At 42.3% G+C, this 115,343-nt stretch carries 121 protein-coding genes, 1 pseudogene and 1 other annotated feature (2 of these 123 cut by a window edge); of the genes and pseudogenes, 120 read left to right on the forward strand and 2 right to left on the reverse strand.

Translation table 11 applies throughout. The annotated features are described in order from the left end of the window. The 33 genes from rsmH to pyrE form a co-directional block, all read left to right on the forward strand. A protein-coding gene (gene rsmH, locus M3197_RS03935; protein ID WP_251658748.1) for a 16S rRNA (cytosine(1402)-N(4))-methyltransferase RsmH crosses the window boundary here: on the forward strand, positions 1 to 398 show its end. It extends 535 nt beyond the left edge of the window; 398 of the gene's 933 nt are visible here — the last part of the coding sequence; its start codon lies beyond the left edge, outside the window; the stop codon is at positions 396 to 398. Between the two features lie 17 nt (positions 399 to 415). After that, complete coding sequence (gene ftsL / locus M3197_RS03940; RefSeq protein ID WP_251658750.1) at positions 416 to 784, forward strand: cell division protein FtsL; 369 nt, start codon at positions 416 to 418, stop codon at positions 782 to 784. After that, a complete protein-coding gene (locus tag M3197_RS03945; protein ID WP_251658752.1) occupies positions 781 to 2,985 on the forward strand; it encodes a penicillin-binding transpeptidase domain-containing protein in 2,205 nt (734 codons plus the stop codon). The genes ftsL and M3197_RS03945 overlap by 4 nt, the downstream gene beginning before the upstream one ends. Positions 2,986 to 3,061: 76 nt before the next feature. Next, positions 3,062 to 4,957 (forward strand): stage V sporulation protein D, encoded by a 1,896-nt coding sequence (locus tag M3197_RS03950; RefSeq protein ID WP_251660083.1) that lies wholly within the window; start codon positions 3,062 to 3,064, stop codon positions 4,955 to 4,957. A 57-nt stretch (positions 4,958 to 5,014) separates the two neighbouring features. Continuing rightward, entirely contained in the window at positions 5,015 to 5,986 is a 972-nt protein-coding gene (mraY, locus tag M3197_RS03955; RefSeq protein WP_025785145.1) for a phospho-N-acetylmuramoyl-pentapeptide-transferase, read from the forward strand. Next, positions 5,987 to 7,342, forward strand: coding sequence for a UDP-N-acetylmuramoyl-L-alanine--D-glutamate ligase (gene murD / locus M3197_RS03960; RefSeq protein ID WP_251658754.1), 1,356 nt, complete (start codon positions 5,987 to 5,989; stop codon positions 7,340 to 7,342). It begins immediately after the preceding gene. Positions 7,343 to 7,420: 78 nt separating this feature from the next. Then, positions 7,421 to 8,473: a putative lipid II flippase FtsW gene (ftsW, locus tag M3197_RS03965; protein ID WP_251658756.1), complete on the forward strand. Its 1,053-nt coding sequence runs from the start codon at positions 7,421 to 7,423 to the stop codon at positions 8,471 to 8,473. Between the two features lie 20 nt (positions 8,474 to 8,493). Then, positions 8,494 to 9,309: a cell division protein FtsQ/DivIB gene (locus M3197_RS03970; RefSeq protein WP_251658757.1), complete on the forward strand. Its 816-nt coding sequence runs from the start codon at positions 8,494 to 8,496 to the stop codon at positions 9,307 to 9,309. Then, entirely contained in the window at positions 9,284 to 10,015 is a 732-nt protein-coding gene (locus M3197_RS03975; protein ID WP_251658759.1) for a DUF881 domain-containing protein, read from the forward strand. The genes M3197_RS03970 and M3197_RS03975 overlap by 26 nt, the downstream gene beginning before the upstream one ends. 29 nt (positions 10,016 to 10,044) lie before the next feature. Then, positions 10,045 to 10,758, forward strand: coding sequence for a DUF881 domain-containing protein (locus tag M3197_RS03980; RefSeq protein ID WP_251658761.1), 714 nt, complete (start codon positions 10,045 to 10,047; stop codon positions 10,756 to 10,758). Positions 10,759 to 10,760: 2 nt separating this feature from the next. Continuing rightward, a complete protein-coding gene (locus M3197_RS03985; RefSeq protein WP_025785139.1) occupies positions 10,761 to 11,132 on the forward strand; it encodes a small basic family protein in 372 nt (123 codons plus the stop codon). Between the two features lie 91 nt (positions 11,133 to 11,223). Further along, entirely contained in the window at positions 11,224 to 12,501 is a 1,278-nt protein-coding gene (gene ftsA / locus M3197_RS03990) for a cell division protein FtsA (RefSeq protein WP_251658763.1), read from the forward strand. Positions 12,502 to 12,545: 44 nt separating this feature from the next. Continuing rightward, complete coding sequence (gene ftsZ, locus M3197_RS03995; RefSeq protein ID WP_251658764.1) at positions 12,546 to 13,724, forward strand: cell division protein FtsZ; 1,179 nt, start codon at positions 12,546 to 12,548, stop codon at positions 13,722 to 13,724. 151 nt (positions 13,725 to 13,875) lie between these two features. Next, entirely contained in the window at positions 13,876 to 14,736 is an 861-nt protein-coding gene (locus tag M3197_RS04000; protein WP_251658767.1) for a sigma-E processing peptidase SpoIIGA, read from the forward strand. Beyond that, the gene (gene sigE, locus M3197_RS04005) at positions 14,726 to 15,436 is read left to right on the forward strand and encodes an RNA polymerase sporulation sigma factor SigE (protein WP_025785135.1); all 711 of its coding nucleotides are present in this window, start codon (positions 14,726 to 14,728) and stop codon (positions 15,434 to 15,436) included. Before M3197_RS04000 ends, sigE begins: the two co-directional genes overlap by 11 nt. A 93-nt stretch (positions 15,437 to 15,529) precedes the next feature. Continuing rightward, positions 15,530 to 16,315 carry an RNA polymerase sporulation sigma factor SigG gene (gene sigG / locus M3197_RS04010; protein ID WP_251658769.1) on the forward strand — a complete coding sequence of 262 codons (786 nt, stop codon included), beginning with the start codon at positions 15,530 to 15,532 and terminating at the stop codon, positions 16,313 to 16,315. 77 nt (positions 16,316 to 16,392) lie between these two features. Then, positions 16,393 to 16,638, forward strand: a complete 246-nt coding sequence (locus M3197_RS04015) for a PRC-barrel domain-containing protein (RefSeq protein WP_039041864.1) — start codon at positions 16,393 to 16,395, stop codon at positions 16,636 to 16,638. Positions 16,639 to 16,706: 68 nt separating this feature from the next. After that, positions 16,707 to 17,399, forward strand: coding sequence for a YggS family pyridoxal phosphate-dependent enzyme (locus tag M3197_RS04020; protein ID WP_251658771.1), 693 nt, complete (start codon positions 16,707 to 16,709; stop codon positions 17,397 to 17,399). Further along, the gene (locus M3197_RS04025; RefSeq protein WP_251658773.1) at positions 17,396 to 17,875 is read left to right on the forward strand and encodes a cell division protein SepF; all 480 of its coding nucleotides are present in this window, start codon (positions 17,396 to 17,398) and stop codon (positions 17,873 to 17,875) included. The genes M3197_RS04020 and M3197_RS04025 overlap by 4 nt, the downstream gene beginning before the upstream one ends. 19 nt (positions 17,876 to 17,894) lie before the next feature. Then, positions 17,895 to 18,179: a YggT family protein gene (locus M3197_RS04030; protein ID WP_251658775.1), complete on the forward strand. Its 285-nt coding sequence runs from the start codon at positions 17,895 to 17,897 to the stop codon at positions 18,177 to 18,179. Between the two features lie 75 nt (positions 18,180 to 18,254). Then, positions 18,255 to 19,031, forward strand: a complete 777-nt coding sequence (locus tag M3197_RS04035; protein WP_251658776.1) for a YlmH family RNA-binding protein — start codon at positions 18,255 to 18,257, stop codon at positions 19,029 to 19,031. A gap of 88 nt (positions 19,032 to 19,119) precedes the next feature. Continuing rightward, the gene (locus tag M3197_RS04040; protein ID WP_025785128.1) at positions 19,120 to 19,626 is read left to right on the forward strand and encodes a DivIVA domain-containing protein; all 507 of its coding nucleotides are present in this window, start codon (positions 19,120 to 19,122) and stop codon (positions 19,624 to 19,626) included. 52 nt (positions 19,627 to 19,678) lie between these two features. Then, positions 19,679 to 19,897 (forward strand) — a binding site (T-box leader). Positions 19,898 to 20,126: 229 nt separating this feature from the next. Beyond that, entirely contained in the window at positions 20,127 to 22,883 is a 2,757-nt protein-coding gene (ileS, locus tag M3197_RS04045; protein ID WP_251658778.1) for an isoleucine--tRNA ligase, read from the forward strand. Between the two features lie 133 nt (positions 22,884 to 23,016). Beyond that, the gene (lspA, locus tag M3197_RS04050; RefSeq protein WP_251658780.1) at positions 23,017 to 23,496 is read left to right on the forward strand and encodes a signal peptidase II; all 480 of its coding nucleotides are present in this window, start codon (positions 23,017 to 23,019) and stop codon (positions 23,494 to 23,496) included. Next, positions 23,496 to 24,410 carry an RluA family pseudouridine synthase gene (locus tag M3197_RS04055; RefSeq protein ID WP_251658782.1) on the forward strand — a complete coding sequence of 305 codons (915 nt, stop codon included), beginning with the start codon at positions 23,496 to 23,498 and terminating at the stop codon, positions 24,408 to 24,410. Before lspA ends, M3197_RS04055 begins: the two co-directional genes overlap by 1 nt. Before the next feature lie 266 nt (positions 24,411 to 24,676). Next, on the forward strand, positions 24,677 to 25,219 hold the full coding sequence (pyrR, locus tag M3197_RS04060) for a bifunctional pyr operon transcriptional regulator/uracil phosphoribosyltransferase PyrR (protein ID WP_251658783.1): 543 nt from the start codon (positions 24,677 to 24,679) through the stop codon (positions 25,217 to 25,219). Positions 25,220 to 25,247: 28 nt separating this feature from the next. Then, positions 25,248 to 26,561 (forward strand): solute carrier family 23 protein, encoded by a 1,314-nt coding sequence (locus M3197_RS04065; RefSeq protein WP_251658785.1) that lies wholly within the window; start codon positions 25,248 to 25,250, stop codon positions 26,559 to 26,561. Positions 26,562 to 26,711: 150 nt separating this feature from the next. Further along, positions 26,712 to 27,623: an aspartate carbamoyltransferase catalytic subunit gene (locus M3197_RS04070; protein WP_251658787.1), complete on the forward strand. Its 912-nt coding sequence runs from the start codon at positions 26,712 to 26,714 to the stop codon at positions 27,621 to 27,623. Beyond that, entirely contained in the window at positions 27,589 to 28,863 is a 1,275-nt protein-coding gene (gene pyrC / locus M3197_RS04075; RefSeq protein ID WP_251658789.1) for a dihydroorotase, read from the forward strand. The genes M3197_RS04070 and pyrC overlap by 35 nt, the downstream gene beginning before the upstream one ends. Positions 28,864 to 28,902: 39 nt before the next feature. After that, positions 28,903 to 29,679, forward strand: a complete 777-nt coding sequence (locus M3197_RS04080) for a dihydroorotate dehydrogenase electron transfer subunit (RefSeq protein WP_251658791.1) — start codon at positions 28,903 to 28,905, stop codon at positions 29,677 to 29,679. Then, on the forward strand, positions 29,676 to 30,590 hold the full coding sequence (locus M3197_RS04085; protein WP_251658794.1) for a dihydroorotate dehydrogenase: 915 nt from the start codon (positions 29,676 to 29,678) through the stop codon (positions 30,588 to 30,590). The genes M3197_RS04080 and M3197_RS04085 overlap by 4 nt, the downstream gene beginning before the upstream one ends. Then, the gene (pyrF, locus tag M3197_RS04090; RefSeq protein ID WP_251658795.1) at positions 30,587 to 31,300 is read left to right on the forward strand and encodes an orotidine-5'-phosphate decarboxylase; all 714 of its coding nucleotides are present in this window, start codon (positions 30,587 to 30,589) and stop codon (positions 31,298 to 31,300) included. Before M3197_RS04085 ends, pyrF begins: the two co-directional genes overlap by 4 nt. Next, positions 31,297 to 31,929, forward strand: coding sequence for an orotate phosphoribosyltransferase (gene pyrE, locus M3197_RS04095; protein WP_251658798.1), 633 nt, complete (start codon positions 31,297 to 31,299; stop codon positions 31,927 to 31,929). Before pyrF ends, pyrE begins: the two co-directional genes overlap by 4 nt. 353 nt (positions 31,930 to 32,282) lie before the next feature. Here pyrE and M3197_RS04100 read toward each other — a convergent pair whose 3' ends face one another. Further along, complete coding sequence (locus tag M3197_RS04100) at positions 32,283 to 33,980, reverse strand: Rqc2 family fibronectin-binding protein (protein ID WP_251658800.1); 1,698 nt, start codon at positions 33,978 to 33,980, stop codon at positions 32,283 to 32,285. 136 nt (positions 33,981 to 34,116) lie between these two features. Here M3197_RS04100 and gmk point away from each other — a divergent pair, with 136 nt between their 5' ends. The 13 genes from gmk to spoVM all read left to right on the forward strand — a co-directional run bounded on the left by gmk (position 34,117) and on the right by spoVM (position 46,659). Next, the gene (gene gmk, locus M3197_RS04105; protein WP_251658803.1) at positions 34,117 to 34,734 is read left to right on the forward strand and encodes a guanylate kinase; all 618 of its coding nucleotides are present in this window, start codon (positions 34,117 to 34,119) and stop codon (positions 34,732 to 34,734) included. A 4-nt stretch (positions 34,735 to 34,738) separates the two neighbouring features. Next, positions 34,739 to 34,963 (forward strand): DNA-directed RNA polymerase subunit omega, encoded by a 225-nt coding sequence (rpoZ, locus tag M3197_RS04110; RefSeq protein ID WP_025785112.1) that lies wholly within the window; start codon positions 34,739 to 34,741, stop codon positions 34,961 to 34,963. Positions 34,964 to 35,051: 88 nt separating this feature from the next. Further along, positions 35,052 to 36,260 carry a bifunctional phosphopantothenoylcysteine decarboxylase/phosphopantothenate--cysteine ligase CoaBC gene (gene coaBC / locus M3197_RS04115; protein WP_251660086.1) on the forward strand — a complete coding sequence of 403 codons (1,209 nt, stop codon included), beginning with the start codon at positions 35,052 to 35,054 and terminating at the stop codon, positions 36,258 to 36,260. Beyond that, positions 36,257 to 38,668 carry a primosomal protein N' gene (priA, locus tag M3197_RS04120; RefSeq protein ID WP_251658805.1) on the forward strand — a complete coding sequence of 804 codons (2,412 nt, stop codon included), beginning with the start codon at positions 36,257 to 36,259 and terminating at the stop codon, positions 38,666 to 38,668. Before coaBC ends, priA begins: the two co-directional genes overlap by 4 nt. 26 nt (positions 38,669 to 38,694) lie before the next feature. Beyond that, positions 38,695 to 39,216: a peptide deformylase gene (def, locus tag M3197_RS04125; RefSeq protein ID WP_251658807.1), complete on the forward strand. Its 522-nt coding sequence runs from the start codon at positions 38,695 to 38,697 to the stop codon at positions 39,214 to 39,216. Then, positions 39,209 to 40,150 carry a methionyl-tRNA formyltransferase gene (fmt, locus tag M3197_RS04130; RefSeq protein WP_251658809.1) on the forward strand — a complete coding sequence of 314 codons (942 nt, stop codon included), beginning with the start codon at positions 39,209 to 39,211 and terminating at the stop codon, positions 40,148 to 40,150. The genes def and fmt overlap by 8 nt, the downstream gene beginning before the upstream one ends. Next, on the forward strand, positions 40,147 to 41,505 hold the full coding sequence (rsmB, locus tag M3197_RS04135) for a 16S rRNA (cytosine(967)-C(5))-methyltransferase RsmB (protein ID WP_251658811.1): 1,359 nt from the start codon (positions 40,147 to 40,149) through the stop codon (positions 41,503 to 41,505). Before fmt ends, rsmB begins: the two co-directional genes overlap by 4 nt. A 28-nt stretch (positions 41,506 to 41,533) precedes the next feature. Beyond that, complete coding sequence (locus M3197_RS04140) at positions 41,534 to 42,292, forward strand: Stp1/IreP family PP2C-type Ser/Thr phosphatase (RefSeq protein ID WP_251658813.1); 759 nt, start codon at positions 41,534 to 41,536, stop codon at positions 42,290 to 42,292. Further along, positions 42,289 to 44,268 (forward strand): Stk1 family PASTA domain-containing Ser/Thr kinase, encoded by a 1,980-nt coding sequence (gene pknB / locus M3197_RS04145; RefSeq protein ID WP_251658815.1) that lies wholly within the window; start codon positions 42,289 to 42,291, stop codon positions 44,266 to 44,268. Before M3197_RS04140 ends, pknB begins: the two co-directional genes overlap by 4 nt. 13 nt (positions 44,269 to 44,281) lie before the next feature. Further along, positions 44,282 to 45,163, forward strand: coding sequence for a ribosome small subunit-dependent GTPase A (gene rsgA / locus M3197_RS04150; RefSeq protein ID WP_251658817.1), 882 nt, complete (start codon positions 44,282 to 44,284; stop codon positions 45,161 to 45,163). Positions 45,164 to 45,168: 5 nt separating this feature from the next. Further along, complete coding sequence (gene rpe / locus M3197_RS04155; protein ID WP_251658825.1) at positions 45,169 to 45,837, forward strand: ribulose-phosphate 3-epimerase; 669 nt, start codon at positions 45,169 to 45,171, stop codon at positions 45,835 to 45,837. After that, a complete protein-coding gene (locus tag M3197_RS04160; RefSeq protein WP_251658827.1) occupies positions 45,834 to 46,487 on the forward strand; it encodes a thiamine diphosphokinase in 654 nt (217 codons plus the stop codon). The genes rpe and M3197_RS04160 overlap by 4 nt, the downstream gene beginning before the upstream one ends. 13 nt (positions 46,488 to 46,500) lie before the next feature. After that, positions 46,501 to 46,659, forward strand: coding sequence for a stage V sporulation protein SpoVM (spoVM, locus tag M3197_RS04165; protein WP_251658830.1), 159 nt, complete (start codon positions 46,501 to 46,503; stop codon positions 46,657 to 46,659). Between the two features lie 34 nt (positions 46,660 to 46,693). Here spoVM and rpmB read toward each other — a convergent pair whose 3' ends face one another. Continuing rightward, positions 46,694 to 46,882, reverse strand: a complete 189-nt coding sequence (rpmB, locus tag M3197_RS04170; RefSeq protein WP_025785101.1) for a 50S ribosomal protein L28 — start codon at positions 46,880 to 46,882, stop codon at positions 46,694 to 46,696. Between the two features lie 214 nt (positions 46,883 to 47,096). On the opposite strand from rpmB, the gene M3197_RS04175 reads away from it, so the two are divergent. The 74 genes and pseudogenes from M3197_RS04175 to M3197_RS04540 all read left to right on the forward strand — a co-directional run. Continuing rightward, a complete protein-coding gene (locus M3197_RS04175; RefSeq protein WP_251658831.1) occupies positions 47,097 to 47,459 on the forward strand; it encodes an Asp23/Gls24 family envelope stress response protein in 363 nt (120 codons plus the stop codon). A gap of 17 nt (positions 47,460 to 47,476) precedes the next feature. Next, positions 47,477 to 49,135: a DAK2 domain-containing protein gene (locus tag M3197_RS04180; RefSeq protein ID WP_251658834.1), complete on the forward strand. Its 1,659-nt coding sequence runs from the start codon at positions 47,477 to 47,479 to the stop codon at positions 49,133 to 49,135. Positions 49,136 to 49,269: 134 nt separating this feature from the next. After that, positions 49,270 to 49,932, forward strand: a complete 663-nt coding sequence (gene sdaAB, locus M3197_RS04185) for an L-serine ammonia-lyase, iron-sulfur-dependent subunit beta (protein ID WP_251658836.1) — start codon at positions 49,270 to 49,272, stop codon at positions 49,930 to 49,932. Between the two features lie 13 nt (positions 49,933 to 49,945). Next, positions 49,946 to 50,854 carry an L-serine ammonia-lyase, iron-sulfur-dependent, subunit alpha gene (sdaAA, locus tag M3197_RS04190; RefSeq protein WP_251658838.1) on the forward strand — a complete coding sequence of 303 codons (909 nt, stop codon included), beginning with the start codon at positions 49,946 to 49,948 and terminating at the stop codon, positions 50,852 to 50,854. Then, positions 50,835 to 52,883, forward strand: a complete 2,049-nt coding sequence (recG, locus tag M3197_RS04195; RefSeq protein ID WP_251658840.1) for an ATP-dependent DNA helicase RecG — start codon at positions 50,835 to 50,837, stop codon at positions 52,881 to 52,883. The genes sdaAA and recG overlap by 20 nt, the downstream gene beginning before the upstream one ends. 145 nt (positions 52,884 to 53,028) lie before the next feature. After that, the gene (gene fapR, locus M3197_RS04200; RefSeq protein WP_251658842.1) at positions 53,029 to 53,607 is read left to right on the forward strand and encodes a transcription factor FapR; all 579 of its coding nucleotides are present in this window, start codon (positions 53,029 to 53,031) and stop codon (positions 53,605 to 53,607) included. Beyond that, the gene (gene plsX / locus M3197_RS04205) at positions 53,604 to 54,596 is read left to right on the forward strand and encodes a phosphate acyltransferase PlsX (protein WP_251658845.1); all 993 of its coding nucleotides are present in this window, start codon (positions 53,604 to 53,606) and stop codon (positions 54,594 to 54,596) included. Before fapR ends, plsX begins: the two co-directional genes overlap by 4 nt. Further along, positions 54,593 to 55,534 (forward strand): ACP S-malonyltransferase, encoded by a 942-nt coding sequence (gene fabD, locus M3197_RS04210; RefSeq protein ID WP_251658847.1) that lies wholly within the window; start codon positions 54,593 to 54,595, stop codon positions 55,532 to 55,534. The genes plsX and fabD overlap by 4 nt, the downstream gene beginning before the upstream one ends. Next, positions 55,534 to 56,280: a 3-oxoacyl-[acyl-carrier-protein] reductase gene (gene fabG / locus M3197_RS04215; protein WP_251658855.1), complete on the forward strand. Its 747-nt coding sequence runs from the start codon at positions 55,534 to 55,536 to the stop codon at positions 56,278 to 56,280. Before fabD ends, fabG begins: the two co-directional genes overlap by 1 nt. A gap of 713 nt (positions 56,281 to 56,993) precedes the next feature. Beyond that, entirely contained in the window at positions 56,994 to 57,230 is a 237-nt protein-coding gene (locus M3197_RS04220) for an acyl carrier protein (RefSeq protein WP_025785086.1), read from the forward strand. 124 nt (positions 57,231 to 57,354) lie between these two features. Beyond that, complete coding sequence (gene rnc, locus M3197_RS04225; RefSeq protein ID WP_251658869.1) at positions 57,355 to 58,122, forward strand: ribonuclease III; 768 nt, start codon at positions 57,355 to 57,357, stop codon at positions 58,120 to 58,122. A 2-nt stretch (positions 58,123 to 58,124) separates the two neighbouring features. Continuing rightward, on the forward strand, positions 58,125 to 61,688 hold the full coding sequence (gene smc, locus M3197_RS04230) for a chromosome segregation protein SMC (protein ID WP_251658871.1): 3,564 nt from the start codon (positions 58,125 to 58,127) through the stop codon (positions 61,686 to 61,688). Positions 61,689 to 61,711: 23 nt separating this feature from the next. Continuing rightward, the gene (gene ftsY / locus M3197_RS04235; RefSeq protein WP_251658873.1) at positions 61,712 to 62,728 is read left to right on the forward strand and encodes a signal recognition particle-docking protein FtsY; all 1,017 of its coding nucleotides are present in this window, start codon (positions 61,712 to 61,714) and stop codon (positions 62,726 to 62,728) included. 63 nt (positions 62,729 to 62,791) lie between these two features. Then, a complete protein-coding gene (locus M3197_RS04240; RefSeq protein WP_025785080.1) occupies positions 62,792 to 63,124 on the forward strand; it encodes a putative DNA-binding protein in 333 nt (110 codons plus the stop codon). Positions 63,125 to 63,137: 13 nt separating this feature from the next. Next, positions 63,138 to 64,493: a signal recognition particle protein gene (ffh, locus tag M3197_RS04245; RefSeq protein WP_251658875.1), complete on the forward strand. Its 1,356-nt coding sequence runs from the start codon at positions 63,138 to 63,140 to the stop codon at positions 64,491 to 64,493. Between the two features lie 102 nt (positions 64,494 to 64,595). After that, positions 64,596 to 64,868 carry a 30S ribosomal protein S16 gene (rpsP, locus tag M3197_RS04250; protein WP_251658877.1) on the forward strand — a complete coding sequence of 91 codons (273 nt, stop codon included), beginning with the start codon at positions 64,596 to 64,598 and terminating at the stop codon, positions 64,866 to 64,868. A 15-nt stretch (positions 64,869 to 64,883) separates the two neighbouring features. Beyond that, positions 64,884 to 65,117, forward strand: a complete 234-nt coding sequence (locus tag M3197_RS04255) for a KH domain-containing protein (protein WP_251658879.1) — start codon at positions 64,884 to 64,886, stop codon at positions 65,115 to 65,117. Between the two features lie 91 nt (positions 65,118 to 65,208). Continuing rightward, positions 65,209 to 65,724, forward strand: a complete 516-nt coding sequence (rimM, locus tag M3197_RS04260) for a ribosome maturation factor RimM (protein WP_251658881.1) — start codon at positions 65,209 to 65,211, stop codon at positions 65,722 to 65,724. Further along, positions 65,724 to 66,458 (forward strand): tRNA (guanosine(37)-N1)-methyltransferase TrmD, encoded by a 735-nt coding sequence (trmD, locus tag M3197_RS04265; protein ID WP_251660088.1) that lies wholly within the window; start codon positions 65,724 to 65,726, stop codon positions 66,456 to 66,458. Before rimM ends, trmD begins: the two co-directional genes overlap by 1 nt. 124 nt (positions 66,459 to 66,582) lie before the next feature. Continuing rightward, a complete protein-coding gene (gene rplS / locus M3197_RS04270; protein ID WP_025785070.1) occupies positions 66,583 to 66,927 on the forward strand; it encodes a 50S ribosomal protein L19 in 345 nt (114 codons plus the stop codon). Positions 66,928 to 67,028: 101 nt separating this feature from the next. Further along, on the forward strand, positions 67,029 to 67,586 hold the full coding sequence (gene lepB / locus M3197_RS04275) for a signal peptidase I (protein ID WP_251658884.1): 558 nt from the start codon (positions 67,029 to 67,031) through the stop codon (positions 67,584 to 67,586). A gap of 16 nt (positions 67,587 to 67,602) precedes the next feature. After that, complete coding sequence (gene ylqF / locus M3197_RS04280) at positions 67,603 to 68,457, forward strand: ribosome biogenesis GTPase YlqF (RefSeq protein ID WP_251658886.1); 855 nt, start codon at positions 67,603 to 67,605, stop codon at positions 68,455 to 68,457. A 103-nt stretch (positions 68,458 to 68,560) separates the two neighbouring features. Continuing rightward, positions 68,561 to 69,343 (forward strand): ribonuclease HII, encoded by a 783-nt coding sequence (gene rnhB / locus M3197_RS04285; protein ID WP_251658888.1) that lies wholly within the window; start codon positions 68,561 to 68,563, stop codon positions 69,341 to 69,343. Next, the gene (locus tag M3197_RS04290) at positions 69,340 to 71,331 is read left to right on the forward strand and encodes a TP0910 N-terminal domain-containing protein (RefSeq protein WP_251658890.1); all 1,992 of its coding nucleotides are present in this window, start codon (positions 69,340 to 69,342) and stop codon (positions 71,329 to 71,331) included. The genes rnhB and M3197_RS04290 overlap by 4 nt, the downstream gene beginning before the upstream one ends. Next, entirely contained in the window at positions 71,328 to 71,609 is a 282-nt protein-coding gene (locus tag M3197_RS04295) for an EscU/YscU/HrcU family type III secretion system export apparatus switch protein (RefSeq protein ID WP_251658892.1), read from the forward strand. The genes M3197_RS04290 and M3197_RS04295 overlap by 4 nt, the downstream gene beginning before the upstream one ends. Before the next feature lie 128 nt (positions 71,610 to 71,737). Beyond that, a complete protein-coding gene (gene sucC / locus M3197_RS04300) occupies positions 71,738 to 72,898 on the forward strand; it encodes an ADP-forming succinate--CoA ligase subunit beta (RefSeq protein WP_025785063.1) in 1,161 nt (386 codons plus the stop codon). Between the two features lie 18 nt (positions 72,899 to 72,916). Next, positions 72,917 to 73,819, forward strand: a complete 903-nt coding sequence (gene sucD, locus M3197_RS04305) for a succinate--CoA ligase subunit alpha (protein ID WP_025785062.1) — start codon at positions 72,917 to 72,919, stop codon at positions 73,817 to 73,819. 64 nt (positions 73,820 to 73,883) lie between these two features. Further along, positions 73,884 to 74,735 (forward strand): DNA-processing protein DprA, encoded by an 852-nt coding sequence (gene dprA, locus M3197_RS04310; protein WP_251658894.1) that lies wholly within the window; start codon positions 73,884 to 73,886, stop codon positions 74,733 to 74,735. Positions 74,736 to 74,856: 121 nt separating this feature from the next. Next, on the forward strand, positions 74,857 to 76,935 hold the full coding sequence (gene topA, locus M3197_RS04315; protein ID WP_251658896.1) for a type I DNA topoisomerase: 2,079 nt from the start codon (positions 74,857 to 74,859) through the stop codon (positions 76,933 to 76,935). 24 nt (positions 76,936 to 76,959) lie between these two features. After that, complete coding sequence (trmFO, locus tag M3197_RS04320; protein WP_251658898.1) at positions 76,960 to 78,270, forward strand: FADH(2)-oxidizing methylenetetrahydrofolate--tRNA-(uracil(54)-C(5))-methyltransferase TrmFO; 1,311 nt, start codon at positions 76,960 to 76,962, stop codon at positions 78,268 to 78,270. 284 nt (positions 78,271 to 78,554) lie between these two features. Then, on the forward strand, positions 78,555 to 79,454 hold the full coding sequence (gene xerC, locus M3197_RS04325; RefSeq protein WP_251658900.1) for a tyrosine recombinase XerC: 900 nt from the start codon (positions 78,555 to 78,557) through the stop codon (positions 79,452 to 79,454). A gap of 12 nt (positions 79,455 to 79,466) precedes the next feature. Then, positions 79,467 to 80,012 carry an ATP-dependent protease subunit HslV gene (gene hslV / locus M3197_RS04330; protein WP_251658902.1) on the forward strand — a complete coding sequence of 182 codons (546 nt, stop codon included), beginning with the start codon at positions 79,467 to 79,469 and terminating at the stop codon, positions 80,010 to 80,012. Next, positions 80,009 to 81,409: an ATP-dependent protease ATPase subunit HslU gene (gene hslU, locus M3197_RS04335; protein ID WP_251658904.1), complete on the forward strand. Its 1,401-nt coding sequence runs from the start codon at positions 80,009 to 80,011 to the stop codon at positions 81,407 to 81,409. The genes hslV and hslU overlap by 4 nt, the downstream gene beginning before the upstream one ends. 81 nt (positions 81,410 to 81,490) lie before the next feature. Continuing rightward, complete coding sequence (gene codY, locus M3197_RS04340; protein WP_251658905.1) at positions 81,491 to 82,267, forward strand: GTP-sensing pleiotropic transcriptional regulator CodY; 777 nt, start codon at positions 81,491 to 81,493, stop codon at positions 82,265 to 82,267. Between the two features lie 365 nt (positions 82,268 to 82,632). Continuing rightward, entirely contained in the window at positions 82,633 to 83,025 is a 393-nt protein-coding gene (flgB, locus tag M3197_RS04345; RefSeq protein ID WP_251658907.1) for a flagellar basal body rod protein FlgB, read from the forward strand. 2 nt (positions 83,026 to 83,027) lie between these two features. Then, positions 83,028 to 83,489 carry a flagellar basal body rod protein FlgC gene (gene flgC / locus M3197_RS04350; protein WP_251658909.1) on the forward strand — a complete coding sequence of 154 codons (462 nt, stop codon included), beginning with the start codon at positions 83,028 to 83,030 and terminating at the stop codon, positions 83,487 to 83,489. Between the two features lie 45 nt (positions 83,490 to 83,534). Further along, positions 83,535 to 83,813, forward strand: a complete 279-nt coding sequence (fliE, locus tag M3197_RS04355; protein WP_490723207.1) for a flagellar hook-basal body complex protein FliE — start codon at positions 83,535 to 83,537, stop codon at positions 83,811 to 83,813. Positions 83,814 to 83,875: 62 nt separating this feature from the next. Continuing rightward, positions 83,876 to 85,474: a flagellar basal-body MS-ring/collar protein FliF gene (fliF, locus tag M3197_RS04360; protein ID WP_251658913.1), complete on the forward strand. Its 1,599-nt coding sequence runs from the start codon at positions 83,876 to 83,878 to the stop codon at positions 85,472 to 85,474. 13 nt (positions 85,475 to 85,487) lie between these two features. Then, a complete protein-coding gene (fliG, locus tag M3197_RS04365; protein WP_251658915.1) occupies positions 85,488 to 86,501 on the forward strand; it encodes a flagellar motor switch protein FliG in 1,014 nt (337 codons plus the stop codon). After that, on the forward strand, positions 86,494 to 87,267 hold the full coding sequence (fliH, locus tag M3197_RS04370) for a flagellar assembly protein FliH (protein WP_251658924.1): 774 nt from the start codon (positions 86,494 to 86,496) through the stop codon (positions 87,265 to 87,267). Before fliG ends, fliH begins: the two co-directional genes overlap by 8 nt. 2 nt (positions 87,268 to 87,269) lie before the next feature. Beyond that, positions 87,270 to 88,601, forward strand: a complete 1,332-nt coding sequence (gene fliI / locus M3197_RS04375; protein ID WP_251658926.1) for a flagellar protein export ATPase FliI — start codon at positions 87,270 to 87,272, stop codon at positions 88,599 to 88,601. Then, the gene (gene fliJ, locus M3197_RS04380; RefSeq protein WP_251658928.1) at positions 88,598 to 89,050 is read left to right on the forward strand and encodes a flagellar export protein FliJ; all 453 of its coding nucleotides are present in this window, start codon (positions 88,598 to 88,600) and stop codon (positions 89,048 to 89,050) included. The genes fliI and fliJ overlap by 4 nt, the downstream gene beginning before the upstream one ends. A gap of 4 nt (positions 89,051 to 89,054) precedes the next feature. After that, a complete protein-coding gene (locus M3197_RS04385) occupies positions 89,055 to 89,660 on the forward strand; it encodes a MotE family protein (protein WP_251658930.1) in 606 nt (201 codons plus the stop codon). A 45-nt stretch (positions 89,661 to 89,705) separates the two neighbouring features. Continuing rightward, on the forward strand, positions 89,706 to 90,986 hold the full coding sequence (locus tag M3197_RS04390) for a flagellar hook-length control protein FliK (protein WP_251658933.1): 1,281 nt from the start codon (positions 89,706 to 89,708) through the stop codon (positions 90,984 to 90,986). A gap of 3 nt (positions 90,987 to 90,989) precedes the next feature. After that, positions 90,990 to 91,637, forward strand: a complete 648-nt coding sequence (flgD, locus tag M3197_RS04395) for a flagellar hook assembly protein FlgD (RefSeq protein WP_251658936.1) — start codon at positions 90,990 to 90,992, stop codon at positions 91,635 to 91,637. 22 nt (positions 91,638 to 91,659) lie between these two features. After that, on the forward strand, positions 91,660 to 92,034 hold the full coding sequence (locus tag M3197_RS04400; protein ID WP_251658938.1) for a TIGR02530 family flagellar biosynthesis protein: 375 nt from the start codon (positions 91,660 to 91,662) through the stop codon (positions 92,032 to 92,034). Positions 92,035 to 92,134: 100 nt separating this feature from the next. After that, complete coding sequence (flgG, locus tag M3197_RS04405; RefSeq protein ID WP_251658940.1) at positions 92,135 to 92,968, forward strand: flagellar basal body rod protein FlgG; 834 nt, start codon at positions 92,135 to 92,137, stop codon at positions 92,966 to 92,968. Positions 92,969 to 93,252: 284 nt separating this feature from the next. Next, positions 93,253 to 93,474 (forward strand): flagellar FlbD family protein, encoded by a 222-nt coding sequence (locus M3197_RS04410; protein ID WP_251658942.1) that lies wholly within the window; start codon positions 93,253 to 93,255, stop codon positions 93,472 to 93,474. Next, on the forward strand, positions 93,464 to 93,892 hold the full coding sequence (gene fliL / locus M3197_RS04415; RefSeq protein WP_251658944.1) for a flagellar basal body-associated protein FliL: 429 nt from the start codon (positions 93,464 to 93,466) through the stop codon (positions 93,890 to 93,892). The genes M3197_RS04410 and fliL overlap by 11 nt, the downstream gene beginning before the upstream one ends. A gap of 37 nt (positions 93,893 to 93,929) precedes the next feature. Next, a complete protein-coding gene (fliM, locus tag M3197_RS04420) occupies positions 93,930 to 94,931 on the forward strand; it encodes a flagellar motor switch protein FliM (protein WP_251658946.1) in 1,002 nt (333 codons plus the stop codon). After that, positions 94,924 to 96,117, forward strand: coding sequence for a flagellar motor switch phosphatase FliY (fliY, locus tag M3197_RS04425; protein ID WP_251660091.1), 1,194 nt, complete (start codon positions 94,924 to 94,926; stop codon positions 96,115 to 96,117). The genes fliM and fliY overlap by 8 nt, the downstream gene beginning before the upstream one ends. A 17-nt stretch (positions 96,118 to 96,134) precedes the next feature. Next, positions 96,135 to 96,498 (forward strand): annotated as a pseudogene (locus M3197_RS04430) (response regulator). Continuing rightward, positions 96,470 to 97,171 (forward strand): flagellar biosynthetic protein FliO, encoded by a 702-nt coding sequence (locus M3197_RS04435; protein WP_251658948.1) that lies wholly within the window; start codon positions 96,470 to 96,472, stop codon positions 97,169 to 97,171. The pseudogene M3197_RS04430 and the gene M3197_RS04435 overlap by 29 nt, the downstream one beginning before the upstream one ends. Beyond that, the gene (gene fliP / locus M3197_RS04440; RefSeq protein ID WP_251658950.1) at positions 97,164 to 97,829 is read left to right on the forward strand and encodes a flagellar type III secretion system pore protein FliP; all 666 of its coding nucleotides are present in this window, start codon (positions 97,164 to 97,166) and stop codon (positions 97,827 to 97,829) included. Before M3197_RS04435 ends, fliP begins: the two co-directional genes overlap by 8 nt. Positions 97,830 to 97,841: 12 nt before the next feature. Further along, positions 97,842 to 98,111 (forward strand): flagellar biosynthesis protein FliQ, encoded by a 270-nt coding sequence (gene fliQ / locus M3197_RS04445; RefSeq protein ID WP_025785034.1) that lies wholly within the window; start codon positions 97,842 to 97,844, stop codon positions 98,109 to 98,111. A gap of 5 nt (positions 98,112 to 98,116) precedes the next feature. Continuing rightward, positions 98,117 to 98,893, forward strand: coding sequence for a flagellar biosynthetic protein FliR (fliR, locus tag M3197_RS04450; RefSeq protein WP_251658952.1), 777 nt, complete (start codon positions 98,117 to 98,119; stop codon positions 98,891 to 98,893). Positions 98,894 to 98,897: 4 nt separating this feature from the next. Continuing rightward, positions 98,898 to 99,977 carry a flagellar biosynthesis protein FlhB gene (gene flhB / locus M3197_RS04455; protein WP_251658954.1) on the forward strand — a complete coding sequence of 360 codons (1,080 nt, stop codon included), beginning with the start codon at positions 98,898 to 98,900 and terminating at the stop codon, positions 99,975 to 99,977. 25 nt (positions 99,978 to 100,002) lie between these two features. After that, positions 100,003 to 102,036, forward strand: coding sequence for a flagellar biosynthesis protein FlhA (flhA, locus tag M3197_RS04460; protein ID WP_251658956.1), 2,034 nt, complete (start codon positions 100,003 to 100,005; stop codon positions 102,034 to 102,036). Next, positions 102,033 to 103,151, forward strand: coding sequence for a flagellar biosynthesis GTPase FlhF (gene flhF / locus M3197_RS04465; RefSeq protein ID WP_251658958.1), 1,119 nt, complete (start codon positions 102,033 to 102,035; stop codon positions 103,149 to 103,151). Before flhA ends, flhF begins: the two co-directional genes overlap by 4 nt. Next, the gene (locus M3197_RS04470; RefSeq protein ID WP_251658960.1) at positions 103,144 to 104,010 is read left to right on the forward strand and encodes a MinD/ParA family protein; all 867 of its coding nucleotides are present in this window, start codon (positions 103,144 to 103,146) and stop codon (positions 104,008 to 104,010) included. Before flhF ends, M3197_RS04470 begins: the two co-directional genes overlap by 8 nt. After that, positions 104,007 to 105,137, forward strand: coding sequence for a protein-glutamate methylesterase/protein-glutamine glutaminase (locus tag M3197_RS04475; RefSeq protein ID WP_251658962.1), 1,131 nt, complete (start codon positions 104,007 to 104,009; stop codon positions 105,135 to 105,137). Before M3197_RS04470 ends, M3197_RS04475 begins: the two co-directional genes overlap by 4 nt. Before the next feature lie 12 nt (positions 105,138 to 105,149). Further along, positions 105,150 to 107,180, forward strand: a complete 2,031-nt coding sequence (locus M3197_RS04480; protein WP_251658964.1) for a chemotaxis protein CheA — start codon at positions 105,150 to 105,152, stop codon at positions 107,178 to 107,180. 15 nt (positions 107,181 to 107,195) lie between these two features. Then, on the forward strand, positions 107,196 to 107,669 hold the full coding sequence (locus tag M3197_RS04485) for a chemotaxis protein CheW (RefSeq protein WP_251658966.1): 474 nt from the start codon (positions 107,196 to 107,198) through the stop codon (positions 107,667 to 107,669). Then, positions 107,659 to 108,291, forward strand: coding sequence for a chemotaxis protein CheC (locus tag M3197_RS04490; RefSeq protein ID WP_251658968.1), 633 nt, complete (start codon positions 107,659 to 107,661; stop codon positions 108,289 to 108,291). Before M3197_RS04485 ends, M3197_RS04490 begins: the two co-directional genes overlap by 11 nt. Before the next feature lies 1 nt (position 108,292). Further along, positions 108,293 to 108,787, forward strand: coding sequence for a chemotaxis protein CheD (locus M3197_RS04495; protein WP_251658970.1), 495 nt, complete (start codon positions 108,293 to 108,295; stop codon positions 108,785 to 108,787). Between the two features lie 150 nt (positions 108,788 to 108,937). Next, entirely contained in the window at positions 108,938 to 109,717 is a 780-nt protein-coding gene (locus M3197_RS04500; RefSeq protein ID WP_251658972.1) for a FliA/WhiG family RNA polymerase sigma factor, read from the forward strand. Then, positions 109,714 to 110,022 (forward strand): hypothetical protein, encoded by a 309-nt coding sequence (locus M3197_RS04505; protein WP_251658975.1) that lies wholly within the window; start codon positions 109,714 to 109,716, stop codon positions 110,020 to 110,022. The genes M3197_RS04500 and M3197_RS04505 overlap by 4 nt, the downstream gene beginning before the upstream one ends. Positions 110,023 to 110,026: 4 nt before the next feature. Next, the gene (locus tag M3197_RS04510) at positions 110,027 to 110,545 is read left to right on the forward strand and encodes a hypothetical protein (protein ID WP_251658977.1); all 519 of its coding nucleotides are present in this window, start codon (positions 110,027 to 110,029) and stop codon (positions 110,543 to 110,545) included. A 141-nt stretch (positions 110,546 to 110,686) separates the two neighbouring features. Further along, positions 110,687 to 111,421, forward strand: a complete 735-nt coding sequence (gene rpsB, locus M3197_RS04515) for a 30S ribosomal protein S2 (RefSeq protein WP_251658980.1) — start codon at positions 110,687 to 110,689, stop codon at positions 111,419 to 111,421. Between the two features lie 94 nt (positions 111,422 to 111,515). Continuing rightward, positions 111,516 to 112,400 carry a translation elongation factor Ts gene (gene tsf / locus M3197_RS04520; RefSeq protein WP_251658982.1) on the forward strand — a complete coding sequence of 295 codons (885 nt, stop codon included), beginning with the start codon at positions 111,516 to 111,518 and terminating at the stop codon, positions 112,398 to 112,400. 80 nt (positions 112,401 to 112,480) lie between these two features. Further along, positions 112,481 to 113,203: a UMP kinase gene (gene pyrH / locus M3197_RS04525; protein ID WP_251658984.1), complete on the forward strand. Its 723-nt coding sequence runs from the start codon at positions 112,481 to 112,483 to the stop codon at positions 113,201 to 113,203. A gap of 2 nt (positions 113,204 to 113,205) precedes the next feature. Continuing rightward, complete coding sequence (frr, locus tag M3197_RS04530) at positions 113,206 to 113,763, forward strand: ribosome recycling factor (protein ID WP_251658986.1); 558 nt, start codon at positions 113,206 to 113,208, stop codon at positions 113,761 to 113,763. A gap of 127 nt (positions 113,764 to 113,890) precedes the next feature. Then, the gene (gene uppS / locus M3197_RS04535) at positions 113,891 to 114,685 is read left to right on the forward strand and encodes an undecaprenyl pyrophosphate synthase (RefSeq protein WP_251658988.1); all 795 of its coding nucleotides are present in this window, start codon (positions 113,891 to 113,893) and stop codon (positions 114,683 to 114,685) included. Next, positions 114,682 to 115,343 carry the 5' portion of a phosphatidate cytidylyltransferase gene (locus tag M3197_RS04540; RefSeq protein ID WP_251658990.1) on the forward strand. Its footprint extends 133 nt past the window's final position, so only the first 662 of its 795 coding nucleotides appear in the window; its start codon is at positions 114,682 to 114,684; its stop codon lies off the right edge, out of view. Before uppS ends, M3197_RS04540 begins: the two co-directional genes overlap by 4 nt.

Genomic DNA, 115,343 nt, shown 5'->3' on the forward strand with positions numbered 1-115,343 from the left:
CTGCAGAACTTGCAGAGCTTATTAAAATTGGAATCCCTGCAGCAGCAAGAAGAACAGGTGGGCACCCTGCAAAACGAGTGTTTCAAGCTATTCGAATTGCAGTTAATGATGAATTAGGTGCAGCAGAAAAGTCGCTGACAGACGCTATTGAGCTCCTCAATCCAAAAGGGCGAATAAGTGTAATCACTTTTCACTCGTTGGAAGATCGATTGTGTAAGACAATTTTCAAGGAGGCTTCCTCATTGCCGGAACTTCCACCCAACTTGCCAGTAATCCCAGAAGGTCTTGACGTTAAATTGAAATTGATTACCCGTAAACCTATTTTGCCAAGTGAAGAAGAAATAGAAGCCAACAAGCGAGCAAGATCTGCGAAGCTTAGAATAGCTGAAAGAAAATGAAAAGGGGATGAGGATGAATGGCTCTAGAGCAACGTAAAATCCAACCGAATTACATACCGGAACAGGAAACTCAAGCGAGTCCCGCAACGATACCTGCTCCGAAAACCCGGAAGATTTTCTCACCGGGTGAAAAATTCCTAGCTGTTGTGTTCATTGCGGCTGTTGTGATGTTTTCAACGACGGTGCTTCATACACAGGCGCAGATCAATGATACAAACAAAGATATGCACTATCTTTCAAACAAAATTGAGGAAACATCAAAACAGAATATTGAATTGTCCAATCAAGTAAGCGAGAAATCTACGTACGAACGTATTTGGGAGAAAGCGAAAGAACTCGGCTTGAATCTGAATGAAAGTAACGTAAAGGTCGTGCCTGGACGATGAAGAAAAAGAAATTTCGATTTCAAGGTGGAGCCTTTCTAATGCTTTTGTTATTTGGAGGGCTCTTTTTCCTTTTGTTCGGAAGAATGCTACTTATTCAAATTACCGGACAGATCGATGGTCGCCCCCTTGCAGCAATGGCGGATCAAAAATACTTAAAGGAAAGTGTGTTAAAAGCAAACCGAGGACAGATTGTTGATCGAGCAGGGGAAGTCATTGCGACGGATACGCTGAGTTATCGGTTGGTTGCTGTTCTAAGTAAGGATGCAAGCAAAGGTTCTAAAAAACCACAGCATGTCACAGATTTTGAACATACAGCAGAAGTTCTAAGTAAGTATATTGATATGGACAAGGAAGCAATTTTGAAACGATTTGAAGAAGCTCCTGAAAAAGCTTATCAAGTGGAATTCGGCAAGGCTGGACGCTCCATATCGAATGAGACTGCAGACGCTATCAAGAAAGAGGAATTACCAGGTATCCGTTTCTTTGAGGACAAAAAGCGTCTTTATCCGAATGGGGATTTTGCTTCTTATTTAGTAGGCTTTGCGATGCCGGAAGAAACGGAAGACAAAACCGTGAAAACAGTAGGTAAAATGGGGCTGGAAAAAACCTATAATAAACAACTTACAGGAATTGACGGGAAAGTGGACTTCAAAACAGACCGGTGGGGGATCCAGCTCCGTGACACAAAGAAGAATATCCAAGCACCTCAAGATGGTCAGACGATTCAACTAACCCTCGACAAAACAATTGAGAATTTCACGGAAGATGCGCTTAATCGTGCTGAAGAGAAATACCACCCTGAAAAAATGCTCGCAGTCGTTGTGAATCCGAAAACGGGTGAAATTCTATCAATGAGTCAACGTCCATCTTTCCATCCTGGAACACGCGAAGGATTGACAGGGAATTGGCTCAATGAAGCTGTTGAAGAAACATTTGAACCAGGGTCGACCATGAAAATGTTTACACTTGCAGCGGCTATTGAAGAAAACAAATGGGATCCGAATGCCTATTACAAATCAGGACAATATGAAATTTATGATCAAACCATTCGTGATGTAAATAAAGTTGGGTGGGGGATGATCACATTTCTTGAAGGTTTCCAGCGTTCGTCCAATGTATCGATGGCATACTTGCTTGAGAAATTGGGAGATCAGACACTTATTGAATACTTTGAGGAATTCGGATTTGGCAAGAAAGTTGGAATTGACTTGCCAAATGAGGCCTCAGGGATTCTGTTAGCGAACTATCCAAGTGAACGACTTACAACTTCTTACGGACAAGGTTCAACTGTAACACCGATTCAGATGGTACAAGCAGCAACGGCTATCGCTAATAACGGAAAGATGATGACCCCTTATGTAATTGATCAAATTATTGATCCTAATACAGACAACATCGTCGAGAAACATGAACCTGCTGCGAAAAAGAGCCCAATTAGTGAACAAACTGCTAAGCAAGTACGTGAAATTCTAGCATCGGTTATTACTTCTGAACATGGAACTGGTAAAAAATTCGCTTTAGAGGGATATGATGCGGGAGGGAAAACAGGTACTGCACAAATCCCTAAAACATCAGGCGGAGGATATATTGGTGGAGATGGAAATTACTTGTATTCGTTCCTGGGGATGGCGCCGATTGACGATCCACAGTTATTAACGTATGTGCTCGTTCAAAAGCCTAAATTGAAAGCTGGCCAATATGGATCAGACCCGACTTCAGAAATTTTCACATCTATTATGGAAAGTAGTTTGAAGTATTTAAATATCGCCCCTGATGCTGAACAACCTGATAAATCGCTGGAGTTGAAAGATTATACAGGTAAATCATCAGAAGAAGTGACGGCGAGTTTGACCGAATTAGGTCTAAAACCAGTTGTTGTCGGAAAACCAGGTAAAGTTGTTCAGCAGTCTCCTGCTGTCAACACTAAGATAACCAAGGATTCGCTTGTGCTTCTCAAAACTTCTGGCGAAACTATTCTTCCAGACTTTACAGGATGGTCCAAGAAACAAGTATTAGTTTTCAAGAACTTCTCAGGTCTAGATATTCGTTTTAATGGGGAAGGATTCGTTGTAAAACAAAGCCTTTCAAAGGGCGCAACCGTCTCAGAAAATGACCCGGTTGTAATTACATTAGAAGAACCCGAACAGCTTAACCAACCGAAGCCCGAATCAGAAGAAGAACCTGAAATTATTGGTGGTTGATGAATAGCGGAGCATACACTCTCATAAATTAGCAATAAAACGAGAGGTGTGAAGCTCTTTGAAAGAAATAATCGGAATGCGGTCTAGAAAGAGACTGCGAGCCGTATTCATTATTTTTTTACTCCTACTGGGGGCAACTGTAGGGAAATTATTTCATGCACAAATTATTAAACATGAATGGCTGAAAGAGCGTGCACAAGCAAACTGGGATCGTGAGATCCCTTTTGGCGGAGTTAGAGGAGAGATTGTAGATCGAAATGGCAAATTGATTGTTGGTAACCAACTTGCCCCTACTCTATACTTCATGCCAGCTCAAAATCCGGATCCAGAAGATGCGGCAGCTAAACTTGCGCCCATCCTCCAGGTCGATCAGGAGAAGTTAGCCGAGAAAATGAGTAAAAAAGATTACATGGTTAAATTAGCACCAGAAGGAAAAAATATTGCGAAAGCTCAGGCGGATAAGATTTCCGAGTTGAAAATTCCTGGTCTTTATACAGGTGTAGATTTCATGCGTAGTTATCCAAATGGCGAACTACTTTCTCGCCTTTTAGGATTTACAGGATATGACGGTCAAGGTCTTGCTGGTATTGAATATGCATATAACGAGTTCCTGAACGGAACAGGGGACAGAATTCGGATGTATACGGATGCAAGAGGCGTGCCACTCCCCCATGTAGATGATGATTTTAAAGATGGTAAAAAGGGCTCATCCGTAGTTTTGACAATTGATGCTGAGATACAAAAAATTGTTGAACGAGAACTCTCACAAGCAATGGAAAAGTATGATGCCAGTCAAGCACTTGCGATTGTGATGAATCCTAAAACAGGAGAGCTTCTATCTTTAGCGTCTGCACCAACATTCGATCCAGCAAACTATCAGGAAGCAGATCCTAATATTTACAACAGAAACTTACCGGTTTGGATGACCTTTGAACCTGGTTCAACTTTTAAGATTATGACATTAGCGGCAGGGCTGGAAGAAAAAGTTATTGACTTGGACCATGAAACCTTCAATGATCCAGGGTATACTATGGTAGGTGGAGCTCGCTTGAGATGCTGGAAGCGAGAAGGTCATGGCCATCAATCATTTCTAGAAGTCGTTGAAAACTCTTGTAACCCGGGCTTCATAGAAATCGGCCGTCGACTAGGGGAAGAGAAACTATCTTCTTATATCCGTAATTTTGGTTTTGGTGAATCTACAGAATCGGGTATTGCAGGTGAAGCAAATGGAATTTTGTTTGCTAAAGATGCGTTTGGACCTGTAGAGCAAGCAACTACTTCTTTTGGTCAAGGAATAGCAGTAACACCAATTCAACAAGTCCAGGCTGTAGCAGCCGCAGTGAACGGTGGAATGCTGTACAAACCATATATCGTCAAGGAAATTATTGGACCTGATGGGAAAGCAACTCAATCATATGTACCTGAAATGAAGCGTCGTGTCATCAGCGAAGAGACTTCTGCAGAAGTTAGAAGAGCATTGGAATCTGTTGTTGCGAATGGTTCAGGGCGTAATGCGTTTGTCGATGAAATCAGAGTTGGTGGGAAAACGGGGACAGCGCAAAAAGTTCAAGATGGAAAGTATAAGGAAGGAGACTACATCGTCTCATTCATCGGGGTTGCACCTTCTAATGATCCGGAATTAGTCGTCTATGTAGCAATAGATAGCCCTAAAAACTCAGTTCAATTCGGTGGTGTCATTGCAGCACCGATTGTAGGAAGAATCATTGAGGAAATTGCTCCATTGGCAGGTGTCAAACCACAAAAAGATCAGATGGAAAAAGAATATCGTTGGGGCGATCCGATTACGCAACAAATTCCAGATCTTCGAGGGTTGACCAAAGACGAAGTTGCAAATCAGCAATATACGCTTAAAATTGAATGGCATGGAAATGGTAAGAAAGTTACTAAGCAGTTACCTGTACCTGGAACAGAAGTGAATGAAGGAGATGTGCTTCACGTTTATACAGAGTAATTGTACGAACATGACTGAACCAACAACTTGTTTGGGAACACAGAAGGAGAACTAGACATGACGCTCGTCACAACAATCACGGCTATTGCCGTAACATTTGGCCTTACGGCTCTACTGGGTTATGCGATCATCCCATTGCTAAGACGGATGAAATTTGGTCAAAGCATTCGTGAAGAAGGTCCTCAAGCTCATTTGAAAAAAGCAGGAACACCAACAATGGGCGGTTTGATTTTTCTTGTCGCGATTCTTATTGCAACGCCTATTTTGTCTTACATAAATGGCGTACTCACTACTCAGACAATCGTTCTATTGCTTGTACTGGTTGGTTTTGGGGTCATTGGATTTATAGATGACTTCATCATTGTGGTTATGAAAAGAAATCTTGGACTGACTTCTCTGCAAAAACTGATAGGTCAAATCATTATTGCGATTTTTGCATTTTTCCTGTTGAAACTAGGACCTTTTGATACAGTAATCTCGATTCCCTTCACAGGATTTGAGATCGATATGGGAATCTTTTATGTCGTATTCCTGATTTTTTGGCTAGTTGGATTTTCAAATGCTGTGAATCTCACAGATGGATTGGATGGACTTGTTTCAGGTACATCATCGATTGCATTTTCTGCCTTCGGTATTCTAGCAGTTTCCTATAATCAGCAAGATATTGCGATGTTTTCATTCGTCGTTTCTGGAGCAATGCTTGGTTTCTTATTGTTCAACATGAAACCAGCGAGAGTATTTATGGGAGATACGGGCTCGCTCGCACTTGGTGGGGCATTGGCGATGATTTCAATGCTTATTAAACAAGAGTTCTTGTTGCTCATTATCGGGATTGTGTATGTAATTGAGACACTATCCGTGATAATTCAAGTGATTAGTTTTAAAACGACAGGCAAACGGGTATTCAAGATGAGTCCGATTCATCATCATTTTGAACTTTCTGGATGGTCTGAATGGAAAGTGGTTCTTGTCTTTTGGGGAATTGCATTTCTTGCTGCGATCGTACCTGTACTTATGGAGGTGATGTAAATGCACAATGCAGCGCAGTTTTTAGGGAAAAAAGCACTCGTTCTAGGATTGGCAAAAAGTGGTCATGCAGCCGCCTCGTTGCTTTCAGCTTGCGGGGCAACAGTTACGTTAAATGACGCTGCGCCTGACGAAGGAAACCCACTTGCTGAAGAGCTACGGGTACAAGGAGTCCGTGTGATTTGCGGTGGACATCCAGAAGATATCTTACACGCTGGATTTGACTTCATTGTAAAAAATCCGGGCATTCCGTATACCAATCCAGTGATTATACAGGCTGAGCAACTTGGGATTCCAATTTGGACAGAAATTGAACTTGCTTATCTGATCAGTGACGCACCAATTATTGGGATTACTGGCTCGAATGGAAAAACTACAACGACTACACTGCTTTATCACATGTTAAATATCGGGGATAGACATCCTCTAATAGCTGGTAATATTGGAACGGTTGCAAGCACAGTTGCTTCAAAAGCAACTGCTGATGAAGTTATTGTTTTAGAAGCATCTTCATTCCAATTGATGGGCGTTGATAAATTCCGTCCACATATCGCGATATGGACAAATTTGTACGAGGCGCACTTGGACTATCATGGCAGTGCAACAGCGTACGCCGAAGCGAAAGCACAAATCACAAAAAATCAAACAGCAACTGATTTTCTGATTTATAACGCAGACCAACCAATTATTGAGCGATTCATAGGAAACACAAAAGCCACTCTTGTCCCTTTTACAACAAAAGGAAGATGTTCTGAAGGGATTTCAGCAGACGGTGAGTCAATCTACTGGCTGGGTGAGCCGATTATCTCTAGGAAAAAAATTACGTTACCCGGAGCGCACAACTTAGAAAACATCTTGTCTGCAACTGCTGCTGCGTTGTTGTATGGCTGTGAACGATGTGCGATAGAGAGTGTACTCAGTTCGTTTACAGGTGTTAGGCACCGCATGCAATTTGTAACAGAATATGAAGGACGTAAATTTTATAATGATTCGAAGGCAACCAATACGTTAGCAACCAAAAGTGCGCTATCTTCATTTGAAACACCGACGATTCTAATTGCTGGTGGTTTGGATCGAGGACACTCGTTTGAGGAGTTACGCCCCCATATGGTCCATGTTAAAGCCCTAATAGGAATTGGTGAAACGGCTGATCGAATTATACAGTTCGCCGAGTCATGTGGCGTAGGAATTGTTCGTGAGGCAGGAACTCTTCGTGAAGCCATACTGGATGCCTACGCCGTATCTGAAATAGGAGACACAGTTCTACTTTCTCCTGCATGTGCGAGCTGGGATCAGTATCCTAACTTTGAAGCAAGAGGCGATGAATTTATCGAAGCTGTTCAAAAACTAAAACCATGAACTATCAGTATTCGTTAATTCTTTAAATCTAACAGCGAAAGGATGCATCCACTGCTTTCAAAGTATAGAATGCTCTTTATGTTATCAGCCATAGCACTGACGATAATCGGTGTGCTCTTTGTTCACTCAGCCGCGGCTTATTGGGGAGAAGTCCGATATGCTGATGCCGCTCCATTTGCCGTCAAACAACTTATTTACATAGGTGTATCTATTTCAATTGCCTATTTGATGATGCGGACCCCTGTGTTATCAACAGAGAAGTTTTGGACATTATTCTATGTTGTAGCTGTTGTGTTATTAACGTTGGTTCTCATTCCGGGAATTGGGGCAGTTAGAAATGGCTCTCAAAGTTGGATTGCATTTGGACCAATTAGTTTGCAACCAGCAGAGTTTGTGAAAGTTGCTTTGATTGGGAAACTTGCAATGAGTATGAAGTCTAAATCTGGGCAGAAAGTTTGGGATTGGCGTCATTTCGCATTGATCTTATTGCCTTTTGCTTTAATTATGATGCAACCTGACTTAGGTTCAGCCGTCATAATGATCGTTTCAGCTTTTGTCGTATTGTTTGTTGCAGGTTATCCTCTTACTTTCTTTTCTTTGTTGGGGGTGACTGGTGTTGGAGCGTTCACTGCACTAATAGCAGCAGCACCTTACCGGTTAGCTCGCATAAAATCGTACATCGATCCATGGAGTGACCCGCTAGGTAAAGGATTCCAAGGTATTCAGTCACTTTTTGCAATTGCACCAGGCGGATTGCTGGGACATGGATTTGGTAATAGTAGACAAAAATATTTGTACTTACCTGAGCCTCAAAATGATTTTATCTTTTCGATTATTGCAGAAGAGACTGGCTTTATAGGTGCGACTGTTGTTTTGTTGCTGTTTGTTTGTTTACTTATAGGTGCCTTTGGGGTTGCTATTAGAACTTCCGGATGGAAAGAATGTCTTGTTGTATCTGGAATGGCATCCATCATTATCTTCCAGACATTCCTGAATGTCGGGGTTGTTTCTGGCCTGCTTCCAGTAACAGGTGTCACCTTACCATTCATCAGCTACGGTGGATCTTCTATGCTGACGACATGGCTTGCTGTAGGTACGATCTTACATTTTTCTAGACAAAAGAGAGATTGAGTGAAAAGGAGGGGGAGGAAATGGAAAAGGTTATTGATATTGAAGAACGGATTCCGTCTATGCGTAAAAAACGTCGCAAAAAGACGAATAGGAAGTTTGTGTTCATTTTACTCTTATTTGTCACCATCCTCCTCGTCCTCCTTTATTTTCAATCGCAAGCGAGTAAAATCGATGCAGTCGTTCTTGAAGGATCAGTGCTACATGATAAGGATTTCTATTTAAAACAAGCTGGAATTTCTTCAGGGGACTCTATATGGGGATTCGATATTGAGAATGCAACCAAGCGTCTTCGTGCTGTAGAAGGTGTACAAGAGGCTTCTGTTTCACGGAAATGGTTTCGGGATGTGCACATTACGGTTCAGGAATGGAGCCCGATTGCATGGATGGATAGAAAAGGACAATACGAGCTCATCCTTGAAAATGGAGATGTTTTTACGCCAGATGAAGAACCTTTAGTGGACATTCCAATCGTGGATGGGTTTGAAGACGAGGAAGTGCGAAAACTTCTTGCTTCACAACTAATCGAATTGGACGACTCGATTTACCAACTCGTTTCTGAAATTGTGGAACAGGAAGATTCGGAGGGTGACCAAGTGATATTGTACATGGACGATGGATATGAAGTTCATGCTTCACTCGGAACACTTTCGGACAAGCTTTCGTATTATCCTGAAATTGTGAATCAGCTGAATGGTTCAGAAAAAGGCGTGATCGACGTGGAAGTAGGAACGTATTTCACTCCGTATAGTAAATTATATGGAAGTGAAGAAAGTAAAGTGGATAAAGAAAATGCGGAAGAAGAAAAAGGTGATGACAGTGAGTCTAAAGACGAGTGATAGAAAAAAAAGGAATAACCGTATTTCTTATGCCCTCGTATTTTTAGTGCTTGGTTTCATTTTATCCTTTTCCTACCGTACGCTCGGACCAGGGTCTGAAACACAGCAACTGCGCTCTGAAATTGATTCGAAAGAAGAAGGGTTTCGAGAGGAATTAATCGAACAAAAAGAACGTAACAAGCAGCTGACAGATGAAATCTCTTCAAAACAAAAGACAATTGCAGAAGTTGAACAAACATTAAGCGATACGGAAGAAAACCATGATTTGCTCGTCAAAGAAGCAAAAAATCTCCGGTTACTACTGGGAGTTGTTCCAGCAAGTGGACAGGGGATTCGGGTAGAACTGGCGGACGGAGATTACGATCCGGCTGAGCAAAATCCGAATGAATATATAGTACATGAAAGCCAAGTTCTATTAGTAGTTAACGAACTCAAAATAGCAGGGGCGCAGGCGCTTTCGATTAATGGTCAACGTTTGAATGCGAATTCTAGTATAAAATGTACGGGCCCCGTCATTACAATTGATGGACAAACCTATCCTGCTCCTTTCGTGGTAGAAGCAATTGGGGATTCCAACGCGCTTAACTCGTCGCTGATGCTAAAAGGCGGCGTAATGGATAGTTTGTTATCAGATAACATTGAGATGAAAATCGAGAAGCGGAAAGAGATTCTTATGCCTGCATTACGAGATGATATACAGGGATAATCCAATCCGACGAGGGAGGATGGGTGTGTATGAGGCGTAAATGGATGTTCACTTTCATCCTGCTCATTGTCGGTTTTATGGTTGCGGTACAGTATAATACTGTTCAGCAGCCGGAAGAGCGAGATACGCGGGACTTGTGGGCAATCAGAAATGAGTTAGCAAAGGAACGTAAACTCCATTCGGAACTATTGACAGAAGTTCGTGAACTGGATACAACAATTGGGAAGTACAATGCATCTGAAGGAGCGAGTGCAGGGAAAGCATTAGCTGATACGGTTCACGATTTACGAGAACAAGCGGGAATAATTGACCAAACGGGTCCTGGCCTAGTAATAGATGTCGTCCCTTCAGAAGAAAGTATTGCATTTGGGACACCACTGCACGAAGTAAGCCCGGAATTACTAACGCGATTTGTTAATGAAGTGAACCGTTTTAAAGGGATTGACATGGAGATCGATGGAAAACGTGTGACTGGGTTAAGTGCTATCCGGGACATAAACGGTGAGACGACAGTGAATGGATTGGCTGTATCGCTACCACCCTTTCAAATAAAAATCCTTTCTGCGGATTTGGAGAGTAGTGAAAAGTTATATAACTTTTTACAATCCTCATCTATTCTCGATGACTTCTATTTAGATGATTTTGTGTTAGAGGTTGGACAACCCCAATCTGAAGTAACGATAAATGGCCGAATCGAACAATTTGAGAATCACTTTCTTAAAGAATTGCCAAAGGGGGGCTGACAATGTGGTTACCAATATTGGGGTTAATACTTGGGGTATCGCTTGGATTTCTCTCGGATATCCAGATTCCACAAGAATACGGTAATTATTTGTCAATTGCCGTGTTGGCAGCACTCGATACATTGCTTGGAGGCATCCGAGCTCACTTACAGAGGGTATATGATGATCAAGTATTCATCACAGGATTTTTCTTCAATATTTTACTGGCTGCAGGGCTTGCATTCCTTGGAGTACACTTAGGTGTGGATCTTTATTTAGCAGCTATATTTGCATTTGGAGTCCGGTTATTCCAGAATCTAGCCGTTATTCGACGGGTATTACTCACTAAATGGTCAGAGTATCGAAAAGTTTCTACGACAAATACTTCAAAATGAGAGGATTTCGAGAGGGGATGGCGAAAATATTTAGACAATGCAGTAAGAATACAATAGAATGGAAGAAGAGTCACAATGGGAGGTGCCAAAGATGAGTCAGTCAAATATGTATGTGTCACTCGACATCGGGTCCTCCACTATCAAAGTCCTAATCGGCGAGGTGGATGGCGGGTCCCTACATGTGATTGGGGTGGGCAATGTTCAATCTGCCGGTATCCGCAAAGGATCCATTGTGGACATTGATGCAACAGTACAATCTATCCGTAAAGCAGTAGAACAGGCAGAACGGATGACAGGATTACAAGTTAAAGAGGTTGTGCTTGGAATACCATCAAATGGTGTTACACTTCATGATGTAAAAGGTGTCGTCGCTGTAAACTCCGTGAATCGTGAAATTACAGATGACGATTTAGACCGTGTCATGGAGTCTGCACAAGTAATGTCTGTTGCACCTGAACGAGAAATTGTAAATATCATTCCGAAGCAATTCATTGTGGATGATTATGATGAGATAAAAGATCCTAGAGGGATGATCGGAGTTCGTCTTGAAATGGACGGTACAATGATTACGACATCAAAAACACTTGTACACAATATCCTTCGTTGTGTAGAACGCGCTGGGCTATCCATTCGTGAAATCTATTTGCAGCCGCTCGCTTCCGGTACATTCGCATTAACGGAAGACGAAAAGAATCATGGAACGGCGTTCATCGATATCGGTGGGGGCTCAACGACAGTTTCCGTGTTCTGGGAAAATCGATTTGCGGCAACAACAGTTTTACCAGTAGGTGGAGATCATATTACAAAAGATCTCTCGATTATTCTTAAGACGACGACTGAACAAGCAAGAAAAATTAAACACCAATTTGGTCATGCATTTTACGATGATGCATCGGATGACGAGCTATTTGAAGTTCCGGTAATTGGTGCAGATACAAAAGATCAGTATAGCCAAAAATACATATCGGAGATTATCGGTGTAAGGCTCGAGGAACTATTTGAGCTTGTCCTTGAAGAGTTGTATCGCTTGGGCATCCGGGATCTTCCGGGTGGTGTTGTGTTGACTGGTGGTACAACCAAAATGGATGGCATTTTGCAACTGGCACGTCATGTCCTCAACACGCGCGTTCGAATCCATACGCCAGAATATATCGGTGTTCGTGAGCCGATGTATTCAACAGCTGTTGGACTAATTCGTTATGCGAGTATGGAGGATACGTTCTTTGGGGAAGAATACTCTGAACCAATGGGACAAGCGTATGATGAAACGGCTGCTGCACCTGCTGCTAGAAAGACTCACGAACCAAAACAAGCAAAAGATTCACTACTTGGTAAAACAAAACGCTTTTTCGATAGTTTTTTTGAATAAGTTTAAGTTCCAAATGAGCCGTTGAATGATTAGGAGGAGAAGAGATGCTAGAGTTTGATACGAATATTGAAGCGCTTGCAGTCATCAAAGTAATCGGTGTTGGTGGCGGAGGAAATAACGCAGTAAATAGAATGATAGAGCACGGAGTACAAGGTGTAGAGTTCATAGCAGTGAACACTGACGCACAAGCACTTAACTTATCTCAAGCCGAAGTGAAACTTCAAATTGGTGGGAAATTGACACGTGGTCTGGGAGCTGGAGCTAACCCTGAAGTTGGTAAGAAGGCTGCTGAAGAAAGCCGTGAACAGTTGGAAGAGGCACTTCGAGGAGCTGATATGGTATTTGTTACTGCAGGTATGGGTGGCGGTACAGGTACTGGAGCAGCTCCTGTCATTGCACAAATCGCAAAAGATTTAGGTGCCTTGACAGTAGGTGTTGTGACTCGTCCTTTCACATTTGAAGGTCGTAAACGTTCAACACAAGCAATTGGTGGAATTACAGCGATGAAAGAATCTGTAGATACACTTATTGTTATTCCAAATGATAAGCTGCTTGAAATTGTGGACAAAAATACACCGATGCTCGAAGCATTCCGAGAAGCAGATAATGTTCTTCGACAAGGTGTCCAAGGTATTTCAGATTTGATCGCTGTACCTGGATTGATCAACTTGGACTTTGCCGATGTGAAGACGATTATGTCTAATAAAGGATCAGCTCTCATGGGAATCGGGATGTCCACTGGTGAGAATCGCGCATCTGAAGCAGCTAAAAAAGCCATCTCCAGTCCTTTGCTTGAAACATCGATTGATGGAGCAAAAGGTGTGTTAATGAACATTACAGGTGGTTCTAACTTAAGCCTATTCGAAGTACAAGAAGCTGCTGATATTGTCGCTTCTGCTTCTGATGAAGATGTGAATATGATTTTCGGATCTGTCATTAACGATGATTTGAAAGATGAAATTATTGTGACAGTCATCGCAACCGGTTTCACAGATGAGCAAATTGCTCAAGTTCGAGGAACACGATCAGCTGGATATGCTGGAATTCGTCAACGTGAGGCGCAAGCGCCACAAAGTAATCCGACTCCAAACAATCAAATTCGTCATGAAGAACCGCAGCATCAGCAACCAATTCATCAAGAACCTGTGCGCAGTCAGCAACAGACCCAACAAGACGATGGCCTAGATATTCCGACGTTCTTACGTAATCGTCGCCGCAAATAAATTAAGTGTAAAAACCTCCGACAACCGAGTCGGAGGTTTTTTTGTGTTTTTCTTTCGGACAATCTGTCGAACTTTTCTTTCATTTAGGTGCCGTAAAGTGACAAAACTCGTAATTGAAAAATGGTAGTCTTGCAAACAAGGAGGACAGCCTATGTATGGGGAAGTCATGATCGGCATTAATATGGTCTTCAATTATACAGTTCTGTCATTTGCGAATGCGACGGGAAATACAAAAATCAGCAGAAAACGATTAGCGTTAGCAGCCTTTGCTGGGGCAATTCCAGCCGTTGCTTTTCCTGGATCCATCATTGCGTCGTTGACTGCGTTTGCAATCATGACAGGCTGTGCATTCGGTTTTTCTGTACGACTCTGGAAATCATCAGTGGGTTTAGTGTTAATCGGGGCTTTTTTAGCAGGAGGATTGCTATCGGCACTTCCATTTAGCCAGTGGGGACAAGATTTTCAATATCGCTTGATCATCTACGTAGCTCTTGCTTATTGTGGTCTTCAAGTTGTAAAAGTTAAATGGCTTGATGTTCGCAAAATTAGCCGGTTTTCAGAGTTTGCTTGCAGCTCCACATTACATCTTTTCGGCTCTTCTATACCTCTACATGTATTCATCGATACAGGCAATAGTTGTACTGAGCCATTGTCTAATGATGCTGTCCATTTTGTCTCATTAGGGGCTCTAAAACCAATTATTCCAGATGAATTCCTTGAAAGTTTACATCAAATTGGAAATGCACAAGTCGCTATTCCGGATATCACTCAATTTCCTGAACAATACAGGAAGGATTTACGTCTTATTCGAATTCAAACTGTCGAAGGAGCGAATTGGGCAGTAGGAATTCGATTTGACAAATGGGAACTGGAAGGAAATCGCCTGCTCGAACAAGGTTATATTGTTCTAACGGCTGACGATGCACGCTATCCACACAATGCATCTGCAATCTTGCATGTTTCTGCCTTGGAAACTAGAGAAGAAGAAAGGGGAATGCTTCATGCTACATGAATTAAAAAAATGGTTATCCGTACTCGCAGGAATATTTAAAAAGAAAAATGGAACCTACTACATTGGAGGACATGAATCGTTACCGAAACCTCTAACTAGAGAAGAAGAAGCGGAGACGATTGCTGCATATATGGCGGGTGACCAACAAGCTAGAGATCGGCTTATTGAGAAGAATTTGCGTCTAGTCGTTTACATTGCTCGCCGTTTCGATAATACGAATACGCATATTGAAGATTTGATCAGCATTGGGGCGATTGGTCTTATCAAAGCTATTGAAACGTTCAAAAGTGATAAAAATATTAAGTTGGCAACTTACGCATCGCGATGTATTGAAAACGAAATCTTAATGCATTTACGGAAAACAAATCGTACGCGTTCTGAGATTTCTTTTGACGAACCACTGAACTCTGATGCGGATGGGAACGAACTCTTGCTGTCTGACATTTTAGGGACGGACGAAGATATTATTACAGATGATGTTGAAAAGAAAATTGAACGACAGCATATGATAGATGCTGTTACGACTCTCAGTGATCGAGAGCGTCATATTATGGAATGTAGATTCGGGTTAACAGGAAAGATTGAGATGACTCAAAAAGAAGTTGCAGATTTACTTGGTATTTCACAATCGTATATCTCTCGTTTGGAGAAGAAGATCATTTCAGAACTTCGAGAGCAACTGAATCATCCAATCGCATAATGGTTGAAATTGGCGTTACAGAAAACCGCATAGAACTCCACTCAGCGGATAAGCTATCTCGTACAGTCATCTACAGAATACGGAGGAATTCAGATGGTACGTACAAGAGTGGAAATTTGCGGTATCGATACATCTACTTTGCCTCTTCTGTCGAGTGAGGTCATGAAAGAGACATTCATCCGGTTGCAAAGTGGGGATGAATCAGCTAGAGACGAACTCGTAACAGCGAATTTACGCCTCGTCCTAAGCCTTGTGCAACGATTTGCCTATCGTGGGGAACAAGCAGATGATTTGTTTCAAGTAGGATGTGTGGGACTGCTTAAGTCGATTGACAACTTTGATTTAAAACACAATGTCCGGTTTTCGACATATGCAGTTCCGATGATTGTCGGAGAAATCAAGCGGCATTTGAGAGATCATCATTCGGTTCGGGTGTCTCGATCGCTCCGAGATATTGCGTATAAAGCAATACGTGCAAAGGAAGAATTCATCAATGAACACCAAAAGGAACCGAGAATTTCAGACTTAGCTAAAATGACAGACATTCCAGAAGAGGATATCTTATTTGCACTCGATGCGATACAAGATCCGATGTCTCTCCACGAACCGATGAATGGTGAGGGAGGCGACCCTGTGTATATGATGGATCAGTTACACGACAAAACTGTATCGGAAGAGCGCTGGTCAACTTATGTGTCGATGAAGGAAACAATGACAGGACTGGATGATCGCCAACAACTAATTTTATCGAAGCGATTTTATCTCGGACAAACTCAAACAGAAATTGCTCGAGAGCTAGGAATTTCTCAAGCTCAAATATCCCGATTGGAGAAGCAAGCAATCGCTCAAATTCGTGAAGGAATGGAACAAAGTAATTAACTTTGGACGCAATGCGATCACTGCATTGCGTTTTTTTGTACGTCTATCTGCATAGAATATGGAAAGGGGGGATTTCTATGCGCTTTTCAGAATTTCAAAAAAAAGAAGTGATTGATATGCAACGCGGGAAATTTCTTGGATTCATTCAAGATGCGGCTATCGACATAACGAAAGGAAAGATTGATACGCTTCATATCGGTGATACAGAACGATCCTTGTTTATGGAAATGCGTGTGAAAGACCAAAAGCAATTTGGGTACGACGAAGTTGTGACAATTGGAAAGGATATTGTGCTCATTAAAAAGAAAGAGCCTAAAAAGTGACTAATCGTTGATAACTCAGTGGCCGCTTGATACAATAGAACAAAGTATCGAGAAAAGTAGTGATCGAGATGAAACCATTACAGCAGCGGATAAATACCATCGAAGAAACAATCTGTCGGGCGTGTGAGTATGCTGGTAGAAAACGTGATGATGTTACGGTTATCGCAGTCACAAAACAAGTGTCTGATGAACGTACACAAAACGTGTTAAACGAAGGAATCATCCATTTAGGTGAAAACCGACCTGAAGGACTTATAGGTAAGCAACAAGCAATTCCTCAAGGGGCTGTTTGGCATTTCATCGGAAATGTGCAAAGTCGTAAAGTGAAAGAAATTATTGAACGTATTGATTATCTGCATTCATTGGATCGTTTGAGCTTAGCAAAAGAAATTCAGAAACGTGCCGTTGAACCAGTAGACTGTTTCGTACAAGTTAACGTTTCTTTTGAAGAGTCGAAATCAGGTTTGTCACCAGCTGAGACACTAGGATTTATTGAGGCATTGAGGGATTATGACAAAATAAGAGTGATTGGTCTGATGACGATGGCTCCATTGACTGAAGATCAAGATACAATCCGGAAAGTTTTTAGAGGCTTGCGTGAACTGCGAGATGAACTTGCGGCTAAAAAGATGCAACACGCACCGGTAACCAAATTGTCCATGGGGATGTCGAATGATTACAGTATTGCAATCGAAGAGGGCGCAACCCATGTGCGAATTGGGACTGCACTCGTCGGTTCGGAGAGCGAGGGAGACGAATGAGTATAAAAGGCAAATTCGAAAAATGGTTTTACCTTGACGAAGAAGAAGAAGCGGCGGCGCAAGAAACAGCGGCAAAGCAACAAGTTGCTACTACACAACCAGAGAGGAAGCCAAGCAAACAATCCTCGATGAAAAATGCTCCCTTGCCAAAACAAAATCGCAAAGAGCCTCAGACAGCAGGGAACATTGTGAGCTTGCAGAGCGTCCAAAAATCATCAAAAGTTATTTTAGTAGAGCCTCGTGTCTATGCAGAAGCACAAGATATCTCAGAACACTTGACTAACAAACGTGCGGTTATTGTGAATTTACAACGCATTGATCGTGAACAAGGAATACGAATTGTCGACTTCCTTAGTGGTGCAGTATATGCGTTGAATGGTGATATCCAAAGAATAGGCACAGATATTTTCCTTTGCGTACCGGAAAACGTAGAAGTGAATGGCTCGATCTCCGACTATTTGAACGAAAGAAACTAAATGAGGTGTACCAACAGTAATGGCAGAATTATTAATCCAGCTTTACCGAGTAATTACGTATGCTCTTTCCATTTATTCTATTTTGCTCGTCATCTATATCTTGATGTCGTGGGTACCAGCTTCAAGAGACACGAAGTTCGGTAAAATCCTTGAAAAAATTGCAGAGCCATATTTAGGGTTTTTCCGTAACTTCATTCCGCCTCTTGGAATGATTGATATCTCCCCAATTGTTGCGTTGTTTGCATTACAGCTAATTGGCCAAGGGCTAACACCCGTATTTAATTTCTTTTTACGCTTACTTTAATGTGCTGATCTTAACAATCATTTCGGTGAACCCATCCTCACGCTGTGGGGATTTTTCTATAAGGAGACACGTATAATGGATGGCATTTTACAACACTTTAGAAAAGAAGAGCAGCCTTTTATAGAAATGGCGATGGACTGGGCTAGAGAGGTCGAGGATTTATATTCACCTAAATTGACCGACTTTCTCGATCCACGTCAGCGTTTTATTGTGGAATCTGTCGTTAATGGAAGCGGTTTGCTCGTTGCTGAAGATGGAGGATTTGATGGTGCTGAGCGGAAAAGGATGCTCATCTATCCGGATTATTATGAACCAACGCGCCAAGATTTCCAAATAGCTGTTTTCGACGTGCGATATGCTTCCAAGTTTCTAACGTTAGAACATCCTGAGATTCTCGGTGCGTTAATGGGTCTTGGATTGGATCGAGCGAAGTTTGGCGACATTCGTTTGAAAGACGGAGAAGTACAACTTGCTACTGTAATGGAGTTGAGCACGTACCTCACTGCTAATTTCACTTCTGCGGGCAAAGCCAAGATCCATCTTACTGAGTTGCCCGATTATGATGGATGGATAACATTTGAAGAAGTCTGGATTGAAGAAACGCAAATCATTAGCTCGCTTCGACTAGATACGGTGATTGCATCATTATTAAATGTTGCAAGGCAGAAATCTTCCACCTACATTCATGGAGGCAAAGTAAAAGTGAATTGGCGTGTGGTAGATCAGCCATCATTTGAGTTAAGTGAATCTGATATGCTTTCCATCAGAGGTCATGGTCGATTCAAGGTAATTGCGATTGAAGGTAGGACTAAGAAGGATAAAATACGATTGGTTACTGGGAAGTTGGAATGATTTTTATGGACAGACTTTAGAAAAAGTCTGTTTTCTGTTATAGTCAACGATATAACGTATAACGAACATCAAAAGGGGAGAGACTCACATGGCGCTTACACCAATTGATATACATAATAAAACATTCGGAAGCAGATGGCGTGGCTACGATGAAGATGAAGTGAACGAATTCCTCGAGCAGCTCATGAAAGATTATGAAAACTTGCTTGATGAGAACCGAGAATTGACGCGTAAACTGAAAGAAACAGAAGAGCAAGTGGCTCATTTCAATGCAATCGAGGAAACGTTGCAGAAATCGATTATGATTGCTCAAGAAGCAGCGGAAGATGTTCGTAGAAACTCTACACAAGAATCTAAGCTCATCATTAAGGAAGCAGAAAAGAATGCGGATCGCATTGTGAACGAAGCGCTTTCTCGTTCACGTGAAATTTCAATGGAAATTGAGGATTTGAAAAAACAATCTAAAGTATTCCGCAACCGTTTCCGTATGCTAATTGAAGCGCAGTTGGATTTAGTGAAGATGGACGATTGGGACACACTTCTCGATTATGAACAGAACACGAAACAACTAGAAGCAGCTGCTGATCAAGAATAATAGACACTTGACTTAAAGGGCAGTTCGCACCTATAATATGGTTCATATTGAATGACAGGCATTGAAAGAGACAGTACTTTCCAAGTAGGCTGTATATAGCGAGTCGGGGATAGTGAGAGCCCGATTGCAGGTTGGAAAGGAAGATCACTCTGGAGCCGGATTGCTTCAAGGCAGTCCCGGTGCACACCCCGTTACGGTGTTCGAGAGGTAGTCGTGATTTCTATACGACTGCAACTAGGGTGGTATCGCGAGCACAATCCTCGTCCCTTTTACAGGGGCGGGGATTTTTTGATGTTTTATTATTTTACGGTGTTGATTTGCACTGCATGCGGACGCTCTTCGCTGATTCCGCAGAAAAAACCGTAACGAAGAACGGCTTTTGCGAACAAAAGTGCGACGTTGAGAGCGCTTCACTCGCCGCCTTCCGTTTCAATCAACGGTGATTCTAACTAGTGGCTATATTTATTGAAAAAGTAACATACATCAAAGGAGGAATTGGAATGGATTATAAAGACACATTACTAATGCCAAAAACTGACTTTCCGATGAGAGGCGGTTTGCCGACTAAAGAACCTCAAATGCAAGAACAATGGGAAAAAGATAATATGTATGCGAAAGTGCAGGAACGTACAAAAGGGAAACCAACTTTCATTCTACATGACGGTCCTCCATATGCTAACGGCGACCTCCATATGGGGCACGCGCTTAACAAAGTATTGAAAGACATCATCGTACGTCATAAATCCATGACAGGCTTCCACGCACCGTATGTCCCAGGTTGGGACACACACGGTCTGCCAATTGAGCAAGCACTTGTGAACAAAGGTGTAAAGCGGAAAGAGCACAGCGTTGCGGAGTTTCGTGAAATGTGTAAAGACTATGCACTTACTCAAATCGACAACCAGCGTACCCAGTTTAAACGTCTAGGTGTTCGAGGCGATTGGGATAATCCGTATATCACACTAAAACCTGAATTTGAATCACGTCAAATTAAAGTATTCGGGGACATGGCGAAAAAAGGCTATATCTATAAAGGATTAAAGCCAGTTTATTGGTCACCATCATCTGAAACAGCATTAGCTGAAGCTGAAATTGAATACCAAGACAAAAAGTCACCTTCTATTTATGTCAGCTTCCCAGTTCGTGACGGTAAAGGTGTGTTAGATTCAGACGTTAATATCCTGATCTGGACAACAACACCTTGGACGATTCCGGCAAACTTAGGAATTTCAGTACATCCTGACTTTGTTTATACGATTGTAGAAGCAAATGATAAGAAGTTCCTCGTCGCAAAAGACTTGGTAGAAGGTCTGGCAGCTGAACTTGGATGGGAAAACTACACGACAGCTGGAGAATTCAAAGGTCGTGAACTCGACCGCATCACTGCGAGTCACCCGATTTACGATCGTGAATCCCTCGTAATGCTTGGTGAACACGTGACAGCTGACGCTGGTACGGGGTGTGTTCACACAGCACCAGGACACGGTGAAGATGACTTCTACGTAGCTAAACAATATGGCTTAGGTGTATTATCACCAATCAACGATCGTGGTGTCATGACTGCAGAAGCACCATTATTTGAAGGATTATTTTATGAAGATGCTAACAAAGCGGTGACTGAAAAGTTGAAAGAAGTAGGAGCACTAGAAAAGCTTTCGTTCTTCACGCACTCATATCCACATGACTGGCGTACGAAAAAGCCGGTTATTTACCGTGCAACTGCGCAATGGTTTGCATCGATTGAAACGTTCCGTGACGATCTTCTTGAAGCGATCCGTAAGACGAACTTTACACCATCTTGGGGTGAAACTCGTCTCTACAATATGGTCCGTGACCGTGGTGACTGGTGTATTTCACGTCAACGCGTATGGGGTGTTCCGATTCCTGTGTTTTATGCTGAAGATGGTGAACCAATCATCACAGATGAAACAATCGATCACATTTCAGCATTGTTCCGTGAACATGGTTCAAACATCTGGTTTGAGTGGGATACAAAAGAGTTACTTCCGAAAGACTTCTCTCATAATGGAAGCCCAAATGGTACATTTACGAAAGAAACGGATATTATGGACGTGTGGTTCGACTCCGGTTCTACTCATCAAGGGGTTCTTGAGGAGCGCGATGATCTTTCTTACCCAGCAGATCTCTATCTCGAAGGATCTGACCAATACCGCGGATGGTTCAACTCATCCTTGACAACAAGTGTGGCGATTAACGGGATTGCACCATATAAAGGTTTGCTGAGCCATGGATTCACATTAGACGGTGAAGGACGCAAGATGAGTAAATCAATTGGAAACGTCATTCTTCCTTCTAAAGTAACGAACCAATTCGGAGCCGATATTTTACGTCTATGGGTATCTTCGGTCGATTACACAGCAGATGTCCGTGTTTCCGATTCAAACTTTAAGCAGGTTTCTGAAGTGTATCGTAAAATTCGTAACACAGTTCGTTTCCTTCACGGAAATACTTCTGATTTTACACCAGGAACAGATACGGTTGCGTTTGAAGAGTTACGCCCAGTAGATCAGTATGTGTATGTGAAGCTTCAAGATTTGATTCGTGACGTGAGAACAGCTTATGACCAATATGAATTTGCCAATGTCTACCATGCGATCAATTCATTCTGTACAGGTACATTGAGCTCCTTCTATCTTGATATTGCAAAAGATGTTGTCTATATCGAAGCTGTTGATCATCCACATCGTCGTGCGATGCAGACAGTTATGTATGATGCACTTTTAGCACTATTGAAGCTAGTTGCACCAATCTTGCCACATACAGCAGACGAAATGTGGGCATACTTGGAGCATGAAACAGCAGAAAGTATCCAGCTTACGGATATGCCAGAAGCAAAAGAGCTTGAAGCGACAGAGCTCCGTACTCAGTTCGATCAGTTGATGCTTGTACGTGACGATGTGTTGAAAGCGTTGGAAGAAGCACGCAATAACAAGACAATTGGTAAATCATTAGAAGCTCACGTAACTGTAGCTGTACGTGATGAGCTGGCTCCACTATTTGCAACGGAGCAAATCGACTTTGCTCAATTCTTCATCGTTTCGAAATTCAGTGCTGTTGCTGCATCTGAGATGCCGGATAACGCAGTTTCACTTGCGACGGGTCAAGTAGCTGTTGACAAAGCAACTGGAGAAAAATGTGAACGTTGCTGGACAATTTCAGAGTCAGTCGGTTCTCATACTGACTATCCTGAGTTGTGTCAGCGATGCGCAGACGTTGTTGCGCAACATTATGCTTAATAGTTAAAAAAGGCGCTGCAATCCGTCTAACGGGTCTTGCAGCGCCTTTTTTCTTCCATACCTGTTAGACTTGCGCGTGGTGGGTTAGGGTATGATAAACTAAACTAGATACTGTAGGACGGAGGGAATCGGGTTGGTCATTTATTATGGTATTGCGGTACTTGTTATTTTGGTCGATCAGCTGACAAAATGGTTGGTCGCTACTAATATGGAAATCGGAGAACGAATTCCTTTAATCGAACCATATCTAGGGTTACTGTCTCATCGGAATCGTGGTGCAGCGTGGGGCATGTTGGAAGGTCAAATGTGGTTATTTGCAATTGTTACGATTGTCGTTGTAGGCGGAATCGTTTATTACTTTCAAAAAGAAGGAAAGAACGAACCGTTATTTGCATGGAGTTTAATGTTTTTGCTTGGCGGCGCTGTCGGAAACTTTATTGACCGAATGGTAAGGGGCGAAGTGGTTGACTTTGTTAACGTACTTATTCCGGTCATTAACTACGATTTTCCGATATTTAACGTAGCAGATGCAGCCTTGACAGTTGGTGTCATACTAGTGATCCTTCATTTGATTTTAGACGAAAAAAAGAACAAGAAAGATAAGGTGGCATAATGGAACAGTTTCAATATGTAATTGAAGAACAGACAGCAGGTGAGCGGATTGACAAAGCGCTTGCATCTGCAAATGCAGACTGGTCACGGACTCTTATTCAGCAATGGGTAAAAGACGGTATTGTCTTAGTGAACGGTGGAGCTGTGAAATCGAATTATAAGGTGAAGTCTGGAGATACACTTACAGTCGATGAACCTGAACCGGAAGAGCTCAATATTCCGGCGGAAGATTTACATCTTGAGATTGTCTATGAGGACAGTGATGTACTAGTTGTTAACAAGAGAAGAGGCATGGTAGTCCACCCTGCTCCTGGACATACAACAGGAACACTCGTGAATGGGCTTATGCATCATTGTACAGACTTGTCAGGTATCAATGGCATCATGAGACCGGGGATTGTACACCGTATTGATAAAGATACGTCAGGATTACTCATGGTTGCTAAAAATGATAAAGCGCATACGTCACTTGTTAATCAGCTAGTTGAAAAATCCGTGACACGCGTTTACACAGCACTTGTTCATGGCCATATTCCACACGATAACGGTACAATTGATGCACCCATCGGAAGAAACCAGAAAGATCGCCAAAGTATGTCAGTCGAGAACACAGGCAAGCATGCGGTGACTCACTTTAAAGTGATGGAGCGGTTCGGGGACTTTACACTCGTGGAGTGCCGCTTGGAGACAGGTAGAACCCATCAAATTCGTGTTCATATGAAATATATTGGCCACCCACTTGCAGGAGATCCGAAATACGGGCCGAAAAAAACCATCGATTTTGACGGCCAAGTCCTTCATGCAGGAACACTAGGATTTGTACATCCAGTGACGGAAGAGTATATGGAATTCAAAGCTCCCCTTCCAGAAGACTTTGAACAGTTACTGAATGAAATGAAATCCAAAAAAGGTTGACGTGAAGAATTTTAGGCTGTATGCTTGTTGTAGAAACTTCATAGCGAACCTTTAACGCCAATCCAGAGAGGTTGGGAAGGATGCACGATGTTCAGAGTCACGCTTGCGAGCGGAGACTGCTGGATTATATTTACGCACGCAAACCTTCCTGCCCGAAAGACGGCCGGAAGGTTTTTTGTTTGGCAAGCTTTTTGGAGGAAAGTATTTGGAGTTAAAGGGAATACCATGGATTAGTCACTATTCAAAAGCTGAAGGAGGCGTTAGACGTGGCAGAAAAAGCAAATATCCTAGATGAAAGTGCCATCAATCGAGCACTCACTCGTATCGCACACGAAATCATTGAACGAAACAAAGGTATCGATCATTGTATCCTAGTCGGCATCAAAACAAGAGGAGCGTTCCTTGCTAACCGACTCGCAGAAAAAATTGAACAGATCGAAGGCAAGCCCATCCGCATCGGCGAACTGGATATTTCTTTGTACCGTGATGATCTAGGTTTGAAATACGAGAACAAAGAACCGCTTGTTAAACAAGTAGACATCAACTATAGCTTGACAGATGAAAAGGTAGTCCTGGTGGATGACGTCCTCTATACAGGACGCACAGTGAGAGCGGCAATGGATGCCGTTATGGACTTAGGACGACCATCCTCTATCCAACTTGGAGTATTGGTTGATCGTGGACATCGGGAACTTCCGATTCGACCAGACTTCGTAGGAAAAAACATTCCTACTTCAAGTGAGGAAAAAGTAGTTGTGAATTTAGTTGAAACCGATTCAGAAGACAGCGTCACCATACACTCTAGATAAATGAAAAAAGCTTGGAGGCGCACAGACTATGGCAGAAAAAGTATTGGATATTCACGAAAAACCCGCAGCCGGTAAATGGCTTGCCCTTAGTCTCCAGCACATGTTCGCTATGTTTGGGGCAACTATCCTGGTCCCACAACTCGTTGGACTAAGCCCAGCAATCGCTTTACTTACAAGTGGTATCGCGACACTCATCTTTGTAGTCGTTACGCAAGGTAAAGTTCCGGCTTATTTAGGATCTTCATTCGCTTTCATCGTCCCGATAACAGTTGCTACTAAAACTGGGGGCATTGGAAGTGCGATGATCGGAAGTATGTTTGTAGCACTCGTTTACGCGATTGTTTCCCTTCTAATATGGAAGACAGGTCATAACTGGATTATGAAAATTCTACCTCCCGTCGTTGTTGGACCAGTTATTATGGTTATTGGTCTCGCAGTGGCACCAACTGCAGTTGAAATGGCAAGTCGTATCGACGTTGACGGAGTGTCAACTTACAGTTTGCTTCATTTCTCAGCAGCACTCGTCACATTGGCGTCAGCAATCATATGCCTCATGTTCTTCAGGGGTGTCATCAGCTTGATGCCGGTCTTAATTGGGATTATCATAGGCTACATTTACTCGGCTGCAATCGGCATTTTGAACTTCCAGCCAGTGCTTGAAGCAAAGTGGTTTGCAGTTCCAGAATTTTTAATACCAGGAGTCGATTATGACTTTGTTGTAACACCGACTCTGTTGTTCGTCATGGTTCCAATTGCAATTGTGACGATATCAGAGCATATCGGTCATCAGCTCGTACTTGGCAAGGTAGTGGAACGTGACTTCATCCGTGACCCAGGACTGAATCGTTCGTTGCTCGGCGACGGACTCGGAACATTAATAAGTGGATTGCTCGGTGGACCACCAAAAACGACTTATGGTGAAAACATCGGAGTCATGGCGATTACACGAGTCTACAGTGTCTATGTCATTGTTGGAGCTGCCTTGCTAGCGATTCTATTTTCCTTCATGGGGAAAGTCATGGCACTCATTTCAACCATCCCAACAGCTGTTCTTGGTGGAATCTCAATCTTGCTCTTCGGAATTATCGCTTCATCCGGATTGCGCATGCTCGTTGATCATCAAGTGGATTTCGACAAACAGCGGAATCTTGTTATCACATCTGTCATTCTCGTCATTGGAATCGGTGGTGCATCCATCAACTTTAGCGAAACCTTCCATATCGAAGGAATGGCGTTGGCGGCCATCGTTGGTGTAGTGCTGAATATAGTGCTCCCAGGTCGTGAGAAGAACACACTAGATGATGTTCAAGAAGAACCATTGCTTGTGGATAAAGACAACTAAATACGTTAGACCTTTTAACATTGTACAGAGAGACAAGGAAAGGTTTATGTGGCGGGGACTGTAAAAGGGATCTGCATACATAAATGGCCTTCCTATATGCTGGGAAGGCCTTTTTTAAAACCTTCCCCTAACTAAGAGGAGGACGACAAAATGGATAACTTACTTACGATGAAACAATTTAGCGAAGAGAATATTATGGAGATCTTGAATTATGCGGAGTACTTGAAGCGTCATGGAATTCGGGAATTGCCCGGGAAATATTTAGTGAGCAACTTGTTCTTTGAGCCAAGTACACGCACAAAACTAAGCTTCGAAATCGCTGAAAGAAAATTAGGATTAGAAATTATCCAATTTGATCCAGGTCATTCAAGCACGACTAAAGGGGAAACGCTTTTTGACACGGTTAAGACTCTTGAAGCACTCGGTGTAAACGCAGTTGTCATTCGTCACCCAGAAAAAGAATATTACAAGCAACTTAAAGGTATTAAAATCCCAGTTTTTAATGGTGGTGACGGTACAGGACAACATCCAAGTCAATCACTCTTGGACCTATTTACGATCAAAGAAGAGTTCGGCTATTTTGAGGGACTTAACGTGGTCATCGCTGGAGATTTATCACATAGCCGTGTTGCAGCTTCAAATGCAGAAGCTTTACAAAAACTGGGTGCGAACGTCCAATTCATCTGTCCGGCTGAGTGGTCTGGGGATTATGAGACACTTTCAGATTGGGATGGTGTGATAGGTCAAGCTGATGTAGTCATGCTACTCCGTGTTCAACATGAACGACATGATGAAAAGATGAGTTATACGAAAGAAGAATATCACGAACAATTTGGATTGACAGAGGAACGCGCAGCAATGATGAAGGATAACGCAATCATCATGCATCCCGCACCGATTAACTGGGGAGTGGAAATTGCAGAACCACTTTCGACCCATCCAAAACTAAGAGTTTACGAAGCGGTTGAAAATGGAGTTTACATCCGAGCTGCAGCAATGGAAATGATTTTAAGAGGGGGAAATGTTCATGCACAAGCTGCTCCGAAATATTTGGCTATATGATGAAACGTCACAGAATTTAAAAGATGTACGAATTAAAGATGGGAAGATTGTTGAAATCGGACAAAATTTAGATGTAACTGAAGCTGAAGTGATCAACGGCAATGGTTACTGTCTAGCACCAGGGTTTGTCGATGTTCACGTGCATTTACGTGAGCCAGGTGGAGAGCATAAAGAAACAATTGAAAGTGGAACGAAAGCTGCTGCAAAAGGCGGTTACACGACAATCTGCGCGATGCCAAATACACGACCAGTTCCAGATACGATTAAAAATATTGAACATGTCAATGAATTGATAGAAAAAAATGCAGTCATTCGCGTATTACCATATGCATCCATAACAATCCGAGAAGCCGGAAAAGAACGTACGAATTTGGCGGAACTAAAAGAGCATGGAGCATTTGCGTTTACGGACGACGGTGTGGGAATCCAAGAAGCAGGTATGATGCTTGAGACGATGCAAGACGCTGCAAAATTGGACATGGCGGTCGTTGCGCACTGTGAAGATAATACGCTTATTTATGGTGGTGCAATGCACGAAGGGATTCGAAATAAGGAACTTGGGCTGCCGGGCATTCCGTCTGTTGCAGAGTCGGTTCATATTGCACGCGATATTCTTCTTGCTGAAGCTGCGGGTGCACACTATCACGTTTGCCACGTTAGTACGAAAGAATCTGTTCGTGTAATCCGAGATGCAAAACGAGCAGGTGTCCATGTAACGGCTGAAGTGACACCTCATCACTTATTGCTGACAGAACATGATATTCCTGAAGATGATGCAGCTTGGAAGATGAACCCGCCTCTACGTGGAAACGAAGACTTGGCGGCACTGCGAGAAGGATTGCTTGACGGGACGCTTGATTTCATCGCAACCGATCATGCACCTCATAGTGCAGAAGAGAAAGCTGCAGGATTCAAGAAAGCACCGTTCGGAATTACTGGATTTGAAACAGCATTCCCGTTACTTTACACAAATTTTGTGAAAAACGGAGACTGGACATTGAAACAACTGATCGACTGGTTTACAAAAAAGCCATGTGCTGTTTTTGACCTTCCGTATGGCTCGATTGAAGAAGGGGCTATAGCCGATCTTGTATTGCTCGATTTGACAACTGACCAAGCCATTGACCCAACTACGTTTTTATCAAAAGGAAAAAACACACCGTTTACAGGAGTGAAATGTACAGGGTGGCCAGTACTGACACTGTTCGGAGGAGAAACGGTCTTTTCAGAACAACAGTGAGGACCGCGACGATCCAGAGAAATAGAAGGGGGTTCTTGCATGATTGTGCAGAACAGAATGGCTATATGCGCAACACGTCAACTCGCCGATAATATTATTGAAATGGTACTTGAAGGTAACTTAGTGAAAGAAATCGCTTCACCTGGTCAATTTGTTCACATCCGTGTAACGGATACATTTGAACCATTGCTTAGACGACCGATTTCAATTGCTTCATTTGATAAAGAAAAAGAACAGATGACACTCATTTTTCGTGCTGAAGGCAGGGGTACCCAGTTACTTGCTGCAAAACAAATTGGTGTAGAAGTCGATGTTCTTGGTCCGCTTGGAAATGGCTTTTCTGCTGACAATTCAGCACCGGGAGAAACAGCCCTACTGATTGGGGGCGGAATTGGAGTTCCTCCTTTGTATCAATTGTCGAAAGAACTGACGGCCAAAGGCGTTCACTGCGTACATATTCTAGGATTTCAATCAGCTACTGCTGTATTTTATGAAGAAGAATTTGCAGCACTTGGCGAGACAAGAATCGTAACTGCAGATGGCAGTGCAGGGGAACAAGGTTTCGTCACGGATTCTCTAGCACGAAATCCTGTAGAGTTCACAACGTATTATACGTGCGGTCCAACTCCAATGCTTCATGCCGTACAGCAAGCATTTCACGATAAGCAGGGATTCTTATCATTTGAACAGCGCATGGGATGTGGTATTGGTGCTTGTTTCGCATGTGTATGTGAAACACAATCGGGACAAGACACACCTTACGTCAAAGTTTGCTCGGATGGACCTGTATTTCCAGCGGGGGTGGTTGCGATATGAATCGATTAGCTGTTGAATTACCTGGTTTGTCTCTAAGAAATCCAATCATGCCTGCTTCTGGATGTTTCGGGTTTGGAAAAGAATATGGAAATTTGTATGATTTATCGCAACTTGGGGCAATTATGATAAAAGCTACAACACTGGAAACACGTTTCGGCAATCCAACTCCACGTGTAGCGGAAACCGCTGCAGGAATGCTAAATGCCATCGGGCTTCAAAATCCGGGATTGGAACGTGTGATGGCTGAAGAGCTAACACGACTTGCGCAACATGATGTTCCGATTATAGCGAACGTTGCGGGTTCTGAAACGGAAGATTATGTACAAGTTGCTGAGGCAATTTCAAAAGCACCGAATGTCAACGCGTTGGAATTGAACATCTCATGTCCAAACGTCAAGTGTGGCGGGATAGCGTTTGGGACGGATCCTAAACTTGCTGCAGAGTTAACGGCAGCTGTGAAAGCTGTATCAAGTGTTCCTGTTTATGTAAAACTATCGCCGAATGTATCTGACATTACCGTGATTGCGAAAGCAGTTGAAGCAGCTGGAGCTGATGGAATTACGATGATAAATACATTAGTCGGTATGCGTCTAGATCGGAAAACAGGGAAGCCTGTCATCGCAAACGGTACTGGTGGACTTTCTGGACCTGCAGTGAAACCAGTTGCTATCCGAATGGTGTATGAAGTGAGTCAAGCAGTTAATATCCCAATCATTGGAATGGGTGGGGTTGCTGAAGCTGGTGACGTTATCGACTTTTTATCCGCAGGAGCAAGTGCAGTAGCAGTCGGCACAGCAAACTTTGTGAATCCATTTGTTTGTCCTGAGATCATTCATGCTTTGCCAGCCTTATTAGACGAACTAGGGCTAGAAACTATTACAGAATTAATCGGAAGGAGTCATGCGGTATGAACACATCACCAATCATTGCATTGGATTTCGAACATCAAGAAGCCGCATTGTCCTTTTTAAAACCATTTGACAGCGGAACATTTGTCAAAGTAGGGATGCAACTTTTTTATAAGGAAGGTCCGAGTATTGTTTATCGTTTAAAAGAGCAAGGGTTTGACGTGTTCTTGGATTTAAAATTACATGATATCCCGAATACAGTGAAATCGGCGATGACATCACTTGCATCAGTTGGTGCAGATTTAGTAAATGTCCATGCAGCGGGTGGGTCATTCATGATGGACGCTGCACTTGAAGGATTGGATATAGGAACTGCAGTAGGGAGTAAACGTCCATCGATCATTGCGGTTACACAGTTGACTTCGACAACGGAAGAACAGATGCAACAGGAGCAACTCATTCAGACTACATTAAACGATTCAGTACTTCACTATGCAAAACTTGCTCAAGCTTCAAAGTTGGATGGTGTGGTATGCTCCGTTTTAGAAGCTGGTTCAATTGCGGAAGTATGTGGACGGGAATTTCTAAAAGTGACTCCAGGAATTCGTCTTGCAAATGACGCAGCACATGATCAGAAACGAATCGCGACACCAGCGGAAGCGAAAAAAATGGGATCGACCCATATTGTGGTGGGTCGCTCGATAACTGGAGCTGCAGATCCGTTAGCAGCATACAAGGAAATTGCGCAACAGTGGAAAGGACTGAGTGAATGATGACAAAACAGGAAATTGCTAAAATTCTATTGCATGTAGGGGCTGTAACTCTCAGTCCGGATGAGCCTTTTACGTGGGCATCAGGCATTCAATCACCTATCTATTGTGATAACCGTCTCATCATGTCAGATCCAGGCGGTAGAAGACGAATCGCAGAAGGAATGGCAGCATCTATTAAAGCGAATTATCCAGAAACAACTGTCATCGCGGGTACTGCAACAGCAGGAATTCCGCATGCAGCGTGGATTGCTGATATTTTAGGATTGCCGATGGTGTATGTTCGTTCGAAAGCGAAAGGTCATGGACGAAGCAAGCAGATTGAAGGAAAAATTAAGCCCGAAGATCGTGCTGTCATAGTGGAAGATTTAATCTCTACTGGTGGTAGTAGTTTGACAGCGGCTGACGCATTGCAAGAAGCTGGCGTTCAAGTAGAAGGTGTTGTCTCCATCTTTACCTACGGATTGGAAAGTGCAGACCAAGCTTTTGAAAAAGCTGGTTTATCCTACACAAGCCTCACAGATTTCAATGCCCTCGCTGAAGTTGCAACTCGTTCCGGAGCAATTCGCGAAGAATCCGTTGCCTCTCTCCTTGACTGGCACCAAAAATTAAAATCAGGCACATTGCAATAATTGACGGAAGCTGGCGTTTTACGCTGTGCTTCCTTTTTTATGGAGATTTTAAAATCGACAGCATTCGATGGGTGTCGATTGATAGTTGTAATTGAATTCTTATGTGGATTCTCAACGACTCGAGGAGATATTTGTAAAAGAAAGTAGGTTTATGAGCAGTATTGTCGCTTTATGATCACTTTTTGGAGTTTATGAGCGTAATATGTGATTTATGATCAAATTTTGTTGTTTATGAGCGTTTTCGACGATATATGATCACTTTCTCAAGTTTATGAGCGAATTATGCAATTTATGATCACACTCCCAAAAAACAGTAGAAAAACCAGCAGGGCATTGAGCCATGCTGGTTTCAATTATGCTTTCAATTGTCGTACGATTTCTTCATCCGGCGTGACAAAAATCGTCTTCTGTTCAAAATAGATGACAAATCCAGGTTTTGAACCATTGGGCTTTTTCACGTGACGAACTTCTGTAAAATCGACAGGAACAGAAGCAGAGCCACGAGCTTTACTGAAGTAGGAAGCGAGTGTTGCGGCTTCTTGAATCGTTTTTTCACTCGGGTTTTCATCGTGAATCACAACGTGGGATCCTGGTATATCTTTTGTGTGAAGCCAAATGTGATTCCGTGCAGCAAGCTTAGAAGTCAGCCAATCATTTTGACGGTTATTTTTTCCGACAGAAATTTTAACACCGTCTGTTGACTGATACGCTTCCGGCATGGGCTTCTTAGGCTTTACTTTCTTTTTGCCTTTTCTAGCTTTCATAAGTCCGAGTTCGGCAAGTTCATCCCGGATTTCATCGATATCATCAGTAGATGCTTGCATAACTTGCTGCTTCACCATTTCAAAATAGTCGATGTCTTCGTGTGCTTTTTCCAATTGACTTGCGAGTTGAATTAATGCATTCTTCGCTTTGGTATACTTGGAAAAATAGCGTTGGGCATTGTCAATCACGGATTTTCGTGGATCTAGCTGAATGGTCACCGTCGTTCCTTGCTCGTAATAGTTATCAACAACCGCTTCTTTTTGCCCCTTATCGATCGCGTAACTGTTCGCCGTCAGAAGCTCTCCGTAAAGTTGGAAAGTATCAAGACGACCTGCGTCATTGCGTTCTTTTTCTAGCTTTTGTACTTTCAATTTCAATTTCGAAATTTCGTTATCTAGCCAGCGCTCTAGATCGGCAGCTTGAGCTTTAACCCGTTCCCGAACTGCTCGAGCAAAGTAGACTTTGTCTAACAATTCACCGAGGGTTGGATAAACTATCTCGGCTCCTTCTCCTTGTGCGAAAGTTAGCTCAGCGGCAGAAAATAATAACTTTCCGTCTTTTTCTAAAGTGTTCGGATGTATTGGACCATCTGAAAATATTTGGACAAATGATTGATAGATTTGGAATGCAGATTGCCCTTTTGAATGATTTAATCGATACAAGAGTTCTTCAGCATGAACCGGTGAAAATCCTGATAGCTCCTGGACAACAGCTTTCGGAGTATTAAAGGTTGGGAGTAATTGTTCAAACACTTCTTGTGTGAGCGTAAATGGATTTCGTTTATCTTGTGGTGGTGCTGGAATGTAAGGTTGCCCTGGCATAATTGTGCGGTAGCTGTTAACGCTAGGGGGCAAATGTTTCATACTGTCAATAATCATATCCCGTTCAGGATCAATCAGCAAAAAGTTACTGTGACGACCCATGATTTCAAATATGATCGCACGTTCCATGTCGTCTCCAATTTCGTTTTTTGAGCGGATAGTAAACTTCAAGATTCTGTCCGTTCCCATTTGCTCGACAGATGTAATAGTTCCTCCTTCAAGGTGTTTGCGCAGTGTCATGCAAAACATAGGAGGCTCTTTAGGGTTTTGAATCGTTTCTTCTGTAAATTGTACGCGTGCATAGGATGGATGCACCGAAAAAAGTAATTTTCGGTTTTGACCGCCTGCACGGATAATGAATACGGTTTCTTGTGCGTTTGGTTGGTGAATCTTTGTGATTCTTCCACTTTCAATAGTTTGTAGTTCGCGTTTCATCGCGGTCGTAAACAATCCGTCAAATGCCATGTGAATTCCTCTTTCTTTTCGTTTCCTCCATTTTAGCACTACGCGTCTAACATATGGTATAATACGAATACAAACTTCGGATCGAACTGGATTAGGGATGATTTGAATGGAGAGACTACATTAGAAGAGGGATCGCATGTTTAAACAACGAGGACTTTTGATTGTTCTTTCTGGCCCATCGGGAGTCGGGAAAGGAACTGTCCGGAAAGAGCTTTTTACACAGCCGGACACCAATTATGAATATTCTATATCGATGACGACGCGTCAGCCAAGAGAAGGCGAAGTGGATGGAGTCGATTATTTTTTCCGTCCACGTGAAGTATTTGAAACACTGATTGAAGAAGGTAAACTTCTTGAGCATGCAGAGTATGTAGGTAACTATTACGGGACACCGCTTGATTATGTCAACGAAACTCTCGATTCCGGAAGAGATGTCTTTTTGGAAATTGAAGTTGTCGGTGCTGCACAAGTTAGGGAAAAAATGCCAGACGGGCTATTCATTTTCTTAGCACCACCAAGTCTTTCGCATTTAGAGCAACGACTCGTAGGTCGAGGGACAGAAGTTTTAGAAGTCATCGCATCACGTGTCGCAAAAGCGCGTGACGAGTTAGAGATGATGGACTTGTATGATTATGTAGTAGAAAATGATGAAGTAACAAAAGCCTGTGATCGCATCAATGCAATTGTCACAGCTGAACACTGCCGAAGAGAACGCGTTGAAGAACGATATTTAGCCATGTTGGAAGGGGAATAAGACAATGTTATATCCATCTGTAGATTCACTAAAAGAGAAAATCGACTCAAAGTACACACTTGTTTCACTCGCTGCAAAGAGAGCACGCGAAATGCAGGAGAAGAAGGATGAACAACTCGTTTCCTACACATCACATAAAAATGTCGGTAAAGCACTTGAAGAAGTCGCAGCTGGCATGCTTCACAAACGCAAGACGGACGCTTCCGTTGTCTATGAGGACGAAATTTAAACGTACTTGAGTTGAATACACATATGGAGGCTCCCTTAGAAAATGTACTTTCTTTGGGAGTTTGTCATTTTCGGGGAGGATGAAGACGTTGTTAGCCAATAAAAAAGTTTTGGTTTGTGTAACAGGTGGCATTGCTGTCTACAAAGCGGTCGCACTGGTTAGTAAATTGAGTCAATCCGGAGCGCAGGTGAAAGTAGTAATGACCCGCTCTGCTATGGAGTTTGTTCAGCCGTTATCATTTCAAGTGATGTCTCGGAACGATGTTTATTTCGATACGTTCGATGAAAAGGATTCTTCGGTCATTGCGCATATTGACCTCGCAGATTGGGCAGACCTCATTATTGTTGCACCGACTACTGCAAATTTCATCGGTAAACTAGCAAATGGCATCGCAGATGATATGGCTTCAACCCTTTTGCTTGCAGCAACAGCTCCTGTTTGGGTTGCCCCTGCTATGAATGTCCATATGTATGAGCATCCAGCGGTTCTTCGGAATATCGATCGCCTTTATCGAGATGGCGTTCGATTCATCGAACCATCCGAGGGCTTTTTAGCATGTGGATATGTAGGTAAAGGTCGTCTAGAAGAGCCTGAGCGCATTGTAGAGGTAGTCGATTCGTTCTTCAGTGAAACACTACAACACCCGCTAGCTGGAAAAAAAGTCGTTATAACAGCAGGTCCTACATTAGAGCGGATTGATCCGGTCCGATACATTTCAAATTTTTCAAGTGGCAAGATGGGGTACGCAATGGCACAAGCTGCGGTTGAACTCGGTGCTGAAACGGTTCTTATTTCAGGACCTGTGTCGTTAACCCCTCCAACAGGTGTAGAGCTTATTCGTGTCGAGAGTGCGGATGAAATGCTGGGGGCAGTTTTGGATCAATATAAAGATGCGGATTACGTCGTAAAATCTGCAGCAGTTGCGGATTATCGTCCAAAAACAGTACATGACCAAAAGATGAAGAAAAAAGAAGGCCCTGCTTTGTTGGAGCTGGAACGGACAACAGATATTTTGAAATCGTTAGGTGAATTGAAAACAACGCAACGGCTCATCGGATTCGCGGCAGAAACGACAGATGCCGTTACATATGGAAAAGGGAAGTTGGAATCGAAAAATCTTGATTGGATTATAGTCAATGACGTCACAGATCCTGAAGGAGGATTTGGCAGTGATGTCAACGTCGTAACGTTAATTTCAAGGTCTGGTGTTGAGATGTCGTTCCCAGCTATGGAGAAAAAGGAACTTGCAAAACAACTACTCACAACAATTGTTCATGAAGGACAAGATTCCTTATGATCGCTGAAGTGATTGTGGACGTCGCAGCGTATCCGATAGATCGTCCATTTGACTATAGAATCCCTGAGCTGTTTTCTGGATTTGTTGAACCTGGGATGCGAGTGAAAGTACCATTTGGTCCACGGAAAGTTGTAGGTTATGTGATTGCATTGAAAGAAGAAAGTGACTTGGATATTAGTAAGATAAAACCATTAGAAGAACTTATTGATTTTGAACCAATCCTCTCCAAGGAGTTACTGGAGCTTTCGGAGTGGCTTGCTACAGATACACTTGCTTATCGCATAGAAGCTCTTCAAGTCATGCTACCTGCAGCAATGCGTGCAAAATACGAGAAGTTTATCCAAGTGGAGGACCACCAAGCGATTACAGATGAACCATTCTTGAAAATGCTTCAAAAACGAGATCGTGTCCCTTTGAAAAATGCTGACACACCAGAGCTTTTGAAGCAATTGAAAGTGTACACAAAATCTGGTGCAGTGCGTGTCGATACTCTTGTTAAACAACAAACTACAGTTAAAAGAGTCCGCATGATTCATATAGAAAGCGCAGAAATTCTTCATCAACTGATTGGAACGCTTAGTAAACAGGCGGCCAAACAGCGCGAACTGCTGGAGTGGATGATTGAGTACGCTGGACAAGCTATCGAAGCAGGAAAATTGATGGCAGATGCAAGTGTATCTGCATCAGTGCTGAAAACAGTAATTGAAAAAGGGGCCGCGCAAGAAAAAAAGTTGGAAGTGTATCGCGAACCTGAATCTTTGGAGATTCTGGACACTGCCATGCCTAAACAGCTCACGAGCTATCAGCAAAATGCAGTAAATGAAGTACTTGATGCATTTCGAAAAGAATCAGACACGACTTTCCTATTACATGGAATAACCGGGAGTGGCAAAACTGAAGTCTACTTACGCTCTATCGAAGAAGTGCTATCTGCTGGCAAGGAAGCAATTGTACTTGTTCCTGAAATTTCATTGACACCCCAAATGACTTCACGGTTCAAAGAACGTTTCGGTGATCAAGTTGCAGTGATGCATAGTGCATTGTCTGCAGGTGAGAAATATGATGAATGGCGCAAAATTCACCGGAAAGAAGTGAAAGTGGTCGTTGGAGCACGTTCTGCTATTTTTGCCCCTTTTGAAAAACTAGGGATTATTATTCTAGACGAAGAGCATGAATCGACTTATAAGCAGGAAGATTCTCCACGTTATCATGCTCGAGATGTCGCAATTTGGCGGGCACAATTCAATCACTGTCCCGTTATTCTTGGGAGTGCAACTCCTGCACTTGAATCTTATGCTCGTGCCTCAAAAGATGTTTATCGTCTTCTCGAATTGCCGACCCGTGCAAAAGATCAGGAGCTACCGAACGTCAATATCGTCGATATGCGTGCTGAACTGAAAGAAGGTAACCGTTCGATGTTTTCAGTCCCATTGGCGGAAGCCATCCGAAATCGATTGGACAAGGGAGAACAGACGGTACTATTTTTAAACAAACGTGGATTTTCTTCGTTTGTTTTATGTAGAGATTGTGGGACAACGATCCAATGTCCGAACTGTGATATTTCATTGACGTATCATCGAGCTACTGAAAATTTAAAATGCCATTACTGTGGTCATGAAGAACGAGTGCCTCACATCTGTCCTGAATGTGAAAGCGAACACATTCGATTTTTTGGTACAGGCACACAAAAAGCGGAAGAAGAAATTACAAAACTGTTCCCTGAAGCGCGAGTGCTTCGTATGGATGTTGATACGACTCGTCAAAAAGGCTCGCATGCTCGATTGCTCCAGAAATTCAGTGAAGGGCACGCTGATATATTACTCGGAACGCAAATGATAGCCAAAGGCCTCGATTTTCCGAATATCACGTTGGTCGGTGTTTTGGCTGCTGATACAACGCTCCATTTGGCAGATTTTAGATCTGCAGAAAAAACGTTCCAATTGTTGACGCAAGTGAGCGGTAGGGCAGGACGGCATGATTTAGAAGGGGAAGTTTTCGTCCAAACATACACCCCTGAACACTACGCCATTGAACTTGCTAAAGCTCAAGTGTATGAACCGTTTTATCAGATGGAGATGAGTAGTAGGAAGCAATTTGGATATCCACCGTTTTACTACATTGTTAATATTCAATTTAGCCATGAAGACTTAATGAAAGTTGTGGGATATGCTGAAAAGGCTGTGCGATTTTTATCGGAAGGATTAAGTCCCGAAAGCGTCATAATCGGTCCGACAGCTTCCGCCATTAGTCGGGTGAATAATAGATATCGCTATCAATGTTTGATAAAATACAAAAAAGAACCGAAACTGACAGAGACGCTACAAGCACTCATTCGCTTTTATCGAACTGATTGGATAAAAGATGGATTACTGCTTTCTGTTGATAAATCACCTGTCGTTATTTACTGAATAGGGATCAGAAAAGAGGAATTTGCTTGACTGTACTAGAAATTGTTAAATATCCAGCTGAAATATTAGAAACGAAAACAAAAGAAGTGACGAAATTTGACCGCACCTTACATCGGTTGTTGGACGATATGATGGAAACGATGATTGCTGCAGATGGCGTGGGAATTGCTGCACCGCAAGTCGGTCACTCGATCCGTGTTGCGATTGTGGATATCGGCGAAGGAGATCCGCCCATTGAACTGATCAATCCAGTTATTACTGCAATTGGTGGAGAAGATGTGGACTTGGAAGGCTGCCTCAGCTTCCCGGATTTGTACGGTGAAGTAAAGCGCCCTTTCTTTGTCCGTGTAGAAGCACAAGAGCGTGATGGTTCACTTTATGAACTAGAAGCTGAAAGCTTTGAAGCGCGTGCCATTATGCATGAAATCGATCACTTGGACGGCATTTTGTTTAATACGAAAATTAGTCGGGTTGTCGATGCATCGGAATTTGAAGAATTGGATGAAGAACTTCTTCAACTTGGTGAGGATGGTGAAGGGATTGAATAAGCTGTTATTTATGGGGACTCCCGATTTTTCGGCCCCTATTTTACGTATGCTTCATGAAGAAGGGTATCAAATTGTCGGAGTCGTGACTCAACCTGATAGACCTGTTGGCCGAAAGCGCATCTTGACACCACCTCCTGTGAAAGCGGAAGCATTGCGTCTAGGGCTTCCTGTCATTCAACCTGAAAAGTTGAGAGGCTCCGCTGAGTTGGAAGAGATTAAAGCGCTTGCTCCAGACTTGATCGTCACCGCCGCATTTGGTCAGATTTTACCAAAAGAGTTACTTGATGTACCTAGATTAGGGTGCATCAATGTCCATGCTTCCTTGCTTCCAGCGTATCGTGGTGGAGCGCCGATCCATCAGGCAGTCATGGATGGGTGCACAGAAACGGGAGTAACGATTATGTACATGGTAGAAAAACTCGATGCAGGTGACATTATTTCACAAGCGACAACACCGATTTTATCAACCGATGATACCGGGAGTATGTTTGAAAAGTTATCACTTACTGGAGAAAAGTTGTTAAAAGAGACACTGCCTTCCATTTTAGAAGGGATCAATCCACGCATCCCACAAGATGAAGCGCTTGTCACATTTGCGAAAAACATTTCACGCGAGCAAGAGCGAATTGACTGGACACGTAAAGGAACGGAAATTCATAACCAAGTTAGAGGACTCACACCGTGGCCAACAGCGTATACGACATTCGACGGTGAAAACGTGAAAGTTTGGAAGACTGAAGCAATACCAACTAAATCTGAAGGTAAACCAGGTGAAATCATCGAGTTAACGAAAGAACACATTCTCGTGAAAACTGGTGATGACACAGCTATTGCGATTACAGAGTTACAACCTTCTGGGAAAAAACGCATGACTGCACCCGTCTTTTTAAACGGATCAGGTAGCCAGTGGAAAAAAGGAGATCTGTTCCTATGACAGCAAAGAAGAAGGACATATGGAAAGGGAACGTCCGCGATGCGGCACTTTCCATTCTGTTAGAAGTCAGCCGGAACCAAGCATACAGTAACTTATTATTAACACGTACCATGAAAACGTATGCCATTAAAGACCAAGATAAGCCGTTATTGACGAATTTAACGTACGGTACCTTACAATATCGTCTTACATTAGACTATTATCTAGAGCCATTTATTAAAGGGAAACTGGATGATTGGGTTCGGGATCTGCTACGCATGTCGCTCTATCAAATCGTCTATCTAACAAAAATCCCGCCACACGCAGCGGTCAATGAAGCTGTAGAAATTGCTAAGCGACGTGGTCATAAAGGAACGACAGGACTCGTAAACGGTGTCCTTCGATCAGTATTACGTCAAGGCGTCCGTTCTATTGGGGAAGAGACGGATGATGTTAAACGACTATCACTTGAAACGAGTCATCCGGAATGGCTGATTCGTCGTTGGATTGATCAGTACGGCATGAAAGATACAGCGGAGATGGCGCAAGCGAACAATGTACCTCCTACGAATACTGCGCGGATCAACACCGTGCAAACAACTATTGAAAAAGCGTTACATCAGTTAAAGAGTGAAGGCGCAAAAGTTGAATTAGGTAAAGTCGTACCAGAAGCGGTTTATTGTCACTCAGGGAATATCGCAAACACCTATACGTATTCAAAAGGCTGGCTCACGATTCAAGATGAAAGCTCCATGTTGCCTGTATATGCTCTTGACGTTCATCCAGGAATGAAAGTGCTTGATATGTGTGCCGCACCTGGTGGAAAAACAACTCAAATCGCTGAACACTTGGCAGATACAGGAGAAGTGCATGCGCATGATTTGCATGAGCACAAGCTGGACCTAATCGAAGAAAATGCGGAGAGATTGGGCCTTAAGTCAATCTGGACGTCAAGTGGGGATAGCCGGGAACTGACTGACACGTATGATGCGAACACTTTCGATCGAATTTTAGTGGATGCACCATGTAGTGGTTTAGGAGTTATCCGAAGGAAGCCAGAGATTAAATATAACAAAACAGAAGCGGATTTAGAGTCGCTTACAAAAGTGCAAGCAGAGTTACTGGAAACAGCTTGGACACTCGTCAAGCCGGGTGGAAAAATTGTCTATAGTACATGTACTGTAGACAAAACCGAAAATGATGGAGTTGTTCTGCAATTTTTAGAGCGTCATCCTGAAGCTGTAAAATTAGTTCCGGAATTCTTCGAACAAGAAGGTCTTGCGACACCAAACGGCATGCTACAAGTATTGCCTCAACACTTTGGCAGTGATGGGTTCTTTGCAGCTACCTTGCAAAAACCAGCTAGTAACGACTAAAAAGACGTACAGGGATGGGGGAAGTCCAATGCATTTCAGTGTACGAACCGACATAGGTAGGAAACGCACGTTCAATGAAGACCAAGCTGCTGTATTTGAACTCGATAACGGGTATACACTCGCTGTAATTGCTGATGGCATGGGTGGTCATCGTAGTGGTGATGTCGCAAGTGGAATGGCAGTCTCTTTAATTGGAAAGCATTTCAGCGAATTAGGTTCTGATCTACCACAATCCAAGGAGTCATGGATTGTATGGCTCGATTCGATTATTCGTAAAGTGAACCAGCTAATTTTTGAAAAAGCACAGTCGTCTCCTGAACATGAGGGAATGGGAACAACGTTAGAAGTTGCGGTCATTGTAACAGGGAACTGTTACATCGCACATGTTGGGGATAGCCGGGTCTACTCAGTTAGTTATGAAACAATCACTCAGCTGACTAGGGATCATTCCTATGTGAATGCACTACTAGCCAGTGGAGAAATTACGGAAGAAGAAGCAGAAGTACATCCTCAGCGAAATTGGATTATGAGGGCTGTCGGTTCTGAGCGGGAGATCGAGCCTGAATTTTATCATGTACCTTTTACAAAAGGAGACTATTTGTTATTGTGCACAGATGGTCTAAGTAACAAAGTGGAAGCTGAAATGATGAGGGAACTCATTGTTTCCGACAACACTCTTGAAGAAAAAGTCATTCAACTGATCGATTTGGCTAACGAAAGGGGTGGAGAGGACAACATTACTGCGGTATTGCTTGCCTCCTCTGACCTTGGAGTTGGTGCTGTATGATAGGTAATCGAATTGGTGATCGCTATGATATCATTGGCACAATCGGTGAAGGCGGGATGTCAAAGGTATACGTAGCACATGATGTTATTTTGGATCGGGATGTCGCCATTAAAGTTTTGAACTATGATTTTGCGAACGAAGAAGAGTTGAAACGCAGATTCCAAAGAGAAGCACTCTCTGCGACCAGTTTAACCCACGCGAACATCGTCAATATTTTTGATGTGGGAGAAGAAGACGAGCTTCATTACTTAGTGATGGAATATGTAAAAGGAATGACATTAAAGCGCTTTATATTGGAAAACGGTCCACTCGAGCCTGAAAAAGCCATTCCAATCATGTTACAACTTGTTTCAGCTATTTCCAATGCACACCATAATGGAATCATTCATCGTGACGTGAAGCCGCAAAATATTCTAATGGATGAAGACGGGAATGTGAAGATCACAGACTTCGGAATTGCGATGGCGCTTACAGCAACCTCCCATACGAAAACGAATTCAGTGCTTGGAACCGTCCACTACCTATCACCAGAACAAGCACGAGGTGGGATGGCAACTAAGAAATCTGATGTTTACTCATTAGGAATTGTCTTTTACGAATTACTAACAGGGAAGCTCCCTTTCTCAGCGGAATCAGCAGTGGCGATTGCACTCAAGCATCTTCAAGAAGAAACTCCCTCTGTGAGGGCGGATTTCCCAATGATCCCGCAAAGTGTGGAAAATATTATTTTAAAAGCAACCGCAAAAGACGCGAGACATCGATATGTCTCAGCTGATGCAATGTATGAGGACTTACTGACAGCGCTTAACCCGTCCCGTTCCAACGAACCGAAATTCACGATCCCGTTCGATGAAGACGAAACTCGTGCACTTCCTGTCATTAAAGATGCACCGAGTTTCCTGGATTCTGAACAGACTGTGAAAATGGAGCCGGTCCGAATAGAGCCTGAGCCAGTGAAAACTAAACCTGTTCCTCAAAAGAAAAAACGTAAAAAGTGGCCAATTTTTGCTAGCATTGCAATTCTGATTGCAGCTGCAATCGCAATCCTTTATATAACTGGTGTGTTCGATCAGAAAGTGACCGTTCCTGACGTGTTAGGTAAGGATGAGGCAGATGCAATTGCACTCCTTGAAGAAAGTGGTTTTGTCGTAGACGACAAAGTTCCGCAACCATCTGAGGAATATGAAAAAGGCGAAGTTTTCCGAACGATACCAGAAGCAAACAAAGAGCGTGATAAAGGTAGTAAGGTTAAGTTATACATCAGTACAGGTAAAGAAACGATGACTTTCAGTGATTACACTAATAGAGACTATAACTCCATTAAAGAAAGATTGGATACTTATAAATTCAAATCTGTAGACTCAGTACCAGTTTATGATGATCTGCCAGAAGGAACTATCTTGAGTCAAGACCCTGAACCGGATACAGAAGTAGTTCCGGGTGAAACAGATGTCGTTTTCAAAGTAAGTAAAGGCCCGGAAACGAGAACGTTGGAAAGTTTGATCGGCTTCACTGACGATCAGTTGAATGCATACGCTCGTTCTTCAGGATTCAATATTGAAGTCGTCAAAAAGAGTAACTCAGATACTATTCCTGAAGGACAGGTGATGAAACAAGATCCCTCTGCTAGTCAGTCGCTACCTATCGGATCAAAAGTCAATGTGACGGTTTCAAAAGGGCCAGCTAAAAAGCCTGTTAAAACTTTCGTCAAGCGTGTCAAAATTCCTTACGAAGTGTTGGAGGATGATGAATCATCTGATGATGGAGAAGAAGTGAAAGTTCCTCAAACTGTTCGCATCTACATTCAAGACCGTAAGAATTCCATGACTGATCCAGTAAAGGAATTTGAAATAACAGAGGACAAAGAGGAACAAATTACCGTAGAGCTGGAAGAAGGTCAACGAGGCGGCTATAAAATTCTTCGAGGAACTACAATTATCGAAGAAAGGACGTTTAACTACAAAGATGTTCAATAAGGATGGGGATAAGATGACGGAAGGTCAAATTCGAAAAGCGATTAGTGGGTTTTATTATGTGAAGTACGATGGAGGAACGGTGCGCTGTAGAGGAAGAGGCGTATTTAGAAAGCGGAAGATCACCCCCCTTGTCGGAGACTGGGTAACGTACGTGCAAGAAGGCGAAGAAGATGCGACGATTACTGAAGTTCATCCACGAAAAAATGAATTAGTACGCCCGCCTGTCTCCAATATTGACTTGGCGCTACTCGCTGTCTCTATCGTAGAGCCGACGTTCAGTTCTAACTTGCTGGATCGCTTTCTTGTCCTTGTCGAGTCCCATCATATTGAGCCAGTTATCTGTTTAACCAAAAAAGATAAAGCTGGTGAATCTGAGTTACAGGCAGCTGAAGAGTCGGCTGCATATTACCGATCAATCGGTTACTCGGTCTTGATGACTTCTATTGACGAACCCGGACTCCTGGAAAAGTTGCGTCCGTATTTAGAGGGACAGACAACTGTTCTTGCTGGTCAATCAGGAGTTGGGAAATCGACATTGTTAAATACGTTATTACCCAATCTATCGCTTGAAACAGGCGAGATATCGGAATCACTTGGACGAGGTAAACATACAACACGTCATGTTGAATTACATGAAGTGGGTGGTGGTTTAGTGGCAGATACACCAGGTTTTAGTTCTTTGGAATTCGACGCCCTTGAAAAACAGGAATTGGGAAGCTGTTTTCCAGAGTTCCTTGAAGCCTCGGAACAATGTAAATTTAGAGGATGCCTACACTTGAAAGAACCTTCTTGTGAAGTGAAACGACAAGTGGAATCCGGCAGAATCCTTCAAAGCCGATATAATCATTACTTGCAGTTCTTGCAGGAAATATCTGATCGAAAGCCGAGGTATTGAATCGTATGTTAAAAATAGCACCTTCTATCTTATCAGCGAATTTTGCAAAGCTTGGGGATGAAATAAAAGAAGTGGAAAAAGGAGGCGCTGATTGGATTCACGTCGATGTGATGGATGGTCATTTTGTACCGAATATTACAATTGGCCCATTAATCGTTGAAGCAATCCGACCAGTTACAACCTTGCCATTAGATGTGCACTTGATGATTGAAGAACCAGATCGCTACATCGAGCCATTTGCAAAAGCAGGAGCGGATTACATTACGGTCCACGTCGAGGCATGTCGTCATCTACACAGAACGATTCAGCTAATCCGCTCACATGGAGTGAAACCAGGCGTTGTGTTAAATCCACATACTCCTGTTGAAACAATTCTCCATGTACTTGAGGATATTGACCTCGTTCTATTCATGACGGTGAATCCTGGATTTGGCGGACAGAAGTTTATCTCTTCTGTCGTTCCTAAAGTCAAACAACTATCTGATATTATTAAAGATCGTAATCTATCCATTGAGATAGAAATTGACGGAGGAATCACACCCGAAACGATTGGAACGTGTGTAGAGGCAGGCGCAACTGTATTTGTTGCAGGGTCAGCGGTTTATAATCAGGATGACCGTGCTGCAGCAATCCATAATATCCGTACTGCAGGGGAAAAGGCGCTAACCAAGTGAAGACGATTATAATATGTGCAGGGGGGCCAGAGGAAGAAATTATCCCTCTGGCTCTCTTTTTAGATGAAGAAACAGAGTTCATAGGGGCTGATCGTGGCACTATCCAACTGCTAGAGGCAGGAATCGTTCCATTGGCGGCGGTTGGAGACTTCGATTCGGTCTGTGAAGAGGAACTGAAAAAGATTGAAGCAACAGGCTGTATCATCGAAAAACGACCTCCCGAAAAAGATGAAACTGATACCGAACTTGCCTTGAACTTTGCTTATTCAAAGAATCCGGATAAGATTATTTTGACCGGAGTAACAGGGGGACGTCTAGATCATATGTTTTCCGCAGTTCAACTCCTAGTTCGTAATGCTCGGCAGCAGCCATCCACGCAATTGACTCTAGCGAACAGACAAAATGAGTTGACAATTTTTCAAGAAGGTACTCATATCATCAAGAAGAATGAGCAGTTTCCATATCTATCGTTTTATAGCATGACTGAAGCAGTCAGTGGGCTGACGTTAACAGGAGTAAAGTATGAAGTCTTCTCTGAAGACATGCATATTGGAGATACACGTTTCACAAGCAACGAGATTATTGCACCATCTTGTACTATCTCTATGACAGCAGGCATATGTTTAATGGTAAGGAGCTCAGATTCCTGAAAGGAGTGGGGAGTTGCGGATTTATACTTTTACCTTGCCTAAGTTTGTAAGTGGAATTGTACGAAAGTGCATGGTCGTGTTTTCTAAGGAGGATACAGCGAAAGCGAAAACGAAAACGACCGCTACAGCATCTAAGAAGCGAAAAAAGCGACATGAAAAAACGCCGGGCTGAATTTCAGCCTGGCGTTTTTATTCGTTGCGGTCTATTATACGCGTTGAACTTTACCTGATTTAAGTGCGCGGGCAGATACCCAAACACGCTTCGGCTTGCCGTTTACAAGAATACGGACTTTTTGAAGGTTCGCACCCCAAGTACGTTTGCTAGAGTTCATTGCGTGGGAACGATTATTCCCTGCACGTGCTTTGCGACCAGTAATTACACATTCCTTAGCCATTTTATAACCTCCTCGCGAATGATGATTAAGCGTTTCACTTATAATTCGCATACTAGATTAATTTATCATATCCATCTATCCCATGCAAGCTTTTTTCTCTGTTCTCTCAAGCAATTTCCCTTTACACTTTAAAGAAAACGCTTGCTTTCTTTTCTTATAGGCTTGTATATAGTACAATGTGAACAGTGAAACTGGATTCAGGAGGGATAACGGCATGTCAATTCAAATGGAAAACGATTATGGGAAAATTGATATAACGAATGAGACAATCGCCCGGATCGTCGGTGAAGCTACAATAGAGTGCTACGGGGTTGTAGGAATGGCCTCTAGACATCAAATTCGGGACGGACTGACAGAAATTCTGAGAAAAGAAAACTTCAGTAGAGGTGTCATCGTTAGAAACGCTGGTGCTGACACACAAATCGATCTGTATATTATTGTTGGGTATGGGACAAAAATTACTGAAGTTGCCTACCAAGTACAATCCAAAGTACAGTATACACTTAAAAAAACACTCGGGATGAAAATCGGTTCCGTCAATATTTATGTACAGGGCGTTCGTGTGACGAACCCGTGAAGGAGGAACACAGTTCTATGAAGTTGATGGATGGACTACAGTTTGCAGAGATGGTGAAGATGGGTGCGTACCACCTTAAACAAAATGCGGATTATGTGGATTCCCTAAATGTATTTCCCGTTCCAGATGGGGACACTGGAACAAATATGAATTTATCGATGACTTCGGGTGCAAAAGAGACGGAAGCGAACGTTTCTGCTCACCTAGGGAAGACTTCGCAAGCATTGTCTAAAGGCTTGTTAATGGGCGCTCGTGGAAATTCGGGTGTGATTTTGTCACAATTGTTCCGTGGTTTTGGTAAATCAGTCGAAGACAAAGAATCGTTAACGGCAAGTGAATTTGCTGAAGCGCTCAGATATGGTGTGGAAACGGCTTATAAAGCTGTAATGAAGCCTGTGGAAGGCACGATTTTAACGGTTGCAAAAGATGCAGCAGCTGTTGCTGTAGAAACAGCAACGACGGAAACGGATCTCATTCAGTTAATGGAAGCGGTTTTGACAGAAGCAAAAGCTTCTCTCAAAAGGACACCAGATCTATTGCCAGTCTTGAAAGAGGTTGGCGTTGTAGATAGTGGCGGACAAGGTCTCGTGTACGTTTACGAAGGATTTTTGGCTTGTCTTAAAGGTGAAGAATTGCCGGAACGAACAGTTGTCCAGTCAATGGACGAACTTGTAAATGCAGAACACCATCGGAATGTACAAGGTTTTATGGATACTGCTGATATTGAGTTTGGATATTGTACGGAGTTCATGGTGAGATTTGAAGACGAAAAAACGAAGGATCATCCTTTTGATGAAAATGACTTCAGACTCCAGTTGAATGACATGGGTGACTCGTTACTTGTTATTTCTGATGAGGAAATTGCGAAAGTACATATTCATACAGAAAACCCAGGAGATGCTTTATCTTGCGGTCAACAGTATGGTTCCCTCATCAATATTAAAATTGAGAACATGCGCCAACAACACATGGACATTGTGGGGGATCAATCAGCACGTAAAAATTCCACTGCAAAGAAAGCACCTTATGCAATCGTGACGGTTGCAATGGGTGAAGGAATTGCAGAGTTGCTCAGAAGTATCGGGGCCTCCTACGTAATTGAAGGCGGACAAACGATGAACCCTTCTACTGAAGATATCGTCAAGGCGATTCAAGAAGTGGGGGCGGAACGCGTTCTAATCTTACCGAACAATAAGAATATCGTGTTAGCTGCTGAACAAGCGGCTGAAGTGATTGGAATCGAAGCGTCAGTCGTTCCAACAAAGTCTGTACCTGAAGGGCTTGCAGCCATTTTAGCCTTTAACCCTGAAGCAGACGTGACGACGAATGCAAAATCCATGAACGCAGCAGCTTCTGTTGTGAAAACCGGTCAGGTAACTACAGCAGTTCGAGATACTTCGATTGATGGCGTTTCAATTCATACAGATGATTACATGGCTATATCGAATGGGAAGATTACAGTAGCTACACCTTCACTAGAAACGACAATGAAGTCATTAATTGACGATATGATCACAGAAGATGATGAAATCGTAACAGTGATTTACGGTGAAGACGTTTCTGAACAAGATGCAAAACAGATGGTTGCTTATATTGAAGGTCAGTTTGAACACGTCGAAATTGAATTGTATAACGGGAAACAGCCGTTATACCCTTATATTTTGTCAGTGGAATAACAGAAAATGAAAAGCGTCACGACTCCTAGTCGTTGGCGCTTTTTGTCCGTTTATAAGTGGTTATGAATTTTGTTTTCTAGCAGCTGTTCGTGTAGAATGAATACTAGGAATATGGGTAAAAGGGGGAGTTATTGTTGAAATTCAGATCCGTTTTTGAAATTATCGGGCCAGTCATGATTGGACCCTCATCATCACATACAGCAGGTGCTGCACGTATTGGTCTTGTAGCAAGAGATTTGTTTGGACGTCAACCAGAATGGGCAACGATTCACTTATATGGGTCATTCGCAGAGACTTATAAAGGTCATGGAACAGACGTTGCGATTATCGGCGGACTTCTCGGTTACGATACGTTCGACGAGAGAATCCGCACGGCGTTTGAAGATGCGGATAGGCTGGGCATGTCATATGAATTTATAGCCGAAGAAGAAGAGATGGACCATCCGAATACGGCTAAGCTAGTCATCGGAGATAAAGAAGGCGTCATGGAACTCATTGGAATCTCAATTGGTGGGGGCACGATGGAAGTGGTCGAACTGAATGGCTTTCCACTTCGCTTATCCGGCCATTTCCCAGCATTACTCGTTGTTCATGATGATCGTGCGGGTGTTATTGCTAATGTATCGAACGCGATTGCTGCGCAAGATATGAATATTGCTCATATGGAAGTGGGACGTAAAGAAAAAGGGAAAATGGCGCTTATGGTCATTGAAGTCGATCAAGTCGTCAACGATGAGCTGATTGAAGAATTGCGCGCACTTCCGAATGTTACACAAGTATCGACATTGGCGAACTAAGGGGGCAGTTATAATGGATATTTTGTTTTCAAACGTAAAAGAACTTGTGGAGATTGCTGAAAAAGAGCAACAACCGATTTCAGAGATCATGATTCGTCAAGAAATGTTATTAACGCGTAGATCACGTGAAGAGATAATTGCGCAAATGGAAAACAACCTTGCAGTCATGGAAAGTTCTGTGGAAGAGGGATTAAAAGGTGTCCACTCTTCATCCGGTTTAACGGGAGGCGATGCAGTTCTTATTCAAAATTACATGAAAACGGGTAAATCTTTATCTGGCGAACTATTGCTAGATGCAGTAAGTAAAGCAGTCGCAACCAATGAAGTAAATGCAGCAATGGGAATGATTTGCGCGACTCCTACTGCTGGAGCTGCCGGGATTGTTCCAGGTACATTGTTTGCGGTGAAAAACAAACTCAATCCGACACATGAAGAGATGGTCAATTATTTGTTCACGACAGGGGCTTTCGGGTTTATCGTAGCGAATAATGCATCCATTTCCGGTGCTGCAGGTGGATGTCAAGCGGAGACGGGATCTGCTGCATCGATGGCGGCAGCAGCGATTGTTGAAATGGCTGGAGGAACGCCTCAGCAAAGTGCGGAAGCCTTTTCAATTGTAATGAAAAATATGCTTGGTCTCGTCTGCGATCCGGTCGCAGGGCTCGTCGAGGTACCATGCGTGAAGCGTAATGCAATGGGCGCAGCCAAAGCACTCGTTGGTGCCGATATGGCGCTTGCTGGAGTCGTAAGTGTGATTCCAACCGATGAAGTTATTGAAGCCATGCATAAAATCGGACAATCGATGCCATCTGCTTTGCGTGAAACCGCAAAAGGTGGACTTGCTGCTACCCCTACAGGCAAAGCGTTGGAAGCAAAAATATTTGGTAAGGACAAGGAATCACGTGACACGGTCACTAAGTGAGCCTGTTACCGTACTAAAAGGAATTGGCAAGTCAGCTGGCGAGCAGCTGGAAAAGCTAGGTGTTGAAACAATTGAAGAATTAGTTATGATGTTTCCATACAGGCATGAGGATTTTAGACTGAAAGATTTGTCTGAAACCCCTCACGAGGAACGTGTAACGATTGAAGGACGGGTGGAGAGTGTTCCATCCGTCCTGTTTACCGGGAAGAAACGTTCTCGGATGCAAATTCAGTTGTTAGTCGGAAACCATCTTGTTAAAGCGGTATTTTTCAACCAACATTATTTAAAAGATCGGCTTCATCCAGGACAAATCGTGACCATCACAGGGAAATGGGATCGAGGCAGACAGCTCATTAATGTGAGCAATTTTAAAGACGGACCAAAAATCGGACAAGCTGACTTTGAACCTGTTTATAGTTTGAAGGGTGTTGTTAAACAGCCGACGTTCAGAAGATGGATGAGGACAGCGTTGGACGATGTCGTGCATGAAATTCCCGAAACGTTGCCTGTGCAGTTGCTAGACTCTTATAAACTTCCAGGAATAGCGGAAACGCTTGAAATGGTTCACTTTCCGAACAGTCCAGAAGACGTGAAACAGGCACGACGTCGTGTTGTGTATGAAGAGTTGCTGCACTTTCAGTTGAAAATGGCTGCGCTCAAGAAAGTGCGTAAAGCGGCAGGGAAAGGCACAACTATAATGTATGATCTGGAGAAGTTGAAGCAATTCATCTCCAGTCTGCCGTTCGAGCTGACAGGCGCTCAAAAACGGGTGGTCAATGAGTTATGTGCAGAGCTGAAAAGCCCATTACGTATGAATCGTCTGCTTCAAGGAGATGTAGGCTCCGGCAAGACGGTTGTAGCAGCCATTGCGCTATATGCCGCTATCACGGCAGGTTTCCAAGGAGCTCTCATGGCGCCGACAGAAATTTTGGCGGAACAACACGCCGAGACACTGGCTAGTTGGCTCGAGCCAGTTGGCGTAAAGGTGGCGTTCTTGTCAGGATCTACAAAGGGAAAAGTACGACGTGAAATTATAGCTCGACTTGAAAGTGGAGAAATCGATTTGCTCATTGGTACGCATGCCCTTATTCAACCAGATGTGAACTTTCATAGGCTTGGTCTGGTCATCACGGATGAACAACACCGATTCGGGGTTGAACAGCGTCGTGTTCTTCGTGACAAAGGGGAGAGTCCGGATGTCCTCTTTATGACGGCGACGCCTATTCCAAGGACACTTGCAATTACTGTGTTCGGTGAAATGGATGTTTCCTTGCTAGATGAAATGCCAGCAGGACGAAAAGAGATTGAGACCCACTGGTTGAAAGAAGATTCACTCGCACCAGTTCTGCGTCGAATGGAAAAAGAATTGCAAGCGGGTAGGCAAGCATATGTCATTTGTCCACTCATAGAGGAATCTGATACGTTGGACGTACAGAATGCTGTTGATGTTTTCAACCAGCTTTCCACGTATTTTTCAGGTCGCTTTACTGTAGGACTTATGCATGGAAGACTTCACTCCGATGAAAAAGATGAAGTTATGCGAGATTTCAGTGAAGGAAAGATCAATTGCTTAGTGTCGACGACTGTTGTCGAAGTAGGTGTGAACGTGCCGAATGCGACATTTATGCTGATCTATGACGCGACACGCTTTGGCCTGGCTCAGCTCCATCAATTGAGAGGGCGTGTCGGTCGTGGTGCTGATCAATCGTATTGTGTTTTATTAGCCGATCCGAAGACTGAAGAAGGTAAAGAGCGCATGATGACGATGGCTGAAACGAATGATGGTTTTTTATTGGCTGAAAAAGATCTTGAGCTCCGTGGCTCGGGCGACTTTTTCGGGAAGAAGCAAAGTGGATTGCCCGAATTTAAAATGGCGGATTTAATCCATGATTATCGTGCGTTGGAAACGGCTCGGCAAGATGCAGAACGTTTGCTTGAAATGGATTCGTTTTGGACAGAGGCTGATTATAAGAACCTCCGGACAACTGTGGAAGAATCAGGTGTATTGCAAAATGAGCGCATTGATTAACAACTAAATAAGGTATCTTTATTTTTGAAAGTAGTTATGCAAAGAGAATTTTGGAATGCTAAGAGAATGTCTCCTCTTGCATTCTTTTTTTTATCTTTATATACTGTTACTATTACCAAGTGCTAAACGTGAGGAGTGACTTATGTTGCGAGTACCTAAAAAAGATCGTCAGCATCAGCTGGCACAGCTGTTGGATGATACTCCTTTTTTAACTGATGAGGAAATCGCACAGCACTTCAGCGTGAGCGTGCAGACCATTCGGCTAGATCGACTTGAATGCGGAATTCCTGAACTGAGAGAACGCATGAGGACCGCAGCGACCGAAACAATTGCGGATAAAGTAAAAGCGCTGCAACAAGAAGAAGTGATCGGAGAAATCATCGATATCGAATTGGATAGCAAAGCACTATCAATTCTCGATATTACACCATTTCACGTGTTCCAAAAAAGTGGCATTGCCCGTGGACACCATTTGTTTGGACAAGCGAATTCACTAGCTGTTGCTGTTCTTGACGATGAGCTCGCACTTACGGCGAAGTCTGTGCTACACTTTGTCAAGCCGGTTAAAGCGGGAGATCGTGTCATTGCTCGAGCGATTGTCCGTGAAAAAAGAGACAAACGGACAGTTGTCGATGTGACCTCCACAGTTGGTGATGAAAAGGTCTTCAGCGGTGAATTTCAAATGTATCGCTCGACTGGAATGAGTCAGGAGGAAGTTGAATGAAAATTGCAGTAGACGCGATGGGCGGCGACCATGCTCCAAAAGAAATCATTGCAGGCGTAATGCAGAGTCTTCAAGAATATAACGATATACATATACAGCTGTTTGGCGACGAGGAAAAAATGAAGCCTTATTTAGCAGCACACGACCGGTTAACCGTTCATCATTGTAGCGAGGTCGTTACCTCGGATGATGAACCTGTAAAAGCGGTCCGAAGAAAGAAAGATGCATCTATGGTCCGTATGGCGAAAGCTGTCAATGACGGAGAAGCAGATGCTTGTGTATCAGCAGGAAACACAGGTGCCTTAATGGCTGCTGGGTTGTTCATCGTCGGTCGAATTAATGGTATTGAAAGACCTGCACTTGCACCAACGCTTCCAACAATTGGTGGAGAGGGATTCGTTTTGCTTGACGTTGGAGCGAATGCGGACGCAAAACCGAGCCAACTCGTTCAATATGCGATTATGGGAAGTATTTATGCAGAAAAAGTTCGTGGTATTCAAAATCCGCGAGTTGGCTTATTGAATATCGGGACAGAAGCAGGAAAAGGAAATGACTTAACAAAAGCAACATATGAGGAATTAATGAAAGCCCCCCTTAACTTTATCGGGAATATTGAAGCTCGTGATTTGTTGACAGGGACAACTGATGTAGCAGTAACCGATGGGTTTACTGGAAACATGGTATTGAAAACGATTGAAGGAACAGCTTCAGGTCTGTTTTCTATGATTAAAGATGTGTTTGCATCTTCCATTAAAACAAAACTCTCTGCAGCACTTGTTAAAGACGATTTGCGCGGCTTGAAAAAGCAGATGGATTATACAGAGTATGGTGGAGCGGGGTTATTCGGTTTGAACGCCCCCGTAATTAAAGCACATGGATCATCCAATGCAAATGCTGTGAAAAATGCTATCCGGCAGGCACGGATCATGGCGGAACATCACGTTAGTGAAACAATTCGTGAAACCATTAAAGAGGAGGAGACACGATGACAAAGGTAGCATTACTATTCCCCGGACAAGGCTCCCAAAAAGTGGGCATGGGTGTTGAATTAGCAGCACAAGAAGGAAGTCAGCATTTTTTTGAAACAGCAGATCGAGAATTAGGATTCGGATTAAGCGAATTGATAACAGACGGGCCACAGGAAGAATTGACAGTTACATATAATGCTCAACCAGCATTGTTAACTGTAGGAGCCATGATATCTGACCGTTTGAAAGAGGCTGGAATTCTGGCTTCCTTTACAGCGGGGCATAGCCTGGGAGAGTATACAGCGCTTTACGCTTCGGGAGTTCTTACTTTTGAAGATGCAGTGAAAACGGTACACAAACGTGGATTATTCATGAACGAGGCAATGCCTGCAGGTGAAGGGGCGATGGCGGCGATTCTAGGACTTGATTTAGAAACTTTGACAGAAGTGACGAAAGCGGTCACTGCTGAAGGGAATCTTGTTCAGCCAGCTAATCTCAACTGCCCAGGGCAAGTTGTTATTTCTGGAACAAAAGCAGGAGTGGATGAAGCGTGTATCCGGTTGAAAGAGGCAGGAGCTAAACGTGCCCTCATGCTTGACGTTAGTGGTCCATTCCATTCAGAACTAATGCGTCCAGCAGCAGGAAAACTTGGTGAAGTGCTAGAAAGTATAGATATGAATAAAGCGGACGTTCCAGTCATTGCCAATGTGACAGCGCAACCCGTAACAGAAAGCATTGAAATAAAACGTTTGTTAATCGAACAGTTATCGTCACCAGTACGATGGGAAGAATCCGTTCGTCAAATGCTAGAATTAGGGGTAACGCAATTCATAGAGTGCGGACCTGGGAAAGTGTTGAGCGGCCTTGTTCGTAAAATCGACAGAAGTGCAACGGTTTGGCCAGTATACGATGAAGAGACACTAAATGCAGTGGTAGAAGCGTCGAAGGAGTGGTCGTAATGGGAAAGTTTGCAGGGAAAACAGCAGTTGTAACAGGTGCGTCTAGAGGGATTGGTCGTGAAGTGGCCTTATTACTCGCTCGTGAAGGTGCAAATGTGACAGTTAACTACAGCGGAAGCCAGGAACGAGCAGAACAAGTTGTTCACGAAATCGAAACGAATGGTGGAAAAGCGATCGCTGTTCAAGCGGATGTGACATCAGCAGATAGTGTGAAAGCTCTTATGGATCAAACCATTGAGACATTCGGGTCGATTGATCTCCTTGTCAATAATGCAGGAATCACAAAAGATAATTTACTCATGCGTATGAAAGAAAACGAGTGGGATGCGGTTGTCGATACGAATTTAAAAGGCGTTTTCTTATGCACGAAAGCGGTATCTAGACAGATGATGAAGCAACGTGCGGGTCGTATCGTGAATATGGCATCAGTTGTTGGAATTGCTGGTAACCCAGGTCAAGCAAACTATGTAGCTGCGAAGGCCGGCGTGATTGGACTGACGAAAACGACAGCCAAAGAACTGGCATCTCGTGGAATTACGGTCAATGCAGTCGCACCGGGATTCATCACCACAGACATGACAGATGCATTAGGGGATGACACGAAAGATCAGTTGCTCAGTGGGATTCCATTAGGATCATTAGGACACCCTGAAGATGTTGCAAAAGCAGTTGCTTTCTTCTTGTCTGATGATGCGTCTTATGTAACTGGACAAGTATTGAATGTAGATGGCGGCATGGTGATGTAAGAGGGTTTCGTTTTTAATCTCTTGAATTAGGATTTTTTGACTTGATGGGGTCGTCCTAAACGGCCGCATCCGCTTTTTGTACGATCCAGCTCCGGCAGCCAGGGGCTCGGGGTTGCTTCAGAGAAACCGACAAGGTAAAGAGCACCTTGACGGTTTCTCTTCCAGCACCTGTCGCCCCTAATCAGGCTGCCTGCGCTTTTTGCATGATCCAGCTCCGGTGGCCAGAGGCTCGGGGTCGCTTCGGAATATGAAAACAGGACAGGGAGCGTCCTGTTGTTCAATTCCTCCAGCGCCTGTCGCCTCTACACGGCCACCTACGCTTTACTCTTAATCCAGCTCCTGCAGCCAGGGATCGGGGTCGTTTCGGAAGGAAAAACAGGACAAAGAGCGTCCTGCTGTTTCCTTCCTCCAACGCCCGTCGCCCTTAACGGCTGCATCCGCTTTTTGCACAATCCAGCTCCGGCAGCCAGGGGCTCGGGGTTGCTTCAGAGAAACCGACAAGGTAAAGAGCACCTTGACGGTTTCTCTTCCAGCACCTGTCGCCCCTAATCAGGCTGCCTGCGCTTTTCTAATAATCCAGCTCCTGCAGCCAGGGCTCGGGGTCGTTTCGGAAGGAAAAACAGGACAAAGAGCGTCCTGCTGTTTCCTTCCTCCAACGCCCGTCGCCCTTAACGGCTGCATCCGCTTTTTACTTTGAAAGGAGGTGAATTACATTGGCTACAGTTTTAGAGCGTGTTACTAAGGTAGTTGTCGACCGTTTGGGAGTCGATGAAAGCGAAGTGAAACCAGAAGCTTCTTTCACTGATGATCTTGGTGCTGACTCATTGGATGTTGTTGAATTGGTTATGGAATTAGAAGACGAATTCGACATGGAAATTTCTGATGATGATGCTGAAAAAATCAGTACTGTTGGAAGTGCTGTCTCATATATCGAAGAAAAAACTAAATGAGTATAGCACAGAGACTCTTTCGACCGTTCACATTAGGTCGGGAGTGTCTCTTTTCTATTTTGCACTACGCTAGCGGACAAGGTAGAATAAAGAGGAACTTGTTAAAGAAGGGCGGATTTATTGAATGACGACGAACAAAAGAGTAAAAGATAAGCCAGCTAAAACCGTGTTACCAGTAGCGGTTCGAAAAAAGTTTGAGGAACTGCAAGAACGACTTGATGTTCGCTTTCAGAATGTATTCTTGCTGTACAATGCCTTTACCCATTCATCCTATGTGAATGAGCACCGAGGTAAGAAATTCTCGGACAATGAACGGTTGGAGTTTTTAGGAGATGCCGTGCTAGAACTGGCAGTGTCGCAATATTTGTTTGCAACTGAACCCAACAAAAGTGAAGGAGAGTTGACGAAGTTGCGCGCGGCAATTGTTTGTGAACCGTCTCTCGTGACGTTCTCTACGGAGCTTAACTTTGGAGACTATATCCTTTTAGGAAAAGGTGAAGAACTGACTGGAGGACGCACACGACCTGCTCTACTAGCAGATGTGTTTGAAGCATTTATCGGAGCTCTTTATCTCGATCAAGGATTTGAAGTGTCGATTGATTTTCTAGAACGTACGGTATTCCCTAAAATTGGACTTGGAGCTTTTTCGCATGTGATGGATTACAAAAGCCGGTTACAAGAAATTGTCCAACAGACAAATCATGGGCAGCTTAACTATCGGATTGTTGAAGAATCAGGTCCTGCACATGCGAAAAAGTTTCTCACATACGTACAGCTTGGAGACGCAAAACTTGGAGAAGGTATCGGAAGATCGAAAAAAGAAGCTGAACAGGAAGCGGCTCGTCAGGCGATCCAGCAGTTATTGGATGAGCATACGAAAGAGGAGAGCTGAACGTGTTTTTAAAACGTCTTGAAATTATCGGATTTAAATCATTCGCCGAAAAGGTATCCGTTGAATTTGTACCTGGTGTCACGGCCGTTGTTGGTCCAAATGGTAGCGGCAAAAGTAATATCATCGATGCGATTCGATGGGTACTTGGTGAACAATCTGCCAAATCGTTGCGAGGGGCGAAAATGCAAGATGTTATTTTTGCCGGCAGTGATTCCAGGAAACCTTTGAACTTTGCCGAAGTAACACTGATTTTAGATAACACAACTGGGCTATTTCCGCTCGATTATACTGAAATCAGTGTAAGTAGACGCGTGTTCCGGTCAGGAGAGAGTTCCTTTCAACTGAATGGGCAAGCATGTCGTCTAAAAGACATTAACGATGTCTTTGTAGACTCGGGTCTAGGGAAAGAAGCATTTTCAATCATTTCACAAGGACGGGTTGACGAAATATTGAATAGTCGACCTGAAGACCGGAGAAGCATATTTGACGAAGCTGCAGGCGTGTTGAAGTACCGGATGCGTAAAAAGAAAGCAGAGTTTAAGCTTATTGAAACAGATGATAATCTGGATCGTATTCTAGATATCTTAAAGGAACTCGATGACCGGATGGAACCGCTAGCTGCGAATGCCCGTGCAGCTGAGCGTCATGGACAGCTTGTGACTGAATTGAGAGAGGCCGATGTGCGTCTTCTCAATGTTGAGGCATCCTATCTGCAAACGGAACTATTGAAGAATAAAACAGTTGTGGAAAGCAAGACGAAAGAAAAACTTGAACTCGAAAAAGAAGCGAATATTGCTGAACACCAACTGCAACAAGCTAAATCTACACTTTCTTTTTTAGATAAAAAGATTTCAGAACTTCAAGAACAGCACGTCGTATCGAGCTCTGAAGCCGAGAAGTGGGAAGGACGACGACTTCTTTCTCTGGAAAAACAACGCAACGTTAAAGATCGGTCTAAGCGTCTTACAGAGGATTTGGCGAGCTTAAAGCAATTGCTTCTCCAACTGGAAGCGAAAAGAGCAGAACTCACACAACATAATCATGAAACTGAACTTCAATTATCTAGCATGACTGAAGAAATGACGTCGATTTCAAGAAAATTGAAACGTTCTCTTGCTGAAACTGAACAAGAAATTGAAAATCTAAAATCGACATATATTGAAGTGTTAAACGAAGAAGCAACCGTTCGCAATGAGTTGAAACATATTGAGGAACGTCTCGCAGGTGAGCAGTATTCATCGGAAAAGACTGGCAAGCAAACGGAAGTCCTTCGATCTAAACTCGACACACTTCATGAATTGAAAGAGCAGCAGACTTCTGAGCTGGGCAAGCTTAAACGAAACATGGAGGAAGCGACGAAACAGGTAACAACGAATCGTTCGCAGCTTCAAAAAACAGAAATCCAGCTTGAAGAGACGAAAACCATGCATCAGCAAGCTGTTAACAAGCGCTACGAACTACAAGGAAGACTTCGTGCTTTAAAGAGTATGGAAGCAGATTTTTCTGGATTTTATTCGGGAGTTAAAGAAGTGCTTGTGGCTAAACAAGCGGGAACACTCCAAGGAATTGAAGGCGCTGTAGCTGAATTGATATCTGTGGATAAAAAACATATCAAAGCAGTAGAGACTGCGCTCGGTGGGGCTATGCAACATATTATCGCCACAACTGAGCGAGATGCTAGAGCTGCCATCGGCTTCTTAAAAAAGAAGAATGCGGGGCGTGCAACGTTCTTGCCGCTCGATGTGATGAAGGCACGCTTTGTTCCGAAAGATGTTTTATCCAAAGTCACCCATCATCCTGACTTTGTTGGAACGGCTGATCAACTTGTAACCGTCCAATCAGCTTACCGAAATGTGACGGCGAATTTACTCGGAGCATCCATTGTTGCAAAAACACTGAATGGTGCCTCTGAAATTGCTAAACTTGCTGGTTATCGATTCCGAATTGTCACTCTGGATGGGGATGTTGTGAATGCGGGAGGTTCGCTTACAGGTGGGGGTTCAAAAGTACAATCGACCGTATTCTCCCGCAAAGCTGAACTGGAAACGTTAACGAGCCAACTCGATCAGTTAAATCGTTCGATTGGTACCGCAGAGGAAAAGTTAAGTGCTATCAAACTGACGATTGCTAGTGAGATGCAAAAAGCTTCGATATCCGCGCAAAACATGGAAGAACTGCAGCTCGCCATTACTCGTCTTGACTCAAATCTTCAAGAGACGACCTTTGAAATCCGAACTGCTGAATCCGAATGGAAAACGATTGAAGCTGGAAGACAAGGTTCAGAGGATACGCGTAGTTCACTATTTGCGAAACGAGAGGAACTTCAGTTGCAGCGAGAACGTTTGACAGCGCAGCAACAAGAAATTCAAACTTCAGTTGCTTCTCTAGAACGTCTCGCTGCAGATCGTCGCAACGAAGAACAAGCCCTTCGGGAGCGTTATAGTGAGCTGCGTGAGGAAACTGCAATTTTACGTGAGCAAGTAACCAATCGATCGTCTCTTGCAACCTCAGCGGAACAAGAACTGCAAGATGCAAAACGCAAATTTGTTCAAACGGAAGAAGAACTTCAATTTTTGGCAGGTCAAGAAGAAGGAGAAGTTCTGACCCCTGAAGAAATTGAGCAACGTATAGCTACAGAAACAAATATTGTTACTAAAGTGAAATCAGAACTACTCGATAAACGGACAGAACGGGATCAACTTGCACGTTCTTGTGATGAGCAGGAGACCACACTAAAACAGCTATCTGACCAGATTCGAAACATCTCTTCAGAACTCGGCAATTTGAATGTCACGTTTTCTAGAAATGAAGTGAAGCTGGAGTCCGTCCTTATACGTTTACTTGAAGATTACGGACTTCACCCTGATTACGAAGTTCCTAAAGATTTCAATGCCTCCGGTGTGAGAGCTCGTGTGGAACAGTTGAAACGAGAGGTTGAATCCTTAGGTCCAGTGAATCCAGGAGCAGTAGAAGAGTACAAAGAAGTGCTCGAAAGACATACTTTCCTAACTGACCAACGAAACGATCTATTAGAAGCGAAAACGACGCTAGAAGAAGCGATGTCCGAAATGGATATGGAAATGAAAACGAGATTTAAGTCCACGTTTGACGCTGTACAACAACGTTTCCGTACCGTTTTCAAGGAAATGTTTGGTGGTGGGGAAGCAGATCTAGTTCTAACAGATCCAGAAAACCTACTAGAGACAGGTGTGGATATCATCGCTCGACCACCAGGGAAAAAGCTTCAGAATTTGAGCCTTCTTTCAGGAGGAGAACGTGCGTTGACAGCAATTACGTTGTTGTTTTCCATTATCGAAGTACGCCCAGTGCCATTTTGTATATTGGATGAAGTCGAGGCAGCATTGGATGAAGCGAATGTCATTCGGTATAGTCGTTATTTGAAAAAGTTTTCGGAAGATACTCAGTTCATCGTCATTACCCATCGTAAAGGGACGATGGAAGGAGCCGATGTCCTGTACGGAATTACGATGCAAGAATCCGGCGTATCCCGACTCATATCAGTAAAAATGTCCGAAGTTCCAGAAACTGCATTGAGCACACCATAATTTTATAAAGGAATGTGAGAATGATGTCTTTTTTTAAGAAAATGAAAGAGAAAATCACAGGTACGAATGATTCGGTCACTGGTAAATTTAAAGAGGGGTTAACTAAAACTCGCGACTCATTCACGTCTAAAGTGAATGATTTGGTTGCCCGTTTCCGTGAAATCGATGAAGAGTTTTTCGAGGAATTAGAAGAGGTCTTGCTACAAGCTGATGTTGGATATGAAACAGTAATGGAATTGATCGACCTACTGAAAGTCGAAGTTCAACGTAAGAATATTAAAGATACAGCTGGCATTCAAACGGTTATTTCTGAAAAACTTGTTGAAATCTATAATTCTCAAGGTGATAGTGACAACAGCTTAAATATCCAAGAAAACGGAATCACAGTTCTTCTCATGGTAGGAGTGAATGGCGTAGGCAAAACTACGACAATTGGTAAACTAGCTTCCCGTTTGAAAGCTGAAGGAAAGACTGTCATGCTTGCAGCAGGTGATACATTCCGCGCTGGGGCTATCGACCAACTTGTTGTTTGGGGAGAACGTGCCGGAGTTGAAGTGATTCGACAGTCTGAAGGATCAGATCCAGCTGCTGTTATGTTTGATGCCGTTAGTGCTGCAAAAAAACGTAACGTAGATGTCTTGATTTGCGATACGGCTGGTCGTTTACAAAACAAAGTGAATTTGATGAATGAATTGCAAAAAGTTCACCGCGTCATCGGTCGTGAAATTCCAGGTGCTCCTCATGAAGTGCTACTTGCACTTGATGCGACAACTGGGCAAAATGCATTGATCCAAGCTGAAACGTTTAAAGAAGCTACCGACGTGACCGGGATTGTGCTTACGAAGCTTGACGGTACTGCAAAAGGTGGAATCGTTTTAGCGATCCGCAACAAGTTAAACATCCCTGTTAAGTTTGTAGGGTTAGGAGAAGGGATAGATGATTTGCAGCCATTCGACCCTGAAAAGTATGTGTACGGACTTTTTGCAGACGGACTTGAATTGGAAGCAGTTAAAGAATCCAGTGACGATCAAGACAAGTAAAATGCCTTGACGGAGGTTGGAGCAACAGCTACTATTAAGAGAAGGTCCGAGGAGGATTTGTACATGTTAGAGAAAACGACCCGTGTTAACTTCCTCTTTGATTTTTATCAATCGTTATTGACGGATAAGCAGCGTATCTATATGGAACTGTATTATCTAGACGATTTGTCATTAGGCGAAATTGCGGAGGAGTACGAAGTATCCAGACAAGCTGTCTATGATAATGTCCGCAGAACAGAAGCGATGCTCGAAGACTATGAAGCAAAGCTTTCGTTGTTCAATAAATTTCAAGAACGCTCAGAGTTAATCGAGCAGATCGAACAGCGACTTTCCACTGAAAAAGCGCTGACAGATGAAGTGCAAATTTTATTACAACAAATTAAAGAACACGACTAAGGGGGCTCTATGCATGGCTTTTGAAGGATTAGCGCAGCGCCTGCAAGGGACGCTTCAGAAAATCACAGGCAAGGGTAAAATTAGTGAAGCTGATGTAAAAGAAATGATGAGAGAAGTTCGCTTTGCGTTAATCGAAGCGGATGTCAATTTGAAAGTTGTTAAAGAGTTCGTAAAGACAGTTAGCGAGCGTTCGGTCGGTCAAGATGTCATGAAGAGTCTGACGCCTGGTCAACAAGTCGTGAAAATTGTAAAAGATGAACTTACAAAGTTGATGGGAGAAGAGCAAACAGCTATTCAGTTTGCCCGCAAGTCTCCTACTGTCATAATGATGGTTGGTTTACAGGGTGCCGGTAAAACAACGACATCCGGGAAACTTGCAAATTCGTTACGAAAGCGGAACAACAAATCACCTTTACTCGTTGCAGCAGACGTTTATCGACCTGCGGCTATTCAGCAACTTGAAACGATAGGGAAACAATTGACAATTCCTGTTTTTTCTATGGGAACTGATATCTCACCCGTGGAAATCGTTCGTCAAGCACTCAAAAAAGCAGATGAGGATCATAATGACGTCGTGATTATTGATACGGCAGGACGGTTACATATTGATGAAACCCTCATGCAGGAATTGAAAGATATTCGTGAACTTTCATCACCTGATGAAGTCTTCCTTGTTGTAGACGCGATGACTGGTCAAGATGCTGTAAACGTAGCTAAAAACTTTGACGATGCAATTGGTATTACAGGTGTAGCTCTTACAAAACTTGATGGAGATACACGTGGTGGTGCGGCACTTTCAATTCGTTCTGTTACTCAAAAGGCCATCAAATATGTCGGTATGGGTGAAAAAATGGATGCGCTTGAGCCGTTCCATCCTGAACGTATGGCCTCACGAATTCTTGGCATGGGCGATGTCATGTCTCTCATTGAAAAAGCTCAGGAAAATGTCGATGAAGACAAAGCAAAGGAACTCGAACAAAAGCTTCGCACACAAACCTTCACTTTGGATGATTTTCTAGATCAGTTGCAACAAGTAAAGCAAATGGGTCCGCTGGACGAGATTTTGAAAATGATGCCAGGCTTCAATAAAATCAAGGGCCTCGGTAATGCCAAAGTCGATGAGAGCCAAATGGGGAAAGTAGAAGCAGTCATCTACTCGATGACAACGCAAGAGCGTACCACCCCTGAGATGATTAACGCGAGTCGTAAAAAACGAATTGCAAAAGGATCAGGCACTTCGATTCAAGAAGTCAACCGATTACTGAAGCAGTTTGAAGAAATGAAAAAGATGGTCAAACAGATGACTGGGTCACAACAACGTGGTAAAAAGAAGATGAAAATGCCGGGAATGGATGCTTTTTTTAAGTAATTTCATTCAAAAAACATGGTGTTAAGAAAAAACACTTTACAAACAACGGAAAGCTTGATAATATACTATCTTGTGTGAAACTATTCGGAGGTGCAATTAAAAATGTCAGTAAAAATTCGTCTTAAACGTATGGGTGCAAAGAAATCACCTTTCTATCGTATCGTAGTAGCAGATTCACGAGCTCCTCGTGATGGCCGTCAAATCGAAACAGTTGGAACTTATAACCCGCTTACAAAGCCGGCTGAAGTGAAAATTGACGAAGTAAAAGTTTTGGATTGGATGCAGAAAGGCGCTAAGCCATCTGATACAGTTCGTAACTTGTTGTCAGAACAAGGCATCATGGAGAAATTCCATAACGCAAAACTTAGCAAGTAATCAGGAGGTGCGCTGATGGAGCAGCTGATTAAGACAATCGTAAAACCGTTAGTCGATTATCCCGAAGCGATTCACGTCGAACAGGATGAACAAACGAACCGGGTTGCCTACAAACTTTCTGTCCACCCTGAAGACATGGGGAAGATCATTGGAAAGCAAGGACGTGTCGCAGATGCGATACGGACAATTGTTACATCAGCTGCAGGCAGCTACCGAGGTAAACGAGTTTACCTAGATATTGTTGACTAACACTGCGTAAAGGGAGGAGCCTCGGTTCCTCTCTTTTTCTATATAAATGAATTTTGACACCCTATATATGAACAAAGGAAGTGAATGGACTATGCAATGGTTTAACGTCGGGCAACTCGTCAATACGCACGGAGTACAAGGTGAAGTACGTGTCACATCTCGGACAGACTTTCCAGAAGAGCGGTTTGCAGTCGGTAGTGAACTATACCTGTTCATGCCAAACGAAACGACACCCGTGAAGCTAAAAATCTCTGGATCCCGTCGTCACAAAAATTTCTACTTACTCACTTTTGAAAACCACTTCAATCTCAGCCATGTAGAAAGATACAAAACCGGAATGCTGAAAATATCAGAGAAGCAACTTGGTGAACTCGAGGAAAACGAATTCTATTACCACGAAATTATAGGATGTGCTGTTGTCACTCTCGAGGGGAATTCCATTGGCAACGTTACAGACATATTAGAAACCGGCGCAAACGATGTGTGGACAGTTACACCAGCTCAAGGTAAACCACACTACATTCCTTATATTGAAGATATCGTCAAAGAGATTGATATCAAAAATAAGAAAATAACGATTGAAGTCATGGAAGGACTTCTTTCATGATGAATATCAATGTTCTCTCGTTGTTTCCAGAAATGTTCGAAGGGGTTCTTCATACATCGATTCTGAAGAAAGCCCAAGAGAACAAAGCCGTCTCATTTTCAGTTACTGATTTCAGAAACTACTCTGAGAATAAGCATCACAAAGTGGACGATTATCCTTATGGTGGGGGCGCGGGAATGGTATTGAAGCCTGAACCGCTCTTCAATGCGGTTGAAGCTGTCACAAAGGATGCTACAAAGCTGCCTCGAGTCATTCTGATGTGTCCCCAGGGAGAACGTTTCACCCAGGCTAAAGCGGAGGAGCTGGCGTTAGAGGAGAACCTTGTTTTCATCTGTGGCCATTATGAAGGCTATGATGAGCGGATCCGCGAACATCTTGTGACAGACGAACTCTCCCTCGGAGATTTTGTTCTAACTGGCGGTGAGATTGCGTCTATGGCAATTATTGATAGCGTCGTTCGTTTGCTTCCGGGAGTGCTAGGGAATAACGTTTCATCCGTGGAAGATTCTTTTTCAACAGGATTGCTCGAGCATCCGCACTATACCCGTCCAGCTACCTTTAAAGGTCTTTCGGTGCCAGATGTATTACTTTCAGGCAACCATGGTGAAATTGCCAAATGGCGTATGGAGCAGTCACTTAAACGTACTCTCGAACGTCGTCCTGATTTGTTAAATAAAATATCGTTGTCGCCCGAGCAAGAAAAGATATTGGAGCAACTGAAATCTACTCGGTGAATGTTGCACACGATCTCGGTTTGTGCTAATATGATATACGTGCTTCTATGTAAGCACATACTTAACTGATGTTCCGCTGCGGTCTTTCATCGCAAGAGCCTCTAAGGATAGGAGAGAAAAAATCATGCAACAACTAATTGCAGATATTACAAAAGATCAGCTTAAAAGCGATCTACCGGCATTCCGTCCGGGAGACACAGTGCGTTTGCACGTAAAAATCGTTGAGGGAACGCGTGAGCGTATTCAGCTTTTTGAAGGTGTCGTTATTAAGCGTCGTGGAGGCGGAATTAGTGAGTCATTCACAGTTCGCAAAATCTCTAACGGTGTTGGCGTGGAGCGTACATTCCCTGTACACACACCAAAAATTGCAAAATTAGAAGTCACTCGTCGTGGTAAAGTACGTCGTGCGAAGTTGTACTACCTTCGCAACCTACGCGGAAAAGCTGCACGTATCAAAGAACTTCGATAAGTATAGAAAGATCAGGAGACCGTTTATACGGCCTCCTTTCTTTTTGCCTCTAAGTCGAATTGAAGGTACAATAGGTTTAATCGACTACAGGGGGCAATGGCATGAACGAAAAGAAAAAGAAAAATGAAACCTTTGAATGGGTGAAAGCGCTACTTATTGCATTTGGAATTGCAGCGGTCATTCGTGTCTTTCTTTTCACGCCGATTGTTGTAGATGGTGTCTCCATGATGCCAACGCTGGAAGACGGCGACAAAATGATTGTAAACAAAATTAGTTATTCGATTGGCAAGCCTGATCGTTTTGATATCGTTGTATTCCATGCACCTGAACAAAAAGATTATATTAAACGTGTCATTGGGCTTCCCGGCGATACCGTAGAATATAAAAATGATGTTCTTTATATAAATGATCAAGCATATCCGGAACCTTATCTGGATGCATATAAAAAAGAACTTACAGAAGGCACGTTAACTGAAGACTTTACATTGGAAGAAAAGATTCAACAGCAAACCGTTCCTAAAGGGCATGTGTTTGTTATGGGGGATAATCGAAGAAAAAGTAATGATTCCCGTCATATTGGTGTGATCAGCATAGATGAAATTATAGGTACGACAAAATTTGTTTTCTGGCCGATGGATAATATCGGGCTAGTGGATTGAGAAAGTAGGGGAGCAGATGACCATTCAATGGTTTCCCGGTCACATGGCGAAAGCCCGAAGAGAAGTAACCGAACAGTTAAAACTTGTAGATATTGTATTTGAACTTGTAGATGCACGACTTCCATTATCTTCTCGAAATCCGATGATTGACCAAGTCATTCATCAAAAACCAAGAATCTTGATATTAAACAAAATGGATTTGGCCGATGAACATGAAACTGCTAAATGGATCCGATATTTTGATGAGCAAGGCATTCGTGCAGTTGCCATTAACTCGTTCGAAGGCAAAGGCCTACAGGCAGTAACGAAGGCAGCAAAAGAAGTGTTAGCACCTAAAATTGAACGGATGAAAAAACGAGGTATTCGACCTGGAGCGATTCGCGCGATGATTGTAGGGATTCCCAATGTTGGAAAATCAACACTGATCAATAGACTTGCTCATAAAAACATAGCGAAAACAGGAAACAAGCCAGGTGTCACAAAAGCTCAACAATGGATTAAGTACGAAAAAGAATTAGAACTTCTCGATACACCGGGAATTCTATGGCCAAAGTTTGAAGATCCTGAGATAGGTCAAAAGCTTGCGCTGACTGGTGCTATTAAAGATACGATTGTCAATATGGAAGATCTAGCGATGTACGGTTTAAAATTCTTATCCAATCGTTATTCAGAGCGACTAGAAGAGCGGTATGGCTTTGCTACTGTAGAGGACAATACGGCAGAGCTGTTTGAAGTAGTGGGATCGCGTCGTAAAGCGTATACAACTGGTGGAGAAATAGACTATGATAAAGTTGCAGAGCTAATCATACAAGATGTCAGAACAGGCAATTTTGGAAGGTTGACATTCGACTGGACAGAAGAACAGGAATGACCTAGCCGGAGCCGGCACCCGGCTTCGGCTTTTACATATCTAAAAATCGGTGGAGTGACCGATATAAGGAGTATGGAATTGAAGAGGGATGGAAGGTGAGCGTGTGAAAACAATACAAGCGATTAAATTACGACTAAAAGAAACGACCGAGCCTGAGCCGTGGATGGCGGAGTTGACAAAGGATGAACGTAAAGGAGTACAACAAGCACTCAATAGTTGGAATCGAGCATATGAAAGACGCTGCGATTCTAGGGCTAGCCACATAGAGAAACAGCAATTTGATATTTCGTATGCACCGTTTGAAGGAGCTCAAGTAGCGGGTACGGACGAAGCTGGAAGAGGCCCTTTAGCAGGTCCAGTCGTAACAGCAGCTGTAATTCTTCCGTTTGAAGCAGACGAGTTGATAGGGTTGGATGACTCTAAACAAATCCCTAAGAAAGAACGAGAACGCCTTGCAGAAATCATTAAACGCATCTCGGTAGCTTGGTCTGTTCATGTGCAATCTGCTAAGCGGATTGATGAAATCAATATTTATGCAGCGACACGCGAATCGATGGAACAGGCAATCTGTACATTACCTATTGAACCCGATCAAGTCCTTGCGGATGCGATGCCACTAACTGTAAACTGTCCATCTGTCTCCATTGTGAAAGGAGATGCTCAAAGTTTAGCGATTGCTGCTGCTTCCATACTTGCGAAAACGACAAGAGATCAGTTGATGGATGAATTACACGACGAATATCCAATGTATCGTTTTGATAAGCATGCAGGATATGGTACGCCAGAACACTTGGATGCGCTCAACGAGTATGGTCCGAGCATTCACCATCGGAAAACATTTGAACCGATCAAGACAATGATTGCAAGAAAGGCGGCTAACAGATGAATAATCCGTCAATAACACAAAATCTCAACACAGCTAACCTAGGAAATGTACAACCATCACAGTCGGCACAACTAAGAGAAGGACAACTTTTCCATGGGACGATCAAACAACTATATCCAGGCGAAATGGCAGAAGTGCAAATCGGTAACCAAAAGCTGAATGCAAAATTAGAAGTCCCACTAAAGGCGGGAGACTCCTATTATTTTCAAGTGAAGGCGACAGAACCTGAATTGCAGTTAAAACTAATCTCCGGGCCTCATACACAAGGGGAGAGCCAAAGTGCGAAAATCGGCAGTTTGCTCGACACTCTACAACTTACTAAGACACCTGAAATGCGTAAACTTGTGGACTTTTTCATGAAACAGCAAATACCTATCACGCGAGAATCATTGATTGCGGCTGAAACACTTTTAAAGCAAACGTCACCAGGACAACAGCAGGAAGCCCTTCAATCTATAGGGAAGCTAGTGTCCCTCAAGCTACCTATAACACCGCAACTGTTTCATGCGATGATGGGAGTTGAAACGAAAGCAGGCCTTCAAGGAGTCCTTGATGCACTTCAGCAGGCAATAAGCGTAGATAGTAAAATCCCTAGCACTCAAAAGATGACCATTCAAGCGATTCTTCAGCAAATAAAACAGCCTTTATTGGAAGCGAATGGAGGCAACCTGTTGGCGCAAACACTTTCGACTGCACTGGACAAATCAGCTCCTCCTGAACTTCGATTCCAAGCAGTTCAACTACTGAAGTCAGCAGATATCTTACCGGCACAAACATCACTTGCCAATCTATCCGACGTGTTAGCAAAGCTTGTCAGTTCATCACAAAACACCCAGTCTCAAATGACGTCTGTTGAAAAACAAGTGGTTCAACAAACCAATACTACATTTGGTTTCCCTATACAAACGGAAAATGCTTCTAAAATTGACCCAAAACAGTTGTTAACGGCGCTTCAACAAGCAACGATGGGTGCAACTAAGCTACCTGTAGGAGCATCCGCAGAACTCCAACGAATCATTCAACAAATGGAATTGCCCGTAGGCGTTAAAACTCAACTATCCAATTATTTAACAGTCCATTCTCAAACTAACGAGACTGCAAGCGTTTTACTTGCGAAATTTAGTGACACATTATTCAGTCTAGCTACAAAACAAATGCTCCCTAGTCAAAATCCCATTCCGACATCTGTGAATTCAAGTCCTAATCCCATGTATACTGGTATGCCGGCTCTGTTACAATCGATACTCGATGCTCAAGGAGGATCAGACAAACTTCCTGCACTTGTTAAACAAGCAATGCAATCGAATGTCCAGTTCATTCAATCCTTCTTAGCTGCAGCAGAAGCAGCAACAAGTGAAGAACTTTCAGGCAGTACTATAAAACAAGCGATACAATCCGTATTAGTGAAACTGGGCGTTCACTACGAAGCAGGTCTCGCATCAAAAGAACTTCATATATCTCAAATTCAAGATTCCCTAAAACCTCAGCTTGTTGCACTTTTGCAAGAAGGTTTGGCAGGAACGGCTCTTCGTGAAGCAGCAGAGACAGTCGTTTCGAGATTGAATGGACAACCTTTACAATCGACTGAATCGGGTGTGCAACAGCAACTTATTATGCAAGTACCACTTCACTTACAGGGGAAGAGAATTGACGCGACGATTGAGTGGAATGGGCGGATGAAAGAAGATGGAAAGATTGACCCGGATCACGCGCGTGTTATGTTTTATTTAGATCTGGAAGCACTCCACAAAACAGTGGTCGATATGCAAGTACAAAACAAAGTCGTGACATTAACCATTTTTAATGAAGATCCTACATTGAAAATGCTAGGAGCAGTCCTTCAGGATAGACTGGCAGAAGGACTGGATGCGGAAGGTTATCGTCTTTCGGCTGTCCGTTTTAAACAATTCCAAGAAGAAGTAATTACTCCGACTAAGTCTAGTTTGGCTACAGATAGCGGAAAACAAGGAGTCGATTTCCGGATATGAGCGATAAGCGTTATAAGCGCCGTGAAGCAGTCGCGTTGACCTATTTGCCAGAGCTCAATGAAGCTCCGAAAGTGACAGCTAAGGGGAAAGGTCAAATCGCGGAGAATATACTTGAAAAAGCGCGAGAGCATGGTGTTCCTATACAAGAAGACCCCAGTTTAGTAGAACTACTAGGTCAGCTTGAAGTAAATGAGACGATTCCTGACCAGCTATATCAAGCGGTGTCGGAAGTTCTGGCCTATGTTTACAGATTAGATCGTTCAAAAAGCGGAAAATAAACAGTTTAAGACTGTAGTAGAACAGAAATTTCGCACTTTACGAGTACAAATATGGACATAGTATGACAAGTTTACTACAATAGAGTACGCAGTAAAGAATAGTTATCAGTTTGATTGGAGGATATAAGATGAATATCCATGAATATCAAGGGAAACAACTGCTTCGTGATTATGGAGTTGCAGCTTCAAAAGGGATTGCAGCATTTTCTCCAGAAGAGGCAGTAAAAGCAGCAAAAGAACTTGGCACTGAAGTATTTGTCGTGAAAGCGCAAATTCATGCAGGTGGTCGCGGAAAAGCAGGCGGAGTCAAAATTGCTAAAAATCTTGACGAAGTACGTGCATACGCAAAAGAACTTCTTGGCAAAACGTTGGTGACTCACCAAACGGGTCCAGAAGGAAAAGAAGTCAAGCGTTTACTTATTGAAGAAGGCGCAGACATCAAAAAAGAATACTACATCAGTCTTGTTGTAGACCGTGCTACGGATCGTGTTACACTTATGGGATCTGAAGAAGGCGGAATGGATATTGAAGAAGTTGCAGAAGCGACTCCTGAAAAAATCTTCCATGAAGTCATCGACCCAGTATCTGGATTGACTGGATTCCAAGCACGACGTATGGCATTCAACATGAATATTCCTGCACATCTTGTGAACAAAGCAGCTAAATTCATGACAGGTCTTTACCAAGTATTCGTTGAAAAAGATGCTTCTATCGTAGAAATCAACCCACTCGTTGTCACAGGTGATGATCAAGTGCTTGCACTTGATGCTAAATTTAACTTTGACGACAACGCATTGTTCCGTCACAAGGACATCGTGGAGTTGCGAGACTTCGAAGAAGAAGACGCAAAAGAAATCGAAGCTTCCAAGTATGACTTGAGCTATATTTCACTAGACGGTAACATTGGCTGCATGGTCAATGGTGCTGGACTTGCTATGGCTACAATGGATACGATCAATTACTACGGCGGATCACCCGCAAACTTCCTTGACGTTGGGGGCGGTGCGACTGCTGAAAAAGTAACTGAAGCGTTCAAAATCATCCTTTCAGATGAGCATGTTAAAGGGATTTTCGTTAACATCTTTGGCGGAATTATGAAGTGCGACGTTATCGCTGAAGGTGTAATCACTGCAGCGAAAGAAGTCGGCCTTGAAGTACCACTAGTTGTTCGCCTTGAGGGAACAAACGTGGAAAGAGGTAAAGCTTTGTTGAACGAATCAGGGCTTAACATTATTGCAGCTGGCTCAATGGCAGACGGCGCGCAAAAGATTGTTGAAATCGTAGGCTAAGAAAGGCAGGGACAAACGATGAGTATTTATATCGATAAAAATACAAAAGTAGTCGTCCAAGGTATCACTGGCGGGACTGCAAAATTTCATACCCAGCAAATGCTTGAATACGGAACTAAAATCGTTGCAGGTGTAACACCAGGCAAAGGCGGCACAGAAGTTGATGGCGTTCCAGTATTCAATACAATGGAAGAAGCTGTCAAAGAAACTGGCGCTAATGTTTCCGTAATCTACGTTCCAGCACCTTTCGCGGCAGATGCAATCATGGAAGCGGTAGACGCTGAACTTGATATGGCAATCTGTATTACAGAACACATTCCTGTTCTGGACATGGTGAAAGTAGTGCGTTACATGGATGGCAAAAAGACACGTCTTGTTGGACCGAACTGTCCTGGTGTCATTACACCAGAAGAATGTAAAATTGGTATTATGCCAGGTTACATTCATACAAAAGGACACGTAGGTGTAATTTCACGATCAGGTACATTGACATATGAAGCGGTTCACCAACTATCTGAAGCAGGTATCGGTCAAACGACAGCTGTTGGTATTGGTGGAGACCCAGTCAATGGAACAAATTTCATCGACGTATTGAAGGAATTCAATGAAGATGAGGATACTTACGCTGTTGTTATGATTGGTGAAATCGGCGGAACTGCAGAAGAAGAAGCAGCTGAGTGGATCAAAGCCAACATGAAGAAACCGGTAGTAGGATTTATCGGTGGTCAAACAGCACCTCCAGGAAAGCGCATGGGCCATGCTGGTGCCATTATTTCTGGCGGTAAAGGAACTGCTGACGAAAAGATCAAGGCACTCAATAACGCTGGCGTAGAGGTTGCAGAGACGCCATCTGTTATCGGTGAGACATTGATTAAAGTAATCAAAGAAAAAGGGCTATACGAAAAGTGTAAAACCCACTAAGATAGAAGATGCAGCGTATTCAATGGATACGCTGCATCTTTTCTATACAAAGAGGAGGTATTTAATGAAGCTAACTGCACAAGAACATCAGCTTTTGAAACTTCACTACGCGTTGCCTGTCCCGTATCCCCGAATCGCTAGATTGCTTGAAAGTAACTATGACTATAAATACGTGCCTAATTTATCACAAAAACAACGCACAAACTTGAATCTGAAACTTGCTCAGCTAACCCCACTCCCTCTCCTTGACTTGCTACTCGAAAAAGGAATAATCCCTATTCCTTATACACATCCTGATTATCCCGAACGACTAAAACAGTTAATAGATCCACCTGCCATTCTTTATGCGAAAGGAGACCTGGATTTACTGAAAAAAACAAGTAAAGTTGCAATAATTGGTTCTCGCAAAGCTGGTAAATACTCGGTCTGTGCTATGCAGATGATTGTCCCGCCACTCGTCCAACATGGGTCTGTAATTGTTTCAGGACTTGCGAAAGGTGCAGACACAATGGCTCATCAAGCAGCCATAAAATATGGTGGCCAGACACTGGCGGTACTTGGACATGGGTTTTTTCATCTATATCCGAAAGAAAATGCCGAACTTGCAGCAACTCTAGCAGAAAAGCATCTTTTACTAACTGAGTATCCACCGTACCATCCACCTGCTAAATGGACATTCCCGATGAGAAACCGGATTATCAGTGGCCTGTCCAACTCCCTTGTCATTACGGAGTCTGAAATAAAGAGTGGAACGATGAGTACAATTGAGCATGCACTTGATCATGGAAAGGAAATATTTGCAGTTCCTGGACCTATCGACTCGCCATTGTCATTAGGACCGAACAAGTTATTAGATGAAGGAGCACGACCAATTTGGAGTGGCTTTCAAATCATAGAATCTCTTGTCGAATCTTGACGAGAGAAATGTCTTTTTACTAAAATAGTTGCTTTTCCATGAAAACTGTTATACATTTTGCAACAGATATTCTTTTAGATGAATAAATACAAAGAACCTCTTTAAGGGGGGGCACATTAGAATGGCAGATTACCTGGTAATCGTGGAATCACCAGCAAAAGCGAAGACAATAGAACGCTATTTAGGAAAGAAATACAAAGTGCGCGCATCCCTTGGCCACTTGAGAGACTTACCCCGTAGTCAAATGGGAGTCGACGTAGAAAACAACTATGAACCGAAGTATATTACGATTCGGGGAAAAGGCCCGATTTTACAAGATTTAAAAAAAGAAGCGAAAAAAGCGAAAAAAATCTTTCTCGCAGCTGACCCCGACAGAGAAGGGGAAGCGATTGCCTGGCACCTTGCACATCAGCTTGGTGTGGACAATCATTCCGACTGTCGCGTCGTCTTTAACGAAATTACAAAAGATGCAATAAAAGATTCGTTTAAAAATCCTCGTCCGATCAATACCGATTTAGTAGATGCCCAACAAGCGCGTCGTGTTCTCGATAGGCTTGTCGGCTATAATATCAGTCCAATTCTATGGAAGAAAGTTAAGAAAGGATTGTCAGCAGGTCGGGTTCAATCTGTTGCGCTAAAACTTATTATTGATCGCGAAGAAGAGATTAAATCATTCGTACCGGAAGAGTACTGGTCAATCGGTGCTGGATTCAGTAAAAAAGAAGGAGATTTTGAGGCTTCTTTTTATGGAACAGCAGGTAAGAAGGTCAAACTGACGGACAAAAATCAAGTTGACGAAATTCTTTCTAGCTTGGACGGAGATGACTTTACCGTACACCAAGTCGTGAAGAAAGAACGTAAACGTAATCCCGCTGTACCATTTACAACGTCTTCCCTACAGCAAGAGGCGGCACGTAAGTTAAACTTCCGTGCAAAGAAAACGATGATGATTGCCCAGCAATTGTATGAAGGGATTACAATCGGTAAAGAAGGAATCGTTGGACTCATTACTTACATGCGTACAGATTCGACGAGAACATCCGAGACGGCCCAAGCTGAAGCGAAATCACATATTGAGACGATGTATGGCGAAGAGTTTACACGTAAAACAAAAGCAACTAGCAAGGCTTCAGCTGCGAAGACACAAGACGCGCACGAAGCCGTCCGCCCAACATCTGTCCTACGTACACCTGAAGCGATGAAAGCGTTTTTATCAAAAGATCAGTTGAAATTATACAAACTCATTTGGTCGCGTTTTCTCGCAAGTCAAATGGCACCTGCCATCCTTGATACGGTGACTGTAGACTTACTGAACAATGACGTTCAGTTCAGAGCTACTGGCTCCCAGGTAAAGTTCCAAGGATTCATGAAAGTGTATATTGAGAGTCATGATGATAAGGAAGAGGAAAAAGATAATGTCCTTCCTCCACTTACGGAAGGGGAAACGGTTAAGTGTGCGTCGATTGACCCAAAACAGCATTTCACGCAACCACCTCCACGTTATTCCGAGGCACGACTTGTGAAGACGTTGGAAGAGCTAGGGATAGGGCGTCCATCGACCTATGCGCCAACATTGGATACGATTCAAAAAAGAGGCTATGTCACTTTAGATGCGAAACGATTTGTTCCTACTGAATTAGGTGGAATCGTTAACGCTGCGGTCAACCAATATTTCTCAGATATTACCAATGTGGCGTTTACGGCTAAGATGGAACAAAGTCTGGACCATATTGAAGTGGGTGAGATCCCTTGGGTTACGGTCATTGATGAGTTTTACAAAGACTTTGAGAAGCATTTGAAAGTCGCAGATGAAGAAATGGAGAAAATTGAGATTAAAGACGAGCCTGCCGGAGAAGATTGTGAAAAGTGCGGATCGCCAATGGTCTATAAAATGGGTCGGTATGGTAAGTTCATGGCGTGCTCAAACTTCCCGGATTGCCGTAATACAAAAGCAATCATTAAACCGATTGGTGTGACATGTCCACTTTGCAAAGAAGGGGAAGTTGTCGAACGCAAGAGTAAGAAGAACCGGATCTTCTATGGCTGTGATCGGTATCCTGAATGTGAATATATATCTTGGGATAAACCAATTTCTAGGCCATGTCCGAAATGTGAAAGTACTCTTGTTGAAAAACGTCTGAAAAAAGGATTACAAATCCAATGTACGGAATGTGATTATAAAGAGAAACCACAAGAATAATTTAGCTAGAGAGAAGGGTTCAATGTGACACCAATTGTAAATGTCATCGGTGCAGGACTTGCAGGAAGTGAAGCGGCTTGGCAAATTGCAAGCCGAGGGGTACAGGTACGGTTATACGAAATGCGACCTGTTCAACAAACTCCAGCACACCATACAGACAAATTCGCAGAGCTTGTTTGCAGTAACTCGTTACGTGCAAACTCACTGACGAATGCTGTAGGCGTCATTAAAGAAGAAATGCGCCGTCTAGACTCCATCATTATTGCAGCAGCGGATGCTTGCTCAGTTCCTGCTGGTGGAGCGCTTGCTGTCGATCGTCATGAGTTCTCCGCGCATGTAACGGATAAAGTACGCAATCACTCATTAGTGGAAGTAATAAATGAAGAAGTGACGGATATTCCAGAAGGTATAACAGTGATTGCAACCGGTCCACTCACTTCTCCCGCATTGGCTGAAAAAGTTCGCCAGCTTACGGGGGAAGAGTATCTATACTTTTATGATGCAGCGGCACCTATCGTTGAGAAAGACTCGATCGATATGGATAAGGTGTACTTGAAATCACGTTACGACAAAGGAGAAGCTGCATATCTCAATTGTCCGATGAATGAAGACGAATTTGCAGTATTTTACAATGCGTTAGTGAACGCGGAAGTAGCGGAACTTAAAGAATTTGAAAAAGAAGTGTACTTCGAAAGTTGTATGCCTGTTGAAGTTCTTGCGAGTCGAGGTGAGAAGACACTATTATTTGGCCCGATGAAGCCAGTTGGATTAGAAGATCCAAAAACCGGTAAAAGGCCAAAAGCCGTCGTACAGCTTCGCCAAGATGATGCTGCGGGCACACTTTATAATATTGTTGGATTCCAGACGCATATGAAATGGGGCGCCCAGAAAGAAGTATTGCGACTCATCCCAGGTCTTGAAAATGTTGAAATTGTACGCTATGGTGTGATGCATCGGAACACGTTCATCAATTCACCGAGGGTGTTGCAACCAACCTATCAGCTAAAAGCCAATCCAAATTTATTCTTCGCAGGTCAAATGACAGGCGTTGAAGGATATGTAGAGTCTGCAGGTGCAGGTCTAGTTGCAGGAATGAACGCAGCAAGATTAGCTTTAGGTGAAGAGCTCTATGTTCTCCCACAACAGACAGCATTAGGAAGTATGGCAAGATATATTACAGAAGCAGATTCAAAGAACTTCCAGCCAATGAATGTGAACTTCGGATTGTTCCCGGATCTAGGAGAGCGTGTTCGTTCTAAACTGGAACGAGCGGAAAGACATGCGAATCGGGCACTCGAATCACTCGATACGTTTAAGATGGAAAACCAACTTTAAAAAATGTGTAAAGAAGGAAGGGATTACCTTTCTTCTTCTTTTTTATTGCGGTAGTGTGAGCTTTTTGTGAACTTTTGATGGCAATGTAGTAAAAGAATGTCTAGAGGTCAGACTTCCTAGTGCCTCATAGTTGTAGAAATACCTGTAAATCGTGTATAGTAAATCGTGGATGAATTTGAATTTAAGGAGTAATCAGCATTTTCAATTAGTTTGGGTAATCGAATACGCTAATTGCCAAGCGTTTAAATGATGATTATTTATTCATTTTTCGGGAGGTGTATTTTATGGATGAACAGACAATCCAAATACGTAACGAATATATAATGTACGTTCGTTTGGAAAAGAACTATTCAGTCCACACTGTATCGGAATATGAAAAAGATGTAGATGAATTTCTTGAGTTCTTAAAAACTGAAGGTATTCTTACGATAGAGAGCATTACATATCAAGAAGCACGTCTTTTTGCGTCGCGTCTGTATGAGCGCGAATTATCGAGAGCAACCATTTCGAGAAAGATTTCTTCAGTTCGTTCATTCTTCCGCTTTGCCAATTCCCGATATGACATTAATGACACAGCATTCCGTTTACTGCACCACCCTAAAAAGGAGGAACGGCTTCCTGCTTTTTTTTATGTTGAGGAACTTGAGAAGCTTTTCGATTCATGCCTAGGAGAAAAACCTAGGGATCTGCGAGATCGAGCATTATTGGAACTTCTCTACGCTACAGGAATTCGAGTAAGTGAACTTACATCAATCAGTTTAAGTGATATCGACAATGATCTTGGTATTGTTCGAGTTATGGGGAAAGGCAGAAAAGAGCGTTATGTCCCATTCGGCAGCTTTGCGCAGTCGGCAATTGAACGATACATTGAAAATAGCCGGTCGTTACTTATGAAAAATACAAAACATGATCGATTATTTGTTAACTTACGAGGTGGCCCTCTCACTGAACGGGGTGTCAGGCATGTGCTAGACGCCATTGTTGAGCGAGCGTCTATCCAGTCTAATGTATATCCTCATATGCTGCGACATACGTTTGCAACCCATTTACTATCTGCAGGAGCGGATATGAGGACTGTCCAAGAACTGCTTGGACACAGTGATTTGTCTTCGACACAAATATACACCCATACTACGAAAGAGCATTTAAGAAGAACCTATATGAATACGCATCCGCGTGCTTAGGAGGAAATTTAAATGGAATTTCATGCAACTACGATTTTTGCCATTCGGCATAAAGGAGTTTGTGCAATGTCTGGTGATGGTCAAGTGACCATGGGAGAAAGTGTAGTTATGAAACATACCGCAAAAAAAGTCCGCAGACTATTTAACGGGAACGTACTCGCTGGATTTGCAGGCTCTGTTGCCGATGCATTTACACTGTTCGATCTATTTGAAGATAAATTGACAGAGTACAACGGTAATCTACAGCGTGCGTCTGTTGAACTTGCAAAAGAATGGCGTGGAGATCAGATACTTCGCAAACTAGAGGCAATGCTACTTGTGATGAACGAAGAGAATCTTCTTCTTGTATCAGGAACAGGTGAAGTCATCGAGCCTGATGATGGCATTCTCGCTATTGGGTCTGGTGGAAACTATGCATTAGCAGCTGGACGTTCTCTTGCGAAATATGCAGGGGAGTCATTGACTGCTGAACAGATTGCTCGCGCTGCACTTGAAACGGCTTCTGAAATTTGTGTCTTTACAAACGACAAGATTATCGTGGAGGTGCTTGGGGAATGACTTCACAACAACTAACGCCAAAAGAAATGATTACATTTTTAAATCGTTACATTGTTGGGCAAGATAAGGCAAAGAGAGCAGTAGCAGTTGCGATTCGCAATCGCTATAGACGCAACTTGTTAACTGAAGAAGAAAAAAACGAAATCATCCCGAAAAACATTTTGATGATTGGACCAACCGGAGTGGGGAAAACGGAAATCGCACGTCGTATTGCAAAACTCGTGGATGCGCCATTTGTAAAAGTCGAAGCAACGAAGTTTACGGAGGTTGGTTACGTTGGAAGAGACGTTGAATCCATGGTGCGTGACCTTGTTGAAACCGGTGTCCGGATTATCAAAGAAAAACAGCGTGCTCAAGTGAAAGGTCAAGCAGCAGTTCAAGCTGAAGAACGATTAGTGGAATTGCTCGTTCCTTCGAAAAAAAAGAAGGGATCTATGCAAAATCCGTTTGAAATGTTGTTTGGTGGGCAAAAGAATGAGAGTGGCGCTGAAGAACATGAAGAAGTTACAGAGATGACGCGAAAGCGCAGTGAAATTGCTGACTTGCTGAAGAAAGGAATGCTTGAAGAAGAGCAAGTGACAGTTGAAGTCGCTTCTCAACAACCTTCCATGTTTGATGCGTTGCAAGGTTCTGGAATGGAACAGATGGGTTCAAATATGCAAGATGCTCTTTCTTCGCTTATGCCGAAAAAAACAACAACAAGAAAACTTTCTGTAAAAGATGCAAGAAGAGTATTAGAAGCCGAAGAAGCGGACAAACTAATTGATCATGACGAAATTGCACGCCAAGCAGTCCAGTTAACGGAGCAATCTGGAATTATCTTCATCGATGAAATGGATAAGATCGCAAGTAAGAGTGGCGGATCTTCTAGTGCTGATGTTTCTCGTGAAGGAGTTCAACGTGATATTTTACCAATTGTAGAAGGATCAACAGTGAATACGAAATATGGTGCGGTAAAAACCGATTATATTTTATTTATAGCTGCGGGTGCTTTTCATATGGCAAAACCGTCTGATATTATACCCGAGTTACAGGGACGATTCCCAATTCGTGTTGAATTAGACAAATTATCCAAAGAGGATTTCGTCAGGATTTTGAAAGAGCCAGATTTCTCTCTTATTCGACAATACGAGAAACTTCTAGCAACAGAGAACGTCCTATTAGAGTTTACAGATGATGCGATTGATCGCATCGCTGAAATTGCATTCGAAGTGAATGACAATACTGAAAACATTGGTGCAAGAAGACTTCATACAATCGTAGAACGTCTACTTGAGGAGCTTTCGTTTGAAGCATCAGATATTGGTCCAACGAGTATTAAAATTACCCCGACATATGTCGACGAAAAGTTACAAGGAATCGTCAAAGACAAAGATTTGTCACATTTCATCTTGTGACAAAGTCGAAATGGTTTAATTAACAATTAAAAACCTTTAGAATATTCGTATCAGTTCCGAAATAATGAGGAGGAAAATATAATGACACTTTTAGAAAAAACAAGAAAGATTAATGCTATGCTACAAGAAACTGCAGGTAAGCAAGTAAACTTTAAACAAATGGCTGAGCAACTTAGTGAAGTAATTGACTGTAACGCATTCATCGTAAGTCGAAAAGGAAAGCTACTTGGGCTTGAAATCCATCACCAAATTGAAAACGAGCGCATGAAGCAAATGTTTGAAGATCGTAAATTCCCTGAAGCGTACACGAAACAGCTTTTTGAAATTCGTGAAACATCACCAAACATTGGCGTTGATAGTGAATATACAGTATTCCCTGTTGAAAACCAGGAACTGTTTAAAAATGGATTAACAACTATCGTTCCGATAATTGGTGGCGGCGAGCGTCTTGGAACACTTATTCTTGCTCGTTTGAGCGATGACTTTAAAGAAGACGACCTAATCCTAGCCGAATACGGTGCAACTGTTGTTGGTATGGAAATTCTTCGAGAGAAATCTGAAGAAATCGAAACAGAAGCTCGCAGTAAAGCTGTCGTTCAAATGGCGATCAACTCACTCTCATATAGTGAACATGAAGCAATTGAACATATCTTTAACGAGTTAGATGGAAATGAAGGACTTCTTGTCGCATCTAAAATTGCTGACCGTGTTGGAATTACGCGTTCAGTTATCGTAAACGCACTCCGTAAGCTAGAAAGTGCTGGCGTAATCGAATCACGTTCCCTAGGAATGAAAGGCACATATATTAAAGTGTTGAATAGCAAATTCCTAGAAGAGCTCGAAAAACAAAAATCATAATCTGTCAAGTCAAAAAGAAATGTAAAACAAGTAAAAGCGATTGTCGCTTTTACTTGTTTTTTTTTATGTAAATAGTACTTATATAAGGGATATATTAGACGAAAATAAAATCTTTTTAGGAATTAATCAAATAAAATCCTAATATTCAGTTTTATATAAAACGATTATGGGGTACATAAGAACTAATAAAAAGGGTATTTCTTGTGAACAAATACGAAATAATAAGCAAAACTTCTGGTATTTTTATATAATTTGTATAGACAAAATGGTTCACTATCCGATACAATGATTATTAAATGTGGACTTTTGATAGATTATGTCGAATTTAATAGATTTCTAATAAATAGACGGAGGAGGAGTATCATATGAACCTTTTTGGAGGAACAATTTCTGCTTTAGAAAAAGGACTCAATTTCTCATCTGACAAATCTAAAGCGATTTCGCAAAACGTGGCGAATGTTGACACGCCAAATTATAAAGTAAAATCGGTGGATTTTAAAACGTATTTAAACGATGCAAAATTAACCCAGTTAGAAGCATATCGAACGGATCAGAGACACCTAGAGTTTGCTCCAACTTCAACTGGAGAAACAAAGCATACCTATGCAAATTTTAGTTATAACCAAAATGGGAATGGTGTGGATATGGATAAGGAACAGGCGGATCTAGCTGCAAACCAGATCTATTACAACGCTCTTGCCGATAGAATAAGCAGCAAGTTCAATTCACTTAATAATGTCATTAAAGGAGGACGGTAATCATGTCGATCTTCCATAGCTTAAATTCTTCTGCTTCTGCTTTAACGGCACAACGTCTTCGTATGGATGTTATTTCTTCCAATATGGCGAATGTGGACACAACTCGAGGTAAATTAGTTGACGGTGAGTGGCAACCTTATCAAAGAAAATCTGTAACGTTTCAACCAAAACAAGGACAGTTTTCAAACTTTTTAAACGCTGCGATGGGTACTCGTGACAGAGGTGGCATCGGGAATGGCGTCACTGTATCACGTATTCAAGAAGATACAGAAACTCCTTTTAAGCAAGTCTATGATCCTACACATCCAGATGCAAATGCAGAAGGGTACGTAGAAATGCCTAACGTCGATCCATTACGTGAAACAATTGATATGATGTCTGCAACTCGTTCGTATGAGGCAAACATTACGGTACTTAATTCAAACAAAGCAATGTTAATGAAAGCACTTGAAATCGGAAAATAAAGGATGAAAGGATGAGGTCAGATGGCTATTTCTTCAATCATGGCGATGGCACCAGGTATTTCGCCTGATGCAACGAAAACTTCGCCTACGACATTTGAATCCCAACAAAAATTCGGTAGCTTTTTAAAGGATGCAATCCAAGATGTGAATGCAGCTCAAGTTCAGTCTGATGTCATGACTGAAAAGTTAGTTCGTGGTGAAAATGTAGATTTACATAATGTAATGATTACTGCTCAAAAAGCTTCAGTCGCATTGAATGCTACTATGGAAATTCGTAATAAAGTAATTGAAGCTTATCAGGAAGTTATGCGCATGCCAGTGTAAGAAAAATATGGCGTTATTCAAAAGTATGAGTACGGATGACGTTTGCCGACCGGAGGATCAGAATGAAAGAGAGAGTGACAAAGATCAAAAACGACTTACAAGCGTTTTGGTCAAACCGGACAAAAAAACAGAAAATCTTGTACATTAGCATTGCTGCTTCAATTCTCATTGTTGCAGCACTTCTTACTTTCTTCCTATCACGTACGACGTTTGTTCCGTTATACAAAGACCTATCTCGTTCGGATATTGGGAGAATAAAAGAAGAGTTAGATGCACAAGCTGTGCCGAACCAAATCGCACCAGGGGGTACCTCGATACTAGTACCTGCAGAACGAGTAGATGATTTACTTGTTTCAATTGAATCTCAAGGACTTGCAAATTCAGGAAAAATCGACTACTCGTTTTTCTCTGAAAACGCAGGCTTTGGGACCACTGATAACGAGTTTAATATGATTAAGCTCGCAACGATGCAAAATGAACTTGCTAAACTGATTACTGGAATTGAAGGTGTGCAAGATGCCAAAGTCATGATTACACTTCCTACTCAAGGGGTCTTCGTTAACGAAGATGTTCAAGCAGCCAGTGCTTCCGTTGTTTTACAAACAGAACCGGGTCAGCAGTTCAGTGAACAACAAATCAAAGGGCTGTACAACTTAATCTCTAAAAGTATTCCAAACTTAGCTCCGGAAGATATCGTAGTCATGAACCAGTACTTCGAATACTATGACTTGAACCAAGAGAATAATCAGTTTGGTACTAATGTTGCCGATCAGATGACGATTAAGAAATCGATTGAGCGTGATCTGCAACGTCAAGTTCAAATGATGCTAGGATCCATGATGGGTCAAGATAAAGTCGTTGTATCGGTAACTACAGATATCGATTTTCAACAAGAAAAACGCGAAGAGAATCTAGTTACACCTGTTGACGAAGAAAGTATGGAAGGAATCGCGCTAAGTGTACAACGTATAACAGAAACATTTACGGGCGATGGTGCTGTACCAGGCGGTATCCCTGAAGGAGAAGATCCGACTGATAACCGAACAACAATTGTTGAAGGATCCACGGGTAGCGGAGATTATGAACGAGTGGAAGAGACAATCAATAACGAAGTGAATCGTATTCGTAAAAACATAGTAGAAAGTCCTTATAAAATCCGAGACATTGGTTTACAAGTAATGGTTGAACCACCAACACCAAACGACCCTGGATCTTTAGAACCAGGTGTTGAAGATGACATCAAACAAATCCTTGAAACGATTGTAAGAACGTCCATTGACAAAGTTTCTGCAGGTGAGTTGACTGAAGAAGAACTGGCAGAGAAAATTGCAGTATCGATTCAGCCGATTCGAGGTAAGCAAACTGATTTCGATGCAGAACGTACCGTTATTCCTTGGTGGGTTTATGTTGTAGGTGGAGTGCTTATTCTCGTAATAATTGCGTTAGTTATTCTTTATATTAGAAAACGCCGTAAAGATGAGGCGTTAGCATTAGAAGAGGCGCAAGCACTGGAAGAGCAATTAAAAGCGATTGAAGTTAGCGATATTAATGGCGAAGTTGAAACAGAAGGAACATTACGCAGAAAACAACTTGAAAAAATGGCGAAAGAAAAACCGGAAGAATTCGCGAAATTGCTACGCACTTGGATAGCAGAGGACTAAGGAGAGGTCAGACATGGTAAAAAAAGATAAAGATATGTCCGGGAAACAGAAGGCGGCTCTCCTTCTGATTTCTCTCGGTCCTGAAGTATCCGCCGCGATTTACAAGCATTTAACGGAAGAAGAAATTGAGCGCTTAACACTCGAAATCTCCGGAGTCCGGAAAGTCGAGTCTTCAGTCAAAGAAGATATCATTGAAGAGTTTCATAATATTGCTCTTGCCCAAGATTATATTTCACAAGGCGGTATTGGTTATGCGAAAACAGTTCTCGAGAAAGCGTTGGGCAAAGAACACGCACAAGCGGTTATAAACCGCTTGACATCCTCTCTACAAGTTCGTCCATTTGATTTTGCTAGAAGAACAGAGCCTAGCCAGATTTTGAATTTCATTCAAAATGAGCATCCACAAACGATTGCACTCATTTTGTCCTACTTAGAATCGGAGCAAGCTGGTATGATTCTTTCGTCCTTACCTCAAGAAGTGCAAGCGGACATCGCTAAACGGATTGCGACGATGGAATCTACTTCTCCTGAAGTTATTAGTGAAATTGAAGCTGTCCTTGAACGTAAACTTTCTTCAACAGTTACTCAGGATTACTCAGATACAGGTGGCGTTGATGCAGTGGTTGAAGTTCTTAATGGGGTGGATAGAGCCACTGAGAAAACCATTCTGGATGCACTCGAAATCCAGGATCCGGAACTTGCAGAAGAAATCAAAAAGCGGATGTTTGTCTTCGAAGATATTATTACGCTCGATAATCGCTCAATTCAACGTGTCATCCGAGACTGTGAAAATGAAGATCTCATACTTTCTATGAAAGTATCTAGTGAAGAAGTTAAAGACATTCTCTTCAAGAATATGTCTCAGCGTATGGCTGAGTCGTTCAAGGAAGAGATGGATGTCATGGGACCAGTCAGACTTCGTGATGTTGAAGAAGCACAATCTCGTATTGTCGCAACTATACGTCGCCTAGAAGACGCGGGAGAAATTATTATTGCACGTGGTGGAGGAGATGATGTGATTGTCTAATATCTACAGACCTGGCTCGAACCAAACGACAGGTGTGAAGAAGATTGGAATTCGCAGTCTCCAGACTGTTACGGACAACATAGAAACTACAACAGTCCCTCAAATGAATTTAGCGGAAATTATTATGGAGCGAGACCGTTTAATAAATGAAGCGCAAACTCAAGCGAGCATTGAAAGAGCTGCAATTGAACAAATGCGTGCAACAGCTCATGAAGATATTGATGCTATGCGAAATGCTTGGGAAGCTGAAAAAGCAGCTCTCCAGCAACAGGCATATGAAGAAGCGTTCCAAGTAGGTTTTGAAGAAGGTACGAAAAAAAGTATTTCAGATATGCAAGATACAATTAAGCGTGTCAATGAAACCATCGAGATTGCACAAAAGAATGGACAGTCTTACTTAGAGCATCAAGAACGCTTGATTTTAGAAATTGCAATGAAATCTGCCGAACGTATTCTCGGTCAGTCGTTAGAAGAAAAACCGGAGTTATTTGTATCCATTGTGAAGCGTGGTTTGAAAGAGGCTCGTGAAATGCGTGATGTGAAAGTGTATGTATCTCCTGAATACTATAAACTTGTTTCAGATAGTCGAGAAGAACTAGCTTCAATTTTTCCACCTGACGTACCTATGCTGCTTTTTGTGAATGATGAGTTCAAAGCTACAGAGTGTTACATCGAAACCAATCATGGGAGAATCGTCGTCACTGTTGATGAACAGTTAAATGAGATGAAAGAGCGCCTTGTGGAACTATTGGAAAGCGAGGGCTGATCATGAAAAAAGCTGAGGAACTTTCGAACAAAGTATCTAGTGTCAAAACTTTTAAAAAGTACGGCCGTGTGGCAAGAGTTGTCGGATTAATGATTGAGTCTAAAGGTCCGGAAAGTTCAATCGGTGACTTATGCATCATCCACTTAAATCCTACAAGTACATCAGAATCGAAAATTTTAGCGGAAGTTGTTGGTTTCCGTGAAGAAATAGTCATGCTGATGCCTTTTACAAATGTAACAGAGATTTCGAGTGGCTGCTTAGTGGAAGGAACAGGTAAGCCACTTGAAGTGAAGGTCGGCATGAATTTGATCGGTAAAGTCCTAGATTCGATGGGGAACCCGATTGATCAAACTGCACTGCCAAAAGGACTTGCAACCGTTCGTACTGAGCAAAACCCTCCCAACGTGTTAACTCGCCCGACCATTAATGATAAATTAGCGGTCGGCGTTAAAGCGATTGATGGAATGTTGACAGTAGGTAGTGGGCAGCGAGTAGGCATCTTTGCTGGCTCAGGGGTTGGTAAAAGTACACTTCTCGGTATGATTGCACGAAATACTACAGCCGATTTAAACGTCATTGCACTTATCGGTGAGCGTGGTAGAGAGGTTCGTGAATTTATCGATAGAGATTTAGGTCCTGAAGGGTTGAGTCGGACGATAGTGGTTGCTGCGACTTCTGACCAACCTGCACTCATGAGGATAAAGGGTGCATTTACTGCGACAGCTATCGCTGAATATTTTAGAAATAAAGGCATGAACGTCATGCTAATGATGGACTCCGTAACACGGGTTGCCATGGCGCAACGAGAGATTGGACTTGCTGTTGGAGAACCGCCTGCTACACGAGGATACACACCTTCCGTTTTTGCAATTTTACCTAAGCTGCTTGAACGAAGTGGCACAAACGAATTCGGTGCAATAACTGCATTCTATACAGTATTGGTGGATGGGGATGATATGAACGAGCCAATCGCAGATGCCGTCCGAGGAATCTTGGATGGACACATCGTATTAGATAGAACGCTTGCGAACAAAGGCCAATATCCTGCTATAAACGTATTGAAGAGTGTCAGTCGACTCATGAATCACATTGCTGATCCAGAGCATGTAAAAGCTGCGGAGAAACTACGTGAATTGTACTATACGTATGATAAGTCAGAAGATCTTATCAATATTGGTGCATACAAAAGAGGGACTTCTAAAGAGATCGATCAAGCGATAGAATACGAACCGCTCATTACAAAATTTCTGAAACAAGGGTACAAAGACAACATTTCGATGGAAGAAAGTATTGAAGAGCTGATTGCGCTCGCTACTGGGGGCGGTCATACGTGAAATCCTATCACTATCGATTCGAGAAAGTCTTAACGTATCGGGAACAGGAAAAAAATGAGACGGAGTCTGCATATAAGGAATCCATTGAATCATTTGAAACGATTGCTACTGAACTTTACGATCTTTTGAAAAAGAAAGAGAATGTTTTAGTGGAGCAACAAGAAAAGATGACAAAAGGGTTTGCAGTGAATGAAATTCATCACTATGCCAGATTCATCGATAGTCTAGAAATGAAAATTAACTCTGTGCAAAAAAAAGTCATTCAAGCACGAAATAAGATGAACTGGTACGAAGAACGTTTACTCGAAAAAACGATTGAAGTGAAGAAATACGAAAAGATGCGGGAAAAAGATCGAGAAGCTTTTCAAGATGAGATGGAACATAAAGAAGCAGAACGATTGGATGAGCTATCGACACTGAAATTCCGCAAAAATGAAAATGGGTGGTAAGCCGGTGAAACGAAAAAAGAATAAGACCCCAGACTCGTTTAAAGAAGAGCATAAGGCAGGTAGTTTCTTGCAAATGTTGCTTGCGTGGTTTGTGATTCCGCTTATTTTTGCAATTGCTGTTCTGCTCATTATTGCAAAAGTTGCAGATGTAAATGTAGTTGAAAAAGCAAAGGAATGGACAGCTTCTGTGCCTATGCTTGAACAGAAAAAACAAGACTCTTCAACAAAAAAAGACAAAAAAATATTAGAAGAGCGTGTCGTTGCTATGAAAGAAGAATTAAAACAAAAAGAACAACAACTTTTGGTTATTCAAGAAGACTTGAAAAAGTCCAACGCAAAAAACGAAGAACTTGTCTTAGCACAAGAAAAGTTACAAGCGGAAATTTTAGTTTTACAAAGAACGAATGATGACTCAAAAAAAGAAGTTGGCCAACTTGTCTCAACTTTTGAGCAAATGTCTGCGAAATCAGCTGCTCCGGTTATTACAGAGATGGAGGATGCACAGGCGCTCCAACTATTGTCCCAAATGAAAGCAAATACGCTGGCTGCTATTCTCGAAAAAATGTCTCCAGAAGATGCCGCTAAATATACTGCCCTTTTAGCAAAATGATGATATAATCATAAAGTAATAGATTTTAACTAAGGAGGTGAAAAAATGAACATAGCTTCAGTCCCTTTATCAAAGATATCATCATCTGCTGGTGGTGGGAATGTGATTCGATCCTCTGGGAATTCTAGTGGAATATTCGGTTCAGTTCTCGCAGGAATGGCGAAAAATGTTGAAACATCGAAAACTTCTCCTTCAAGTGATCAGATAGGCTCTTTAACTGAAACAATAACCAATATCTTTTCTGCAACAAATGTCGAAGACCTTGCTGCAGCGCTTGAAGAACTTACTGACATTCCACAAGAAGATATCTTAAATGGTCTTGGTAAATTGGGACAAGCCAGTCCGCTTGAAGAATGGGCTAAGGCTTTAGAAATTGACCCTACAGAGCTAATGGAAACAATCAGTTCAATGTTAGAAGAAGCAGGCGTTTCGAAAGAAGAATTAGCGGAGGTTATGTATTCTAACGATCTCTGGACTCTTTTAAATGTCGCAAACGCACATGCATCAAAACTATCTAGTTCACTAGATAGTATGCTGAATAGCAAGGATCAATCTGTTCAACAACAAGCGACAATCGTTTTAGCTTTACTAAAAACTGTTGAAACTGTACTTCCGACAAAAGACTTGCTCGGATGGCAACAAGCTAGTTTAGTGCAGTTGAGTGGACAGTTGAAAGGTATTCATGACAGTGAAGCTAATCCAAATGCGATTGTTAAGAGAAATGAGACTCAAGTTCAAACAGCTTTTGTGAATACGATGGTAAATGTGACAAAGAGTAGTCAAGAACAGACATCTAATGAAGGAAAAAGCGAGCAAAATCATTCACAACTTCTTCAAAATACAGGCGTTCAGCCGATAGTATCTAGGAATGTTTTTTCATTAGATACTCCAGAAACGCGACCAGCTAGTCAATCTGAAGCATTGCTTGCAAAATTACAAGGACTTTTTAAACAAACGAACTTTGGTCAACAAGGGGGCACAAATCGTTTGTTAGTCAAGCTGAATCCAGAACAACTCGGTCAAATTCGTATAGAGCTCATTCAAATGAATGGTGTTATGACTGCGAGAATCCTTGCTTCGACAGCGCTTGGAAAAGAGATGCTCGATAGCCAACTACATCAGTTGAGACAGTCATTCAACCAGCAAAACATTCAAGTAGATCGGATTGATGTAACGCAAGCTGTACAAGATCCCGCGCGTAATGATCGCAGCCAGAACTTTAACCATCAACAGTTTAAAGGAAATGATGAACAGCAAGAGTCTCAAGAGCATGATCATGATGAACAGCAATCATTCCAAGAATTTTTGCTCGATGTGGAGGTGTAACAAATGGTAGATGGACAACAACCAATAACGGATTCCATGTATCTTGTGAATAAGAAGAGGGATGAACGGAAGACTGGGCAAGGAACTTTAGGAAAAGACGATTTTATGAAGCTACTGATTGCGCAGTTGCAAAACCAAGATCCTACGAACCCGATGAAAGATAATGAGTTCATTGCACAAATGGCGCAATTTTCGGCACTAGAACAAACAATGAATCTCACGAAAGCTTTTGAGAAGTTTGCAGAATCGCAAAACCAAAGCCAATTGATCCAGTACAATTCATTTGTTGGAAAAGAGATTAAGTGGCATAAAGTCGCTGAAGAACCTGATGAAGATGGTAAGCCTATCATTACAGAAGGCACAGGAACAATAACAGCTATTAAATATATTAATGGGTCTGTAGTATTTACAATGGATGACGGACAAGAATTGTCTCCTGGGAACATTTCAGAAGTATTATCGGGTGGAATGAATTCCAATAGTCTAGTTGAAGCCAGTATGCTGATCGGAAAAACAGTCGGTTATCTAGACGGTGAAACTGAAAAGACAGGAACTGTTACATCAGTTTCTAATAAAGATGGAAAACTATTTTATATTCTCGATAATGGAGAAAAGATCGAAGGGAACAAATTCACTTCAATTAGCAAATAACAAGTTAGAACGGAGCGTTTGTATGGAACAGTTTAACATTCAGCGTCTCCAATCGCAGCCGCATCTACGACCCGGACAATTGAAACAGTCCGTACCCAAACAGTCATTCGTCGAACAACTGAATAATGCGCTGGCTCCACAACCGCTGAAAGTCAGTAAACATGCGACAGAACGTCTAACGGAACGGAATATCACGATTTCTGAAGCCGAATGGGCTCATGTCACGGACAAAGTAAACGAGGCAAAAGCGAAAGGAATTCGCGACTCACTCGTATTGATGGACCAAGCTGCACTGATCGTCAGTGCAAAAAACTCCACAGTTATTACAGCGATGGATCGTAAGGAAGCAAAAGATCAGCTTTTTACGAACATTGATGGAACTATAGTCTTAAGTTAACAAACGAACAACTGGCAGGACCTTGTAAATTGAGGATGCCACCGCACTGCCGACCGACAGAGGCAGATGCACTCTACAATCCGAGAGGGGAAAACACATTATGTTACGCTCAATGTACTCAGGAATTTCAGGACTAAAAAACTTTCAAACGAAACTAGACGTGATTGGTAACAACATTGCAAACGTAAATACGTACGGCTTTAAAAAAGGTCGCACGATTTTTAAAGATTTATATTCTCAGACAGTAGCAGGTGCAAGTGCACCAGTTGGAAATACGCGTGGTGGGGTAAACCCTAAGCAAGTAGGTCTTGGTTCACAACTTGCGGCGATTGATACACTTCATACAGCAGGTTCTACACAATTTACAGGGAATACGTTAGATCTAGCTATTGAAGGAGATGGCTTCTTTATCGTACAAAACGGTGCAAATACGACTGATGTACAATACACTAGAGCAGGGAATTTCTATATGGATAAATCTGGTGCTTTGGTTGATGGAGATGGTAGATTTGTAATGGGATTCCAAGGTATCACTAACGATACAGCAGTTGGAACAGCAACAGGAAAGTTAACTATTCCGAGTGATGCGACAAACATGTCAATTGGACAGGATGGCACAGTGAACTATGTTCAAGGAGGAGTACTTAAGACTGCCGGGCAAATTAAAATTGCAACATTTAATAACCCGGGGGGGCTGGAGAAGGTAGGGGGTAATATGTACAAAGAATCTGCAAACTCAGGAACTGCTTTAGATGGAGCTCCATTAACTGCTGGACGTGGCACAGTCAAATCCGGCTCCCTAGAAATGTCCAATGTTGACCTTTCTGAAGAATTCACAGACATGATCGTTGCACAACGTGGATTCCAAGCGAACACACGAATCATCACAACATCCGATGAAATTCTTCAAGAACTCGTTAACTTGAAGCGATAATTAGCTTATTTCTATTGTTCTGGATTCACATTGAAATCGACATATGCTAGTTGTTTGAAGCGCAAGACGGCGACTCCGGAGGGACTAGCGAAGATCGAAGACCCTGGACTGAGCAAAGCGAAGGAAGCGGCTAAGATTGAGCCCCTCGGAAAGCGTCAGTCTGTAGCTGAAAACAACGGTCGTCAGTGGACTTCCCAGTTTCATCCGGCTACTAAACAGCCATCGCCACATAATTTGCTCGTTAAAGGAGGGTCGGGCCGGCTCTTGTGCCTGGCCCTTTACATATGATACAAGTAACACGCTTAAATGGAGCTGCATTCTATTTGAATGCACTCTACATAGAAAAAGTAGAATCGTTTCCCGATACGACAATTACGTTAACGACGGGAACGAAATACGTTGTTCTCGATCCTATTGATATCGTGAACGAACGTATCGTTACCTTCTATCAATCTGTTCAACTACTGTCGAACCCACATTTGCGAGGTGAAGAAGATGAAGAATAAAGTATTGACGATTTCTTTAATTATTTTAGTTTGTATTACTCTCGTTGGCGTTGTGGGTCTTATTCTAATGATGCAACTGAACAAAGGTGATGTTGCGGATAAAGAACCTTCCATTGATGAGATTATCGAAGCTTCCGTAGACATTCCAGAAATCACAACTAATTTGAGTGGACGTCAATTTATCCGGATTTCATTGAAAATCCAAACTAGCAATAAAAAAGCAGCAGAGGAACTAACGAAACGTGACTTCCAAGTGAATAACATCGTCATTCAAGAGCTTTCCGAAAAAACTGCTAAAGATTTTGAAGGAAAAACAGGGAAGCAAGCTTTTGAAGATGCTATAAAAGCTCAGTTGAACCCGCTCATGAAAGAAGGCAAGATTGAGAAGGTTTATATCGTTTCCTATATTATTCAGTAATGGTTCGGCCAATTAAGAGCGCAAAGGAGGTGGCCAAATGTCGGGAGATATTTTATCTCAAAATGAGATAGACGCACTACTGTCCGCCATTTCAACAGGGGAAATGACGGCGGACGAAATTAAAAAAGAAGATGAAACTAAAAAAGTAAAAGTATATGACTTCAAGCGGGCATTGCGATTTTCAAAAGACCAAATTCGTAGTTTAACGAGAATTCATGAAAACTTTGCACGATTGCTTACTACTTATTTTTCAGCTAAATTACGTACGTATATTCAAATTAATGTAGCTTCGGTTGACCAAATTCCATTTGAGGAGTTCATTCGGTCGATCCCGAACATGACGCTCCTCAATATTTTTGAAGTCCCACCACTTGAAGGGAACATCATCATGGAGGTCAATCCAAATGTCGCATATTCTATGCTGGAACGACTGATGGGTGGCTACGGTGAGAGTTCAGGGAAAATTGATAACATGACAGAGATTGAAACGAAAATCCTGACAGGGCTATTCGAGCGTTCTTTTGACAACTTACGTGAAGCTTGGTCGAATATTGCCGACATCGATCCGTTTCTTGCTGAAATGGAAGTGAATCCGCAATTTCTTCAGATGATTTCTCCGAATGAGACGGTTGTTGTCATTTCGTTCAATATTGTGATTGGCGAATCAAGCGGTATGATTAACATTTGTATTCCTCATGTTGTTCTCGAGCCAATCGTACCGAATCTTTCTGTAAGGTATTGGATGCAGACGAATAAGAAAGAACCGACACCTGAGCAAAGTATTGTGTTGGAAAAGAGAATTAAGAAAGCAGATTTACCGGTTGTTGCTAAACTTGGTGAAGGAGCTATAACAGTTGAAGACTTGTTGTATTTACAACTTGGCGATTGTATTGAACTGGATACCGCATACGACGCACCCCTCACTATAGAAGTAAGCGGCATTCCTAAATTCACCGCACAACCAGGCCATTTGAGAAATCGTATGGCTGTCCAAATACTTGATACCCTGATTGGAGGGGATGACGAAGATGATGAGTGACAATATCCTTTCACAGGAAGAAATAGAAGCTCTATTACGTGGAGAATCCATAGATACTGGAGCTGAAGCGGAGCAGGAGATGCAAGGCATTTCAACAGACGATTATCTTGATGAAATGGAGCAAGATGCTCTAGGGGAAATTGGGAATATTTCATTTGGAAGTTCAGCAACAGCGTTATCTGGTTTACTAGGTCAAAAAGTTGAAATCACGACACCAGCGATTTCTGTAATTGACAGAAACGATCTTGAAACAGAATTTGTTCATCCGTATGTCGCAGTAGGTGTTGAATATACCGTTGGACTGAGCGGTACAAATTTACTTGTCATTAAGCAAAGTGATGCAGCTATTATAGCTGATCTGATGCTGGGTGGAGATGGGCTGTCACCAAATGAAGATTTGGGTGAAATTCATCTAAGTGCTGTACAAGAAGCGATGAACCAAATGATGGGTTCTGCCGCAACTTCGATGTCGACAGTGTTCAATAAAAAAGTAGATATTTCACCTCCGACGATTGAGTTACTAGATGTCCAAAAAGATAAAGGTACAGGAAGCATTCCAAATGAGGATTTACTCATTCGAGTATCATTCAACTTAAAAGTAGGAACTCTTATTGATTCCAATATTATGCAACTGTTTCCTTTAGGTCTTGGTAAAGAGTTAGTGTCGTCCTTAGTTGGGACTTCGACGGTAGAAGCAGCGCCAACAGTTACAGAACCTGCACCTCAAGCGGCACAACAACCGGAACAGCCTCAGCAGGTTCATCAGCAACTACCGTCACAGCAAAATTCGTCACAAAGCGAACAGCAACATTTAGGCTATAGCGAACCACAGCAATTACCACCACGGCAGCAACAAAATCAGCATGCGAATGTACAACAAGCACAGTTTGCAAGTTTTGAATCACCAGCTTTGAGTCAAAACGAAGCTTCTAATTTAAACTTATTGCTAGACATTCCGTTAAAAGTTACAGTTGAATTAGGTCGCACAAAGCGATCTGTTAAGGAAATATTGGAAATGTCGAGCGGTTCTATTATTGAACTCGACAAACTTGCAGGAGAGCCTGTCGATATACTCGTGAATAACAGACACATTGCAAAAGGTGAAGTTGTTGTTATCGACGAAAACTTTGGGGTTCGGATTACGGACATCTTGAGTCAAACAGAACGGTTAAATAATTTACGATAAACCTGGAGGTCATGGAAATGTCAAAACGTATTTTAATAGTGGACGATGCAGCATTTATGCGAATGATGGTAAAAGATATATTATCAAAAAAATAATTTTGAAGTAGTTGGAGAAGCTGCAGATGGTGTCCAAGCAGTCGAAAAATATTTCGAATTAAAACCAGACCTGGTAACAATGGACATCACAATGCCGGAAATGGACGGAATCGCAGCGCTGAAAGCAATCAAAGAAAAAGATCCGAATGCGACAATTATTATGTGTTCAGCAATGGGGCAACAAGCAATGGTAATTGACGCAATTCAAGCAGGTGCAAAAGACTTTATTGTGAAGCCATTCCAGGCAGACCGGGTTGTTGAAGCAATTGAAAAAGCACTTAGCTAAGTTTCGAACTTTTTCAATCATCAGTATGCTGTTGCTTGTTACACTTTGCATAGTTTTAAATGCGACTCCTTTGACTGTCCAGGCAGAAACAGATTCATCGGTAACAGATTATCTAAACAAAAATAATCAAAAAGATGGATCACCTGCTAAAGCGAACAAGGCAACAGAGGAAGCAGATTCGAATCCAACTGTTGGTTTAACTGCATGGGACTATATGAAAACACTTTTAGCGCTTGCTTTTGTCATAGCCTTGATCTATGGCATGGTTAAGTTCATCAATACACGAAATCGAGTGACTCAACACGGCAAACTTATGCAAAATATGGGTGGTCTTTCACTCGGACAGCAAAAATCAATTCAGTTGGTTAAAATAGGTGAGCAGTATTACTTGATTGGTGTTGGTGAAGACGTTCGATTGCTAAAAGAACTCTCTAACCCTGAGGAAATTGCCCAACTAGCCGCCTATTATACTGAAGAGGATCAGGCACTTCAACAAAGTCTTCTCATTAAACTCGTGAATGGATTTAAAACTAGAAAAACTAATCCCTATCAGAAACAAGAAGAACCAAACGATTTCGGAAAACTGTTTAAGCATAAGCTGTCCGAAGTCGAGAACGAGAGGAAACGGCAGCTTAATCAGCTGACGGAGAAGGAGCGCAATCGGAATGAATGACTTTATGCAATTTTTTTCGGATAGTGATCCGGGTGCAGTATCGACATCCGTAAAGATGCTTCTTCTATTGACCGTTCTATCCTTAGCTCCAGCGATTCTGATCCTGATGACATCGTTCGCCAGGATCATTATTGTTTTATCGTTTGTACGTTCGGCGTTGGCAACCCAACAAATGCCACCCAACCAAGTTCTTATTGGACTAGCTCTGTTTTTAACTTTTTTCATTATGGCACCCACTTTTCAACAAGTGAACGACGAAGCTTTGAAACCGTTGTTTGCAGAAGAAATAACATTAGACGATGCCTATGAAAAAGCTAGTGTTCCTTTTAAAGAGTTTATGGGTAAACATACACGACAAAAAGACTTGGAGTTATTTTTAAGATATAACAACGCAGATCGACCTGAAACGATGGAGGATATTCCGTTAACAATGATGGTTCCTGCTTTTGCACTAAGCGAAATAAAGACAGCCTTCCAGATGGGATTCATGATCTTTATTCCATTTCTTGTCATTGATATGATTGTAGCTAGTATCCTAATGTCGATGGGTATGATGATGCTACCACCGGTAATGATTTCATTGCCTTTTAAAATTTTGTTATTCGTACTAGTTGACGGCTGGTATTTGATCGTTAAATCACTGCTGCAAAGCTTTTAGGAGGGGTTCATATTGACAGGTGAAATGATCATTGCTGTCGCCGAGAGATCGGTGTGGGTGATTTTAATGACAGCAGGGCCCCTGCTAATTGTTGCATTAGTGACCGGGTTAGCGGTCAGTATTTTTCAAGCAACTACTCAAATCCAAGAACAAACACTCGCATTTGTTCCTAAGATTGTTGCTGTACTCGTCGCTCTAGTCTTTTTTGGACCTTGGATGTTGTCCAAAGTGACAGCTTATGCGGCTGATATTTTTGATAATTTATCCAGGTATATAGGGTAGCTCCAATGGAAGCATTCATGCCATTCGTTGCAACCTATTTATTAGTTTTGACCCGGATTTCCGCATTTTTTGTTACACTACCGTTGTTTTCATACAAAGCGATACCGCCCGTAATGAGAATCGTATTTGCTGCTCTACTTGCATGGATGCTTGTATTTACTCTGAACGTACCGGACCTTGAAATTAATGCTGCTTATATTATGCTCGTTCTTAAAGAAGCATTAGTCGGATTAACGATAGGTATTATCGCATTTATCGTAATGGCAGCGATTCAAGTTGCAGGAGGACTCATTGACTTCCAAATGGGTTTCGCAATTGCTAACGTAATTGACCCTCAAACTGGTACGCAATCCCCTTTGATGGGCCAATTTTTCAACTCACTCGCGTTGCTATTACTACTCGCAGTAAATGGACATCATGTTTTGCTAGATGGGGTGTTTTATAGTTATCAGTTCCTTCCAATCGACCAATTATGGCCCTCATTTGGAAGTGAACAAGTTGCGGAGCACGTTTTAAAAACAATGGCAGCTGTGTTTGGGATTTCCTTTCAAATGGCGATACCCATTGTAGCCACTTTGTTTCTTGTCGATTTAGCTCTTGGTATTACTGCACGCACAGTCCCACAGCTCAACATTTTCGTAATTGGTTTTCCGATTAAGATTGGGGTAGGATTTCTGGTCCTCTTCATCATGGGGGCCGTCATTGTAGCGATGATGCAAAAGATATTTGAAGTGATGGCGGTAAGTATGAGGGACTTAATGGTGCTGTTAGGAGGAGGATAAGTACATGTTGCGCTTGGATCTTCAATTTTTTGCGGGAGAAAAAACAGAAAAAGCGACACCGAAAAAAAGGGAAGATTCTCGAAAAAAAGGTCAAGTCTTAAAGAGTCAAGATGTGACTAGCGCAATTGTGCTACTTTCAGTATTCCTCTTTTTATTTTTTGCTGCAGGATTCATGAAAGATCGTTTTTATAAGTTTTTCAAAGAAACATTTCATACATACATAACGATGGAAAAGTTAGACATTGATCAGACCATGATAATCTACATGGAAGTTATTAAAGAAATGGCATTCATTATGTTGCCAGTCATGCTAGTTGCGATGGTGGCGGCAATCGCGGGTAATTTGATACAGTTTGGTTTGCTATTCACAGGAGAACCGTTAAAATTCGATTTGAAAAAAATTGATCCGATTAAAGGGCTTAAACGGATTTTTTCTATCAAGGCAATTGTCGAGTTACTTAAATCCATGTTAAAGATTTCATTTATCGGTGGTGTTACCTCAATAATTCTTTATTTAAACATTGATAAAGTATTGAATTTAGCTTTTAAAACGCCGTCAGCTGTCATGAAAACAGTCGGTGAATTGGTTGCTTTGATGGGAATAACTGCTTCATTTGTCTTATTGTTTATTTCCATCCTCGATTTTCTTTACCAGAAGTTTGACTATGAAAAAAACTTGAAAATGTCGAAACAAGACATTAAAGATGAATATAAAAATTCAGAAGGCGATCCGTTAATAAAATCTAAGATTAAACAGCGACAACGTGAAATGGCAATGCGCAGAATGATGCAAGAAGTCCCACAAGCTGACGTGGTCATTACGAATCCAACGCATTATGCAATCGCAATCAAGTATACAGACGGGGAAATGGATGCGCCTGTAGTTGTTGCTAAAGGTGTCGACTTCATAGCTCAAAAGATTAAGCTCATAGCGAAAGAGAACGAAATTGTGACTGTCGAAAATCGACCGCTTGCTCGTGCTCTTTACTCAGATACAGAGATTGGGGATCGAATTCCTGATCAATTTTTTAAGGCAGTGGCTGAAGTACTGGCGTACGTGTACCGGATTCAGCGTAAAATTTAAATGAACAACAGAAAGTGGGGATGACATGCAGTTTAAAGATATCGGTGTACTCGCATCCGTAATTATGATTGTTGCGATGCTAGTCATTCCGTTGCCTCACTGGTTGCTCAGTTTCCTGATTATCATTAATATCACACTTGCGCTATTAGTTCTTCTTACAGCTATGAACATGCAAGAAGCCTTGCAGTTTTCAATCTTTCCTTCATTGCTCCTCTTGCTGACACTCTTTCGGCTTGGGCTTAACGTATCAACTACTCGTGCGATTTTGAGTGATGGAAGCGCAGGGGGCGTCGTAGACACATTTGGTTCATTCGTAACCGGAGGTAACGTAATTGTAGGACTTGTCGTGTTCGTGATTTTGATCATTATTCAATTTATCGTTATTACTAAAGGATCTGAGCGTGTTTCGGAAGTTGCCGCTCGATTCACACTGGATGCAATGCCAGGTAAGCAAATGAGTATTGACGCAGATTTGAACGCAGGCATGATTTCTGACACACAAGCTCGAGAGCGACGTGAAAAAGTCAGTAATGAAGCGGACTTTTATGGAGCAATGGATGGTGCGACAAAGTTCGTTAAAGGAGACGCAATTGCAGGGATTATCATTGTTATGATTAACTTGCTTGTTGGGATGGTTATCGGAGTTGTCCAATTAGGACTTCCATTTGCAGAAGCAGCAACACAGTTTTCAAAACTGACGGTAGGTGATGGAATTGTTTCCCAAATTCCAGCCTTGCTCATTTCTACTGCAACCGGAATTGTGGTTACCCGAGCTGCTTCAGAAGGCAACTTAGGAACAGATATTACGAGTCAATTACTGGGTCAACCTAAGTTATTATACGTTGCAGCTGCAACGATTCTTTTGTTAGGACTTGCAACGCCTATCAATGATATTCTAACTATTCCTGTTGCAATTGCTCTTGCGGTTAGTGCATTTATGATGTCACGACCTAAAGACGAAGACCCGGATGAATTATTGGAACTTGAAGAAAGCGAACAAACTGAAGGTCTGAAGAGTCCGGAAAACGTTGTAAACCTATTGAATGTGGACCCAGTGGAGTTTGAATTCGGTTATGGGCTGATCCCCCTTGTTGATGCTTCACAAGGTGGGGACTTGCTCGATCGTGTTGTTATGATAAGAAGACAGCTTGCCCTAGAACTTGGTCTTGTCATTCCTGTTGTGCGGATTCGTGATAACATTCAGCTTCAGCCGAATGAGTATCGGATAAAAATTAAAGGTAGTGAAATGGCAAGAGGAGAACTGTTACTTGATCACTATTTAGCAATGAGTCCTGGCGGCGATGATTCAATCGCAGGAATAGATACTGTAGAACCATCTTTCGGTCTTCCAGCAAAATGGATTACTGAAGAGGTAAAAGAGGATGCGGAAATCTTAGGATATACCGTAGTAGATCCTCCAAGTGTCGTTTCAACACACTTGACAGAAATTATTCGTGCAAATGCATCAGATTTGATTGGTCGTCAAGAAACGAAGCAACTGATCGATCATGTGCATGAGTCGTACCCGATACTTGTGGATGAACTTACACCAACACCGCTATCTGTGGGTGAGATTCAAAAAGTGTTGGCGAAATTGTTAAGTGAGCATGTTTCAATCCGAAACTTGCCAATTATTTTTGAAACGCTAGCAGATTCCTCCAAGTATACATCGGACGTAGATTTGCTGACGGAGTATGCTAGACAGTCACTCGCACGTCAAATTACTGAACAATATACGCCTCAAGGACAAGCATTAAAAGTTATGACTGTCTCTGGAAAAGTAGAAAAACTGATTGCAGATAGCGTCCAACAAACTGAACAAGGGAACTACTTAACGATTGACCCGCAAAACTCTCAGGCAATCTTAGAGTCGATTGCTAGTGAAGTCGAACGCGTTGCATTACTTGACCAATCGCCTGTCATTCTTTGTTCACCAGCAGTCAGAATGTACCTGAGACAAATTACAGAACGCTATTTCCCGCAAATCCCAATCTTGTCATATAATGAGTTGGAAGCTTCTGTGGAAGTACAGAGTGTAGGGGTGGTGGATGTCGCATGAAAATGAAAAAGTATACAGCAGATACTATGGTCCAAGCGATGGAGAAAATCCGTCAAGACTTTGGTGACGACTCCGTTATTCTGAGTTCAACCATAGTCCAAACTAAAGGATTTTTAGGACTTTTTAAAAAGAAAAGTGTAGAAGTCGTTGCAGGATACGATGAGCCAATCGTCGGGAGAGAAAAAAAAGGTTCATCATTCTCTTCACAACTGAAATCTGAAACAACACAAGACGACGTGATTCATGATTTGAAAAAAGAAATGAATGAAATGAAACAACTTCTTAAGACGAATCATGCTCCACTTGAATTTAACCAATATCCTGAAGAAATGCAGCCATTGTTGACGAGATTGCGCGCACAAGAGCTAAATATAAGAACAATCCATAAAATTTCTAGCGAGATCTTTGCTCGTATGAAAGCTGAAAAAGTTGATTTTACAATTGATGAACAGAAAAAAATTGCTCGTGAAATTTTGAACGAAGAGCTTGCTGACTTGCCGTTCGGTGGTGTTCATTTTAAAAAGAAATATGTGAACGTACTCGGGCCGACAGGAGTCGGAAAAACTACGACAATCGCCAAAATTGCAGCGCGTTCACTCATTGAGAATAAACGCAAAGTAGGGTTTGTAACTACAGACACGTATAGAATTGCTGCAATTGAACAATTACGAACTTATGCAAATCTACTTCAATCACCAGTTGAAGTAGCTTACAATGATGCGGACTTTAAAACGGCATTAGAGAAGCTTTCTTCAAAAGATGTTGTGTTCATAGACACAGCAGGTCGGAATTATAAAGAGAAAAAGTTTGTAGATGATTTAAAACAACTTATCGATTTTGAATTGGAAATGGAATCTTATTTAGTTCTTTCTACTACAACGAAAGAGTCAGATATGCGGTCAATCGTCGACCAATTTTTGGAATTTCCAATCTCTCGATTCATCTTTACAAAATTGGATGAAACCGAAACCGTCGGACCTATTCTCAATTTATTGCTAGATTATAATATGGGAATTGCCTATGTAACAGATGGTCAAGAAGTGCCGGAAGATCTTGAAGAAGCCTCTGTTGAAAAGCTACTAACTCTCTTACTTGAGGAGGGGGCACATGCGTGATCAGGCAGAAGCGCTTCGACTGAAGATGATGAAAGCTGAAGGAACGGCAGCCCGTTCCATTGCTGTGATTAGTGGTAAAGGTGGAGTTGGAAAAACGAATTTCACAACTAATTTTGCTAGTAGCTTACAATCTCAAGGAAAGCGCGTCATCATTGTAGACATGGACATTGGAATGGGGAATGTCCACATCTTACTCGGTGCTTCAGCTCAATATGGTTTGAAGGAATATCTCACGGGTGATCGTACTTTGGTAGAGGTCATTGCTGAAAGTGCAGATGGATTAAGTTTTATTTCTGGAGGATCTGGCCTGGAAACTGTATTAGAATGGACGGAAAGTCGCTTTGAACGGCTAATTGAAGCCTTTGAAACCCTACAACAGCAGTACGATTTTATAGTGTTCGATATGGGTGCAGGAGCTTCGGAAAGTTCCATCGAGCTGATTGTTGCGGTAGATGAAATCATTGTAATTGCGACATCCGAACCGACATCCATTACAGATGCCTATTCCATGATGAAATTTATTTGTCTAAGAGATTCTGAAAAAAAGTTCTTCATTGTAAATAATCGTGTACAGCCGAAAGAAGATGGAAATGAAGCGGTAACTCGTTTGCAGTTTGCTATGAGGAAGTTTTTGAATAAAGAAACGACATTGTTAGGGGCACTCCCTGAAGATGCTGCCGTCCATAAATCGGTTGTTGCACAGCAACCTTTCGTAAAACTTTACCCGAATGCAACGATTTCTCGAAGAATGAATGCAATTGCTACTAACTATATTTCATCAGGAACCGATATAGATAGTAAAGAGGGCAGTACGTTTCTTGGACAACTCAAAAAAATATTTGCGAGGGGACGTGGATGACTGTGGATACGAACGTTTCCAAGAGAGTACTGATTGCAGATGACTCTGCATTTATGCGCAAACTAATATCTGAAATTATCTCATCCCACCCCTCCCTTGAAGTGGTTGGTACGGCAAGAAACGGACAAGAAGCAGTCGATAAGGCACGTCTGTTAAAGCCGGATGTGATGACGCTAGATATTGAAATGCCAGTCCTTGATGGCTTAGGTGCTCTCCAGCAAATCATGAAGGAGAACCCATTGCCAGTTGTCATGTTATCTAGTACGACGAAGGAAGGCGCCGAAAATACGATTCGTGCTATGGAATATGGGGCAGTAGACTTTATCACAAAGCCTGGAGGCGCAATTTCACTTAATTTACGTGATAGTGAAAAGATTATTATAGAAAAAGTGTTGGATGCATCACAAATCGATATGGTTAAAATCTTACCCCGCAGAGCGAATGCAACACCATCTATCCCTACAGTAGCAACGACTGGAACAAATTTGACGATTACTCCAAAACGCTCATTTTTTTCTACTACTGAAGGAGGACTCCCACGCTCTGCGGTAAAGCAATTTATGATTATAGGTACATCGACAGGGGGTCCAAGAGCCCTTCAACAAGTGCTCGTCACACTTCCTGAAAATATAGGAGTCCCTATTTTAATTGTCCAACACATGCCAGCAGGATTTACGAAATCACTTGCAGACCGCTTAAACAGCTTGTGTAATATTTCAGTGAAAGAAGCTGAAAATGGAGAGCTTATTGAGAAAAACACAGCCTATATTGCACCAGGTGGCAAGCATATGAAAGTAGCACGCGTAGGAGTTAGCTTTGCCATTCGGCTGGATGAACAAGATCCACCTCGGATGGGGCATCGGCCAGCTGTCGACGTCTTACTGGAATCAGTTTCAGAGCTATCGGAACTACAGTTTGTCACTGCAATTATGACAGGAATGGGCCATGACGGTCTTCAAGGGATGAAAGTACTAAAAAAGCATTGCACGACATTTACGATTGCTGAGTCTGAAGAAACTGCTGTGGTCTATGGCATGCCAAGAGCCATACAAGAAGCAGGGCTTGCAGACCTGTCAGCAAATGTACAAGATATCGGTAAGTTACTTACAGAGCATGTAAAGTCTTAAGGAGGCATTTTGATGGATACAAATCAGTACTTGGAAATGTTCCTGGAAGAGAGTAAAGAGCATCTCCAGGCGTGTAACGAACAATTACTAGAACTTGAGAAAAACCCAGATGACCTTGCGATTGTTAACGAAATATTCAGAGCGGCACATACTCTTAAAGGGATGTCTGCTACGATGGGATATGAAGATATTGCGAATTTGACGCATAAGATGGAAAACGTACTTGACGCAATTCGGAATTCTAAAATCCGAGTTACTTCTGAAATTTTAGATGTCGTGTTTGAGTCTTCGGATGCACTAGAAGAAATGGTCATCGATATCGAAGAGGGTGGAAGCGGAAAAAAAGACGTTGAGAAATTAGTGACGATGCTAAACCAAATTGAAGCGGGTAATTCGCCACTTGCGGTGGTAGAAGAAAAAGCGGGGAAATCAGAATCTGAAGAGATTACAGGTGGACTTGTTTATGATGACTTTGAACAAACTGTAGTTTCACAGTCTGTAGAACAAGGTTTCAATGCATTTGAACTGAAAGTAATTCTACGTGATGATTGCTTACTCAAAGCGGCACGTGTTTTCATGGTATTCGAAATTCTTGAAAAAGCAGGAGAAATCATTAAGACTTTTCCGACCGTCGAGCAGCTGGAGAATGAAGAGTTCGATAATCAATTTACGGTCGTGATTATTACGAAAGAAGACGCAGAAGAGTTAAAAGCAAAAGTGCAGAAGGTATCTGAAATTGAACAGGTTGAAATTCGACAAGTTCAATTTCACACAGCTACTGTTGAGGTGGCTACAACAATTGAAGCACCAGTTGCTGGTCCAGTTACCCAACCTGCTAAGCAGACTGCAAAAAAAGAGCCTACCCCAACTAAACGTTCTAGCAGTGCTCACTCTGCAAATAAGACAATTCGCGTCAATATTGATCGTTTAGACGTACTGATGAATTTGTTTGAGGAATTGGTGATTGATAGAGGACGCCTTCAGTCCATTGCAACAGAATTACAAAATGCGGAACTGAACGAGACGACGGAACGGATGACACGAATTTCTGGAGACTTACAAAATATCATTCTTAATATGCGTATGGTTCCAGTTGAGACTGTGTTTAATCGTTTTCCTAAAATGGTTCGACAGTTGGCACGGGATCTCGATAAGAAAATCAACCTTGAAATTATCGGGGCTGAAACAGAGTTGGACAGAACAGTAATTGATGAAATCGGGGACCCATTAGTCCACCTTATCAGGAATGCACTAGATCACGGAGTAGAAAGTCCAGCAGATCGCATTGCGGCAGGTAAACCTGAAGAAGGAACCGTAACGTTACGAGCTTATCATTCTGGTAATCATGTGTTCATTGAATTAGAAGACGATGGTGCAGGGGTGAATCGTGCACGTGTGCTAAAAAAAGCAATTGAGCGCGGTATCGTTACAGAAGAAATTGCAGAAACCTTGACTGACAAGCAAGTTGCAGAACTTATTTTATCATCAGGCTTTTCGACTGCGGAAAAGCTGACAGATGTTTCTGGACGAGGTGTAGGTCTGGATGTTGTGAAGAGTACTATTGAATCATTAGGCGGTCATATTTCAATCGAATCTAAAGAAGGGCAAGGCTCATTATTCCAAGTACAGCTCCCACTTACACTTTCGATAATTTCGGTTATGCTCGTACAGATGCAAAAAGAGATTTTTGCTGTGCCGTTGTCCTCTATTATTGAAACAGCAATTATCCAAAATAGTGATATTTTGAATGCCCATAATCAGCGGGTCATCGATTTCCGAGGTAAAATTGTTCCACTTGTAGATCTTCGTGAGATTTTCGATACGGGTCTTCCAGAAGAACCTGAAGAACTCAAATCGGTCGTTATAGTTCGTAAAGGTGAGAGCTTGGCAGCGCTGGTCGTTGACTCGTTCATCGGACAACAGGAAATTGTACTGAAATCACTCGGTAACTACTTACAGAGCGTTTTCGCGTTATCTGGAGCTACAATCCTCGGAAACGGTCAAGTTGCTTTAATTGTAGACTGCAATGCGCTCATTAAATAAGTAGGAGGGAATCCAATGACAACTGCAACTGAAAATAATGTAATGAAAACAATCGTATTTCGATTGCTCGACAAAGAGTATGCCATTGAAGTGGATGTCGTTCAGTCCATTGAAAAATTATTACTCATGACAATTACTCGAATTCCTGGTGTACCTTCTTATGTTAAAGGAGTCATCAATTTACGAGGGATGGTAACGCCTATTGTCGATTTACGGAATCGATTTGATCTGCCAGAAATGGAGTACAATGATAACACACGCATCATCATCGTCAATCTTGAAAACTTTGATGTAGGGCTCATTGTTGACGATGCCAATGATGTGATCGATATACCTGTGAATGCACTTGAATCCCAGCCAGAAGTTGTCGGATCTGTAGAATCGGAATTTGTGGCAGGTGTTGCAAAGATTGAGAAACGACTCCTCGTCATGCTCAACTTGGATAATGTGTTGCGTCCAATTAGGAATGTGAATGCGGATGAAAACTGAACTCAACATATCTGATATGCATTTAGATGTTCTCAAAGAAATTGGTAACATTGGAGCGGCTCACGCGGCAACATCTTTGTCTGAGCTTCTTCAGCGCAAAATCGACATGCACGTTCCGAAAGTTGCACTTGTGTCATTTGACGACATGTTCGAACTTGCGGGAGGTAGTGAGAATGTAGTTGTTGGGATTTTCTTAAGAATAGAAGGAGACTTATCTGGAAGCATGTTCTTTGTTCTTCCGATTGATTCTGCCAATCGCTTTATTCGCCGTTTAATCGGAGACCCCCAATTTGACTTTTCTACTCCGGAATCGATTGGTGAAATCGGTGTTTCTGCCATGCAAGAACTAGGAAATATTTTGTCCGGTTCCTATTTATCTGCATTGTCGGATTTCACTGGATTAAAGATTTTCCCGACGGTTCCTTCATTGAGCGTCGATATGGTAGGTGCCATTGTGAGCTTCGGACTAATTGAAGTGTCACATTACAGTGATGAAGTCATTGTAATCGATACGAAGATTGTTGAAGAAGATGAAAATGATCAGAGTGTAGACGGACATTTCTTTTTACTCCCAGATCCCCCTTCCTACATCACAATTTTTAAATCACTAGGTGTGATGTAATATGGAAATGGTGAAAACAGTAGTACGGGTTGGGATTGCAGACATGAACATTGTCCGGGAGCCAGACACGATTCGAACATCTGGTCTCGGATCATGCGTTGGAGTTGTGTTGTATGATGAGCGTCGCAAGATTGCTGGAATGGTGCATGTCATGTTGCCTGACAGTTCGCTTGGCAAAGGAGATTCCATTAATGTTGCGAAATTTGCAGATACGGGTATATATTCCCTCATGGAGCAACTGAAAGCAGAAGGTGTCCGTCCCATGTCTTTGAAAGCAAAGATTGCAGGAGGTTCACAAATGTTCCAGTTCGGTTCAGGAGATACAGTGCGTATCGGTCCTCGTAATGTGGAAGCCGTTAAAAAAGAGCTTGCTAGACTTTCTATACCGTTAGTAGCAGAAGATACGGGTGGATCCAATGGCCGCACAATAGAGTTTGATCCTGCAATCGGTACATTGCAAGTACGTACAGTGAACGCTGGTACTATGGCGATATAAAGTAAATGTACAGTGGTTTCAGTAAGTGAAACTGCTGTTTTTTTTATGAATAAATGATAGATGTTCACTGTCTTTACTACCTATACTTTGCTATAATGACTAGTATGATAGTGTCGAAATATACATTGTTGCACGGAAGCGAGGGATTCTATGTCGAAAAAAGACATTTCGGAGGAGACATATTGGGACCTATGGTTAAACAAACGTGATCCTGATGCTGGGGATGCGCTCGTCCGTAAATATATGCCGCTCGTAAATTATCACGTCCAGCGCATTGGTTCTGGATTACCGCGTAATGTTTCTAGAGATGACGTCAAAAGCCTTGGTTACCAAGGGTTATTTGACGCACTTACAAAATTCGATCCAAGTAGAGATTTGAAATTTGATACATACGCTTCGTTTCGAATTCGTGGTAGCATCCTTGATGGATTACGGAAAGAAGATTGGCTACCACGCTCGTCGAGAGAGAAGTCGAAAAAATTAGAAGAACAAATCAGTAAACTTGAACAGAAACTGATGAGGACAGCGACACCTGAAGAGATAGCTGAGCATACAGGTATCAATGTGTCTGAAGTTTATCAAACCGTTCAGGAACATTACTTTTCCAGCGTCCTTTCAATCGATGAACGAATGAATGATGATGAAGATGATTCAGGAAAAAGTTTTGTTTTAAAAGATGAAAAAACAGTGACTCCTGAGCAACACTCGGTAAAACGCGAACTGTTAGGTGAAATGATCCAGAAAATCAAAGACTTGAATGACAACGAACAACTAGTACTTAGTCTGTTTTATTCTGATGAGATGACACTTACTGAAATTGGTGAAATTCTCAACTTATCCACTTCACGTATTTCACAAATTCATTCGAAAGCACTTTTTAAGCTAAGAAAGTTATTACTGCCTGAAGTGCTGGATCGGGGGATATTATGAGTTTAAAGTCAATAGAACTTCAAATTGCAATCCCGAAAACGTTTGATGCAGGAAAACTGACAGAACAAAAGAATCAGCAGTCTATGCTGAATCATCAGCAAGCAGTGGCCCAAACTGACCAACAAGTGATGAAAAACCGTAATACTGTAATTGAATCGGCAGAGTCTGAAAAAACTAAGAACGCAAGAAATTCATCGGACAAGGAAAAGTCAGAGGACTATGAACAGCAGGAAGATTCTCAGCAGAAGGAACATACACACGTTAGCCATCCTTATAAAGGCGGCTTCGTAGACTATACAGGGTGATGAAATGACCGCATTTTTGATTGTAGCACTTTTTATTTTGCAACTCGGTGGATTTTATATGATCGCTTTGTTGTATTTGCGAATGTCTAGATTAGATAAAACCGAGAAGAACCAACAGCAACTCATGAAAGAAATGGAAGATAGTTTGGCGCTCTACATTACTGAAGTCAAAGAAGAAAATGATCGTTTAATCGAACAACTTTCAAAAATGCAACAAACACCTCAAAACAATAAAGGCAAGGTAGCAGCCGAAAAATTAGTGATTCCACAAGACGATGAAACTTCTGTGGACTCTGTTTACTTTAACCCTAAGCCACCTACTTCTAAAGTTCTGGATTCCTACCGGTCCCAGCAGCAAGCTAGTGTGACAAGCGTTACAAAATCTAGCGAAGAGCCGAAACAAGAAACTGAATTTGAAACGGTTTACCGATTACATGATGAAGGATTTTCTCTAAATGAAATAGCGAGCCAATTAAAAAAAGGCAAAACAGAAGTAGAGCTTATTTTAAAGTTCAAAAGATAATTGTTGCGAAAGCAATGAGGCTTGTGCTATATTAGAAAGTGGTATTACTACACACGTGTATGGACGTACTGAGATGGTGCCGAAAGGTCGCTCAGCGGATGAAGTATGCGGAGGAATCCAACCAAACAGGAGGAAATAATTATGTCAGTAATTTCAATGAAACAATTGCTTGAAGCTGGTGTGCATTTTGGACACCAAACACGTCGCTGGAACCCTAAAATGAAGAAATTCATTTTTGTTGAGCGTAACGGAATCTACATCATCGATCTTCAAAAAACAGTTAAAAAGCTTGAAGAAGCTTATAACTTCATGCGCCAAGTTGGTGCTGACGGCGGAAAAGTACTTTTCGTTGGTACAAAGAAACAAGCGCAAGATGCTATTAAGGAAGAAGCAGAACGTGCAGGCATGTACTACATCAACCAACGTTGGTTAGGTGGTACTTTGACTAACTTCGGTACAATCCAGAAGCGAATCAACCGCATGAAACAAATCGAGAAAATGGAAGAAGATGGCACTTTCGCTGTACTTCCTAAGAAAGAAGTTTCTCAACTTAAAAAAGAACACGAACGTCTTATCAAGTTCCTTGGTGGAATTCGTGATATGAAATCAATCCCAGACGTAATCTACGTAGTAGATCCACGTAAAGAGCGCATCGCTGTTGCGGAAGCTCATAAATTGAATATTCCACTCGTTGGTATCGTTGATACAAACTGCGATCCAGATGAGATTGACTACGTTATCCCTGCTAACGATGATGCAATCCGTGCAGTACGCCTTTTGACAAGCAAAATGGCAGACGCATTGCTTGAATCTAAACAAGGTGAAGACGAAGAAGCTGCTCAAGCAGAACAAACAGAAGCAGTTACTGCAGAGTAACTGAAAAATCAAAGACGATAAGCGGCCAATCCCCTTATCGTCTTTTTTAGAGAAATAACCCAAAAATCAATAGTTTTTATAGGAGGAATACAACATGGCAGTTACAGCACAAATGGTAAAAGAACTTCGTGAAAAAACAGGCGCAGGTATGATGGATTGTAAAAAAGCACTTACAGAAGTTAATGGTGATATGGATGCAGCATTAGACTTCTTACGTGAAAAAGGTCTATCTAGCGCGGCTAAAAAGGCAGATCGCATTGCTGCTGAAGGAACAACAACTATTGAAGTTTCTGGAAACGAAGCAGTAATTCTTGAAATCAATGCTGAAACTGACTTCGTTGCTAAAAACGAAGGATTCCAAACGTTGGTTAAAGAAATTTCTGAACACCTTCTTACTACTAAGCCAGCAAATGTAGAAGAAGCATTGGCTTCAACTATGACTAATGGACTTGTTGTAGCTGACTACATTTCTAATGCGATTGCAAAAATTGGTGAGAAGATCAGTCTTCGCCGTTTTGAAATTCGTACAAAAACAGATAATGACGCTTTTGGCGCTTACCTTCACATGGGCGGACGTATTTCCGTTCTTACAGTACTTGAAGGTTCTACAGATGACGAAGCTGCAAAAGACGTAGCTATGCACATCGCTGCTATGAATCCTAAATACGTTTCACATGACCAAATTTCTGAAGAAGAAGTTGAGCATGAGCGTAAAATCCTGACTGAACAAGCTCTTAACGAAGGCAAGCCAGAAAACATCGTTGCTAAAATGGTTGAAGGACGTCTTCGTAAGTATTTTGAAGAAATCTGTGTACTTGATCAGCCATTCGTTAAGAACTCTGACCAAAAAGTTGGAGAATTCGTTACTTCTACTGGTGGAAAACTAGCAGAATTCATTCGTTACGAAGTAGGCGAAGGAATTGAAAAGCGTGAAGACAATTTTGCTGACGAAGTCATGAGCCAAGTTAACAAAGGATAATTGATTTAACTCATACTAATGGTAGGGGACACATTTTGTGTTCCCTATTTTTAAGAAAACCAAGAAGATGGGGGATACATATGAACACACCTACTTATAAACGGATCGTGTTAAAACTGAGCGGGGAAGCTCTCGCTGGAGAACAAGGATTTGGTCTTTCCCCGGAAATTATTAAATCCGTTGCGATTCAAGTGAAAGAAGTGCTGGATCTTGGCGTTGAAGTAACTGTTGTTGTCGGTGGCGGAAATATTTGGCGCGGCAAAGTCGGCAGTGAAATGGGCATGGATCGAACGACTGCGGACTATATGGGAATGTTAGCAACGGTCATGAACGCATTAGCACTTCAAGACGCGATTGAAAAGTTAGGTGCAGAGTCTCGAGTCATGTCCTCAATCGACATGCGTCAAGTAGCAGAACCTTACATTCGCAGGAAAGCCATTCGACATCTTGAAAAGAAACGTGTGGTCATTTTTGCAGCAGGTACTGGGAACCCATATTTCTCCACAGATACAACAGCAGCGCTTCGTGCAGCTGAAATCGAAGCAGATGTCATTTTAATGGGTAAAAACAATGTGGATGGTGTTTATTCCGCAGACCCAATGATCGATACAGCTGCAGTGAAATATGATCAGTTGACCTATCTAGATGTAATTAGTAAAGGCTTGCAAGTGATGGATGCCACAGCTTCAACACTCTGTATGGACAATGATATCCCACTCGTAGTATTCTCGATTATGGAAGAAGGAAATATAAAAAAGGCTGTATGTGGAGAAACTATCGGTACAGTCGTCGGGAGGAACTAAACATGCCAAAAGCAGTTATGGATCAGACAACCGAAAGAATGGAAAAAGCGATCAGCTCTCTTGGAAGAGATTTAGCTTCAATTCGAGCAGGACGAGCAAACGCTTCGTTATTAGATCGTATTACTGTTGAGTATTATGGAGCACCAACACCGTTAAATCAGATGGCAGGAGTCTCAGTACCAGAAGCTCGTCTAATGGTCATTCAGCCATACGATAAAACAACTTTAGGTGATATCGAAAAAGCAATTTTGAAATCGGATATTGGAATCACGCCATCTAATGACGGAAACGTTATTCGCTTAGCAGTCCCTGCTTTAACAGAAGAGCGCCGTAAAGATCTTGTTAAAGAAGTGAAAAAGGACGCGGAAGAGTCTAAAATAGCAATCCGTAATATTCGTCGTGACGCCAATGAAGAGTTGAAAAAACTCGAGAAGGATGGCGAAATTACGGAAGATGAATTACGTCGTCATAATGACGAAGTCCAAAAGCTAACCGATACGTATATCTCTAAAATCGATAGCATTGCAGGGGACAAAGAAAACGAAATTATGGAAATCTAAACATGAACTTTCTTTTTCGAAGGACGTCCTAACGTTAGGACGTCCTTTTTAACATGCAAGTTTTCCTTTATTTTGTTAGGATAAAGAGGATGAATGATTTGAAACGTCGTCGAGTGGAGGAAAAATGATGTTCGATAAACTACTACGAAAGAAGACGACGGCTGTCCCGTCGACATTACAAGAGCGGCTCACCATTGCTAAAGAGAAGCCGATGCCTACACATGTCGCCATTATTATGGATGGGAATGGGAGGTGGGCGAAGCAACGGAAACTTCCTAGAATTGCAGGTCACCATGAAGGGATGAAAACGGTTAGAAAGACTACCCTCTTTGCGAACGAACTGGGCATACGTGTATTGACGTTATATGCGTTTTCAACAGAAAATTGGAAACGTCCTAAACGAGAGATTGATTTCCTCATGAAGCTTCCAGGCGAATTTTTAAGCACGTATTTACCGGAGTTAGTTGAAAATAACGTGAAAGTAGAAATGATTGGTAGTGCTGAGTTATTGCCTCTCCATACACAAGAAGCGATTCGAAAAGCGATGGAGGCTACAGCTCATAATGATGGAATGATACTGAATTTCGCAATGAACTATGGAAGTCGTTTTGAAATTGCCGAAGCTGTAAAAAAATTAGCCTCACAGCTATCAGAAAACACAATTCAACTTGAAGACCTTACTGAAGAGACGGTATCCGGGGCAATGATGACCTCTCATCTCCCAGACCCAGATCTTCTCATCCGGACGAGTGGTGAAGTTCGGTTGTCCAATTTCATGCTCTGGCAGTTAGCCTACGCAGAACTTGCATTTACGGATGTACTCTGGCCAGACTTCAATGAGGCGAGCATGCTTGGCATAATAGAAGATTATCAAAAACGAAGTAGACGGTTCGGAAGTCTTGAAGGGGATGAAATTAAGTGAAACAACGGATACTAACTGCTATTGTAGCGGCTGCAGTATTCATTCCATTTGTTGTGGCTGGTGGGATTCCGTTCACCATTTTGGTTTATGCAATTGCAACAATCGGACTGTATGAACTGTTGAAAATGCAATCCATCAAATTATTTTCTATTGAAGGCGTACTGGCATGGTTATTGTCAGCCATTCTATTATTACCCAACCAACTAGCGTTAAGTTGGTTAGGATCAGTCGGTTATACAAAATTAGAAGCTGCTTTTATCATTATATTGCTTTTATTAATCTATACTGTACTTGTGAAGAATCGTTTTACGTTTGCTCATGCATCCTTTTTAGTGATGTCAGCATTTTATGTAGGTATGGGATTTTACTATCTAACAGCTACTCGTGATGCTGGGTTAGTGTTTATCATCTATGCACTGGTCATTGTGTGGACGACAGATTCGGGCGCGTATTTCATTGGTCGTAAACTAGGTAAGAATAAGTTGTGGCCAGATATTTCTCCAAACAAGACAGTAGAAGGTTTCGTAGGAGGCATTTTGAGTGCAGTTGTATTTGCGGTACTATTTCAATTTATACAGCCTGTCGCATCTACATTCCTGATCTTAATAGGTGTCACAATCGTGGCGTCCATTATTGGGCAACTTGGAGATCTTGTTGA

Origin of the sequence: Sporosarcina aquimarina (genome assembly GCF_023715615.1) — a bacterium.
Classification (GTDB): Bacteria; Bacillota; Bacilli; order Bacillales_A; family Planococcaceae; genus Sporosarcina; species Sporosarcina aquimarina_A.

Bases quoted from the DNA above. Each gene is read 5' to 3' on its own strand.
- lepB (WP_251658884.1), top strand. From the start codon at position 67,029: ATGAACGAAAAGAAAAAGAAAAATGAAACCTTTGAATGGGTGAAAGCG.
- M3197_RS04100 (WP_251658800.1), bottom strand. From the start codon at position 33,980: ATGGCATTTGACGGATTGTTTACGACCGCGATGAAACGCGAACTACAA.
- hslU (WP_251658904.1), top strand. From the start codon at position 80,009: ATGACTTCACAACAACTAACGCCAAAAGAAATGATTACATTTTTAAAT.
- M3197_RS04055 (WP_251658782.1), top strand. From the start codon at position 23,496: ATGGAACAGTTTCAATATGTAATTGAAGAACAGACAGCAGGTGAGCGG.
- fliI (WP_251658926.1), top strand. From the start codon at position 87,270: ATGAAAAAAGCTGAGGAACTTTCGAACAAAGTATCTAGTGTCAAAACT.
- ftsZ (WP_251658764.1), top strand. From the start codon at position 12,546: ATGCTAGAGTTTGATACGAATATTGAAGCGCTTGCAGTCATCAAAGTA.
- fliM (WP_251658946.1), top strand. From the start codon at position 93,930: ATGTCGGGAGATATTTTATCTCAAAATGAGATAGACGCACTACTGTCC.
- M3197_RS04070 (WP_251658787.1), top strand. From the start codon at position 26,712: ATGGATAACTTACTTACGATGAAACAATTTAGCGAAGAGAATATTATG.
- flgC (WP_251658909.1), top strand. From the start codon at position 83,028: ATGTCGATCTTCCATAGCTTAAATTCTTCTGCTTCTGCTTTAACGGCA.
- codY (WP_251658905.1), top strand. From the start codon at position 81,491: ATGACACTTTTAGAAAAAACAAGAAAGATTAATGCTATGCTACAAGAA.
- sigG (WP_251658769.1), top strand. From the start codon at position 15,530: ATGGTACGTACAAGAGTGGAAATTTGCGGTATCGATACATCTACTTTG.
- fliE (WP_490723207.1), top strand. From the start codon at position 83,535: ATGGCACCAGGTATTTCGCCTGATGCAACGAAAACTTCGCCTACGACA.
- M3197_RS04030 (WP_251658775.1), top strand. From the start codon at position 17,895: ATGGCAGAATTATTAATCCAGCTTTACCGAGTAATTACGTATGCTCTT.
- rplS (WP_025785070.1), top strand. From the start codon at position 66,583: ATGCAACAACTAATTGCAGATATTACAAAAGATCAGCTTAAAAGCGAT.
- M3197_RS04495 (WP_251658970.1), top strand. From the start codon at position 108,293: ATGGAAATGGTGAAAACAGTAGTACGGGTTGGGATTGCAGACATGAAC.
- priA (WP_251658805.1), top strand. From the start codon at position 36,257: ATGATCGCTGAAGTGATTGTGGACGTCGCAGCGTATCCGATAGATCGT.
- M3197_RS04065 (WP_251658785.1), top strand. From the start codon at position 25,248: ATGGCAGAAAAAGTATTGGATATTCACGAAAAACCCGCAGCCGGTAAA.
- flhA (WP_251658956.1), top strand. From the start codon at position 100,003: ATGCAGTTTAAAGATATCGGTGTACTCGCATCCGTAATTATGATTGTT.
- ftsA (WP_251658763.1), top strand. From the start codon at position 11,224: ATGAGTCAGTCAAATATGTATGTGTCACTCGACATCGGGTCCTCCACT.
- sdaAA (WP_251658838.1), top strand. From the start codon at position 49,946: ATGGATATTTTGTTTTCAAACGTAAAAGAACTTGTGGAGATTGCTGAA.
- M3197_RS04485 (WP_251658966.1), top strand. From the start codon at position 107,196: ATGACAACTGCAACTGAAAATAATGTAATGAAAACAATCGTATTTCGA.
- M3197_RS04470 (WP_251658960.1), top strand. From the start codon at position 103,144: ATGCGTGATCAGGCAGAAGCGCTTCGACTGAAGATGATGAAAGCTGAA.
- M3197_RS04400 (WP_251658938.1), top strand. From the start codon at position 91,660: ATGGAACAGTTTAACATTCAGCGTCTCCAATCGCAGCCGCATCTACGA.
- M3197_RS04505 (WP_251658975.1), top strand. From the start codon at position 109,714: ATGAGTTTAAAGTCAATAGAACTTCAAATTGCAATCCCGAAAACGTTT.
- frr (WP_251658986.1), top strand. From the start codon at position 113,206: ATGCCAAAAGCAGTTATGGATCAGACAACCGAAAGAATGGAAAAAGCG.
- pyrC (WP_251658789.1), top strand. From the start codon at position 27,589: ATGCACAAGCTGCTCCGAAATATTTGGCTATATGATGAAACGTCACAG.
- M3197_RS04410 (WP_251658942.1), top strand. From the start codon at position 93,253: ATGATACAAGTAACACGCTTAAATGGAGCTGCATTCTATTTGAATGCA.
- M3197_RS04290 (WP_251658890.1), top strand. From the start codon at position 69,340: ATGAATAATCCGTCAATAACACAAAATCTCAACACAGCTAACCTAGGA.
- fliL (WP_251658944.1), top strand. From the start codon at position 93,464: ATGAAGAATAAAGTATTGACGATTTCTTTAATTATTTTAGTTTGTATT.
- pknB (WP_251658815.1), top strand. From the start codon at position 42,289: ATGATAGGTAATCGAATTGGTGATCGCTATGATATCATTGGCACAATC.
- plsX (WP_251658845.1), top strand. From the start codon at position 53,604: ATGAAAATTGCAGTAGACGCGATGGGCGGCGACCATGCTCCAAAAGAA.
- M3197_RS04180 (WP_251658834.1), top strand. From the start codon at position 47,477: ATGAAGTTGATGGATGGACTACAGTTTGCAGAGATGGTGAAGATGGGT.
- M3197_RS04085 (WP_251658794.1), top strand. From the start codon at position 29,676: ATGAATCGATTAGCTGTTGAATTACCTGGTTTGTCTCTAAGAAATCCA.
- mraY (WP_025785145.1), top strand. From the start codon at position 5,015: ATGACGCTCGTCACAACAATCACGGCTATTGCCGTAACATTTGGCCTT.
- M3197_RS04510 (WP_251658977.1), top strand. From the start codon at position 110,027: ATGACCGCATTTTTGATTGTAGCACTTTTTATTTTGCAACTCGGTGGA.
- M3197_RS04175 (WP_251658831.1), top strand. From the start codon at position 47,097: ATGTCAATTCAAATGGAAAACGATTATGGGAAAATTGATATAACGAAT.
- rpmB (WP_025785101.1), bottom strand. From the start codon at position 46,882: ATGGCTAAGGAATGTGTAATTACTGGTCGCAAAGCACGTGCAGGGAAT.
- fliF (WP_251658913.1), top strand. From the start codon at position 83,876: ATGAAAGAGAGAGTGACAAAGATCAAAAACGACTTACAAGCGTTTTGG.
- M3197_RS03975 (WP_251658759.1), top strand. From the start codon at position 9,284: ATGACAGTGAGTCTAAAGACGAGTGATAGAAAAAAAAGGAATAACCGT.
- M3197_RS04140 (WP_251658813.1), top strand. From the start codon at position 41,534: ATGCATTTCAGTGTACGAACCGACATAGGTAGGAAACGCACGTTCAAT.
- topA (WP_251658896.1), top strand. From the start codon at position 74,857: ATGGCAGATTACCTGGTAATCGTGGAATCACCAGCAAAAGCGAAGACA.
- M3197_RS03985 (WP_025785139.1), top strand. From the start codon at position 10,761: ATGTGGTTACCAATATTGGGGTTAATACTTGGGGTATCGCTTGGATTT.
- ftsL (WP_251658750.1), top strand. From the start codon at position 416: ATGGCTCTAGAGCAACGTAAAATCCAACCGAATTACATACCGGAACAG.
- M3197_RS04080 (WP_251658791.1), top strand. From the start codon at position 28,903: ATGATTGTGCAGAACAGAATGGCTATATGCGCAACACGTCAACTCGCC.
- M3197_RS04255 (WP_251658879.1), top strand. From the start codon at position 64,884: ATGGAGCAGCTGATTAAGACAATCGTAAAACCGTTAGTCGATTATCCC.
- tsf (WP_251658982.1), top strand. From the start codon at position 111,516: ATGGCAGTTACAGCACAAATGGTAAAAGAACTTCGTGAAAAAACAGGC.
- pyrE (WP_251658798.1), top strand. From the start codon at position 31,297: ATGATGACAAAACAGGAAATTGCTAAAATTCTATTGCATGTAGGGGCT.
- sucD (WP_025785062.1), top strand. From the start codon at position 72,917: ATGAGTATTTATATCGATAAAAATACAAAAGTAGTCGTCCAAGGTATC.
- rpe (WP_251658825.1), top strand. From the start codon at position 45,169: ATGTTAAAAATAGCACCTTCTATCTTATCAGCGAATTTTGCAAAGCTT.
- M3197_RS04040 (WP_025785128.1), top strand. From the start codon at position 19,120: ATGGCGCTTACACCAATTGATATACATAATAAAACATTCGGAAGCAGA.
- fabG (WP_251658855.1), top strand. From the start codon at position 55,534: ATGGGAAAGTTTGCAGGGAAAACAGCAGTTGTAACAGGTGCGTCTAGA.
- M3197_RS04015 (WP_039041864.1), top strand. From the start codon at position 16,393: ATGCGCTTTTCAGAATTTCAAAAAAAAGAAGTGATTGATATGCAACGC.
- flgB (WP_251658907.1), top strand. From the start codon at position 82,633: ATGAACCTTTTTGGAGGAACAATTTCTGCTTTAGAAAAAGGACTCAAT.
- M3197_RS04035 (WP_251658776.1), top strand. From the start codon at position 18,255: ATGGATGGCATTTTACAACACTTTAGAAAAGAAGAGCAGCCTTTTATA.
- ileS (WP_251658778.1), top strand. From the start codon at position 20,127: ATGGATTATAAAGACACATTACTAATGCCAAAAACTGACTTTCCGATG.
- M3197_RS04390 (WP_251658933.1), top strand. From the start codon at position 89,706: ATGAACATAGCTTCAGTCCCTTTATCAAAGATATCATCATCTGCTGGT.
- M3197_RS04240 (WP_025785080.1), top strand. From the start codon at position 62,792: ATGTTAGAGAAAACGACCCGTGTTAACTTCCTCTTTGATTTTTATCAA.
- ftsW (WP_251658756.1), top strand. From the start codon at position 7,421: ATGTTATCAGCCATAGCACTGACGATAATCGGTGTGCTCTTTGTTCAC.
- fliR (WP_251658952.1), top strand. From the start codon at position 98,117: ATGGAAGCATTCATGCCATTCGTTGCAACCTATTTATTAGTTTTGACC.
- M3197_RS03970 (WP_251658757.1), top strand. From the start codon at position 8,494: ATGGAAAAGGTTATTGATATTGAAGAACGGATTCCGTCTATGCGTAAA.
- sigE (WP_025785135.1), top strand. From the start codon at position 14,726: ATGCTACATGAATTAAAAAAATGGTTATCCGTACTCGCAGGAATATTT.
- flhF (WP_251658958.1), top strand. From the start codon at position 102,033: ATGAAAATGAAAAAGTATACAGCAGATACTATGGTCCAAGCGATGGAG.
- fliP (WP_251658950.1), top strand. From the start codon at position 97,164: ATGAATGACTTTATGCAATTTTTTTCGGATAGTGATCCGGGTGCAGTA.
- xerC (WP_251658900.1), top strand. From the start codon at position 78,555: ATGGATGAACAGACAATCCAAATACGTAACGAATATATAATGTACGTT.
- rpoZ (WP_025785112.1), top strand. From the start codon at position 34,739: ATGTTATATCCATCTGTAGATTCACTAAAAGAGAAAATCGACTCAAAG.
- flgD (WP_251658936.1), top strand. From the start codon at position 90,990: ATGGTAGATGGACAACAACCAATAACGGATTCCATGTATCTTGTGAAT.
- fabD (WP_251658847.1), top strand. From the start codon at position 54,593: ATGACAAAGGTAGCATTACTATTCCCCGGACAAGGCTCCCAAAAAGTG.
- fliG (WP_251658915.1), top strand. From the start codon at position 85,488: ATGGTAAAAAAAGATAAAGATATGTCCGGGAAACAGAAGGCGGCTCTC.
- M3197_RS04500 (WP_251658972.1), top strand. From the start codon at position 108,938: ATGTCGAAAAAAGACATTTCGGAGGAGACATATTGGGACCTATGGTTA.
- hslV (WP_251658902.1), top strand. From the start codon at position 79,467: ATGGAATTTCATGCAACTACGATTTTTGCCATTCGGCATAAAGGAGTT.
- M3197_RS03980 (WP_251658761.1), top strand. From the start codon at position 10,045: ATGAGGCGTAAATGGATGTTCACTTTCATCCTGCTCATTGTCGGTTTT.
- ffh (WP_251658875.1), top strand. From the start codon at position 63,138: ATGGCTTTTGAAGGATTAGCGCAGCGCCTGCAAGGGACGCTTCAGAAA.
- ylqF (WP_251658886.1), top strand. From the start codon at position 67,603: ATGACCATTCAATGGTTTCCCGGTCACATGGCGAAAGCCCGAAGAGAA.
- rpsB (WP_251658980.1), top strand. From the start codon at position 110,687: ATGTCAGTAATTTCAATGAAACAATTGCTTGAAGCTGGTGTGCATTTT.
- M3197_RS04475 (WP_251658962.1), top strand. From the start codon at position 104,007: ATGACTGTGGATACGAACGTTTCCAAGAGAGTACTGATTGCAGATGAC.
- M3197_RS04000 (WP_251658767.1), top strand. From the start codon at position 13,876: ATGTATGGGGAAGTCATGATCGGCATTAATATGGTCTTCAATTATACA.
- sucC (WP_025785063.1), top strand. From the start codon at position 71,738: ATGAATATCCATGAATATCAAGGGAAACAACTGCTTCGTGATTATGGA.
- M3197_RS04025 (WP_251658773.1), top strand. From the start codon at position 17,396: ATGAGTATAAAAGGCAAATTCGAAAAATGGTTTTACCTTGACGAAGAA.
- rsmB (WP_251658811.1), top strand. From the start codon at position 40,147: ATGACAGCAAAGAAGAAGGACATATGGAAAGGGAACGTCCGCGATGCG.
- rnc (WP_251658869.1), top strand. From the start codon at position 57,355: ATGACGACGAACAAAAGAGTAAAAGATAAGCCAGCTAAAACCGTGTTA.
- dprA (WP_251658894.1), top strand. From the start codon at position 73,884: ATGAAGCTAACTGCACAAGAACATCAGCTTTTGAAACTTCACTACGCG.
- M3197_RS04020 (WP_251658771.1), top strand. From the start codon at position 16,707: ATGAAACCATTACAGCAGCGGATAAATACCATCGAAGAAACAATCTGT.
- murD (WP_251658754.1), top strand. From the start codon at position 5,987: ATGCACAATGCAGCGCAGTTTTTAGGGAAAAAAGCACTCGTTCTAGGA.
- fliY (WP_251660091.1), top strand. From the start codon at position 94,924: ATGAGTGACAATATCCTTTCACAGGAAGAAATAGAAGCTCTATTACGT.
- pyrH (WP_251658984.1), top strand. From the start codon at position 112,481: ATGAACACACCTACTTATAAACGGATCGTGTTAAAACTGAGCGGGGAA.
- trmD (WP_251660088.1), top strand. From the start codon at position 65,724: ATGAATATCAATGTTCTCTCGTTGTTTCCAGAAATGTTCGAAGGGGTT.
- ftsY (WP_251658873.1), top strand. From the start codon at position 61,712: ATGTCTTTTTTTAAGAAAATGAAAGAGAAAATCACAGGTACGAATGAT.
- M3197_RS03950 (WP_251660083.1), top strand. From the start codon at position 3,062: ATGCGGTCTAGAAAGAGACTGCGAGCCGTATTCATTATTTTTTTACTC.
- uppS (WP_251658988.1), top strand. From the start codon at position 113,891: ATGTTCGATAAACTACTACGAAAGAAGACGACGGCTGTCCCGTCGACA.
- rsgA (WP_251658817.1), top strand. From the start codon at position 44,282: ATGACGGAAGGTCAAATTCGAAAAGCGATTAGTGGGTTTTATTATGTG.
- gmk (WP_251658803.1), top strand. From the start codon at position 34,117: ATGTTTAAACAACGAGGACTTTTGATTGTTCTTTCTGGCCCATCGGGA.
- M3197_RS04295 (WP_251658892.1), top strand. From the start codon at position 71,328: ATGAGCGATAAGCGTTATAAGCGCCGTGAAGCAGTCGCGTTGACCTAT.
- pyrF (WP_251658795.1), top strand. From the start codon at position 30,587: ATGAACACATCACCAATCATTGCATTGGATTTCGAACATCAAGAAGCC.
- M3197_RS03945 (WP_251658752.1), top strand. From the start codon at position 781: ATGAAGAAAAAGAAATTTCGATTTCAAGGTGGAGCCTTTCTAATGCTT.
- M3197_RS04480 (WP_251658964.1), top strand. From the start codon at position 105,150: ATGGATACAAATCAGTACTTGGAAATGTTCCTGGAAGAGAGTAAAGAG.
- M3197_RS04490 (WP_251658968.1), top strand. From the start codon at position 107,659: ATGAAAACTGAACTCAACATATCTGATATGCATTTAGATGTTCTCAAA.
- rimM (WP_251658881.1), top strand. From the start codon at position 65,209: ATGCAATGGTTTAACGTCGGGCAACTCGTCAATACGCACGGAGTACAA.
- flgG (WP_251658940.1), top strand. From the start codon at position 92,135: ATGTTACGCTCAATGTACTCAGGAATTTCAGGACTAAAAAACTTTCAA.
- rpsP (WP_251658877.1), top strand. From the start codon at position 64,596: ATGTCAGTAAAAATTCGTCTTAAACGTATGGGTGCAAAGAAATCACCT.
- flhB (WP_251658954.1), top strand. From the start codon at position 98,898: ATGTTGCGCTTGGATCTTCAATTTTTTGCGGGAGAAAAAACAGAAAAA.